This window comes from Kitasatospora sp. NPDC051702 (assembly GCF_040681575.1).
GTDB lineage: Bacteria > Actinomycetota > Actinomycetes > Streptomycetales > Streptomycetaceae > Kitasatospora.
The window spans coordinates 1-110,877 of the sequence record NZ_JBFAZB010000017.1; the positions used below are offsets into that span (position 1 = coordinate 1).

Below are 110,877 nucleotides of genomic sequence, written 5' to 3' on the forward strand. Positions count from 1 at the left end.
CGCCGGCAGCAGCAACCACCGCCGCCGCCGTCGGGCTGCCGGCCCTCGCCCGCGCGGCGCCGTTTTCATGTTCTGGGGGCGGGACGGGGCGGATCCGGACGGGCCGGTGGGCCGCCGGGCGGCTGACCGCCGGGCCGGGGCAGCCTTGGCGGTCAGCCCAGCAACTCCAGCAGAGCGGCCGCCACCGGGCCCGAGGAGGACGGGTTCTGACCGGTCACCAGGTTGCGGTCGACGACGACGTGCGGGGCCCACGGCGCCCCCTCCCGGAAGTCCGCACCGAGCTCGACCAGCCGGTCCTGGAGCAGCCAGGGCGCCCGGTCGGCCAGCCCCGCCTGGACCTCCTCGGCATTGGTGAAACCGGTCAGCCGGTACCCGGCGAACGGCGAGGAGCCGTCCTCCGCACGGGCGGCCAGCAGCGCGGCCGGACCGTGGCAGACGACGCCCAGCGGCCGCCCGGAGGCCAGCACCCCGGTCAGCAGCCGGCCCGAGTCGGCGTCGACCGCCAGGTCCTCCATCGGGCCGTGGCCGCCCGGGTAGAACACGGCGTCGTAGTCGGCCCGGTCGACCTCCGCGAGCTTCACCGGCCGGCGGAACGCGGCGATCGCGTCCAGCTCCCCGGCCACCGCCGGATCGGTCAGGCTGGCCGGGTCGGCGACCGGGACGACGCCGCCGGGGGTGGCCACGGTCACCCGGTGCCCGGCCGCGGTGAACGCCCGGTACGGGACGACGGCCTCCTCCGCCCAGAAGCCGGTCGGGTGCTCGGTGCCGTCGTTCAGCGTCCAGACGGTCGCGCCGGTCATGACGAACAGGATCTCGGCCATGGTGCCTGCCTCCAGGGTCTGCGGTCTCCGCCGCGACGGCCTCGCCGCGGCGCTCACCCCGCCGAAGCTAGCCGCGGCCGGCCATCGGGGACCAATGCGCACGCCGATCCCCGCCATCGGGATTCCGATGGCTTCCCGGGACCGCCGAGCCATCGGGATCCCGTAGGCTCGCCGTCATGACCGATCGGCCGACACCGGGCTCGGGCCCGCCGGACCTCAACCAGTTGCGGACCTTCCTCGCGGTGCACCGCGCCGGCTCCCTCACCGCGGCCGCCCACCACCTGGGCCTCTCCCAGTCGACGGTGACGGCGCAGATCCGGGCCCTGGAGCAGCGGCTCGACCGCGAGCTCTTCGAGCGGCGCGCCCGCGGGGTCACCCCGCTGCCGTACGCCGACGACCTCGCGGCCCGGCTCTCGGCACCACTGGACCAGCTGGCCGCCGTCGCCGACGCCCGTGACGGCGGCGCACCGGAACCGGTCCACCTCGCCGGACCGGCCGAGTTCCTCGGCACCGTCCTGCTCGGCGCCCTCGCCCCGCTGGTCGCCGACGGCGTCCAGCTGCGGGTGGCCACCGGACTCACCGACCCCCTCCTGACGGAGTTGCGCGCCGGACGCCACGACCTGGTGATCGCCACCCGGCGCCCGCGCGGCCGCACCCTGCTCGCGGAACCGCTCGCCGACGAGGAGTTCGTCCTCGTCGCGGCCCCGGTCTGGGCCGACCGCCTCACCGGCCGGGACCTCCCCGCCGCCCTCACCGAGGTCCCGCTGCTCAGCTACGCCGAGGACCTCCCGATCGCCCGCCGCTACTGGCGGCACGTCTTCGACCGCCGGCTGCACACCCGGGCCGCCGTCACCGTCCCGGACCTGCGCGCCGTCCTCGCCGCCGTCACCGCCGGCGCCGGCTGGAGCGTCCTGCCGAGCTACCTCTGCCGGGCCGAACTCGCCTCCGGCGCGCTGCGCGTGCTCCACCGCCCCACCGACCCGCCGATCAACACCGCCTACCTGGTCCGCCGCCCGACCGGCTCCGCCAACCCCCACGTCGCCGTGGTCCGCGACCACCTCCTCGCCGCCGCCCGCCGCCTCGACCAGGACGCCGACCACACCCGAGGAGCACCCGGGGGCGCCCCCGCCGCCGGGCCGGACCGCACCTGACCAACGATCACCCCGTGCGCGGGCCGGTGGGAACAGGGCATGATCGGGCCATGGGAACGACCGTTCAGGGATCAGTGGAGTGCCGCACCTGGGGCCCGGGGCTCGGCGTCGGCGAGACGGCGTGGTACCCGGCCATCGAGCTGCCCATGCTCGGCGTCCCCAAGGACTACGACGCCTTCGCCTGCCTCTTCGGCGTCCGTGACCTCGGCGGCCACTGGCGCCCGGTCGCCGCCGACCGGGGCCTGCCCGCCGACGTCTCGGAGCGGGTCCGGGCCGAGCACGCGTCCTGGGGCGAGGTCGCGTTCGGCGCCAGCTGGCTGGACTGGAACGAGGTCCTCGCCGTCGACTGGGACGAGCCGGCGGTCCCGCGCGCGACCCGCATCGCCCGGTACCGGCGGCTCGCGGACGGCACGCTGGAGCTGGTGCACCGGGCGGACTGGAGCCGCGGGTTCGCACGGGCGAGCGGTGTCGACACCCTGCGCGTCGACCCCGGCCGCATCGGCGAACTGTGGGCCGAGGGCACCGAGTGGGACACCGGGGCCACGGTCTACCGCGCCGAACGCGCCAGGCGCCGCGACGCCGTGCCCGCCGACGGCCCGTGGCAGCCGGTGTGGACCGTCATGCGCGCCCTCGCCGGGGTGCACGGCGACGGGAACGTCCGGCTGGTCGTCTGGTTCGAGGAGTAGTCCTCGCCCGCCGCCCGGCCGGTGACCGCCCGGACTCCCGGCGCCCCCGGAGCGGGAGCGGTGCCTGCCACCGCGGCGAGCGGGTGGCCCGAAACGGGTGGCCGGGAGCGGCCCGCCGGCGCCACCATGGTGGCGTGCACACGGACCTCCCCCACGGCTGGACGATCGAGCGGGTCCGTTCCGCGTCGGGCGACGCGGCAGCGGAGCTGCTCCCCCTCGAACGGCTCGTCGTCCTCGAGGAGCACGGCGCAGCCGACTACGAGGTCCTCGCGCCCGACGTCATCCTCTCCTTCCACGGCCTCTGCCTGGCCCGCGCCGCCGGCGAGTGGTTCATGGGCGAGCTCGACGGGGACGGCTCGCTCGTCTGCTGGTCCTCCTACGGCCCCGACCTGGGCGAGGCCGTCCGGGCGCTGTGACGGACCCCGGGGCCGGCCGGTCCGGCGGTCTGCCTAGATCGCGAGGTCCCGGTGCTCCAGGATGCGGAAGGCGGCCAGCAGGCCGAGCAGGCCGACGCCGGTGAGGACGGCCAGGGACAGCCAGGGGACGTCGCCGTGGGCCAGGGCGTCGCCCGGGGTGTAGTAGTGGAACGGGCTGAGGTAGCGCAGCGGGGCGGCCGGGGACCACGCCAGGGCGACGAAGTTGAGGGCGAAGCCGACCGCGCCGAAGGCGACGGCGGCGCCGACGACGTGGGCCCGCCGCCGGCTCAGCGCGGACACCGCGAGCACCGGCCCGGTCAGGCAGAAGGCGAGCGCACAGCCCAGCAGTCCGGCGGCGAACACGCCGCCCTCCGGTACGGCGGCGCGCAGGTCCGGGGAGAACGCCACCCCGAGCGCGACGGTCAGGGTGGCGGCGGCGTTGAGCAGGACGGAGGCGGCGACCAGGGCGCCGGCCCGTTCCGCGAGCAGCCGGCGGCGGGAGACCGGGCGGGTCATCAGGAGTTCGACGGTTCCCGACTCGACGTCGGCCGCGACGGCGGCGGCGCCGAGCGAGCCGATCACGGTCAGCTGCATCGCGATCCAGAACGGGTGGGTGAGCCCGGCCCCGATCAGACCGGGGTAACTGGCGATGGAGACGGCGCCGTTGGAGCCGCTGAAGGCCTTGAACGCACCGGGCGGGGTGCGGCCCGCGCCGAACAGGTCGGTGGGCGGGACGGTGCCGGCGATGACCACGATCAGCGCCTCGAAGACGACCACGCCCAGCAGCAGGCTGAGCAGCATGCGCCGCCGCCGGTGCAGGGCGAGCCACACCAGGGGCAGGCGGCGGCTGACGGTCGCGGGGCTCATCGGCGCTCCTCCGGGTCGGTGCCGGCCGGGGTGTCGGTGCCGGCCGGGGCGCCGGCCTCCTCGGCGGCCGACGCCCGGTAGAGGTCGAGGAAGGCCTCGTCCAGCCCGGCCTCCTCGACCGTCAGGTCCGCGACCGGCAGCGCGGCCAGCAGCCCGCGGACGGCGGCGACCACCTCGTCCGGCGGTACCAGCAGTTCGACCCGTTCGCCGTCCCAGCGCGGCGACCAGCTCTCGGCGGCGCCGAGCGGCCGGGCGCCGAGCCCGTCGGTGAAGACCAGCCGGACCCGGCGGGCCCTGGCCTGGCGCAGTTCGGCCACCGAGCGCACCGTGACCAGCCGGCCCCGGCGGACGATGGCGACCCGCCCGCAGGCCCGCTGCACCTCGGGCAGCACGTGGCTGGAGAGCAGGACGGTGCGACCGGCCGCGGTCTCCTCGGCGAGCAGGTCGAAGAAGGTCTCCTGGACGAGCGGGTCGAGGCCCTCCGTCGGTTCGTCCAGCACCACGACGGCGGGCCGGTGCTGGAGCGACTGGACGAGCCCGAGCTTCTGCTTCATGCCGCGCGAGTACTCCCCCACCGGCCGTGCCAGGTCCGCCGGGGAGAGCCTGAGCCGCTCGCAGAGTTCGCGTTGGCGGGGCACCGGGGCGCCCTGGAGGGCGGCGAGCAGGTCCAGGGTCTGCTGCCCGGTGAGCTCGGGGTAGAGCCGCAGCTCGCCCGGCAGGTAGCCGATCGAGGGGGCGAGCGTGCGGTGGTCGGCGACCGGGTCCAGGCCGAGCACCCGGACCTGTCCGGCGCTGGGGCTGAGCAGGCCGACCAGGCAGCGCAGGGTGGTGGTCTTCCCGGCGCCGTTCGGGCCGAGCAGGCCGAACACCTCGCCGGCGGTGACGGCCACGTCCAGCCGGTCGACGCCGACCGTGGCGCCGTAGTGCTTGGTGAGCGACCGCAGTTCGATCACCGGCCGGTCGCCGGTGCCGCTGTCGGTGCCGCTGTCGCCGCCTGGCATCGCCCACCTCCGGAGTCGGGTGCGACGGACATCCAAGCGCGTGCGGCCCGGCTCGTCGAGGGACACGACCGAACCGGCGGCGCCCTTTTCCGAACGAGCCCGGGCGCGCCCCCGGGACCGGGTGACCGGGAGGCGGGTCCCGGCGGAGCCGGCGGCGGCTAGCGGCGCAGCCCGTCCGTCTCGTCCGCGCGCACCTCGGAGAGGTAGGCGGCGGTCAGGTCGGGCGAGGCCAGCCAGGCGGCGTGGTCGCTCGGTTCCGCGTAGGTGTTGGCCAGCCGGCGGGCGACCGCGTCGTGTTCGGCGGCGGCCGCGAACACGGCCTGGACGTGGTCCGGCACGGTGAGCATCGCCGCGGTGAACGCGACCGTGTGCCGGGCGTGCCGGCGCCAGAAGCGCTCGGCGGTGCGGCACATCCAGTCCGCGGTGAACGGCGCCGCGCCGTGCTCGACGATCGCCTGCAGGTAGGCCTGCGCCGCCCGGGCCGCGCTGTTGGCGCCCTGTCCGGCGATCGGGTCGTTCACCACCACCGCGTCGCCGATCCCGAGCACGTGGACGGCGCCGACCCCGGCGCCCAGTTCGGCGACCGGCCGCCGGACCACCGGGGTCACCGCGCCGGACAGTCCGGCCCCGGCGTCGGTCGGCTCGGCCTCCCGCCACAGCTCCGCCTCCCACGGCAGGTGCGCGCGCATCAGCGTGCGGATCCGGGCGAGTTGGACGGCGGGGGCCGGGGCGTCGCCGAAGACGTCCAGCGGGCCGCCGGGCAGCGCCTCCCAGAGCAGGATCGAGCAGGGGCCGGAGTGGGTCAGGGCCGGCTGCAGGTAGAGCTCGCCGAGGCCGGGCAGCGCGTGCATCCGGGCCCGGGGTTCGGTGGCCGGGTCGGGCGAGCCGACTCCGTGCACGTACAGGCAGGACAGTGCCCGCTGCGGACGGTCGAACGGCGAACGGGCGGCGTCGCGTTCGAACAGCCCCGCGAGTTCGCCGCGTCCGGCGGCGACCACCGTGAGCTCGTGGCGGCGGGCGAGGTCGGTCAGCCCGTCCCGGTCCAGCGAGCGGTACTCGATCCGCCCGCCGCGCCCGGCCAGCAGCTCCAGCCAGCCCGCCAGCTTGATCCGCTGGTCCACCGACTGGGCGGGCTCGTCGAGCGTCATGGTGAACTCCAGCGCCTGCACGCCGGGCGGCACCGTCAGCGCGCCGCGGACGGCGTGGACGGACGGCGCCTCGGCCGCCCACAGGTCCAGCCCGGCCGCCGCCTCGATCCGCAGCGCCGGGCCGAACATCGCCTGGGTGGACAGCACCCGCCCGCCGCGCACCTGTTCCGGCGTGCGCTCGGCGACGAGTGTCACCTCGTAGCCGGCGGCCACCAGGCCCAGCGCTAGCTGCAGGCCGGCCTGGCCCGCTCCGACGACGGCGATCCGGCGCATGGGCGGCCTCCCGGTGACGACTGCGGGTGGGGGTGGTGCCGACAAGTCCGTTGACGACCCGTCAATCAGCGACAGTAGCCCAGCCGCTGCGCTCCGTCACCGGGGCCTCGGGCCCGTCCGGCGTGGTGCGGCCGGGAGGATCCGCCGGACGGGCCCCCGGCCGTCCCGGCCCGCTCAGCCGCGCAGGTGCGCGGTGAGCAGCTCGACGACGGCCGCGGTCTGCTCGGCCACGTAGAAGTGCCCGCCGGGCAGGACCCGCAGGTCGAAGGCCCCGGTGGTGTGCCCGCGCCACGGCGCGGCCTGGTCGACCGTGGCGTTCTCGTCGGTCTCCCCCACCAGGGCGGTGATCGGCTGCGACACCGTCGCGTCCGGGGCGCAGCGGTAGGTCTCGATGGCGGTGTAGTCGGCCCGCAGCGCCGGGAGGATCAGCTCGCGCAGGGCCGGGATCTCCAGGATCCGCTCGTCCGTCCCGCCGAGGCCGACGATGGTGGCGAGCAGCTCGTCGTCCGGCAGCTGGTGGACGGTGGTCTCGCGGGGCAGCGAGGGCGCGCGGCCGGCCGACACGAACAGCCGCTCGGGGCCCTGGAGGCCGTCGCGGGCGAAGCAGCGCGCGGTCTCGAAGGCGACGGCCGCGCCCATGCTGTGCCCGAAGAAGGTCAGCGGCCGGTCCGTCCACGCGCGGAGCTCCCGGTAGACCTGCTCGGCGAGTTCCGGCACCGAGTCGATCGCGGGTTCGGCGTAGCGGTTCTGGCGGCCGGGGTACTGCACGGTGAGCACGTCCGCGTGGGGGGCCAGCGCGTTGGCGTGCTCCATGTAGTAGCTCGCGGAGCCACCGGCGTGCGGGAAGATCACGATCCGGGCGGGCGCGGAGTCGGACGGGCTGAACCGGCGGAACCACGGGTTGTCGACGACGGCGCTGCTGGGCATGCGGATGCTGACCTCTCTCCGTGACGGACTCTGCTGGCCCCAGTCTCGCAGGGCCCGGGCCCGGGCGGGCCGGGAACCCCCGGTTCGATGATCTTGCATCTCCCGGACGGCCGGGGCCCCGGGCCGTCCGGGCCGTCGGCGGCCGGGGAGCTACGGCGCGTCGGCGGCCGGGGCCCGCCCGGCTCCCGCCCGCCCGGCCTCAGCGCAGCCGGCCCAGGTACTCGTCGCGGGTCAACTCGTGGACGCGGACGGCACGGCCGGTGCCGGGCGTGACGGTCTCCCGCTCCGGGTGCAGGCCGAGCTTGGCCATGACGCGCTCGGAGGCGGTGTTGCCGATCTGGGCGATGCTGACCACCCGGTCCAGCCCGCGCTCCGCGAACCCGAAGCGCAGCGCCGCCGTCGCCGCCTCGGTGGCGAGGCCGCGGCCCCAGAACGACCGGCCGAGGCGCCAGCCGATCTCCACCGCGGGCAGCACCTCGGGCAGGAAGCGCGGCACGGCGAAGCCGGTGAAGCCGGCCAGCTCACCGGTGGCGCGCAGCTCCACGGCGAACAGCCCGAAGCCCTCGGCCTCCCACTCGTGCTCGAACGCCGCGATGTTCCGCCGGGTCAGGTCCTCGCTGCGCACCGCCCCGTCGCCGATCCAGCGCATCACCTCGGGGTCGCCGTTCACCGCGGCCATCGGCGCGACGTCGAGCTCGTGCCAGCGGCGCAGCAGCAGTCGGGGGGTCTCGATCGTCACCATCCGCCCATCCTCCCCCGGGCCCGGCCCGCGGTCACCCCCTCCGGACGGCGAGGACGGCGGAGCCGCCGGGCATGACCGGCGGGACCGGCGGGACCGGCGGGACCGGCGGGACCGGCGGGACCGGCGGACGCTTCCCGCCGAGCGCCCGGCCCGGCCTCACGGACGGCCGATGACCCGCGGCGACGCACCGGTCCGCATTTGACCGATCGCGGACCGGGCGGCCATGGTCGCCTCATGTCGAACACCAGCCCCGGCCTCCCCCCGGCAGCCGCCGAGGCGGGAACCACCGAGCAGTCCGCCCCCGGCGCCGGCCCCGGGACCGCCGGCGAGACCGCGGCCGACCGGGTCAGGGCCCGCTGGTCCGAGCCGCCCGCGCCGGTGCCGCCCCGGTGGAGGCGGGTACGGCGGGCGACCTGGATCAGGGCGGGCGCCGCCGTGGGCGCCGTCCTGGTCGTCGCGGCGCTGGCCGTGCCCGGGCACGACGAGCCGAAGAGCTTCCGGCTCGACCCGCCCGAGAGCATCGGCGAGCTGGCCCGGGCGGCCGACGACACCGGGCGGTACGCGGAACTGGACCGGGAGGTGTTCCCCGACGTGCCCGGGACGATCCGCTACCACCGGCACTTCGTCACCGGCTACCGGCTGCCCGGCAGCGACCGCGCGGACTTCACCGTGGCCGGCGCCACCGGCTCCTTCGGCAGCCCCGTCGACGAGCTGGAGCGGCTGCTGGGCGGCATGGACCCCGCCTACGGCCCGAACCCCGGCCACGACCCCTCCGCCGCCGCCCGGTACACCGTCCTCCCGCCGGGGCCGCTCGGCGGCTACCTCAAGTGCGCGGACGGCGGGGCCGGGCTGGTGGCGGCCTGCGCCTGGGCCGACCAGAGCGGGACCACCGTCGGCGCCGTCGCCGACCGGCGCGGCGGCTCCGGCCCGGCCGACCTGGCGGAGCTCGCCGACCGCGCCCGGACCATCCGCGCGGCGATGACGCACCGGGAGCGGTAGCCCGCGGGCCCGTGAGGTCCGGCACGAACCACGCGCGCCGTGGCACCGTCCACTGTTCGAACGGTGGGGATGACCCCTCGTCAGGCCGCCGACTTCTTTGTGTCATCCGCCAGTACGGCCGCCGGGGCGCTCGGAGGAGACTTTCCGCCACGACCGCGGCCCCGAGGGCTCCGCCGCCGGCGGAAGTCCGGGAGCGGAGCACCCGCACGGCCGCGCACACGACGGCGTCCGCGTCAGGACGGCGTACGGGACGACGTCAGGAGGGGGCAGCACATGGGCGTGCAGCAGTACGACGGGATCGGCGAGGCCTTCGAGGGCTTCAAGGCACTGCCGTTGACGCGCTTCGGGGAGGTGCCGAGCTTCCTCGGCCTGGTCGGGGACGTGAGCGGCAGGTCGGTCCTCGACCTGGCCTGCGGAACCGGCTTCTACAGCAGGGAGTTCAAGCGACGCGGCGCGACGGACGTGTTCGGCGTCGACATCTCCGGGGAGATGATCGCCGCCGCGCGGGCGATCGAGCAGCGCGAGCCGCTGGGCGTGCGCTACGAGGTCGGCGACGTGGCCGAACTGCGGCCCCTCGACGAGCGCTTCGACATCGCGCTGGCGGTGCAGTGCCTCAACTACGCCGAGGACGTCGCGGCGATGGAGCGGATGTGCCGCAACATCCACCGGAGCCTGGTGCCGGGCGGCGAGTTCTTCGTGTTCGCCCAGAAGCCCGACTACGGCTTCGACTGTCCGTCCCTCGAGGACTACGGGTTCCGCTGCGAGCGGCTCGACGAGGAGGCCGAGACCGGCCCGCGGGTGCGGGTCACGGCCCTCCTCGAACCGCAGCCGATCAGCATCGTCGGCACGGCCCCGCGCCGCGAGGTCTACGAGAGCAGCCTGCGGGCGGCGGGCTTCACCGAGCTGGAGTGGGTCCCGCTGCAGATCTCCGAGGCCGGCATCCGCGAGTACGGCAAGGACTTCTGGGCGGACCTCTTCGCGTACCCGCCGCTGGAGATGCTGCGCTGCCGCGCCTGATCCGGCACCGGCCGGGGCCCGGCTCCCGACGCTTCGGAAGCCGGCCCCGGCCGTGCGCGCCCTCTCCCCCGGGCCCGGGATGCCCCCCGGTTAGGCTGAACCCGCACGTCAAAGGCCGTGGACGGCCGGGGAGGGCAGGGGCAGTGACGAGGATGGGCGAGCTGGACGAACTGCGGGCACGGCTCGCGGCGCTGGAGGCGGAGGTCGGCCGACTGCGCGAGGAGTCGGCGGTGGCGCGCTCGGCGGCGGAGCCCGCGCCGGCGAAGGCCCCGAGGGCGACGACCCAGGCGGCGACGCCCGCGCCGACACGGCGCCGGAGGACGACCGCCGGCCCGCGTACCGAGCAGGCCCCGCCGGCCGTGGACGGCCTGGCCGGGGAACCCGAGGCCGTCCTCACCGGCCGGGTCGAGCCGGGCCACTCGATGACCAGCCTCGCGGACGTCCTCGGCATCATGGTCTCCGACCGGGCCGAGCGGACCGGGGTGCTGCGGGCGCCCGTCCCGGCCCTGGAGGCCCGGACCCGGGAGGCCGGGGCCGGGGAGGCCCGGACCCTCGTGACGCGGGCCCCGGAGGCCCGGACCCTCGTGACGCGGGCCCCGGAGGCGGCGGCCGGGGAGACCGGGCCCCGGGAGGCCAGGACCCTGGAGGCGCGGACCGCGGCGGCCCGGAGCACCTCGCTCCCCCGGCACGGCGAGTTCCTGGAGGGCCTCCTCGCCGGGCGGCCGCCGCTCTCCCCGGAGCCGGCCCCGGAGGGCCCGTAGGCGCCGGCCCCAAACGGCACGGCCCCGGTCGCGTCAGCCCGCCTCGTCCCCGAACAGGGCCGTCAGCATCGCGTCCAGGGCGTCGTCGTCGAGGGCGGGGACGGTCCAGCCGTTCCCCCGGGCGTGGGCGAGGAAGGCCGGGTCGAGGGCCACGTGGTGTTGCCGCACGTCATGGGCCAGGTCGGAGTACCAGAGCCAGGTCCCGTCGGTGCACAGGTGCAGCCCGCCGATGACGGCGCCGGGGGCGCCGAGCACGTCGGGGACGGCGCTGGGCGTGGCGAACAGCACCGAGCCGCCCTCCAGGTACGCGAGCAGCTCGCGTTCGTACTCCGGCGCCTCGGCCCTGACGGCGTCCCGCAGCGAGGGGCCGTCCGGCCGTCCGCGCTCCAGCTCGCGGAAGTCGCCGACGAAGGGGTGGGCGTGCGTGTTCATCGGCCGGCCGGGGGTTCCCCGAACCGCACCTCGGCAGCGCGGGAGCGGGAGACCGCGTCCAGCAGGAGGACGGACGCGGCCTCCGGGGTGGGCGTCGGCGCGCCGGTCCGGACGTGCCGGGTGAAGGCCGCGAACAGGCGGTCCAGGCCCCGGCGGTGACGGGCGAAGGCCCGGGCGGAGGCGTGCCGGCCGCGGGCCCGCTGGCCGTCGAGGGCGGTGGCCGCGCCGACGTCGAGCAGCACCAGGTGGAGGAGGCGGCCCTGCCGGGCGGCCTCCCGGGCCAGCCAGCGGCGCATCCAGGCCCGGCTGCCGCAGTCGTGCACCAGGAGCGGGCCGCCGCGCCGGACGGAGGAGCGCAGCAGCCGGAAGTGCTCCAGCCGGGCCCACGGCCGGTAGACCGCGTACGGCAGGCTCGCGGGCATGACGGCCTCGCAGGCCTCGTGCACGGTGCGCGGATCGACGGTGGGCACCGCGCCCGCGCCGGACCACCGCCGCAGCAGCGTGCTCTTCCCCGCGCCGGGCAGGCCCGACACCACGACCACCGCGCCGGCCGGGTAGCGCACGGTGAAGGCCTCCCCGGCCTCGCCCCGCAGGTCGACGACGCCGCGCGGCCGCCGCTCGGCGCCGTACCCGCCCGGCGCCTCGGCCGTGTCCATGCTGGTGCTCACCCGTCCCCCGTCCGTGTCCGACCGCGAACCCTAACAACATCCGGCCGCCCGCCGCTCCCGCCGGGTGCCCCGCCCCCGGGCCCGGCGGTGGCGGCATCCGCCGCATCACGCCGCCGGACCCGCCGCCACGCCCTAGGCTGACGGACCACCGGACAGGAGGCTGGAGCGTGGCGGAGGCGGAACCGACGTACACCGCACTGGTGTTGGCGGGGCTGGAGCGGGATCCCGGGCGGGTGGCGATCCGGTTCGGCGAGGCGGCGCTGACGGCGCGGGAGTGCCTGGACGCGGTGTACCGGACGGCGCGGGCGCTGGCGGCGGCGGGGCTCGGACGCGGTGACGGTGTGACGGTGCTGTCCGGGAACCGGCCGGAGGCACTCCTGGTGCGGCCGGCGGCCAACCTGCTGGGGTGCCGGGTGGCGGTGCTCCATCCGGACGCGCCGCTCGCGGAGCTGGTGGAACTGGCCGGCTTCGCCGGCACCTCGGCGCTGGTGTTCGATCCGGTGGGCTGTTCGGCGGCGGCCGCGGCGATCGGGCGGGCGCTGCCGTCGGCCGGGCTGTTCGCACTGGGCCCCTCGGCGCTCGGGACGGACCTGTCGGCGCTGGCCGCGGAGCATCCGCCCGAGCCGGTGGCACCCCGGTACCGGGCGCGGGACGTGATGGCGGTGCGGTTCACCGGCGGGACGACCGGGCGGCCGAAGGGCGTGCTGCGCCGCTTCGCCCGGCCGCCGCGGCCGCCGCTGCCGGCCGGCTCGTCGTTCCTGCTCTGCACGGCGCTGTGCCACGGGGGCGGGACGACGGCCGATCTGGCGCTGGCGGCGGGCGGCACGGTGGTGCTGCAGGAGGACTTCGCGGCGGGGGCGGTGCTGGCGGCCGTCGAGCGGTTCCGGGTGTCCCGGGTGTACCTGCCGCCGCACCTGCTGTACCAGGTGCTGGACCATCCGCTGCTCCCGGTGACGGACACCGGCAGCCTGCGCCGCGTCACGTACACCGGCTGCCCGCCGTCGCCGCGCCGGCTGGCGGAGGCGACCCGCCGGCTGGGGCGGGTGCTGCACCAGACGTACGGCCTGACGGAGTGCGGCCCGGTGACCAGGCTGGGCCCGGACGAGCACCTGGACCCGCGGCTGCTGACCACCGCCGGGCGCCCGTTCCCGGACACCTCGGTGCGGATCCTGGACGAGGACGGCGCGGTGCTGCCGCCGGGCCGGACCGGGGAGATCTGCGTGCGCACCCCGACGGCGATGGCGGGCTACTGGCGCGACCCGGAGCTGACGGCGCGGGTGCTGCGGGACGGCTGGCTGCACACCGGCGACCTGGGCGCCCTGGACGCCTCCGGCTACCTGACGGTGGCGGGGCGGCGCGACCCGATGGCGATCGTGGCCGGGCACAACGTGTTCCCGAGGGACGTCGAGGAGCCGCTGCGCGCGCATCCGGGGGTGCGCGAGGCGGTGATGGTCGCGACGGCCGGCCCGGACGGTCTGGAGCGGGTGCACGCCGCGGTGGTCGCCGCGCCGGGTTCGGGGGTGTCGGCGGAGGGGTTGCTCCGCTGGGCGCGGGAGCGTGCCGGGGCCCGGTGCGCCCCGGACTCCGTGCTGGTCCTGCCGGGCATCCCGCTGACCGGCGCGGGGAAGCCGGACCTCGTCGCGCTCAGGGCGCTGGTGGGCGGCCCGGCTGGGCTGCCCGGAGCCCCCGTGGGGGCGCGCAGAGGCGTGTGACGCGCTCCGTCGATGCCTCGAGCGCCCGCGCGGGCGACCTCTCGCGCGGCAGACGACGGGAAGAACCGCCTGTGGACACTCGACCGTGCAGGCCGAACTGCCGATATCTCTCCCGGCGGCGTTCGTCCGCACCGTCCCCAGGGAGGCACTACTTTGACCTGGCTACGCGTCCTGACCGCCCTCGGAATCCTCGCCGTCGCGGCCAGTGCAATTCTCGTCTTCGCCCTCTGCACCGCCGCCGCCCGGGGTGAGCGCGCCGACCGGGAGGCACCCGACCTCCGGACGGATGCCGAGGACAGCGGGCTCTTCCAGCGGATGGGCGGCGACGGGTAGCCCGGGCCCGCCGGCCTCCGCCCGCCCGTCGCCCCCACCACCCCGCTCCCCCCGCTCCCGCCCCCGCTCGCCCGCCCACGGCTCCCGCCCGTCAGTGCCCGCCCTCAGTGCCCGACGATGTCGTCGGGGCGCACCTCGATGTGGTCCGCCGCGAGGTCGACCGCGACCCGGTGCTCCATCCCGAGCGCCTCCAGGAACTTGACCGGCAGCTGCACCCGCCCGGTGCGGTCCAGCATCACGTACTCGCGCTCGTTGACGGACTCCTCGCCGTGCTCGTCGGTCACGGTGCGGCGCAGCACCTCGCTGCTGGTCCGGCCGTCCCGGATGGCGACGGTGCGGCGGACCTCGCCCGCGACCATCGGGTCGTGGGTGACGATGACGACGGTGGCGCCGAGTTCCCGGTTGACGGTGCGGAAGGACTCGAAGATCACCCCCGCGGTCTCCGAGTCCAGCTCGCCGGTGGGCTCGTCGGCGAGCAGCACGGGCGGGTTGTTGGCCATCGCCACGGCGATCGCGACCCGCTGCTGCTGGCCGCCGGACAGCTGGTCGGGCCGGCGGTGGGCCAGGTCGCCGATCTCCAGCGCCTCCAGCAGCTCCGCCACCCGGGCCGCCTGGCGCCGCGTGCCGCCGGCCCCGCTCCGGCGGCCGCGCAGCTGCATCGGCAGGGCGACGTTCTCGGCGGCGGTGAGGAAGGGCAGCAGGTTGCGGGCGGTCTGCTGCCAGATGAAGCCGACCACCTCGCGGCGGTAGCGCAGCCGTTCGCGGGCGGACATCTCCAGCAGGTCGCAGCCGGCGACGGTGGCGGTGCCGGCGGTCGGCACGTCGAGTCCGGCGAGGATGGTCAGCAGGGTGGACTTGCCGCTTCCGGAGGCGCCGACCAACGCCACCAGATCGCCCTGCCGGATGGTCAGTTCGAGGCCCTGCAGCGCCTGGACCTCGATCCCCTCGGCGCTGAAGATCCGGACCAGTCGGTCGCAGACGATCGCCGCGCCCTCGCCGTGGGCCCTGGGCGCCGCGGCGGCCAGCGCCCGCTCCTGGAGCTCCTGCAGGCTGGGGGCGTCGGCGGTCGGCCGCTCCTTGGGGGTGCTCTTCACCGCTCGTCTCCTGTCCTGACTGTCCCAGCCGTCCTGGCCGGCCCGGCGGTCCCGGCTGTCTCGATGGTCTCGATGGTCCTGATCGTCCCGGCCGCCCGGCAGGGCCCGACCGCCCTGGCCGTCCCGGCGCCCGGCGCCGTCACCCGTCTCACTGGTCCCCCACCCGCAGTTCGGTGGCGATCTGGCGCCGGCCGGTGACGACCGTCTCCAGCACCACCCCGACGACCACCAGCAGCGTCAGCCCGGCCGTGGGCAGCAGCACCGGCAGCAGCGCCGCGCCGAGGCCCTCGTCGACCTTGGCGCCGACCAGCGCCGACAGGTCGACGGCCGGTCCGAGCAGTCCGGCCGCGGCGGCCGCGACCAGCCCGCCGCCGACCGCCGCCGCAAGGGTCTGCGGGATCGTCTCGGCGATGATCAGGGCCAGTCCCTGGCGGGGCCGCAGCCCCATGGTGCGCAGCCGGGCGAGCAGCGCCGCGCGGTCGGGCGCGGCCCGGAGCAGCGTCAGCATGACGGCGAGCAGGGCGAATCCGGCACCGGCGGCGATCGCGGCCCAGAACAGCCGCCCCGCGGAGCGCTGCAGCGGGTCGGCGGCCAGCTCGGCGGCCGCCTCGCGGCTGGTGCGCACCTTGTACCCGACGGGTACCCCGCCCGGGTCGTGACTGGCCGCCGTGGCCTCGTCGCGCAGGCGCTTCGCCATGCCGACCGCCTCCCCCATGCCGTGCTCGGCGAACAGCGCGCGGAGCCGGCCGGGGTCGACGTCACCGACGGCGAGCCAGTTGTTCATCCGCTTGAGTTCGGGCAGCCGGGCGGTGGCGGGGCCGGCCGGCAGCACCACGAAGGCGTTGACCGCGTCCGGGATGGCGGGGGTGTCCGTGACGGTTGCGGCGACGGTGGTGAGCAGCTCCCCGCCGTTGGGCGTGCGCAGCCGGTACGGGCCGCCGGAGAGCTGCTTGGCGAGGCCCGCGCTGAACAGCGCGGGCACCGGGGTGTCCGGGCCGCCGGGGGCGCCGGCCAGCACCGCGGGGTCGAACCGGCCGAGCCCGACGGTCCTGGCGATCTCCGCGTACGCCGCGGGTTCGACCACGACGGTGGTGGCCTGGGTGGCGCCGCGGTCGGTCCCGAGGATGAACGTCTGGTTCTCGATCCAGATCCCGGTGGCGGCGCGCACCCCGGGCAGCGCGGCGGCCGCCGTGGTGAAGGCCTCCGGCAGGGTCGTCGAGATCGGGACGCCGACCGCGGCGTCGCCGCCGACGGAGACCCGCGCGGCGCGCAGCCGCAGGTTGTCCACGCCGTCGAGCACGGTGGCGCCGAATCCTGCCGTGGTGACGGCGAGCAGCAGGGCGAGCAGGGGCAGCGCGGAGGGCCGGCGGCGCCCCGCGGTGTCGCGGGCGGCGCGGGCCAGGCCGAGGAAGCCGACCAGGCCGCGACCGCGCCCGGCGAGGGCGGCGAGCCGGCCGATCACGAGCGGCTGGATCCGGGCCAGCAGCAGCCCGCCGGTGAGTGCGAGCAGCAGCGGTGCGGTGATCAGCAGCGGGTCCAGTCCGGTGCCGGCCGGGGCCACGCCGCGGTGGCGGACCTCGGCGACGGCGGCGACGGTGACGGCCAGCACGGCGAGTTCGCCGACGACCCGGCGCCGGCCGCCCGCGCCCCGGGGGCCGGAGAGCAGCACGGCGGCGCGCACCGGGAACGCCAGCACCGCGAGCAGGGCGGTGGCCAGGGCGGCGAGCACGGCGGCTCCCCAGCGCGGGGTGGGCAGCAGCACCAGGGCGAGCGTGGTGGCGAGGACGGCGGCGGGCAGCACGGCGACGGCGCCCTCGCCGAGCAGGCGCAGCAGGATGCCGGTGCGCGAGCCGCCGCGGGCGCGCAGCAGCCTGACCTCGGCGGTGCGCCGGTCGCCGGTGAGCGCGGCGGCGAGGCACAGGACGACGGCGGCGACGCCCGCGACGCCGACCGGGCCGATCGCGGCGAGCGGGGCGGCGGCCTCGTAGCGCGCGATGGCCCAGGTGAAGACCTCGGGCATGAAGGAGACGACGTGCAGGTCGGGGCGGCCGGTGGCGGCGACGATGGAGCTGGCGCCGGGGCCGGTCATGAAGGAGCCGAGGGACGTGCGGGTCGCGGTGAGCCGGTCGGCGCGCAGGGCGTGCGGGTCGAGCGGCAGGCGCCAGAAGTCCTCCCCTCCGTTGCCCCAGGCGAGCAGGGCGGAGCGGCCGTCGCCGCCGGCGAATCCGGTGGTCCGCCAGGAGGCGGCGCCTTCGGAGTTGACGACCAGGCAGGCGCGTTCCGGGCAGTCGATCGCGTCCCAGAACCGGTCCGCGGTGTCGTCGGGCCGGTAGATCCCGACGACCTTGGTGCGGGCCTGGCCGCGCAGGCTCTCGCCGTTGTCGACGAGGTCGCCGACCTTGATGTGGATGGTCTCCGCGGCCTGCTGGCTGACCACGATCGGGAGGGGGCCGTCGCCGGGCGCGCCGGGCCAGCCGCCGTCGACGAGGGTGGCGTGTTCGGCGAGGCCCTGCAGGTAGACCAGGTTGAGCCCCGGCGGGAGCAGGTTGGGCCGGTCGTACCCGTCGTTGAGCATCGGGTGGCCGGCCTTGGCGCGGGTGCCGACCTGCTCGCCGTCCCGGGTGAGCGTGAGCTCCTGGCCGATCCGCTCGACCATCCGGTCGCGCACGGCGTCCAGGTCGGCGGCCCGCGCCTCCGGGCTCGCCTTGGTGGTGGCGTGCAGGCTCGTGACGTTGACGCCGCGGTCGTGGACGAACCGGCGCAGCGCGTCGTCGGCGCCCCGGTCGGCGGCGCGCGGGAAGGCGGCCGCGAGGAAGACCGTGACGAGGGTGAGCGCCGCCATGAGCAGGGCGGCCACCGGGGCCGAGCGCAGCCGGGTGCGGACCCAGGGCGCCGGGCGGTGGTCGGTCGACGGTTCGGGCACGCTGGTGCCGGCCTTGGTGGTCACATCTCCTCCACGTGGCGCAGTCGGGCGGCCACGTCTCGACGGCGGCGTCCCATCAGGAAGGCCGACAGCAGGGGGACGACGGCGATCGCGGCCGCGAGCAGGAGCGCCTGCCCGTACGGCAGGTCGATCAGCACCTCGGGCATCGGGCGCCGGGCGGCGGGGGTGAGCACCACGAGCGGCACGATCAGGTGGACGAGGAGCGCGCCCAGTCCCAGGCCGACGACCCCGCCGAGAGCGACCAGGACGGCCTGTTCGGCGGCGACGGTCCGGGCGATCTGCCGGCGCGACGTGCCCAGCGCGAGCAGCAGCGCGGAGTCCCGGGAGCGTTCGCGGGCGGAGCCGGCCACGGCGGCGCCGAAGCCGATCGCGGCGAGGACGGCGGTGACCACCGCGATGACGGTCAGTGCGCTCTGCGGGGCGGCTCCGACCGGGTCGCCGAGGAGGTCCCCGACGGCCTCGTCGTAGAGCCGGACGTCCTGCGCGCCGGGGGCGGCGCGCAGGACGGCGGCGGCCTCGGCGGGGGTCCGGTCACCCGGTCCGTCGGCGGGCAGCCACCATTCGGCGCGGCCGGGCATCTCCCGGCCCTGGGCGGCGATCAGTCGGGAGACGGTGGCGAGGTCGACCGCCACGGCGCTGCGGCCCGAGACCGGGAGGGCGTCGACCGCCGCGGTGATCCTGACCGGGATGATGATGCCGGCGAACGGCACCTGGACGGTGTCGCCGACGGAGGCGCCCGCGGCGGTCAGGTAGTCGTGGGTGGCGACGCCGTCGACCTTCGACGGCGCGGTCGTCCCGGCCGGGGCGAGGGTGGCGCGCAGGGCCTCGCCGCGGCCGTCGGCGAAGCGGTAGCGGACGGTGAACAGCCGTTCGGCGCCGGCCGGTTCGGCGCCGACCTCGGCCGCCGGTCCGGCCTTGACCTCCGGGTTGGCGTGCACGTCGGGCGCCACGGCCGTCCAGCCGAACCCGGTCGGCACCGGCACGGCCGTCGCGGGGCCGTCGGCGGTGTCCGAGACGGCGAGGTGGCGGATGGTCAGCTCGCCGTCGGCCGAGTCGCTGAAGGAGACCAGGGCGCCCACCAGGGTCAGCGGGGCGGCGGGCGAGCCGATCGGGGCGTCGACCAGGGTGGCGAGCGAGGCCGAGGCCCTGCTCTCGCCGTCGGGCAGCACGGTGCCCAGCGGGGCCTTGTGGACGAAGCCGAAGCGGTCCCGCAGCAGCAGCCGGACCTCGGGGCGGACCACGGCCATCAGGCCGACGTGGTCCTGCTGGCGCACGGAGACGTCCGCGTCGATCCGCAGCGGCGTGCCGGGCAGCGGCAGCCCGGCCTGCGTCCCGGTGGGGGCGGGCTGGGCGAGCGGCGGGAAGAGCTCCTCGCGGGTGTGTCCGGCGAGCAGGTCGGGGCGGACCGGGACGCGGGCGGCGAAGGCTGCGGCGTCCACGGCGAGCAGCTCTCCGGCGCCGTTGGGCAGGGACTGCTCCTCGCGCACCACGGGGACGAGCCGGTCGCCGCCGGGCAGCGCGCCGTAGCGGCCGCCCTGGCCCATCAGGGAGTTGTGCGACGCGGAGATCCGCAGGCCGCCGAGCGTGCCGAAGGCGGCCTGGTCGCGCTGGGAGGCGGTCCAGGTGGCGTGCTGGCCGAGCGCCAGGACACCGGTGGCCACGGCCATCACCAGCAGCAGCACCGGTCCGGTGGCGCGGGCGGGCCGGCGGGCCAGGCCCCAGCCGACCAGGGCGGGGCCGAGGCCGCGGCCGCGGGCGGCCACCCGGGCTCCGAGCCGGGCGACGTAGGGCAGCAGGCGCAGCACGACCAGGGTGCCGGCGCACAGTGCCAGGGTCGGGGTGGCCACCAGCAGCAGGTCGACGCCGAGCCGGCCGGAGGAGTCGGGGGACAACCCGCCGCCGTACTGGGTGAGTTGCTGGTACGCGAGGGCGGCCAGGGCGAGGACGGCGAGGTCGCCGCCGTTGCGGGCGACGCCGGAGACGAGCGCCTGCCGGCCGCCGGCCCGGCGGCGCAGCGCGGCGCCGGCGCCGCGCACCAGGCCGGGCACGGTGGCGAGCAGGATGCAGGCGAGGGCGCAGGCTCCGGCGACCGGCCAGAGCTGCCAGTGGACACCGGTGTCCATGGTCACCGTGCGGTTGTGGCCGACCCCGGTGAAGGCGCGGACCAGGAGCGGGGTCAGCACCGGTGCGGCCAGGGCGGCGGGCAGGGCGAGGAGCAGCGACTCCACGGCGGTGAAGGCGCCCAGCCGGGCGCCGGAGGCGCCGCGTGCGGCGAGCAGGGCGTCCTCGCCCTCCTGCCGGGTCGCGATCAGGTGGACCACCAGCAGCAGGGCGGCGGCGGCGAGCACGGACAGCTGCAGTGCGCCGATCAGCAGGGTGGACCGGGCGACCACCAGACTGTCGGACAACTCGCGTATGACGTCCGGCAGTTCGGTCCTGGCCTGGAGCCCGGCGCGGGTCCGCAGGTCGTCGGCGAGGGCCCGGGCGCGCGCGCCGGTCGCCTCGGCTGCGGACTGCGAGACGCCCGTGAAGTCGGCGTCGAGCAGCCAGCCGCGGCTGTTCTGCACGAGTCCGCCGGTGGTGAAGGCGCTCTCGTCGACCATCATCGGGCCGTAGGTGGTGAAGCCGCCGACCTCGACCTCGTGGCCGCCGACCGGGTCGGTGCGCCAGTACGGGTCGCCCGGGTCCGTGATCCGGTAGACGCCGGTGACGCGGACGGTCAGCGGTGTGCCGTCGAGCCGGTCGGCCAGCCGGACCTCGGCGGGCAGCGACTGGGCGGTGAGGCCGAGCCGGGCCAGCGTGGTCTGGGGGACGGCGACCTGCGGGGCGGCGGAGCGGACGGGGCCGGAGGCGGCGGCGGGCCAGTCGCCGCCGACCAGCCGGGTGCGGCCGCGGTCGACGGTGGCCAGCAGGGTCAGGTCGGGCTGCGCCGGGTGGCCCTGCCCGCCCGCGGCGGCACCGTCGGCTCCGGTGGCGCTGCCGGGCAGGCCGTAGGAGCGGCTGCGCAGCATGCCGTCGGTGTGCACCGGCAGGTCGCCGAAGAGCCGGCCGCGGTAGGCGGCGAGCTCCGCCTCGTCCTGCGCGCGCCGGTCCAGGCCGTGTTCGGCGGTCACCACGACGGTGGTGCGCGCGTGGCCGGGGCCCTGGAGCGCCTGCCGCAGGCCGGCCTCGCCGACGCCGCGGTCGAACGCGACCAGTGCGGTGAGCACCGCCGTGGTGATCAGCACGGTCAGCAGCACGGCGCCGGCCAGCGGCAGTCGCCCGCGCAGTCGGCGCACGACGAAGCCGAGCATCTCGTTCCTCCCCCGGTTCTACGCCCCCGGTAGCACCCCGGCCCCGTCCACCGACCCGATCCGAACACGGACTGGTCACAGATGGACACAGAATGGGCACATCGATGAAGTGATCACCGGCATTTGATCACCGGATAGCGGACGACTCTGTCAGATTCGATCCAGGAACGGAAGGGACTTGCGCGAATCAAGTAAGTGATGAGCAAATTCCTTGCACCGGCGGGCATCCGCATCCGCGGCGGCTCTCGGTACACCATGAACACATCACAACTGCGGCCCCGCGAAGCCCCCTTGGCGGAGCGAATCCGGACTCCCGGAATCGACTTCCCGAGGGGTGAACCCCGGGCGCCGCGACATCCGTTGACACTGGACAGAGAAGCACACGGGGGGACGCCGTATGACGCAGCACCAGGCCGCCACCACCACGCCCATGGTGGAGGTCACCGGCCTCCGGCGGAGCTTCGGCACCGGCGAGCGGACGGTGCACGCCCTGCGCGGCGTCACCTTCGCCGTCGGCCGCGGCGAACTCGCCGCGCTCAAGGGCCGGTCGGGCTCCGGCAAGACCACGCTGCTCAACCTGGTCGGCGGCCTGGACGCACCGACCGGCGGCACCGTCGCCCTGGACGGCACCGACCTCGCCGACCTCGACGAGGACGGCCGGCTCGCCCTGCGCCGGGAACGGATCGGCTTCGTCTTCCAGTCCTTCGGCCTCATCCCGATGCTCACCGCCGCCGAGAACGTCGGCGTGCCGATGCGGCTGCGCAAGGTCCCCGCCGCCGAGCGCGAGCGGCGCGCCCACACCCTGCTGGCCCTCGTCGGCCTCGCCGACCACGCCGACCAGCGGCCCGGCGAGCTCTCCGGCGGCCAGCAGCAGCGCGTCGCCATCGCCCGCGCGCTCGCCAACGAGCCCGGACTGATCATCGCCGACGAGCCCACCGGCCAGCTCGACTCGGAGACCGGCCGCTCGATCATGCAGCTGCTGCGCGCCGTGGTGCGCAGCGAGGGCGTCACCGTGCTGGTCGCCACCCACGACCCGACGCTGATGGAACTCGCCGACCGGGTGATCGAGCTCCGGGACGGCCGGATCGTCGAGGAAGCGACCGAGCAGGCCGCGTAGCGGGGGCCCACGGGCGGGCGGGGCGGGGCCGGACGGGGCGGGGCCGCGGGCCCGGCAGGCACGCCGTCCCGGCCGGGGGCCGCGGTCAGGCCGCCCTGAGCGCGGCCTCGCAGTCCCGGCAGCGCCGGGTGCGCTGGGACGGCGGGTACCACGGCTCGCCCGGCCCGGCCGGCCGGTACGGCTCCCGTTCCAGGCCCGCCGTGTCCACCCCGCAGAAGGTGCGCGGCCCCGGGTCCTCGGGCACCTCCGGATCGGGTGGCGCCGCGTGCACCCAGCGCACCCGGGCACCCACCTCCACCTCGCCCGCGTCCAGCACCTCGGTGGACGGCTCCAGCTCGACCAGCACGATCACTCCGCCCATGCTCCCGCCTCACTCCGCCCGGCCGGGCCGTCGTCCACGCACGCCCCTCGGCGGGGCCGCTTCGCCCGCGCCTACCTCGACCCTGCGCCCCGCCACCGGCTCGCGCATCCGGTGGCGGGCGGGCGGGGGCACCGGCGGCCCCGGGGCCGCGCCGGACGCCCCCCCCTGTTCGCACCCGTACGGCAGGGCCGACCCGGGCGGGCGGGAATTCGGGGCGTCGGCGGCTCGACGGCCCCTTGTCGGTGACGCGGGCCGCATTCTCGGCGACGGCCCGGTATCGCTCCCCCGCGAGGTTCGACGACGATCCACCGCCGAATGCGCGGCACGATACTCCGGGCGCCGTTTCCCGGTCCGCCGTATTTCGCGCGGCGGCCTTCCGCGGTGCCGTGCGGAGAACACGGACGCGGTGGCCGGCGGGACCGCCGACCACCGCGTCCGCCCGCACGCGTCTACCGTGCGGGGGTGGCCACCGCTCAGACCGCCGGGAAGATCTCCGCGTCCGGCTTCAGCAGCTGGCCCGGCTGCGGCGCGGTGCCGTCCACCAGGTAGCGGGTGACGAGCGCGTTCAGGGCCTTGCTGCGGCCGACGGCGCAGTGCTCGATCGAGTCCACGCTCACCAGCACGGCGTTGCCCAGCTCCTGCTGCATCCGCTGGGCGAACTTGTACTGGGTGGCCGGGTCGTAGAGGTTCCCGATCACCATCACGGTGTTCGAGGTCTTCTTGTTCCACGGGCCGGTGAAGCGCTCGGCGTCCCGGGCCGGGGCCGGCCAGCTCGCGCAGGCCGGCGCGTCGAAGGCCTGGTAGCGGCCGAAGGTCGGCGAGGCCTTCTCCCAGGCCTTGGCCACGTTGGCGAAGGTCCGGTCGTTCGACGGGTACGGCTTGTCCTGGCAGTTGACGCCCATGTAGGAGTCGTCGGCGGTGTACTCGGAGTCCGCCGGAGCCTCCCGCAGCGCCCGCGGCGCGTTGACCGCGAGCAGGTTGGCGTCGTCGTCCGCGACGTTCGCCTTCGGCGCCACCAGGGCGGCCGCGGCCGGCTTCTGGGTCAGCTGGTAGGTCGCCTGCAGCGACTTCGCCAGCGGCGCCAGCTTGGCCTGCGAGTACAGCGCGCTGGCCACCTCGCTGGTGAAGGTGCTCAGCGTCACCTGGCTGCCGTTGGGCAGGTTGACCGGGCTGGTCCGCAGGTGGTCGCGCAGCTGGTCGAACTTGGCCCGGGTGTCGCCCTCGCCGAAGGCGCAGCGCGGGGCACCGGCCGCCTGGCAGCGCTTCAGGAACTCGTCCAGGGCCAGCTCGAAGCCGCCCGCCCGCTGCCGATCGTACTCGAGGCCGTCGTGCAGGCGCAGGTCGGGGTCGACGTTGCCGTCGACGATGATCGCGCGCACCTTGTTCGGGTACATGTTGGCGTAGGTCGAGCCGATCAGGGTGCCGTAGGAGAAGCCGGCGAAGGTGAGCTTGGAGTCACCGACGGCGCGGCGCATCCGGTCCAGGTCGCGCACCACGTTGATGGTCGACATGTGCTCGATCAGCGGGCCGGCGTTCTTGCTACACGCGTCGGTGTAGTCCTGGTCGGCGTCCAGCGTCTCGGCGATCTCGGCCTTGGTGACCGGCACGCCGACCATGCGGTTGTTGACCGCGTCGGCGTCCTCCTGGGTCTTGAAGCACTTGAGCGGGTTGCTCCGGGCCACACCGCGCGGGTCGAAGCCGACCAGGTCGAACCGGGACTGCACCTCGGTGCCGAAGCGCGTCGTGGTCGCCCACAGGTAACCGCTGCCGCCGGGGCCGCCGGGGTTGAGGAACAGCGAGCCGATCCGCTTCGACGGGTCGCTCGCGCGCCGCCGCATCATCGCGATGCCGACCTTCTCACCGGACGGGTTGTCGTAGTCCAGCGGCACGGGGTAGACGGCACAGTCGTAGATGCCCGGGTCCGGCTTGGTCGGATCCGGGTTGCACGGGGTCCAGTTGACAGGGTCGACCTTCGCCTCGGCCGCCGCACCGGGTATCTGGTCGATCGGTGCCGCCGACGCCGCGACGGCGGTTCCGGTGACGAGGGCGAGGGCGCAGGTGACTGCTCCGGCCAGCGTGGATATACGGGACAAGGAACCTCCTCCGTACTGAAAAGGGCGGCCCCAGCCTGTCAGTCTGAGAAGTCCGTGTGAAGACCTGGAAGCACCGCAAATCTTTTGCGCACCACCCCTTAGGGCGCCCGATTATTCTGTGAATGGCGCAACTTGACGGTTGATTGACCTGATGATGACTCAGCCGACCGACCGTCAGCGATCGCCGCGGGCGGCCGCTCGGCGGAGCTCGGCCCTCCTCCCCGACGCGCCGGACGGCCGGACGCGCCCCGGCGTCCGGCCGTCCGTGGGGCGGCGCCTCCCGGGCGGCCGCCGTCCCGTCAGGTCAGGATCAGGATCAGGATCAGGATCAGGCGAGCGTCGCCGCCAGCAGCTCGGCGGTGGCGGCGACCAGCGGTTCGTCCGCCCCCGCGGTGGCGTCGCGCTTCGTGGAGAGGACCGCCAGGACGATCGGCGCGCGGCCGGGCGGCCAGGTGAGGCCCACGTCGTTGGTGGTGCCGTAGCTGCCGGTGCCCGTCTTGTCCGCGAGGACCCAACCCGCGGGCAGCCCGGCCCCGAAGCGCTTGCCGCTGGTGGTGTTGCCCCGCAGCCACCCGGTCAGGCGCTGCCGGTCCGGCCCGTCGAGGGCGTCCCCGAGAGCGAGCCGCGCGTAGGTCCGGCCGAGCGCCCGCGGGCTCGAGGTGTCCGTCACCCGCCCCGGCTCCGCCGAGTTCAGGGCGGGCTCCCACCGGTCGAGCCGGGTCACGCCGTCCCCGATCGAGCGGCAGAAGCGGGTCACCGCGTCCGGTCCGCCGAGTTCCCGGAGCAGGAGGTTGGCCGCCGCGTTGTCGCTGTGGTCGATGGCCGCGGCGCACAGCGCGGCCACGGTCATGCCGCCGGCGAGGTTCTCGGGCAGGCCGGTCACCGGGCCGTAGCCGGAGTCCGCGACGTCCTGCGCGGTGTAGGTGATCGTCTCGGCGAGGAACTCGCCGTCGCGGTCGAGGTCCCGCAGCACCGCGGCCACCGCGACGGTCTTGAAGGTCGAGCACATCGGGAACAGCTCGTCGGCCCGGTACGACACCGTCCGGCCGGTGCCGGTGTCGTGCGCGAAGACCCCCAGCCGCGCGGAGTGCGCCTGTTCCAGGGCGCGCAGCCGCCGCCCGACCGCGTCCCCGTCCGCGTTCCCGTTCCCGTCCACGCCCCGGGCGAACGCCCGGCCGCCGGTGGGGAGGGCGACGGCGAGGGCCGCCGCGGCCGCCCCGGTGAGAACGCCGCGCCGGCTCGCACTCGAATTCATCCCTGTCTCCCGCTGTCCTCGTCGCCACCGGGCGCGGTGTCCGGGTGCCCGCAGGGCCGTTCACGCCCGTCGGCCGGGCCCGGTCCACGCCCGTTCGTCCCCTGTCGAGACGCGACGCGGCGCCGATCCGTTCCCGTACGACTCGATCCCGCTCCCCCGCACGCCGCCCGGGCCGTGCGGTGAACTCCGGCGGACCACGGTGAACTCCGGCGGACCCCGGGGGCCCGCGACGGGCTCAGGAGAGCATGGCGACCCGGTACTGCATGATCCGGTAGTTCGTCGGGTCGTACCACTGGCTGACGACGATGTGGAAGTCCCCGAACGTCGAGCCGGGGACGACGAAGCCGCCGTACGGGCTGGCGACGAGGTTGCCGACCTCCTGCCCCGGGGTACCGGGGAGGATCATGGTCTGCTCCAGCGTCCTGGTCAGGTCCGAGGTCGGGAGGGGGAAGACCATCGCCCTGATCGACAGCGGGGCCGTGTTCAGCCAGGTCAGGACGTACTTGCCGTCCATCGCGCGGAAGCACGTCTCGCCCCACCTGCGGGTGCCGAGGACGGTCGTCGGGGCGGGCGCGCCCCACCTCCACCCGCCGTCGGCGAAGCCCCACGGCTCGTAGGCGCCCGGATCGCCGAGGCCGTCCTGCCGCACCCGGTGCAGCAGCATCCCCGACTCCACCTCGCGGTTGAAGACCGTGGACAGGACGTAGCAGTAGCCGTCGTCGGCCACGGCGTACGTCTTCTGCTGGAACTGACCTCCGTACAGGTCGCCCGGCCACTGGCAGAGGTACTCCCAGGTCTCGCCGTTGTCGGTGGAGCGCCAGAAGTCGGTGTGGTGGGTGTCGTAGATGACGCCGCGCATGAGGTGCATGTACAGCACGCCGTCGACGACGAAGACGTCGGACGGGATCGCCGTGGTGAACCCGTCGCCGACGGGGTTGTGCGGCTCGTCGACGAGGCTGTTCGCGTGGCCGCCGCCGACGCTGCCGTCGATGCGCAGGTTGTTCGGGTCCGCGCTGCTGGAGCGCAGGCCGACCGGGGCCCGCCAGTCGGCCGAGCCGACCCGGTCGCCGTCGAAGGTGTCGCCGCAGACGAAGAGCATGGTGCCGTCCGGGCAGCGCACGGGGATCCCGAGGTCGGTCCACGGCGCGGCGAACGGACCGGTCTCGACGGGGCCGCTGAGGTTCTTCACCTTGACGGCGATGGTCGGGCCCGTCGGGTCGTTGGGGCCGCCGGCGAGCGCCGCGGGGGCGCCGGAGCCGAGGGCCCCGGCCCCCACCGCGACGCCGATGCCGATCTTGAGCAGCCCGCGGCGGGAGGGCCCGCCGGCCGGTGCGTCGTTGCTGTCCGAGGAGCGTGTCATTCTGTCGACGACCCTTCCGGTGCGGCGAGTTCGGGCGGCTCCGAACCGGATCGCGCAACTCGTCGCGCCGGGTCGGCACTCGAGGCTACGGCGCCCGCCCGCCACTGCGTCGCCCGGTGGACGAACCTTCACCCGAATCGGGGACACCCCGCGGACCGGGGTCCGGAGGGGGCCGCCGCCCTCGCCTCACTCCTGCCCCGGGTCCGGTCCTCGACGGCGGTCTCCGGGGCGTTGTACGCGGTCTCCGGAGCGTTGTGCGCGGACGCGACGCGCGTACCCCACCGCCACCGCCCGCCGACCGTCCCCCATGGTGACCGATCCGACGCACCGCCGGAGGCCCTCCGTGGCGTGCCGGTGGGCCCGCCCGGCCACCGCGTCGACCGCCACCGCCTCCCCCTCGACCGGAGGTCCGGACCGGACCCGAACAGACCCTGACGGCACCGGAGTTCGCCGACGGCGGCGGCACGGGCCCTGGCGGTCTCGCACTGACCGCCGCGGCGGGCGCTGCGGTCGAGGCCGTCACCCCCGGGCTTGACCGGATATCTGATTAGGCGCCATACTACTTCCATGACGCAGCACCCCGGCACCGGCACCGGCGCTCCCACCCTGGACCAGGCACGCCGCCAGATCGCCCGCTACGGCCTGACGGCCGACCCGCAGGCCGTCCTGGTGGCGGCCCGGCTGATGGCGGCGGGCGCCCGGATCGGCCAGGCCGGGGAGGTGCACTTCGCCCGCTTCGGGCTCTCCACCGGCCGCTACCGCCTGCTGGCCGATCTGGAGGACCACGGCGGCGAGAAGTCGCCCTCCCAGCTCGCGGCGAGCCTCGGCGTCTCCCGGGCGACCGTCACCGGCCTGGTCGACGGCCTGGAACGGGAGGGCCTGGTGGCCCGCCGCCCGTCGACCGAGGACGGCCGCGGCAACGTGGTGGTCCTCACCGCGCGCGGCGCGCAGAAGCTGCGCGACCTGGCCCCGGAGCACTTCACCCGGATGCAGGCCCTGGTCGGCGACCTCTCGGTCGAGGAGCGCACCGTCTTCCTCGACCTGCTGGCCCGGGTGGTCGCGGGTGCCGACGCGCTGACCGCGGACTGACCGGACCGGCCACCCGGACCCGACGGACCGAACCGGCCGAACCGGCCCCGGCCGCGCCGGCCCGGGCCGACCCGGCGGGCCCCCTCGGGCGGCCCGCCCTTTTCACGCCCCAATAGTTAGGCACCTAATCAATAATGGCCAGGCAGCCCATCACCCCGAGGAGTCACCCGTGAACAAGAAGGCACCCGCGAGCAAGAAGGCACCCGGCGCGCCGCCGCCGTTCACCCTGTGGCGCGAGGTCCTGGTCTCGTACGCGATGCCCGCCGTGACGGCCGGCATCGGCGGGGCCGTCTCCCGGCAGCCGGAGCTGGTGGTCGCCGCGGCCACCACGATCGGCGGCACCTCCGCCCTCGTGGCGGCCCTGGTCGGCGCCGCGCTGCGCAGGCGGCCCGCGCACTCCTGGACCCGCCGGCCGCCGCGCGCCCTGCTGGCCGCACTGTTCGCCCTGCCCGCCACCGCGCTCGCCCTGGCCGTCGGCCTGGCCGCCGCGCACTGGCTGCCCCAGCTGCCGGCGCTGGCCGACAGCCCGTGGCCCGGCCGCCTCCCGGTCGACCTGCCGCTCTCCTCGGCGATCGCGACCACCGTGATCACCTGGCGATGGCGCGGCAGCCGCCCGGCCCGGCCCCCGCAGCACCGGATCCCCACCCACCCCCAGCCCGAAGGACAGACCTCATGATCGTCATCATGGGCGCCGGCGGCGCCACCGGCGGCGCCACCCTGCGCAGCCTCGCCCACCTCGGCGTGCCGACCCGCGCGCTCAGCCGCGACCCCGCCCGGCTCGCCGCCGGTCTCGACGACCGCACCCTGGCGCTCACCGAGACGGCCCACGCCGACGCCGCCGATCCGGACTCGCTGCGCGAGGCCTTCCGCGGCGCCCACCAGCTGTTCCTCACCATGGCGAACGGCCCGCTCCAGCTGGAGCACGAGCTGACCGCCATCGAGGTGGCGCTGGAGAGCGGCGTGGAGCACGTCGTCAAGGTCTCCGCACCCGCCGCCGAGCCGGACTCCCCGGTCGCGGTCTCCCGCGGCCACCACCTGGTCGAGGAGCGGCTGCGCGCCTCCGGCGCCACGGCGACCGTGCTGCGGCCCTACGCGTTCATGCAGAAGCTGCTGCTCCTGGCCCCCGGGATCGCCGCGGCCGGGGTGGTGCACGGCGCCCTCGGCCAGGCCCGCTGCAACTACGTCGACGTCCGGGACATCGGCGACGCCGCCGCCGAGGTGCTCACCCGCCCGGAGCTGGCCGGCCGGACGTACCCGCTCACCGGCGGCCGGGCGTACGGCTACCCGGAGCTCACCGCACTGCTGGGCCGCCTGCTCGACCGGCCGGTGCAGTACGTGGACCTGACCCCGGCCGGACTGTACGCCCACCTGGTCGAGCGGGGCGGGATGCCGCCCTGGCTGGCGGCCCACGTGGTGGAGATCCAGCAGCTCGCGGTGGTCCGCCCGGAGGCCCCGGACGACACCTTCGCCCGCCTGACCGGACGCCTCCCGCGTACCATGGAGGCCTTCCTCCATGAGCACCTGCACCACTTCGGCTGACCGGCCGGAGCCCACGGAGCGCCCGTCGGAAGGCCCCCTCCGGGGCCGGCCGGCGGGCGCAGCGCGGGGCATCCACCCGAAAGGAGCAGCATTCACTGTGGTGTGGATCACGATGGAGAATTCGATCTGACGATCCGTCAATTCGACTGACGCGTCGTCACATCACTCACGGTAAGCCTCAGTTGTTGACTGACGAAGCGTCAGATTCGGCCAGTTCCAGCCCAGTTGGGTCGAGTGTCGACCCAGACGGATCGTCCGGGGCAGGACTACCATCGGTCGGGTTGTCCGCTCCGGCCCCGGAGTGGGGTCACCCGACCGGGTGAGTTCTCCCACCGCCCCCCAGGCCGGACATCGGTCGGAACGGGGCGAGGACGAGGAGCGCACGGCTGTCATGACCGCTGAACCGAACCATCCGGAGCAGTACGCCACGCCGCCCCGCACCCTGCCGGAACGAGCCGTGCTGCCGGGCCGCCCGGCCCCCGCACCGCGCACCCTGGTCGACGTCCTGGACGCCACCGTCCGGGCCCACCCCAACGAGCCGGCCCTGGACGACGGGCGCCGCGTGCTCAGCTACCGCGCCCTGGTCACCGAGGTCGAGCAGCTGCGCCGCCGGCTGGCCGCCGCCGGGATCGGCCCCGGCGACCGGGTCGGCGTGCGGGTGCCCTCCGGCACCAACGACCTGTACGTCTCCATCCTGGCCGTGCTCGCCGCCGGCGCCGCCTACGTCCCGGTGGACGCCGAGGACCCGGACGAGCGCGCCCAGCTGGTCTTCGGGGAGGCCGGGGTGGCCGCGGTGCTCGGCGCCGACCGCGCCCTCAGCGTCACCACGGAGCGCGCACCCGCCGACGACCGCCTCCCCGCCCCGGCCGACGACGCCTGGATCATCTTCACCTCCGGCTCCACCGGCCGCCCCAAGGGCGTGGCCGTCACCCACCGCAACGCCGCCGCCTTCGTCGACGCCGAGGCCGCGCTCTTCCTCCAGGACGAGCCGATCGGCCCCGGCGACCGGGTGATGGCCGGCCTGTCCGTCGCCTTCGACGCCTCCTGCGAGGAGATGTGGCTGGCCTGGCGGCACGGCGCCTGCCTGGTGCCCGTCCCGCGCTCCCAGGTGCGCAGCGGCGCCGACCTCGGCCCGTGGCTGGCCGAGCAGGAGATCACCGTCGTCTCCACCGTCCCCACCCTGGCCGCGCTCTGGCCCGCCGAGTCCCTCAACGAGGTCCGGCTGCTGATCTTCGGGGGCGAGGCCTGCCCGCCCGAACTGGTCCAGCGGCTGGTCACCGAGGGTCGCGAGGTGTGGAACACCTACGGCCCCACCGAGGCCACCGTGGTCGCCTGCGCCGCCCTGCTGACCGGTGAGGGCCCGGTGCGGATCGGCCTGCCGCTGGACGGCTGGGACCTCGCCGTGGTCGACGAGGCCGGCGAGCCGGTCGAGGCCGGCGGCACCGGCCAGCTGGTGATCGGCGGGGTCGGTCTGGCCCGCTACCTCGACCCGGAGAAGGACGCCGAGAAGTACGCCCCGCTGCCCTCGCTCGGCTGGGAGCGCGCCTACCGCAGCGGGGACCTCGTCCAGGCCGACCCGGCCGGCCTGCTCTTCCTCGGCCGCACCGACGAGCAGATCAAGCTCGGCGGACGCCGGATCGAGCTCGGCGAGGTGGACGCCGCCCTGCAGGCCCTGCCCGCCGTGGCCGGCGCGGCCGCCGCCGTGCGCACCGCGCGCGGCGGAAACCAGCTGCTGGTCGGCTACCTGGTCGTCCAGGAGGGCTTCGACCGCGAGCAGGCCGTCGAACGGCTGCGGGCCGAGCTGCCGGCGGCCCTGGTGCCGCTGCTCGCCCCGGTCGACAGCCTGCCCACCCGCACCTCCGGCAAGGTCGACCGCAACGCCCTGCCCTGGCCGCTGCCCGAGCTGGAGACCACCGGCCGGAGCGAGCAGCTGTACGGCACCGAAGCCTGGCTGGCCGAGCAGTGGTCCGAGATCCTCGGCGTGACGGTCGGCGGCCCGCGCGACGACTTCTTCGCCATCGGCGGCGGCAGCCTGGCCGCCGCCCGGCTCACCACCCTGCTGCGCACCCGGTACCCGAACGCCGCCGTGCTGGACGTCTACCAGAACCCCACGCTGCGCAAGCTCGCCCGGCACCTGGAGCGCACCGCCGCCGAGAGCGGCGAGACCCGCACCGTCACCCTGGTCCCCACCCGGGCCAAGCTGCTGCAGCTGCTCCTGCTGATCCCGCTGTTCACCGTGGTCGGCCTGCGCTGGACGGTGGCCCTGCTGGCCGCCGGGAACCTGCTCTCCCACCTCGGCGACTACCCGTGGGCCCCCACCGCCTCCTGGTGGGCGGTCGGCGCGGGCGCCCTCGCGCTATACACCCCGGCGGGCCGGCTGGCGATCGCGGCCGGCGGCGCCCGGCTGCTGCTGCACGGGCTGCGCCCGGGCAGCTTCCCCCGCGGCGGCGGCGTCCACCTGCGGCTCTGGGCCGCCGAGCGGCTCGCCGAGCTCAGCGGCGCCACCTCGCTCTCCGGCGCGTGGCTGGTGCGCTACGCCCGCGCGCTGGGCGCCAAGGTCGCGCCCGAGGTGGACCTGCACTCGCTGCCGCCGGTCACCGGGATGCTGAAGCTGGGCCGCGGCTGCGCGGTCGAGTCCGAGGTGGACCTGTGCGGCTACTGGCTGGACGGCGACCGCCTGGAGGTCGGCCAGGTCAAGGTCGGCTCCGGCGCCGTCGTCGGCACCCGCTCGACCCTGCTGCCCGGCGCCCGGGTCGGCAAGCACGCCCAGGTCGTGGCCGGCTCCAGCGTCACCGGCCAGGTGCCCACCGGCCAGCGCTGGGGCGGCGCGCCCGCCGTCAAGCTGGGCCGCGCCGAGCGGGCCTGGCCCAAGGAGCGCCCGCACCGCCGGGCCCGCTGGGCCGCGCTGTACGGCGCGGCCGGCACCGCGGTCGGCCTGCTCCCGGTGCTGCCCGCGCTGGCCGCCCTCGCCGTCCTGTCCGGCTTCGTCCAGCAGGGCGGCGACCTCGGCACGGCCCTCGGCGACGCCCTGCTCGGCCTGCTGCCGGCCACGCTGGCCTTCGGCGCGGTGTACGCCGCGCAGCTGGTGGCCGCCGTCCGCGTGCTGAGCATCGGCCTCACCCCCGGCGTGCACCCGTTGCACGGCCGGATCGGGTGGCAGGCCTGGACCGTCACCCAGCTGATGGACCGGGCCCGGGAGGTGCTGTTCCCGCTCTACGCCGGGCTGGTCACGCCGCTGTGGCTGCGGGCGCTCGGGATGCGCGTCGGCCGCGGCGCCGAGGTCTCCACGGTGCTGGCCCTGCCCAGCCTGACCACCGTCGGCGACGGCGCGTTCCTGGCCGACGACACCCTGATCGCCCCGTACGAGCTGGGCGGCGGCTGGGTGCGGCTGGGCGAGGCGAAGATCGGCGAGCGGGCGTTCCTCGGGAACTCCGGGATGACCGCGCCCGGCCGGTCGGTGCCCAAGCGCGGCCTGGTCGGCGTGCTCTCGGCGACCCCGGCGAAGGCCAAGAAGGGGAGCTCCTACCTGGGCATGCCGCCGATGCGGCTGCCCCGGGCCGCGGACCAGTCCGACCAGAGCCTCACCTACGAGCCGCCGGCCCGGCTGCTCTGGGCGCGCGGGCTGGTCGAGCTGGGCCGGCTGCTGCCGGTGCTGGCCTCGGGGGCGCTCGGACTCGTCACCGCCGCGGCGCTGTCGCGGCTGTCCGCCGCGTGGTCGGTGGGCGCGGCCGCGCTGCTGTCCGGCCTGGTGCTGCTGGCCGCCGGCACGGTGGCCTGCCTGGTCGCGGTGGCCGCGAAGTGGCTGCTGGTCGGCCGCTTCCGGGCCGTGGAGCACCCGCTGTGGAGCGGCTTCGTCTGGCGCAACGAGCTCGCGGACACCTTCGTCGAGGTGCTGGCGGTGCCGTGGCTGGTCGGCGCGGTGCCGGGCACCCCGGTGCTCAACCTCTGGCTGCGGGCGCTCGGTGCCCGGGTCGGGCGCGGCGTGTGGTGCGAGAGCTACTGGCTGCCGGAGGCGGACCTGGTCACCCTCGGGGACGGCGTGAGCATCAACCGGGGCTGCGTGGTGCAGACCCACCTCTTCCACGACCGGATCATGCGGATGGATACTGTGGTCCTCCGCGAGGGCGCCACCCTGGGCCCGGGCGGGATCGTGCTGCCCGGCAGCACGGTCGGCGCGCGCAGCACGCTGGGCCCGGCCTCGCTGGTGATGCGCGCCGAGTCCGTCCCCGCCGACACGCGGTGGCTGGGCAACCCCATCGAGGCGTGGCAGACCACGTCGTGACCACCCGTCCCGGCCCTCAGGAAGCGCACGTCCCCGTGAAGTCCAAGCACGTCCCGGCGGCCGCCGGCACCCCGGACCCGTACTTCCCGCAGAGCGGGGACCACCGCTACCGGGTCCACCGCTACGAGCTGGCGCTGGACTACCGGCCCGGGCCGAACCGGCTGGCCGCCTCGGCCCGGCTCAGCGCCGTGGCGGACACCGGCCTCGCGGAGTTCGCGCTCGACCTCGCCGACTTCCGGATCGGCCGGGTGCTGGTGGACGGCCGGGTCGCGCGCTACACCCACCGCGGCGGCAAGCTGCGGATCCGCCCGGCCAAGGCGCTGGCGGCGGGCGCGGCGTTCACCACCGAGGTGCACTACACCGGGAACCCGCGGCCGGTGCGCAGCCCCTGGGGCGGCCTGGGCTGGGAGGAGCTGACCGAGGGCGCGCTGGTGGCCAGCCAGCCGGTCGGCGCGCCGTCCTGGTTCCCGTGCAACGACCGGCCCGCCGACAAGGCGACGTACCAGATAGCGGTCACCACGCCGTCCCCGTTCACCGTGGTGGCCGGTGGCCGGCTGCTCACCCGCACCACCCGCGCGTCCAGCACCACCTGGGTCTACGAGCAGAGCGCGCCGACCTCCACGTACCTGGTGACGGTGTCGATCGGCCACTACCGGCCGGTGCCGCTGGCCGCCCGCCCGTCCGTGCCGCAGACCGGGTACGTCCCGGACCGGCTGGTCCCCGCCTTCACCCGGGACTTCGGCCGCCAGCCGGAGATGCTGGCGTACTTCACCGAGGTGTTCGGGCCGTACCCGTTCGGCGAGTACGCGGTGGTGGTCGCGGACGAGGAGCTGGACGTCCCGGTGGAGGCGCAGGGCGTCTCCACCTTCGGGACCAACCACCTCGGCGGCGGCTGGGAGCGCGAGCGGCTGATCGCCCACGAGCTGTCCCACCAGTGGTTCGGCAACAGCGTGACCGTCGCGAACTGGCGGCACATCTGGCTCAACGAGGGCTTCGCCAAGTACGCGGAGTGGCTCTGGTCCGAGCACGCCGGCGGCCCCGTCGCCGCCACCCACGCGGCCGCCGCGCACGCCCTGCTGGCCGGGCTCCCGCAGGACCTCAGGCTGGCCGACCCGGGCCGCCGGCTGATGTTCGACGACCGGCTCTACCAGCGCGGCGGCCTCGCCGTGCACGCGCTGCGGCGGGCCCTCGGCGACGGACCGTTCTTCGCGATGCTCCGGGACTGGACCAGCGTCAACCGGCACGGCGTCGTCGGCACCGCGGACCTGCTGGCCCACGCGTCCCGGTACACCACCGCCCCGCTCGGGCCGCTCTTCGAGGCCTGGCTGCAGCGGCCCGAGCTCCCGCCGCTGCCGGACTGACCGGCCCACCGGGGCGTCCCCGGCCGCCACCCCGATAACGAGTGGATCCCCCCGGGCGGCGTGACTAGGTTGGCTCCGTCCGGCCCGGGCCGATTCCCTCGCCCCGGGCCGGCCACCGTCCGACCGCCCTCCGCGCCGAGACCCAGGGGACCAGATGACCGACCAGCCCGACGAGCTGCTGCCGACCACCCGGCGCGCCCTCCTGCACCACATCGCCGTCGCCCAGGCCGAGGGCCGCACGCCCTCCCTGGTCGCCGGAGTGGTCCGGGACGGCCGGCTGGTGTGGAGCGGCGCCCGCAGCATGGTCGACGGGCACGCGCCGACCCCGGACGTCCAGTTCCGGATCGGCTCGATCAGCAAGACCTTCGTCGCCGTCCTGGTGCTGCGGCTGCGCGACGAGGGCCTGCTCGACCTCGCCGACCCGCTCGGCCGTCACCTGCCGGGCACCCCCGCCGACGGCGCCACCGTCGCCCAGCTGCTCGCGCACTCCGCCGGGATCGCCGCCGAGACCCCCGCCCCCTGGTGGGAGCGGACCGACGGCGCGCTGCGCCCCGCCCTCGGCGACCTGCTGGAGCCCGACGGCGCCCACAAGCACCCGGCCGGGCGCCGGTTCCACTACTCCAACCCCGGGTACGCGCTGCTCGGCGCCCTGGTCGAGCGGCTGCGCGGCGAGCCCTGGGGCGAGGTGCTCCGTCGCGAGGTGCTGGAACCGCTCGGCATGGACCGCACCACCCTGCTGCCGGAGCACCCGCACGCCGGGGGCTTCGCCGTCCACCCCTGGGCCGACGTCATGCTGCCGGAGCCGCTCACCGACACCGGGCTGATGGGCCCGGCCGGCCAGCTCTGGTCCACCCTCACCGACCTGGCCCGCTGGGCCGCCTTCCTCGCCGCCGGCGACGACAAGGTGCTCGCCGCCGCCACCGTCGCCGAGATGCGCCGGCCCGCCGTCGGCCCCGACGACGCCGACTGGACGTACTCCTACGGCCTCGGCCTGCAACTGCGCCGCCACGAGGGCCGGGTGCTGTACGGCCACTCCGGCTCGATGCCCGGCTTCACCGCCGGACTCTGGGTCAGCGAGGAGGACGCCCTGGCCGGGATCGCGCTGTCCAACGCCACCACCGGCGCCGCCACCACCCTGATCGCCTCACAGCTGATCACCCTCACCGCCGCGCACGAGCCCCGGCTGCCCGAGCCCTGGCGCCCGCTGTCCGAGGTCGACGAGGAGCTGCTGGCGCTCACCGGCCCGTGGTACTGGGGGACCTCGCCGCAGATCCTCCGGCTGCGCGCCGACCGCGCCCTGGAACTGGCCCCGGCCACCGGCGACGGCCGCGGCTCCCGCTTCCGCGCCGAGGCCGACGGCACCTGGACCGGCCTGGACAACTACTACGCGGGCGAGACCCTCCGGGTGGTCCGCGCGGCCGACGGCACCGTCAGCCACCTCGACCTCGGCTCCTTCGTCCTCACCCGCGCGCCCTACGGCCCCGCGGACGCCGTCCCGGGCGGGGTCGACCCGGCGGGCTGGCAGGCGTACTAGGACGGGTCGTGGACAGCCCCGGGGCACCGCGCCCCGGGGCTGTCCACCCATGCCCGGCGAGCGCCCGGTGCCCGGCAGATGACCGGGAGGCGACGGGTGGTCCCATTCAGCAGCTGCACATCTGCGCTCCGCCACGCCGCAACGTGGATGCCAACCGGCTCGGAGAGACATACGGGGACCGGTTCGCGTGCAAGCCCAGCGCCCGCGAACCGGCCCGCGCCCTGGCGACCCAGGGCGCCGCCGATCGTGCTGCCCTGGAGGGTCCGCCATGACCACCGTCCCCACGTACGCTCCGACCGCAGTCGCCCCCACCCACGATGCCCCGGCCGTGCCCGCCCCCCGCAACCGCCCGGCCCCGGCCACCGGCTACACCGTCTCCCTCGCCCGCGACGCCGACGACGTACGGGCCGCCCAGCGGCTGCGCCACCAGGTCTTCGCCGCCGAGCTCGGCGCCGTCCTGCACAGCCCGGTCGCCGGCCTGGACGTCGACCCCTTCGACGAGTACTGCGACCACCTCCTGGTGCGCGAGGGCGAGCACGGCGCCGTCGTCGGCACCTACCGGCTGCTGCGCCCCGAGGCCGCCCGCCGGGCCGGCCGGCTCTACTCCGACGGCGAGTTCGACCTCTCCGGCCTGGCGCCCGTCCGCCCGGGCCTGGTCGAGCTCGGCCGGTCCTGCATCCGCCCCGACCACCGCGGCAACGGCGCCGTCATCAACCTGATGTGGGGCGGCATCGCCCGCTACCTCGCCGACACCGGCAACACCTGGGTGGGCGGCTGCTGCTCCATCGGGCTGGAGGACGGCGGCGCCACGGCGGCCCGGGTCTGGGACACCGTCAGCGCCAAGCACCTGGCCCCGGAGCAGTACCGGGTCACGCCGCGCCGCCGCTGGGACGCCACCGGCGTGCCGCGCGCCGAGCGGGGCGCGCTGCCGGCCCTGCTCCGCGGCTACCTGCGGCTGGGGGCCTGGGTCTGCGGCGAGCCGGCGTACGACCCGCACTTCGACTGCGTCGACCTGTACGTGCTGCTGTCGCTGGAGCGGACCGACCCGCGGTACCTGCGGCACTTCCTGTCCGGGGCGGCGGGCCTGTCCGGGGCGAGCCGGTCCGGCGTCGGCCTCTCCGGGGCCGGGCTGTCCGGGGCCGGCGGTGTCTCCGGGGCGGCGGGCCCGTCCGGGGCCGGTGTCTCCCCGCTGGCGCCCTCACCACTCGGCGCGTCGGCATGAGCGTCTGGCTGCCGACGGCCACCTGCCGGCCCGAGACCTGCCTGGCCGACCCCGCGCCGGCCGTGGCCCACCCCCGGCGGGTGCTGCGGCTGACGGCCTGTCTGGTGACGGTGCTGGCCGGGGTCGTGCTCAGCCTTCCGGTCCGGCTGCTCCCGCAGGACACCCGCGACCGGCTCACCCGGTGCTGGTCGCGCCTCGTGCTGCGCGCCCTCGGGGTCACCGTGCACCTCGGGACGCCGGGCGGCGGCGTCCACCCGGGGAGCGCGGTCGGCGGCGGGACGCTCGTGGTCGCCAACCACGTGTCCTGGCTGGACATCCCGCTGATCGCGGCCGGACGGCCGGGCCGCTCGCTGGCCAAGACCGAGGTCCGGCGCTGGCCGGTGCTCGGACCGCTGGTCGCCTGGGGCGGCACCGTGTTCCTGGACCGCGACCGGCTGCGCACCCTGCCGGACACCGTGACGGCGGTGGCCGAGGTGCTGCGCTCCGGCCACCCGGTGATCGTCTTCCCGGAGGGGTCCACCTGGTGCGGGCGGGAGAGCGGCCGGTTCCGGCCCGCGCTGTTCCAGGCCGCGGTGGAGGCGGGCGCCTTCGTCCAACCGGTGACGATCCGCTACCGGCTCGCCGACGGCCGGCCGACCAGCGTGCCCGCCTTCGTCGGCGACGACGGGCTGCTCACCTCGCTCGCCCGGGTGGTCGCGGTGCGCGGCCTGGTCGCGGAGGTGACGTTCCTGCCTCCGATCCCGCCGCCGGCCGCGCCGGGGGCCGGGCTGTCGGGGGCCGGGCCGTCGGGCACCGGGCGGTCGGGGGCACGGCGGGAGCTGGCCCGTGCCGCGCAGGCGGCGGTCGAGGGCGTCCGCTGACGGCGGGGGCCCGCGCCGGTGCGGCCGGCCGGTGTTGCCGGGCGGTGCGACCGGACTGGCTTCACGGGCCGGTCCGGCCGCCCCGGCCCGGGCGGCACCCGTGCCCTGGCCCGTGGCCCGCGTCCCCGTCCGCTCGCGTCAGGTCCGCTCCCGACCGGTCGACTCCCGCCGGGACGGCGGCGTCGGGGCCCGGGCCTTCCCGCCTCACGGCCGTCAGGCCCGAGCGGCCTCGGCCGGCGCCTCCGCCTGCGCAAGCCCGCTCCCGGCCGGGGCGACCGGGCGGGCCCGGCCCAGCAGGACGGCCACCAGGACGGCGGTGACGGCGAGCGCCGCCGAACCGCAGCGCACGGCGAGGTGGATGCCGTCGATGAACGCCCCGTCCACGGCCTCCTGGACCGGGCCGGGCAGCGCCACCGCCGGACCCCCGGCGCCTCCGCCCGCCGCCCCGGCGGGTGCGTCGGCGATGGAGCCGACCGCGCCCGGCGGGACTCCGAGCCGGTGCAGGGCCGCGGTCAGGGTGTCGGTCATCCGGTTCGTCAGCACCGCGCCGAGCACGGCGATCCCGAGGACCCCGCCCAGCTCGCGCAGGGTGTTGATGGTCGCCGAGGCCATCCCGGTCTGGGCCGGGGAGACCCGCTGGAGCACCGCGATCGACACCGGGGTGAAGGTCATCCCCATCCCGAGGCCCATCGCGAACAGGGTCCACAGGTACTCCGGGTAGCGGGCGTGCTCGCCGTACAGCGACAGTCCGCCGAGGCCCGCCGCGCACAGCAGGAGGCCCAGCACCAGCGGCGGCCGCGGCCCGTGGCGGGCGGTCAGCCGGCCGGAGAGCGGGGCGGCCAGGACGATCATGCCGGTCATCGGCAGTCCGGCGTAGCCGGCGTCGGCCGGGGACCAGCCGAGCGGGCCCTGCATCAGCAGCGGCAGGAAGAACAGCGCGCCGAAGATGCCGAAGCTGACCATGAACCCGCTGAGCAGCGCGCCGCCCAGGGCGCCGTCGCGGAACAGCCTCAGCTCCAGCATCGGCTCGGCGAGGCGCAGTTCGAGCACCAGGAAGGCGACGAGCAGCAGGGCGGCCGCGGCGCCGCAGAGCAGCACCCGGGGGTCCGTCCAGCCGCGCGACGGCCCCTCGATCAGCGCGTAGACCAGCAGGCCCAGGCCCGTCGCGGAGAGGGCGAGGCCGCCGAGGTCGATCCGGCGGGCGCGCGGCGGGATGTCCGGCAGGACGCGTGCGGCGAGCACCAGGCCGAGCACGCCGATCGGCACGTTGATCCAGAAGACGCTGGCCCAGCCGAGGTGTTCGACCATCGGCCCGCCGACCACGGGCCCGATGGAGAGCCCGAGCGCCGAGACGCCGGACCACAGGCCGATGGCCTTGGCTCGCTCGCGCTCGTCGGTGAAGACGTGGCGCAGCAGGGCCAGGCTGCCCGGGGTGAGCAGCGCGGCTCCGACGCCCTGGACCATCCGGGCGCCGACCAGCGTGCCGATCGTCCCGGCGAGGGCGGCCAGCGCGGAGCCGACCGTGAAGAGCGCGAGGCCCAGCCGGAAGACCCGGGTGCGGCCGTGGCGGTCGCCCAGCGCACCGCCGGTCAGCACGAGTGCGGCGTAGACGAGGCTGTATCCCTCGGCCACCCACTGGAGGCCGCTGATCCCGGCGTCCAGGTCCTGCCCGATGCGCGGCAGGGCGTTGTTGACGATGACGTTGTCCAGCATGGACATGAACATGGTGACGCAGAGCGTCAGTAGCGCGAGCCGTTTGCGCCGGGCGCTCGACTCCTCCATGAGACCCTCCCGATCCTCGAAACCCGACAGCCGGCCCCGGCCCCGGCGCTCCGACAGCACCCGCGGCGACACCCCTAACAGTGTTAGGGGCAGGCGCGACAGGCACAGGGTGCCCCTAACGGTGTTAGATTGCAAGCGGGATTCCTGAGAGCACGGGAGGCATCCGCACCGCCATGCCGGACAACGACGACACGACACCCCCGCTGACCAGGGAGGCGCTCACCCGGGCCGCCCTACGGGTCCTCGAACGGGACGGCCTCGCCGGACTGTCGATGCGCAAGGTCGCCAGCGAGGTCGGCGTCAAGGCCGCCTCGCTCTACTGGCACGTCCGCAACAAGCAGGAACTGCTGGACCTGCTCACCGACGCCCTGATGGCCTCCGCCGAACCCCCGCCCCGCGAAGGCAGCTGGCGCGAGCAGTTCCACGAGTACTGCCGTCGCTACCGCCGCCTCCTGCTCGACAACCGCGACGCCGCCAAGGTCGTCTCCGGCCGCCTCGCCCCCGGCCCCCACCTGCTCGCCCTGATGGAGGACCAGCTCGACCGCCTCCGCACGGCCGGCTTCTCCGACGCCGACGCGGCCATGGCCACCTACCTGCTCGGCGCCTTCGTCCAGGGCTTCGTGCTCCAGGAACAGTCCCCGATCTCCGCCGCCGAGGTCCTCGGCACCAGCCGCCGCACCATCGTCGACGCCGCCGGGGACCGCTTCCGCGCCCTGCCCGCCGAGGACTTCCCCAACCTGGTCGCCCTGGCCGGCGACCTCACCGAACCCGGCATGGACGCCCGCTTCGACTTCGGCGTCCACCGCATCATCGACGGCCTCGCCACCCTGCTGCCGCCCGAACGGGCCTGACCCGACGACGGCCCGCCCGCCCACGGAGGAGCCCGCCATGCCCGGACCGCGCCCCCGCCCGGAGCCGCACCCGCACCCGCGCTCGGAGCCCTACCCGCCCTACCAGCCCTACGCGCAGGGACTGCTGGACGTCGGCGACGGCCAGCAGATCCACTGGAACGCCTCCGGCAACCCCGCCGGCCGGCCCGCCGCGGTGGTGCACGGCGGGCCCGGCTCCGGCCACCAGCCCGGCGCCCGGCGGTACTTCGACCCCGAGCGCTACCACGTCGTCCAGTTCGACCAGCGCGGCTGCGGCCGCAGCCGACCGCACGCCGCCGACCCGGCGACCGGTCTGGAGCACAACACCACCGACCGGCTGATCGCCGACATGGAGCGGCTGCGCGAACACCTCGGCATCGAGAAGTGGCTGCTGTACGGCGGCTCCTGGGGCTCCACGCTGATCCTCGCGTACGCCCAGACCCACCCCGAACGGGTCTCCGCGATCGTCATCTGCGGCGTCACCACGACCCGCCCGGAGGAGACCGACTGGCTCTACCGGGGCGTCGCCCGCTTCCTGCCCGGCCCGTGGCAGGCCTTCCGCGCGCACCTCCCCGCCGAGGACCGGGACGGTGACCTCGTCGCCGCCTACAGCCGGCTCCTCAACAGCCCCGACGAGACCGTCCGGCGCGCCGCCGCCAACGCCTGGGCCACCTGGGAGGACGCCGTCATCGCCCACGAGGCGCTCGGCAAGCCGAACGCCTACACCGACCGGCCCGACGACGACCTGATGGCCTTCACCCGCATCACCGCCCACTACTTCGCCCACGACGCCTTCCTCGCCGACGGGCAACTGCTGCGCGACGCCGGCCGCCTGGCCGGCATCCCGGGCGAGCTGATCCACGGACGCCTCGACCTCGGCTCGCCGCTCGACACCGCCTGGGAGCTCGCCCGGGCCTGGCCCGACGCCAGCCTCACCGTCGTCGACGAGTCCGGGCACACCGGCAGCCCCGCCATGCGCACGGCCGTCCTCGCCGCCCTCGAACGCTTCGCCGCCCAGGAGGACTGAGCGACGGGCCACCCGCGACCGGCCTGCCGGCTTACGGTACGCCGGGGACGACGGCGGGGGCCGGGGCCTTCGCCGCTGCGGCCCCGGCCCGGACGGCCGCCGCCACGGCGACCATCCGGTGCATCACGGCTTCCGGCACGGCCGGGTTCCCGGCCGCCTCCTCGGCGGTCCGCTCGTCCAGGAGCAGCGGCACCAGGCACGCGGTCGGCAGCGCCGGGTGCCGACGGGCCAAGGCCCGGACCGAGGCGTCGGCGTCGTCGAGCAGCCCGGCCACGGTCTCCGGCGACAACCGCGGATCCTTCGCCGCCCGGGCGCGCACCTCCCGATCGGGATCGCGGCAGAACCGCTCGGCCAGGGCCGCGGTCGAGGACGGGTCGTCGAGGGCCAGCAGGCGCAGCCTCGGCTCGGGGGCGTCCGCGAAGCGCAGCAGGTCGTGGCGCGGGAAGTTGGGGTGGTTGCGCGGCCGCCCCGGGAACGAGAACGAACCCGACCACCAGCACCACACGTCGAGCAGCACCTCCGCCGGCGCGTCCTCGCAGGACTCGCTGAGGAACAGCCGCACGGCCCGGTCCTCGTCCCGGGCCAGCCGTTCCAGCACGTCCGGTGGCAGCCGCCGTGCCCGGGCCACGCTGCGGCGGACCCAGAGCTTCGGCGAGGACGCCAACTGCCGCATGGCGTCCGGATCCTCGTGCAGCGCCGCCACCCACCACAGTGCGTACGTCCGGTGCCCGGGCTCGATCGCGGGCACGGCCTCCGCCATCGCGGCGATTTCCTCCGGCGTCGCGGGCGGCCGCGACCCGGCGCTCGGCGGCCGCTCGATCCCGACCCCGACCCGGGCCCGCCACAGCCGGTCCGCGCGCAGGTCGGCCGCCACCTCCGCCAGGGTCTCGCGGAGTGCCCCCGGAGGTCTCGCGGCCAGCAGCCGCTCCCACTGCGCGTCCGAGAGTCGACCCGAGTCCGCCGCCATGCCCCAGACCCGGCGCAGCGGATGGTCGACCGCGGCGTCCAGCACGCCCGCGGGCAGGTTCGTCCGCAGCAGGAACGCCGACGTGCCCGTGTCCAGCAGCGAGAGCAGCACCGCCTCCGGTGCCCCGGTGTTGAAGCCCAGCCCCCGCAACCACGCCCCGGCCACGCACGCCGACGGCTCCGCCCGGAACAGGCCGGCCCAGCCCCCGTCCGCGGCCGTGTCACCGACGCCACCCCCGACGGCACCCGCCGCCCGCACACCACTCATCCCCGTAGCGTAGCCACCGCGCCCGACCGCACCGGCCGCGCCGGCGGCGCCGGCAGGAGGCACCTCACGGGCCTCACGGGCCTCACGGGCCATCGCCGGGAGGGCCGTTCGAGGTCTCCGGCGGGGTGCGAACGAGGGGACCCTACGATACGAGGCATGATCGCCTATGCCCCAGCAGCCCTGTTCTTCCTGCTCTTCGGGATCGGGGTACTGCGCGACCGCCGCAGGTTCAGCAACGCCGTCCTGCTCGGGATCGCCGTGACACTGCTCTGCCTCACCCTGCTCGCCGAGCTGCGCAGGGCACCGACCCTGGTGGCGGAGGTGGCAGCCGTGGCGATCATCCTGCTCCCGGCGCTGGGCACCGTGGCACTGGTCTGGTTCCTGATCTCGAACGGCCTGACCATGATCCGCAAGGAGGGGACGCGGCCCGCCAACCTGCTGTCGCTGCTCGCCGGGGTGGGCATCCTCGGCGTCATCGCCCTGCTGGTCGCGGCCGTGGCCACCAAGTCCCCCCGTGTGGGGATCATGGCGGGAACCGCCGTACTTGTCGTCGGCTACGTCTCCTTCCTGTTCCTCTGCTTCGTCGGGTACGCGTTCCTGTACGGCCACCACCGACCGCGCCGGGACGTGGACTTCGTCGTGGTGCTGGGCTCCGGTCTGATCGGCGGCGAGCGCGTCCCGCCGCTGCTGGCCAGCCGGCTCGACCGCGGCCGTGAGGTCTACGACAAGCAGGCGGCGCGCGGGAACCCGCCCGTCCTCATCACCTCGGGCGGGCAGGGCCCGGACGAGAAGCTCCCGGAGTCCCACGCGATGGCCGACTACCTGGTCGAACGCGGTTTCCCGGCCGAGCACATCGAGCGCGAGGACCGCTCGCGCACCACCGAGGAGAACCTGCTGTTCAGCAGGGCCATCATGGAGCAGGCCAAGCCGGACTACCACTGCGTGGTGGTCACCAACAACTTCCACGCGTTCCGCGCCGCGCTGACCGCCCGCAAGACGGGCGTCAACGGGCACGTGTTCGGGTCGCCGACCGCCGCCTACTACTGGCCGAGCGCGACGATCCGGGAGTTCGCCGCCGTCTTCCTCGCCCACAAGCTGGTCAACTTCGGCATCTGCGGCCTCCTCGCGCTCTGCGGGGTCCTCGCCGCGCTCTGAACCGGCGCCGCGGTCCCGAGTGCCGTGGCCCGGAGCACCCGAGTCCCGGGCACCGAAGTCCCGCCCGTCGCCGTCCGGAGCACCGCGGTCCGGGCCGGCCGGGTGCGGGCCATGGCGGTCGGTGCCATGACGGGGCAGTGGAGGCCGGGTGGCCGTCACATGGCGTCGCGGCGGGTGGCGCGGCACGCTGCACGGCAGCCGCTCCCACTCCTCCCCCACCCAGGAGCCACCATGCGCCTCCGACCCGTCCTCGCTGGGCTGTTGACGGCCGTCGCACTCACCGTCGGCGCCCCGGCGCCCGCCCCGGCCGGCGCCGACACCGCGAGCGGGACCTTCCAGCAGGTCACCGGCTTCGGCGCCAACCCCGGCAATCTGGCGATGTACTCCTACACCCCGGCCGGTCTGCCCACCGGCGCACCGCTGGTGGTCGCCCTGCACGGGTGCCTGCAGAGCGCCGCCGACTACTACCGCGACTCCGGTTGGACCACGTTCGCGGACCGCTACGGCTTCGCGGTCGTCTTCCCCCAGACCGGCAGCGCCAACAACAGCCTCTCCTGTTTCAGCTGGTTCGACGCCGCCAAGGACGCCCGGGGCGTCGGCGAGGCGGAGTCCGTCGCCGAGATGGTCGCCAGGGCGAAGTCCCTCTACGGCTCGGACGGCAACCGGGTGTTCGTCACCGGCCTGTCCGCCGGCGGCGGGATGGCCGCCGACCTGCTGGCCGACTACCCGGACCTGTTCGCCGGCGGGGCGATCGACTCCGGCCTGCCCGCCCGGTGCGCCACCACCCAGGCCGCCGCCTCCGGCTGCCAGAACTCCGACCAGGGGCTCACCCCGGCCCAGTGGGGTGACAGGGCCCGGGCCGGCTACCCGGGCTACTCCGGGCCGTGGCCCAGAGTCGCGATCTGGCAGGGCAGCGCCGACACCGTGGTGAAACCGGTCAACGCGACCGAGCTTCGCGACCAGTGGACGGACGTCCAGGGCGTCGGCCGACGCCCGACCGGCACCCGGAGCCTGCCGGGCGGCACCACCGAGGACGACTACGCCGACGCGGCGGGCCGGCCCGTCGTCGCGGTGTTCACCGTCGCCGGCATGGGTCACGGACTCGCCGTCGACCCCGGGTCCGCGGCGGACCAGTGCGGGGCGACGGGCGCCTACTTCCTCGACGCGATCTGCTCCAGCTACCACACCGCACGGTTCTGGGGCCTGGACGGCGGCGGACCCACCACGCCCGGCCTGCCCGCGCCGTCGGGACTGACCGCCGCCCCCGCCGGGGCGAGCTCGATCGCCCTGGCCTGGCAGGCCGTCAGCGGTGCGGCCTCCTACCGGGTCTACCGGGACGGGGCCGTCGTCGGCGGCACCACCGGTCCGTCCTTCACCGACGGCGGGCTCGCCCCCGGGACGGCGTACGGCTACGCCGTCGCCGCGGTCGACGCCGCCGGGGCGGTGGGCGCCCGCTCGGCCACCGTGACCGGAACCACCGGCGGCGGCGCACCCCCCTGCTTCACCGACGACAACTACGACCACGTGCGGGCCGGCCGGGCCACCCAGAGCGGTGGCCAGACCTACGCGCTCGGCTCGGGCCAGGGCATGGGGCTCTGGAACACCTTCGTCACCCACACGTTGCGGCAGACCGCGCCGGGCTACTTCGTGCTCGCGGACGGCCAATGCTGATCCTCCCCTCCTGAACGGATCCCCGCGAAGAGGTCGGTCTCGACCGCTCCGCCCACCGGTGGGCCCCCGACCGAGCCGGAGGGACCACGCCCGCCCCCACCGGGCAGCAGGCTCCGGGCGAGGTGGTAGTCCTCCGTCGGCCAGACCTCGCGCTCGACGTCCCGCGGGTGGGCCATGAAGGCCACCCCGGGCTCGACCTGGGTGGCGTGCGCCAGCATCGCGGCGTCCCGCACGGCGAACCGGTCGGCGCACGCTATCCGGGTGGTGGTGGCGAGGGCGGGCGGGGTGTCCGGCCAGTCGGCCAGCAGGCCGCCCATCCCGGACGGCAGGCCCCTCGCCGTCAGGGCGTCGTGGAGGGTCTGGAACCAGGCCCGGGACAGGGCCAGGTGGTAGTAGAGCTTCACCGCCTGCCAGGGCTCCCCCGCCTCCGGGTGGCGGCCCGGATCCGCGGCCGCCTCGAAGGCCTCGACCGTGACCCGGTGGGTCATCACGTGGTCCGGGTGCGGGTACCCGCCGGTCTCGTCGTAGGTGACCACCACGTGCGGACGGAACTCCCGGATCAGCGCGATCAGCGGGGCCGCCGCGACCGCCACCGGGAGGGCCGCGAAGCAGCCCTCCGGCAGCGGTTCGCCGGGCCCGGGCAGGCCGGAGTCGACGAAGCCGAGGAAGCGCTGCCGGACCCCGAGGACCTCCCGGGCCGCGGCCATCTCCTCCCGTCTGATCCTGGCGAGGTCGGCCCGGACCTCCGGGCGGTCCAGTGCCGGGTTGAGCACGGACCCGCGCTCGCCGCCGGTGCAGGTGGCGACCAGGACGTCGACCCCCTCCGCCGCGTAGCGGGCCAGGGTGGCGGCGCCCTTGCTGGACTCGTCGTCGGGGTGGGCGTGGACGGTGAGCAGGCGCAGACCGCCGGGGTGCTGGGTGAACAAGGGCCCTCCCGGGCGGTGGTCGACGGGATCGTGCGCGCCGGAACGGCGGTCGATCCCCCGGTGGACGAGCGGCCGGGCGGCCCCCCGAGGAAGAACTTAGGACGGACCCATCGAGTGGGTCAAGCCTAATTACTGTGCCCGACCCAGCGAACCGCGCTAGGCTGCCGCCATGACCGAGACCCGGGCGACCCCGAACCTGCGCGAGCTCAACAAGCGCCGCACCCGCGAGGCGATCTCGCACGCCGCGACGAGGCTCTTCATCGACCAGGGCTTCGAGCGCACCACCATCGCGGAGGTCGCGGCCGCCGCCGGGGTCGCCAAGATGACCGTCACCAACCACTTCCCGCGCAAGGAGGACCTGCTCCTCGACCTGCACGAGGAGCTGGTCGGCCGGCTCGCCCGGGCGGTCCACGAGCGGGCGCCCGGCGAGTCCGCCCTCGCCGCCCTGCGCCGCGACTGCCTGGGCGGGCTCGACCGGCACGACCCCCGGCTCGGCTTCTCCGGCCGGGCCTTCGCCCGCACCATCACCGACAGCCCGGCCCTGGTCGCCCGGCTGCGCGAGCTGCACGAGCAGGGCGAGGCCGCCCTCGCCGAGGCGCTGGCGGCGGCCGGCGCCGCCGGAAGCGGCACCGCCGACGGCGACAGCACCGGCAGCACCGGGAGTCACGCCACCGGGGCCGCCACCGACTCGACCGCGATACCGGGCGGCGCCCCGGTCGACTTCGAGAGCCGGGTCGCCGCCGGGCTGCTCGCCGCGGTCGACCGCGCGGTGTTCACCGAGGTGTTCCACCGCGTGCTGGCCGGCGAGGAGGCCGGTGCGATCGCGGCCGCGGTGCGCCCCTCCGCCGTCCGGGCCTTCGACCGCCTGGAGGGCGCCCTGGGCACCTTCGCCGTCCGCCCCGGCCCCTGACCTGCCCGGGAGCACCCGCCCGCCGCCGGTCCGCACTTGACGAAAGGTTGACCTGCTCACGGCAGAAGGTTGGTGATGCCCACCCCTATCGTCGGCCCATGCCCTCACAGCCCATCAGGCCCACCACCCTGCCGGTCCTGCCCTACCGCAAGCCCACCCGCGGCCGGGACTACTGGGTCCTGGACAACGTCCTCACGGACCCGGACGCCGTCCGCGAGCGCGTCCTGTCCCGCGGCGACTGGACCGAGGGCTATCCGCACCGCCCCGAGACCTGGCCCGGCCTGCGCACCATGCCCGGGCTGGAGCCGGACGAACTGGCCCGCGTCGAGGCACTGGTCCGCAAGGCCACCGGCGCCCCCCGGCTCTGGGTCCAGAGCACCCCGGGCGGGGGCACGCTCAACCACAACTGCGTGCAGGTGGTCGGCGCCGGGGAGTCGGAGTCCCGCCCGCACACCGACTCCCGCGCGCTCTGCCGCTACGCCGCCGTGCTCTACCTCAGCCCCGGCGCACCCAAGGACGCCGGCACCAGCTTCTACCGGCAGCAGTTCCCCGGCGGCCGGCTCGGCGGGAACCACGTCAACGCCCCGCACAACAACCTGGTGGAGGCGCTCGGTACCCGGCACGTGCCCGCCGACCACTTCACCGAGGACGTCCGCGTCCCCAACCGGTACAACCAGCTGCTCCTCTACCACGCCAACCTGATCCACAGCGCGACCACCTACTACGGCACCGAGCTGCCGGAACGGCGGATGACGGCCGTCTTCTTCTGGATGGCCTGACGGCGCCCGACCGCACGCCGGAGCCCGCCCGATGACCCGACCGCACGTCCTGCTGCTGGACGCCGCCCCCGGAGAACTGCTGCACCGCGAGCTGGAGCGCCTGCTCGGCCACGGCCTCGACGTCACCCTCAACCTGCGCCGGGTCGACGACCGGGCGGGCGCCCATGCGGCCTGGGGCGGCCGGGTCGGGTTCGCCGACCTCGACGCCTTCGACGAGGCCGCCCTGGTCGAGGAGTTCCGGCGCGGCGCCGGCTACCACGCCGTCAAGTCGCGCGGCGGTGTGCCCCTGCACGCCGCCGTCCTCGCCGCGGCGACCGACCCGGGCCGGCCCGCCCGCCTGCGGGTGATCGGCCGGGCCGGGGCCGGTACCGACCACGTCGACCTCGCCGCCGCGGCCCGGCACGGCGTCACCGTCACCCACACCCCCGGCTCCAACGCCGCCGCCGTGGCCGAGTTCGCACTCGCCCAGCTCCTCACCCTCACCCGCGGCCTCCCCGCCCATGACCGGGCCACCCACCAGGGCCGCTGGGGCGCCCCCACCACCCCACCGCGCGAACTCTCGGAGCTCACCCTCGGCATCGTCGGCCTCGGTCGCACCGGCCGGGCACTCGCAGCCCGGGCCGGCGCACTCGGCATGGCCGTGCAGGCCCACTCCCGCCGACCGCCGGCCCCGCCGGTGCGGTCGGCCGCCTCCCTCGACGCCCTCCTCGCCGGCAGCGACGTCGTGTCGTTGCACGTGCCGCTCACCCCGCAGACCCGCGGCCTGCTCGGCCGGCGCGAACTCGCCCTCCTGCGGCCGGGATCGATCCTGCTGAACACCGCGCGCGGCGGCATCGTGGACGAGCGGGCCCTGGCCGAGGCCCTGCGCGACCCGGCGCACCCGCTCGCGGCCGCCGCGGTCGACACCTTCGAACGGGAACACGCCGCGTTCGACTCCCCGCTCCTCGGGCTGCCGAACGCCCTGCTCACCCCGCACGTCGCCGGGATGACCCGGACGGCGATGGCCGAGGCCGCCGTCCGCTGCGCCGACCACCTCGCCGCACTCCTCTACGGCCGACCGGAGGGCATCCCGGTGGCCACCCCTTCGGCCACCCCTTCGCTCGCACCTTCGGCCACCCCGGCCGCGCCTCCGGCGCAGGCCGACAGCTGAAGCAGCCCACCCGCAGCCCCGGACGGTCAGAGAGACGGCGGTGGCGTCCAGCCGAGACCGCTCCGGTCGACCTGGCGAAGGATCCAGGCCCGCCGCTCGGGACCGCTGACGTTCCAGACGTGACTCATCGGTCGCTCGGTCAACGCCCGCTCACGCGGGCTGCGGAGGTCCCCCAACCGCCGCCGCCGGCGTGTTCCGGAAGCCGCCAGCAGCTCGGTGCAGAACTTCGCCCAGGCGTCGATCTCATCGACGACCCCGGCGGCAGGTGCTTCGTCCGGGTGCCGGGCTGCACGAACGGCGAGCGAACGGATCTCGAACAGGGCTTCCCCCGCAAGACGGGCCGCGAGCTCCCTGTCCTCGTTGCCCGCCGCCCGCAGGCGCCATCGCGACATCAGCATGCGCGGAGTCTGCCACGAGGCCACCCGCCGGCCGGCGAGCGCACCTCCGCTGCAGGAGGACCACCGGGCAACGTGCCACCGGTGGGAAGCCTGAGCAGTCCTCACCCATGCGGGGGAGGCCGGTGGAGGCATCGACCAGCACCCATCGTGGGCGTCCTCGTCCGGGGGCGCCCGGTGGGGAGCAGGCGACGGGCCGGCCGCCCTCCTCCCGGGTGCCGGGCCGGATTGGCCGTCGTCGCCCCCGGGGACGCTGGCAGGCATGAACCAGAACGCCGTGCCGCCCACCGAGACGATCCGCGCCGACTGGGCCGGGATCGACCGGCTGCCGACCGTGGACCTGCTACGCCTGATGAACACCGAGGACCGGACCGTCCCCGCCGCGGTGGCCGGGGAGCTGGACCGGATCGCCGCCGTGGTGGACGCGGCGGCGGCCCGCATGGCGGACGGCGGGCGGCTCGTGTACGCGGGGGCGGGGTCGGCCGGGCGGCTCGGGGTGCTGGACGCCGCCGAGTGCCCACCGACCTTCGGCACCGAACCGGCCCTGGTGGTCGGGCTGGTCGCCGGCGGGCCGGCCGCCGTGACCGCGGCGGTCGAGGGCGCCGAGGACCGCCCGGAGCTGGCGGAGGCCGATCTGGCCGGGCTCGGCCTGACCCCCGCCGACACCGTGGTGGGCGTATCCGCCTCCGGTCGCACGCCGTACGCGGTCGCGGCCGTACGCACCGCGCGGGCGGCCGGGGCGCTGACCGTCGGTCTGGCCTGCAACCGGGGCTCGGCACTGGTGGCGGCGGCGGAGCTGGGGATCGAGGTCGAGGTCGGCCCGGAGGTCCTGGCCGGATCGACCCGGCTGAAGGCCGGCACCGCGCAGAAGCTCGTGCTCAACATGCTGTCGACCGCGGTGATGGTCCGTCTGGGCCGGACGTACGGCAATCTGATGGTCGACGTCCGCGCCACCAACGCCAAGCTCCGCGAGCGGGCCCACCGGATCGTCACCGAGGCCACCGGCGCCGACGAGGCGGCGGTCCGGCGCGCGCTCGCCGCCACCGGAGGCCGCGCCAAGGACGCGATCCTGGTCCTGCTCGCGGACGTCGACGCCCCGACCGCCGCCCGACGCCTCACCGCCTCCGGCGGGCGGCTGCGCGAGGCCCTGCACGCGCACCGCCCCTGAGCGTGCTCCAGGAGGCGGGACGGAGCCCGGGCCCGCGGTGCGAGGAGGTCCGCGACCCGGCCGTCAGGACACCAGCCCGAGAGTCACGCCCACCGCGCCGAGTGCGGCTTGACACGCTCCGATGCGCTTCATCGTCCGCAGCGTCACATCGGCGCCGCGGTACTGGTGGTTGATCAGCTGCCACCACTTGGCGGCATGACGGACGTCGAAGGCGGTGGCGAGCCCGTTGAGGGCGAGCGCCGCCCCGGGGACGATCAACTCGGTGGTCACAGCGCGAGCATAGGGCTGCGCCCGACGGGCTCTCCTCACCCGCTGCCGGCTCCGGATCCGCCGTCCGCCGTCCGCCGTCTCGCGCGATCTCGGCACGGAAGCCCTCGATCAGGACGCGCAGTCAGCCCTCCCCGGATCCCGGCGAGGACCGCGCCCCTCGCCGGATCCCACCCTGGACCCCGCACCGTGAGCCGCGCCCCGTGAACCCCGCCGGCAGCAGGGCGCGCACCTGCCCCGCCCGCCCGCTCCCCGCCCGGTGACGCGAATCCGCCGCTGCCGCCGCCGCACCCGTTGACCGCGGACGCCGGCGACGGTTGGCTCGGCCGGAGCCGGCCATCCAGTCGGCCGCCGGTGCGCCCGACGGGGAGGTCGACGCGAGCCGGCGCGATCCCAGGGGAGGGACGACAGATGACCCGAACGACCTCCGTGCCGCGCCTGCTGCGCGCGGCCTGCGTCCTGGCGGCGGCCGCACTGGCCGCCGTCACCGCCGCGACGCCCGCCGGGGCCGACCCGTCCCGCGGCCGCACCGAGCGGGTGTCGGTCGGTTTCGGCCAGTCCGCGCCCGGTGGCGCCGCCCAGCCCGACGGCGCCTCGTACGCCGCCGGGCTGAGCGCCGACGGCCGCTTCGCCGTCTTCACGTCGGAGGCCACCAACCTGGTGCCGGGCGACTCCAACGGCAAGTCCGACGTCTTCGTCCGCGACGCGTGGAGCGGCCGCACCGAGCGGGTCAACACCGGCCCGGGCGGGGCGCAGGCCGGCGACCACTCCTACGACGCCGCGATCAGCGGCGACGGCCGCTACGTGGCGTTCAGCTCCTACGCGACCAACCTCGCCCCCGGCGGGAACCTCGGCTTCGAGGACGTCTACGTCCACGACCGCTGGACCGGGAGCACCGAGCTGGTCTCCACCGGCCACGGCCCGGCGGTGCCGCAGACCGACCGCCAGTCCGGCCACCCGTCGATCAGCTGGGACGGCCGGTACGTCGCCTACCAGTCCAACCGCTCCGACCTGGCGCCCGGCACCGTCACCTGGACCGGCGGCAACATCTACGTCACCGACCGCTGGACCGGCCGGACCAGGGTGGTCAGCCTCGGCGCGGACGGCGCCGAGGCGAACGCCTCCTCCGCAGAACCGGTGATCAGCGCCGACGGCGGATCGGTCGGCTTCGTCTCCAAGGCGACCAACATCATCGGCCAGGGCCGGCCCGGCGCCCTCGCCGCCGAGGCCACCGCCCGGCTCGACGCCGTCTCCGACGAGGAGTTCGTCCGCGACTCCTTCCGGCACGACCGGGGGGCGGCGATCCTGAAGCCGCGCCTCTACCCCCTGTACGTGCGCGACCTCCGCGCCGAGCAGACCGTCCTGGCCAGCCCCGACGGCGCGGGCGGCTACCGGGGCGCGGCCCGGCCCGCGCTCGGCGCGGACGGCCGGTACGCCGTCTTCTCCACCCTGGTCAACGACGGTGGCGACCCCTGGGCGCGCCACTACGAGGTCTATGCGCGCGACCTGAAGCGCGGCACCGAGACCCTCGTCAGCGCCGGGCTCCCCGGCACGACGACCACCGCCGACTCCCTCGGCGCGCAGATCACCGCGGACGCCCACTGGGTCTACTTCGGCTCCGCCGCGGAGAACCTGGTGCCCGGCGACACCAACAACACCCGGGACGTCTTCCGGCGCGACCTCTGGACGGGCCGCACCGAGCGGGTCAGCGTGGCGGGCGACGGCTCGCAGACCGCAGGCGCCTCGGACGACCCCTTCGTCGACGCCCTCGGCACCACGGTGCTGTTCACCTCGGAGGACGGCACGCTCGCCCCGGGCGACACCAACGGCGTGACGGACGTCTTCCTGCGCCGGCTCTCGCTGTTCTGACGCCGCTCGGCGCTCACCGGACGCCGGACGCCGCCCCGCCCGCACCGGGTGGGGCGGCGTCCGGCGTCCGTCCTCACCACCCGTCGGGACCGGCGCCACCCACCCGTTCACCGCCCGTCGAGCCGCGCGCCACCCGGCCGACCGCCGCCCGTCCACCCGGGCCGACCGGCGCCGCGTGGGCACCGCACTGCCCTGCCCCGTCAAGCCAAGAACACCCAAAGGATCATTGACTGACGCTTGGTCAAATATTCACCACTTCCGGTCTACCCGCATAGACCGACCGGTGATGGCATGGACACACCGCTTGGCCGACCGAGCCGAGCCCCTTCAGGGAGCCCCCATGCCTCGCCCCCACCATCTCGCCCCCGCCCTGGCCACCGCCGTGCTCGCCGCGGCCGCCCTCGCCACCGGCGGCACCGCGCACGCCGCCCCCGCGGCCCACACCGCCGGACGCGCCGCCACGGCCGCCACCTGCTCGCAGGCCTACCTGCCGCTGCCCGACCCGGCCTGTACGCCCGGCGCCACCAACCCCGACGTCACCCAGGACACGATCGACGACACCATCTGCGTCGGCGGCTACAGCACCTCGATCCGCCCCTCGACCAGTTACACCAACCGGCTGAAGGTCCAGCAGATCGCCCAGTACGGCTACGCCGACACCAGCACCGCCGACTACGAGGAGGACCACTTCATCCCGCTGTCGCTCGGCGGCCACCCGACCGACCCGCGCAACCTGTGGCCCGAGCCGCACTACGCCACCGGCTCCGGCGACGGGACGTCCCTCGACAAGGACTCCGTCGAGTACAAGCTCTACCGGGCCGTCTGCAACCACCAGGTGGACCTGGTGCCCGCCCAGCGGGCGATCGCCACCGACTGGACCACCGCCCTGTCCGTCCTCGGCCTCGCCTGAGCCGCGCGGCGGCCCGCTCCTACGGCCCCGCGCCACTCCGAAGCCCCCGGCCGGTACCGGTCCCGGCCCGGTGCACCGCACCGGGCCGGGTGGCCCGACGACCGGAGGGACGGCGGTCGCACCTCAGGACGCGGCCGCGAGGGAGGCGGCGGGCTGCCAGGCGAACCCGTCGGGGTCGGTGAACGACGTGCCGGAGCTGCCGATCACGAGGCCGTGCGGCCCGTCGCCCTCCGGGGAGACGCCAGCGTCCTTGGCGAGCGCGCGACGCCGGTACAGCGCGAGCTTGACCGCGCCCCCGCCGCCGTCGAACTCCACGTACATCTTGCTGAAGCTCTTCGCGACGGTGAGCCCCTGCTCGACGTAGAAGCGCTTGCTCGCGCCCACGTCCGCGACGCCGATCAGGATCACGAACTGGTCGATCTTCCGGGTGACCGGGCCGGTGTCCTTCTTGGCCGAGGTCGCGATCTTCCAGATCGCCCCGTCCGGGGCCTGGAGGACGGCGCCGTAGCCCCAGAGGGACTTCGCGGCGGGCTTCAGGGCGGTGGCGCCGTTCTCCAGGGCGGAGCCGACGAGGCTGTCGACGTCGCCCGGCTGGGCCACCGTGAGCGAGAGCGTGAACCCACGGTAACCGTCGGTCGGGGCCTGGATGCCCTGTACCCGCAGCTGCGCGTCCAGGCCGAAGGCGGTGGTGTAGAAGTGCTTGGCGGCCGTGGGGTCGGCGGCCTCGAGGATGATGCTTTCGATGGAGGTCATGTCCATCAAGCTAGTTGCAGCCCGCTGACCGGCGCTTCTCGATTCCTGACCGGTCTCGCCGACTGCGCGGGCAGCCGTACCGGCCCCTGCGCCGCGCCGCCCGACGTGCGTCGGAGGTAGGCGCCGGGGGACATCCCGACCAGCTCGGTGAAGCGCGCGCTGAAGCTGGCCGGCGACGAGCAGCCGACCGCGGAGCAGACCTCGGTGACGCTGAGCTCACCACGCCGCAGCAACGCCGCGGCACGCTCGATCCGGCGCGCCATCAGGTACCCGTACGGCGATTCGCCGTACGCGAGCCGGAACGCGCTGCTCAGGTTCCCGGTCGACATCCCGGCGCCTCGGGCGAGCGCCTCGACGTCCAGGGGCTGTGCGTACTCCCGATCGATCCGGTCACGGACGCGGCGCAGCAGCGCCAGGTCGTTCAGGCGCTGCGCCGCGGCGCGGGCGCGCCCCCACCCGGGGTGACACATGACAGAACTCCTCTCGTCGACGTCGACACGTGCCTGGGGTGACTTCCTGCTCGGCGGCGGGGTGCCCGCCGGTCCGCGCCGGCGTCGGGCTCAGCGCACCTCCTGGATCCGGATCATGTTGCCGGCGGGGTCGCGGAACGCGCAGTCGCGGACCCCGTAGGGCTGGTCGGTCGGCTCCTGGACCACCTCGGCCCGGCTGGCCCGCACCTTCTCGAAGGTGGCGTCGAGGTCGGGGGTGGCCAGCTGGATCCAGCCGTAGGTGCCCTTGGCCATCATCTCGGCGATGGTGCGGCGCTCGTCCTCGGTGATCCCGGGGTCGGCGGCCGGCGGCGCCAGCAGGACGGACGTGCCGGGCTGGTTGACGGGGCCGACGGTGATCCACCGCATCCTGCCGTGTCCGACGTCGCTGCGGACCTCGAACCCCAGGGTGTCGCGGTAGAAGAGCAGCGACGCGTCGGGGTCGTCGTGCGGGAGGACGGTCGTGAAGATGGTGATGTCCATACTGCCCATGCTAGGGGCAGCCGCGGGGCGGGCGCTTCTCCGCGTCTGCCCGTTTCGGCACCGTTCTCCGGCCACCGCGGGGCCGTGCCGTGCCACCCCGGCCGCGGCGTCAAGTGGCCGACGGGCCCGGGCCGGTGGACTGATCGGCGGGAGCCCGCGGCCGGCGCGCCAGCCGTGCTCGTCCGGCCGGAACACACCGGCCATCCGGAACACACCCGGAACGACGACGCCGGGGGTGCCGTGGCGGCACCCCCGGCGTGCGTCGAGGGCGAGGAAAGCGAACGGACTAGTTCAAGTGGAGTGAGAAGGAAGCCCGTTCATGGCCTCACCGAGGTCCACCGTAGCAGTCAGGCGGGGATCAGGTCGCGCAGGTTTTCCGGCGTGACCACCACGGAGTCGGGGTGCAGCCCCTCCGGCCGCGCCAGACCGACGTAGGTGACGGGGCCGGGCGGCACCGCCCCGCCGTCCCAGAGCGTGGTGGCCGCGGCCCGCTCGCCCAGCAGGCCCGCGAGATGACGGACCGTCAGGAAGTCCCGTTCGACGATGCCGCGCAGCAGTGTGGCCACCGACACCCGGTTCCCCTCGACCTGGTTGGCGCTCGGGGTGCCCCGGAGGTACAGGTGCAGCCACTTGGCGTGCCAGCGGCCGTCCCCGTCGCGCAGGAACGCCAGCGGCAGCGCGACCCGGCCCGGGCCGCGCAACTCCGACTTCATCCGGACGGTGCGCGCCTCGAACGGCATGCCCTGCTGCTCGGACTCCCGCAGCATGAAGCCGAAGAAGGACTCCTCGACCTCCTCGAAGCCCTCACCGTCGTAGATGTTGACCTGCGGCACGATGAAGGAGCCGCGCACTGCGCCCAGGCGCAGGTTGATGAACTCCGAGGCGCCGTGGGTGGCGTCCGTGATGTCGCCGGAGTGCTCGCCCTCGACCTGGGTGAGCGTGGTGTACGACAGCCAGCAGACCGTCCGGTAGGCGCCGTCCAGCATCAGCGCGGACAGGTCGAAGTCGGTGCTCGTCCTGGTCTGCTTCCAGTACACGAAGAACCGCAGCAGCTCGCCGTCGACCGGGGAGAGCGAGCCGCGCGGCAGCACGCCGAGGCCGCCGGTCGTCGCCCGGCCGCTGAGCGGCAGCGCGACGTCGAGGACGGCGGGGTCGACGAGCAGGTGCCCCGGGGCGGGCAGCCGGCGGCCGGTCTCCGCGTCCAGCGCCTCGATCAGCCGCTTGCGCTCGGGCTCGGGCAGCGGCACGCGGGTGTCCGCGGCGGCCCAGGCGCGGCCGAGCCGGTTCACGAAGAGCCGGCGCCCGTCCGTCGCCCCGGTGCGGTTCTGCAGGTGTTCCCGGAGCGAGAGGAGGACCCGGCCGGAGACCTGCGGGGCGGCCCGCTCGACGGCGGCGACCACGGCGTCCCGCTCGTCCCGGGTGCGGCAGGCGCGCAGCAGGTGGTCCAGGGCGCGGAACAGCCGGCCGGGGGCGGCGGCCAGCAGTCGCACCGCTCCGGTGACGTCGCCCGCGCCGAGCAGCTCCTGGACCAGGCTGTCGAGGGAGCGGGCCGCCCGCTCGCCCCTGGCGACGGCGAACACCTCGGCGGCGTGCGGCCAGCGCGGGTGCTCGTGCGGGTGCAGGCGCTCGCCGAGCCGCTTGAACGCCTCGCGGTGCGCGGTGACGTCGGCGAGCTTGGCGGGTGCCGCGGCGACCACCGCGTCCAGGCCGGCCAGCAGCGCGCGGCGGACGGGGCGGGGCATCGACCGGAACCTGGTCGGCTCGACCAGGGTGACGTCGCCCCCGGACAGCGCGCAGGCCAGCCGGAGCACGTCGGTGACGGTGTCCAGCAGGAGGTCCGCGCCGGCGTCGAGGCGCACGCGGTTGACGACGGCGCGGTTCTCCCGCACCGGTATCTCCGCGGGCTGCGGGCCGGCGACGCAGTGCCCGGCGAGCACGCCGAGGTCGCGCAGGTGCTCCTCGCCGAGCGGGCTGGCGCTGCCGGCCAGGGCCAGGTAGAGCGCCGTCACCTCGTCGTCCGGGGCGCCGCCGAGGTGCAGGACCGTCAGCCGGTCGCCGGCGGCGGCGATCAGCTCGTCGTGGGCGGCGAGCACGTCGGCGTACGCGTGCCCGTAGACGCCGTACCCGGGGAGGGTCAGCAGGTCGACCGTGCCGGTGCTCAGTTGCGCGAGCACGCCCTCGCGTGAAGCTTGGTCGTCGAGCGCGCCGACGATGCACCGCATCCAGAAGTCGAGGGTGTCCGGCACGTGGCGCGGGAAGTCGACGAAGTAGACGTTGTGCGCGACGTGGTCGCCCACCATGGCGCGGACGGTCGCCAGGGTGCGCACGGCGGTCTCGCGGACGGCCTCCTCGGCCGTCCCGGACAGCCGTTCCAGCAGCTCCGCCGACAGCTTGAAGCCCACGGACATCAGTGCGGAGTCGAACTGCCGCGCCGCGGTGGCACCTTCGCCCGCCGGGCCGGGCGGCACCGGGACGCGGTGCGTGTGACGGAGGACCATGGCCTCCAGGAGCTGGGACATCCCGGCATGGTCCCAGACCGGCGCGGGCCGCCGCACCCCGGTTTCCCGCACCCGCGCCCGGACCCTGACGCGGCGGGGGCGAGGACGCGGACAGGGCGAGCGCGCGGACGGCCCGCGCCCGGCTCAGTGCGCGGCGAGCGGGTAGTGGTCGGAGAGGTCGGTGTAGGTGTAGCTCTTGCCCCAGCTGCTCACCGTCCACGGCGCGCTGTGGGTGCGCACGACCTGGTTGGTGTACTGCTGCGGCCGGGCGTGGTCGGCCCGGTAGAGCACGTAGTCCAGGTCCTCCTTGGGCTCGCCCGGGTAGCGGTAGGCGGCGATGGAGTTGTCCGCGGTGTCGAAGGAGTACGGCCAGCCGGTGCGGGCGGAGGCCGGGGCGAGGTTCCCGTTGTCGAGCAGGGCCTGGTACTCGGAGCCGTGCGAGTCGATGTTGAGGTCGCCGGCGAGCAGCACCGGCTCGTCCGCCGGGATCCGCTTCGCGTCCAGGAAGTCCCGCATGGCGGTGAGCTGCTTGGCCCGGACGTCGGCCGGCTGGCCGCTGGAGCAGCCGGAGTCGGTGGACTGCAGGTGGGTGCCGACCACGTGGGTGCGCAGCCCGTTGACGTTCAGCACGGCGTAGACGAAGCCCTTGTTGGACCACCAGTCGGATCCGCAGGCGTCCTTGAAGACGTACTGCTCCTTGCGCAGGATCGGCCACTTGCTGAGCAGCGTGACACCGCCGTCCTCGGGGGTGGTGGAGCTGTAGCTGCCGGAGGTGGCGTCCCATCCGCCGGTGGAGCGGCCCACCACGGGCGTGTGGTACGGGTACGCGGCCGAGGCCCCGGCGGTCAGCGCGTCGGAGGCCGCGTTGTCGAAGGCCTCCTCGAGCACGACCACGTCGTGGCCCTGGAAGAAGTCCGCGGCGGCGATCGCCTGGGCGCGGTGGTCCTGACCCCAGTTCGGGTAGAGGGACTTGCTCATCAGGAACACGTTGTACGTGAGGACGTCCAGGGCGGGCGCGGTGACCGGGGCGCTCTCGGCCGCCACGCCGGTGGCGGCCGTGGCGGGGGCGGCGGCGACGGTGCCGAGCACGGCGGCGGCCGCGCAGACCGCGGCGGCCTTGCGGGTGGCGTGGCGGACGGACGACAGGGGCATCGGGGCTCCGTGACAGGTGACGTGAACGCGACGGACGGCGGAATGTCGTCCATCCAACGTCGCCGCCCGCACACCGCACAAGACGTCGGGCGAGCATTCGGTGAACGCACCCGGAACAGTGCGCTCGCGCCGTCCTGAACGGGCTGGTCAGCGCGCTGGTGGGACGGTGGCGTGAGCGGACCCGTGGTCGCGGTCGTTCTTCCGGTCCGGCCCCTGTCGTCCGCCCCCGTCGTCCGCCCCTACCGTCGACGCGGCACGAGTCCGGTGTCGAAGGCGATGATCGCCAGGTGGACGCGGTCCCGGGCTTCGAGCTTGGCGAACAGCCGCGCGACATGGGTCTTCGCGGTCGCCGCGCTGATCACCAGGCGCTCGGCTATCTCGGTGTTCGACAGTCCCTGTCCGACCAGTGCCAGCACCTCGCGCTCCCGGTCGGTGATCCCCGCGAGGGGACTCGGGTCCACGGCGGGCCCGTCGTCCGGTCCGGGGGCCGCGGGGCCGGACGTTCCGGCGAAGTCCGCGATCAGCCGTCTGGTCACGCTCGGCGCGATCAGCGCGTCGCCCGCGGCCACCACGCGGATCGCTTCCAGGATCGCGTCCAGGGCCATGCTCTTGAGCAGGAATCCGCTGGCCCCGGCGCGCAGTGCGCCGTAGACGTACTCGTCGTGGTCGAAGGTCGTCAGCACCAGGACCTTGGGCGGGTCCGGCTCGGCGGTCGCCTGCCGGGTCGCCTCGATCCCGTCCACGCCCGGCATCCGGATGTCCATCACCACGACGTCCGGCCGCAGTTCGCGCACCAGGCGCACCGCCTCGCGGCCGTCGCCGGCCTGGCCGACCACTTCCAGGTCGTCGGTGTCGCCGATCAGGATCCCGAGCCCGACCAGCATCAGCGGCTGGTCGTCGACCAGCAGTACCCGCACGCTCATGCCGGGAGCCTCGCCGTCACCCGGAATCCGCCCTCCGGGCGCTGGCCGGCGCTGAACTGGCCGGACAGCAGCGTCACCCGTTCGCGCATGCCGAGCAGGCCGAAGCCGCTCCCGCCGGCCGCGGAGGGCCTCGGACGGCCCGGCCCCCCGAGACCGTCGTCCCCGTCGTCCACCACCTCGATCGTCACCCCTTCCGGCTCGTAGCCGACCGCGACCCGGCACATCCGCGCCCTGGAATGCCGCACCACGTTCGTCACCGACTCCTGGATGATCCGGAACGCCGACAGTTCGATCTCCGGCGGCAGTTGACGCCGCTCGCCCCGCCAGGTCACCTGAACCCGCACCCCGGCGCCGGCCGTGCGTTCGGCGAGCTGCGGGACGTCGGCCAGGCTGCCGGCCGGCGTCAGCGGAGCGGCCTGCGGCGTGGCGTCGTCCGGCTCGGCGCGGCGGAGCGCCCCGAGCATGCGCTGCAGCTCCAGCAGCGTCTCCCGGCTGGTGGTCTCGATGCCGGTCAGCGCCTGCCGCGTCTGCTCGGGCTTGGTCTCCACGACCCGCGCCGCCGCTCCCGACAGCACCGTGATGATCCCGATGCTGTGCGCGACGCTGTCGTGCAGCTCGCGGGCGATCCGCAGCCGCTCGGCCATGACGACGCGGGCCGCGGTCTGCTCCTGCAGGGCTTCGAGGTATTCACCGCGTTTGCGGTAGACCCCGCCGAAGACCCACGCGACGGCGAACCACAACGCGAACTGCCCGGCCCACTGGGACGCGTCGCCGACGGTCTGCTCGCGGCCGTGGAGACAGTTGAGGAACGCGGCCGCGACGGCCGCGACGGAGCCGAGGGCGGCAGCCTTCGGCCGCCGGACGGCGAGGTACCAGCCCAGGCCGACGAGCAGGACGAACACGATCAAGGGCCGCGCGCCGAAGAGATCGCCGAGGACCGCTTCGCCCAGGACCGCGGCGAAGACCGCCGCCGGCAGACGGCGCACCAGGAGCACCGGCAGGGCGAGCACGACGCAGAGACCGAGCATCTGGAAGGGCTCGATGTCGGGGAACCGGAACAGGCCGTCGTAGTGCGCCCAGTCGGTGGGCAGCATCGTCAGGGCGAGGATCAGCGCGTACAGGCATGCGGTGGCCAGCACCGCGGCCTGCGACATCAGCCAGGTCACGCGCTTCGATGTCGACAGACGCTGGAGAAGCTGTTCCATGCGGAGATCGTATTCAGTGGCTCCGGCTCCTCGCGTCGCCCCGGGGATGTACGCCGGGTACGCCCCCGGGCCGACGGCCCGGAAGAGGTGACATCCGCCGGCCGACGCGGTGGATCGCGGTCCGTTCCTAGGTTCGTGGCCATGACGAACGCACCGATGATCGATCTTCGCGACACGACGAAGACGTACGACGACGGCCCGCCCGCACTGGCCGGCGTCACCCTGTCCGTGGCGGCCGGTGAGTGCGTGGCGATCCTCGGCCATTCCGGCAGCGGCAAGTCCACGCTGCTGAACCTGATCGCGGGTCTGGACAAGCCTTCCAGTGGCACCGTGACCGTCGACGGCACCCGCGTCGACCAGCTCGGCGAGGCCGATTCGGCGAGGTACCGCCGGGCCTCCGTCGGCATGGTCTTCCAGTTCTTCAACCTGCTGGACGACCTGACCGTGCTGGACAACGTCATGGTTCCGGCGCAGCTGGCCGGGATGGGCAGGCGCGAGGCGCGGCGGCGGGCCGTCGAGCTGCTCGGCTCGCTGGACATCGACCGGCACGCCCAGGCCTATCCGCAGCGGCTGTCCGGCGGGCAACGGCAGCGGGTGGCGGTGGCCAGGGCCCTGATGAACGAGCCGGCGCTGCTGCTGGCCGACGAGCCGACCGGCGCTCTGGACTCGAGCTCGGCCGAGGACGTGCGCCGGCTGCTGCTGGAGCTGAACGCCGACGGCCAGACCATCCTGCTGGTCACCCACGACGTGCAGCTGGCCGCGAGCACCGCGCGCCGCACGATCGAGTTGGTGGACGGCGCGGTCGAGCGGGACGTCGTCGACGACGGCAGCGGTACCGGCCAGGCCGCCCGCACGCCGCTGACCCGTCCGGCGGGAGCGGTCGGATGACGCTGCGCAAGCCGCCGATGCCTCGGCGCGTCTCCGGGGTCGGTTTCCGGGCCGTGGCCCGCCCGCTGCCGGCGGTGAGCCGGTGAGCGCTCTGGGCAAGGTCGTACGTTCCGGCGTGGGCCGCCGTCGGGTCCAGTCCCTCGTCATCGCTCTGACGACGTTCGCCGCGGTGACGTCCTCCGTGCTCTCCCTCGGTCTGCTGGCTGTCGTGCAGGCCCCGTTCCAGCACGCCTTCAGCGCTCGGAACGGGGCGCACCTGGCGGTCCAGTTCGACGCTTCGAAGGTCACGGCCGCACAGGCCGCCGCCACGGCTCACGCCGCCGGCGTCACCGAGGCGGCCGGGCCGTACCCGGTCGCCGCCGCCCTGGACACGACCGTCGGCACGGACTGCCCCGAGAACGACCTCGCCGGTACGGAGAACCATCCGATCACCGTCACCACCCGGCCCGACCTGGGCAGCACCTCCGGGATGGACCAGCTGGCGCTGACCCGGGGGCGCTGGCCGACCGGCCCGGGCGAGATCGCCCTGCCGTGGCAGCACTACGCCGTCGCCTGCTTCGGCAGTTCGGTGGTGTTCTCCTCCCTGCCGGGCAAGCCGTCGTTCAAGGTCGTCGGCTTCGGCGGCTCGGTGACCGACAGCGCGACCGCCTTCGCCACCGCCGACGGTTTCGCGCGGCTCACCGCCGCCGGTGCCAGGTCCGACGAGCAGATGCTCTACCGGTTCGCCGAGGCCGGGACCGCCGCCGACATCGCCGTCGACAAGCAGGCGGTGGCCGCCGCCGCGCCGACCGGCGCGGTCGAGGCCGGACAGTCGTACCTGACCGCGGAGCAGCAGGCGACCGGCAACGCCAAGGCGTACGTGCCGTTCCTGGTCGCCTTCGGGATCCTCGGCCTGCTCATGTCGGTGCTGATCATCTCGATCGTGGTCGGCGGGGCCGCGGCCTCGGGAACCCGGCGCATCGGGATCCTGAAGTCCTTGGGCTTCACCCCGTCGCAGGTGGCCCGCGCCTACACCGCGCAGGCCGTGATCCCGGCGACACTCGGCCTGGTGCTCGGCACGGTCTCCGGCAACCTCCTGGCCGTACCGATCCTGGACGGCGCCACGAAGCAGCTCGGCGCGGCCAGTGCCACGATCCCGTGGTGGGTCAGTGCCGTGGTGCCGCTGGGCACCCTGCTGATCGTCGGCGTCACGGCCTCGATCCCGGCACTGCGGGCCGGCCGGATGCCGACGGTACGGGCCCTGGTGGTCGGCCGTGCCCCCGAGACCGGCGGCGGTCGGGCGGCGCAGCGTCTGGCCTCGCGGCTGCCGCTGCCCCGGGCCGTGTCGTTGGGGCTGGCCCAGCCGTTCGCCAAGCCGGTCCGGGCCGTACTGGTCGGTGCGGCGGTGCTGTTCGGCGTGGTGAGTGCCACGTTCGCGGCGGGTCTGGAGACCGGGTTCAACAAGTACCTGGACGCCAGCACCGCAGGCTTCAACGTCGGGTCGGAGTTCGTGATCCCCACGGCCGCCGTGGGCATGCCGTGGGGCCTCTACGGCCCCGACGACCCGCGCCACCCGTACCTGGATGCCGACGAGGTGGCCGCCGCGCTCGCCGGGACCCCGGGCACGAAGGCCGCGTTCGGCTGGGGCGAAAGCGGCGCGACCATGGTCGGCGCCCCGCCCGGCGGCGAACCGCCGAGGGTGTTCACGGTCACCGGCGACTTCTCCTGGACGCACATGGAGCTGCTGTCCGGCCGCTGGTACACGGCGCCCGGCGAGGCCGTGGTCGGCGACAAGCTGGCCTCGGCGGCGGGGATCCACGTCGGTGACGACGTCGCCGTGGTGCAGCACAACGAGCACCTGTCGCTGAAGGTCGTCGGCATCAACTTCGACACCAACCAGGGCGACTACACGGTCATGACGGATGCGGCCACCTTCACCGCCGCCGGTCTGACCCCGCGCATCGACCAGTTCAACGTCGAGCTGGCCGACGACGTCGACGGACCGGACTGGTCCGCCTCGGCCGCCGCCGCGCTGACCCCGCTGAACGCCTCGGTCCAGCCGAACTCGGACGGGGGCAAGAACATCGTGGTGATCACCATGGGCGCCCTGGTGGTCGCGCTCACGCTGATGATGATCGCGGTCGCCGCGCTCGGGGTGCTGAGCGTGGTGGTGCAGGACACCCGGGAGCGAAGCCATGACCTGGGGATCCTCAAGGCCCTCGGGATGACGCCCGGGCAGACCGTCGCGATGGTCCTGACCTCGGTGACGCTCACCGGCCTGGTCGCCGGGCTGATCGGGGTCCCGCTCGGGGTCGCGGTGGAGAGGGCGACGCTGACCCCGATGGGGAGCGCGATCGGCCGGCACCTGCCGCCGAGCGTGTCCCACGTCTACACCGCCGGGCTGCTCGTCCCCCTGCTGGCCGGCGGGATCGTGATCGCCCTGCTCGGGGCACTGCTGCCGGCCGGCCGGGCGGCCCGGTCGCGGACCGCCACCGCGCTGCGGACCGAGTAGGGCCGAACAGGGCCGAACAGGGCCGAGTAGGACCGAGTAGGGCCGGACAGCGCCGCTGGTCGCCGCGGCAGAAGCGGTGCTGCGCCGGTCCCGCCCGCGCCACCGACCTCCCGCGCACCCTGACGGACCGTCGGTCACAGGACGAGGGAGCGGGCCGAGGCTCGGATCGGGGCGGGCAGTTCGGTGGCACCGCGCAGGTAGCGGTCGACGGCGGCGGCGGTGGACCGCCCCTCGGCGATCGCCCAGACCAGCAGGGACTGGCCGCGGCCGGCGTCGCCGGCGACGAAGACGCCCGGGGCGGGCGCCGCGAAGTCGTCGTCCCGGGCCAGGGTGCCGTCCGGGGCGGTGGTCAGGCCGAGTTGGGCGGCGAGCGGCTGGTCCGGGTCCGGTCCGGTGAAGCCGAGGGCGAGGAGGACCAGTTGGGCCGGAAGGGTCCGCCCGGTGCCGGCCCGGGGCGTTCGGTCGGGCGGCTCGGCCTCGGCGACGTGGACGGCCGCCAGCCGGCCGTCGGGACCGGGCCGGAAGCCGAGCGTGGTCGTCGCGAAGATCCGGCCGCCCTCCTCCGCCGTGCCGGACTCCTCGTGCGAGGTGGTCTCCCGGTACAGCTTGGGGTGGGTCGGCCAGGGCTGGCCGGGGGCGCGGTGCACGGGCGGGCGAACGTTGATGTCGAGTTGGGTGACGGAGGCCGCGCCCTGGCGCAGGGCCGTGCCCAGGCAGTCCGCGGCGGTGTCGCCGCCCCCGACGATCACCACCTGCCGGCCCTCGGCGGAGAGCGGCGGGGCCGGGAGGTCCCCCTCGTCCACCCGGTTCGCCCAGGTCAGGTAGTCGATGGCCTGGTGCACCCCGGGCAGCGCGCGGCCGGGGGCGGGCAGCTCGCGGCAGGCCGTCGCGCCGACCGCGACCACCAGCGCGTCGCAGTCGGCCCGCAGCCGGTCCGCCGGGACGTCCCGGCCGACCAGCACCCCGGTGCGGAAGACGGTGCCCTCGGCCCGCATCTGTTCCAGGCGGCGGTCCAGCCGGTGCTTCTCCAGCCGGAACGGCGGGATGCCGTAGCGCAGCAGCCCGCCCGGGCGGTCGGCCCGCTCGTACACCGTGGTGGCGTGGCCGGCCCGGGTGAGCTGCTGGGCGGCGGCCAGCCCGGCGGGGCCCGAGCCGACCACCGCGACCCGGTGGCCGCTAGCGCGCTCGGCCGGCTGCGGGCAGTCCCAGCCCTCCTCCCAGGCCCGGTCGGCGATCGCCAGCTCGATGTTCTTGATCGTCACCGCGGCGGCGTCGATCGCCAGCACGCAGGCGCTCTCGCAGGGCGCCGGGCAGAGCCGGCCGGTGAACTCGGGGAAGTTGTTGGTGGCCAGCAGCCGGGCCGCGGCGGCCCGCCAGTCCGCCTCCGCCACCAGCCGGTTCCACTCCGGGACGAGGTTGCCGAGCGGGCAGGCGCTGTGGCAGAACGGCAGCCCGCAGTCCATGCACCGGGCCGCCTGCCCGCCCACCACCGGCAGCAGCGCCCCGGGCCGGTAGACCTCCCGGCGGTCCCCCAGCCGCTCCCGCGCGTCCCGCCGCTCCCGCTCCGCGCGCGGGGTGGTCAGGAAGGCCATCCGGTCCGCCATCACGGCCTCCGGCGGTGCGTGCCGACTCGAACCCGGCGGCACGGGCGGCCCGGGCGGTCGCGGAGGGCACCGGCCGGACGCCGGGACGCGCACCGCGGCCGCGTCCGACGGACGCGCCACCGTGTGGCCACCGTACGCCCCCGAACGAGCGCGCGGAAGCTCCCGACGGCGGCCGGCCCGCGCTCCGCGGTCTGGACGCCGCACCGGCGCCGCTGGCATCGTGCGTCGGTGAGGTCCGGCCGTCTGCTGCGCGCCCCGGCCGGCGGCCGGACGACCGCCCGGCCGCCGCCGTCCGCCGTGCCCGCGGCCACGCCCACCCGTGCCCCCGGCCCCGCCGACCGCCCGCCCGTGCCGGGCCCGTCCGGGCGCCCGCGGCACCCCGGGGCGGCCGGCCCCGCGGGCCCGACCCGCCCGAAACCGTCGTGAGCACGCCAGGGAGAATCGGCCCCATGACCCACACCGTGCTGATCGCCGAGGACGATCGGGCCATCCGCGACTCCCTCACCCGCGCCCTCCAACTCGAGGGCTACCGGGTGAGCACCGCCGCGGACGGCGCGCAGACCCTCGCCGCACTCGCCGCACAGCGCCCGGACGTGCTGGTGCTGGACGTGATGATGCCCGGACCGGACGGCCTGGAGGTCTGCCGACGACTGCGCGCGGACGGCGACCGCACCCCGGTGCTGATGCTCACCGCCCGGGTGGACGTCCCGCACCGGATCGCCGGCCTCGACGCCGGGGCCGACGACTACCTGGTCAAGCCCTTCGACGTGGGCGAGCTGTTCGCCCGACTGCGCGCCCTGCTGCGCCGCAACCCGCCGGGGCCGGAGGAGGACGTCCTCGCCGTGGCCGACCTGCGGGTCGAGCCGCACGCCCGGCGCGCCTGGCGGGACGGCCACGAGCTGGAGCTCTCCCGCACCGAGTTCGACCTGCTGGAACTGCTGGTCCGGCACGCCGGCGCGGTGCTCGACCAGGCCACGGTGTACGAGCAGATCTGGGGCTACGACTTCGGCCCCGGCTCGAAGAACCTCGCGGTGTTCATCGGCTACCTACGCCGCAAGCTCGACCGGCCCGGGCTGGCACCGCTGATCCACACCGTCCGCGGCGTCGGCTACACGCTGCGCGCCTCGTGACCGGCCGGTTCCGGCCGCGGCTGCGGTGGCCGGGCCCGGGGCTGCGGTGGCCCGGCCCGGGGCTGCGCACCACCATCTCGCTGGCGTTCGCCGCGATGGCCGCGCTGGTCGCGGTGCTGATCGGCATGCTCGGCTACCACGCCGCCGCGCGGCTGATCCGGAACGACGAGGGGGCGGACTTCACCGCGGCGCTGCAGGCGGTGCACCAGCAGGTCGGCCGGCAGAAGCTGTTCCCCGGCGACTTCAACGGCTCGGACGGGCTCAGCCCGGATCTCCTGCGCCCGATCCGGGTGACCCCGCAGGCGCTCGGCCCCGACGGCGGAGTGCTGCCCGGCACCGCCCGGATCGACCTCCCGCCCGTCCCGGACGACCGCGAGCTCGCCCGCGCCGACGACCCCGGCCGGACCGCCACGGGACTGCGGCGTGCGGACGGCGACACCTACCGGGTGGCCGTCGTCTCCCTCGGCGGCGGCCGCGGTGCGGTCCAGATCGCCCAGCAACTCGGCCCGACCGAGCATCTGTTGGGGGTCCTGCGGGCCCGCACGGTGCTGTCGGTGGCAGTGGTCGCGGTGCTCGCCGGAGCGGCCGGAGGGCTGCTGGCCCGGCGGGTGACCCGCCGGCTGGTCCGGCTCACCGAGGTGGCCGAACTGGTCGCCGCCAGCGGCCGGTTGGACGTCCCGGTGCCGGCCGCCGGGACGGACGAGATCGGCCGCCTCGGCCGGGCCTTCGACCGGATGCTGGACCGGCTGGCCGCGGCCCGGGAGAACCAGCGCCGGCTCGTCCAGGACGCCGGGCACGAGCTGCGCACGCCGCTGACCAGCCTGCGCACCAACCTCGCGGTGCTGCCCAGCCTGGACCGCCTGCCGGCCGCCGAGCGGTCCGCGCTGATGAACGACCTGGCCGAGGAGGCCAGGGAGTTGACGCTGCTGGTGGAGGAGCTGGTGGCGCTCGCCGCGGAGCAGAAGGCGGACGAGCAGCCGACCGTCCTGGTGCTGGCCGAGGTCGTCCGCGAGGCCGTCGCGCAGGCCCGGCGGCGCAGCGGACGGCTGATCACCGTGGACGCCGACGACACCTCGGTGACCGCCCGGGCCGACGCGCTGGCCCGCGCGGTGGGGAACCTGCTGGACAACGCCGCCAAGTTCGACCCGGGCGGCACCGCCCCGATCGAGGTGGTGGTGCGCGGTCCCCGGGTCGAGGTGCTGGACCGCGGGCCGGGCATCGCCGAGGCCGACCTCGGCCGGGTCTTCGACCGCTTCTACCGCGCCACCGCCACCCGCAGCCTGCCCGGGTCGGGGCTGGGCCTGGCCATCGTGCACGAGGTGGCCCTCTCGCACGGCGGCACCGCCTTCGCCGCCAACCGGGACGGCGGCGGCGCGGCGATCGGCTTCACCCTCGGTTCCTGACGGACCGGCCGCCCGCCGTCACCCCGCGGCGAGCAGCCCGCGCCCGAGCCAGTCGGCCTCGTCCCGCACGCCCGGCAGAACGAAGAAGTAGCCGCCGCCGGTCGGCGAGATGTAGTCCACCAGCGGCTCGTCGACGAGCCGGGTCTGGGTGGCCTCGAACTGCCGCACCACGTCCTGCTGATAGCAGCAGAACACCAGGCCCATGTCCAGGTTGCCGGCCTTGTCGACGCCCCGGTCGTAGTTGTAGCCGCGGCGCAGGATGCGGGTGGCGTCGGTGTCGGCGGTGCGCGGGTTGGCGAGCCGGATGTGCGCGGTGAGCGGGATCGCCTTGCCCTCCGGGTCCTTGCCGTAGTCCGGTGCGTCGGTCTCCTGGTGGCCGTCCAGCGGGGCGCCGGTGTCGCGGCGGCGGCCGAACATCTTCTCCTGCTCGGCGAGCGTGACGCGGTCCCAGAACTCGATCAGCATCCGGATGATCCGGATCACCTGGTAGCTGCCGCCGGTCGCCCACGCGGGCTCGCCCGCCCCGTCGGTGACCCAGACCAGCCGGTCCATCTCCCGGGCGGAGCGGGTGTCCGGGTTGACGATGCCGTCCTTGAAGCCCAGCAGGTTGCGCTGCGCGCCGTCCGGGCGGGACTGGTTCTGGAAGCCGTCGATCCGCCAGAGGATCTGCAGGGCGCCGCGGGTGTGCCGGGTGATGTCGCGCAGCGCGTGCAGCACGGTGTCCTGGCGGTCGGCGCAGATCTGCAGGGAGAGGTCGCCGTGGAGTTCGGCGGCCTGCAGGTTGTCGTTGGGGAAGGTCTTCATCGGGGCGAGCCGGGCCGGTTTGGCCTTGGCCAGGCCGTACCGGTCGTCGAAGAGGGAGGCGCCGACGCCGACCGTGACGGTCAGGTCGTCGGCGGGCACGGTGGGGCCGAGGATGCCGCTGTCGGAGGGCGGCGCGCCGACGCCGAGGTCGGGCGGGGTGCCGCCGGTGGTGAGGAAGCGGATCCGCGCGGTCAGCGTCCTGAGGAGGTCCTCCAGTGCCTTGCGGTCCTGGGCGATCACCTGGCACGACAGGAAGGCCGCGTAGCCGGGGGCCGGGGTGGTGACGCCGGCCTGGTGGTCGCCGTGGAAGGGGACGGCGCCGGCCCCGGCCCGGTGGGTGTCCCCGGCGGCGGCCTGCCCGCGGGCCTGGGTGAGGGCGCCGCCGGCGAGCACCGCGGCGCCGGCCCCGGCGCCGAGGGCGGCCCGCACGAAGCTGCGCCGGGCCGGGCCGGCCGGGCAGCCGCCGGGCTCGGCCGCGGCCAGTGGCCCGACGGCCGGCCGGGCGGGGGTCACGGCGGGCGTCGCGGCGGGGGCCTGGGCGGCGGTCGGGAACGGGCAGGTGCCTCCGGCGGCGGGGCGGTCGGTCATCAGGCGGCCTTCCGGATCTCGAGCAGGGCGGGGACGGGGGCGAGGTCCTCGAGCAGCTGGCCGGTGGCGCCGTCGAGCTGTCGGCGGGTGTCGGCGGGGAGCCGGTCGAGCGGGGTCCAGCCCTCGGGCCGGTGGGCGGCGGCGAGGAGGTCGCCGACCCGCTTCATCCCGGCGCCGACGCGGGTGAGCAGCTGCGGGTCGCGCTCGTCGAGCAGCGGCTGCAGGACGGTCAGGAGTTCCTGGGTGCCGGTCAGGTTGGCCTGGGCGGTGGCGAGGTTGGTGCCGCTGCCCTGGTCGGTGTCGCCGGTGAGCTCGAACTGGAGGGTGTTCTCCAGGATCTCGTGGGCGCGCAGCGGGAGGTCGGCCGGGTCGAAGTCCTGGCCGGGGAAGTCCTGCCCGAGCTTGGCGACGTCGGCGGCCAGCTGGTCGGCGACGGGCGTCAGGTCGGCGGCGGACTCGCCGTGCCAGAGGCCGTGCTCCAGGCGAAGAAAGCCGGTGAAGTCCTTGTCCCCGGCCTTGTCGGGGAGGCCGTCGGGGCGTCCGTCGATCTTGCCGTCGAGCTCGGCGAAGGTCCCGTAGGCGGCACCCAGCGAGGCGTACCGGAGGTGGGCGGTCAGCCAGTCGGCCCTGGCCGCGGCGAGGTCGCCGCCGTGCACGTCGGCCTGGAGCTGCCCGGTCTCGGTCTGCAGGGCGGCGAGGCCCGCGGTCACGTACTGCCTGTAGGCGTCGAGCGGGCCCTTGAGGTCGTCCTCGCCGACCGGCTTGACGGCCCTGACCTCGGTGCCGCCGGTCACGTGGACGGCGCCGGAGGTGACGGCCCGGCCGCCAGTGGGGACGCAGCGCCAGGCGTAGTCGCCGGAGCCGATGGTGGCGGTCAGCGCGCGGGTGGTGCCCGGGGCCAGGCCCTCGATCTCGCCGTAGACGGCGCCGCTGGCCGGATCGACCAGGTAGACCTCGGCGACCTTGTCACCGGTGTTGTGCATCTGGAACACCTGCTGGCCGGGCAACGGGGTGCCGAAGCCGCGGCCGCAGTCCCGCTCGGACACGGCGACGGTGGCGGAGCCGCCCTGCTTGCCGTCGCTGACCGCGATGACGGTGCCGGCGGCCACGACGGGCACCGCGACCAGCGCGGCGGGCAGCACCCACCGCGGCCGGCCGGACCGCGCCGGGGAGGCGGCCGCGGCCGGCTGCTGCGCGCCCGCCGTCCCGCCCCCGCCCGGGCCCTTCCCCGGCGCCGCGCCTGCCGCGCCTGCCGGGGCCGTTGTGCCGGCGTGGGCCGCCGCGCCGCCCCGGACGCCCTCGACGAACAGCGTCATGACGATGCACAGGTAGGCGACGTACCCGACGACCTGCAGGACCGTCATGGTGACGGTCAGGTTCAGGGTGCCCTGGACCAGCGTGGCGTACCAGGAGGAGGCGTCCAGGTGGGCGCTCAGGTCGAAGGCGTAGGTGGCGCCGCCGCCGAGCAGTCCGGACTCCTGCAGGTCGCGCAGTCCGTAGCCGAGCACACCGGCCGCGACGACGATCAGACCGGCGCCGGTGATCGTGAAGAACCGGGTGAGGTTCATCCTCAGGGCCCGCCGGTACAGCCCCCAGCAGAGGGCGGTGGAGAGCAGCAGGCCGACGGCCGCGCCGATCAGCGGGCCGGTGGACTCCCCGGCGGTGCGCACGTTGGTCCACAGGAAGAGCGAGGTCTCCAGGCCCTCCCGGGCGACGGCGAGGAAGCTGGTGAGCACCAGCGCCCCGGCGCCCAGCGCCAGCGAGGCCTGGACCTTCTCCTTCAGCTCCGCGGAGAGGGTGCGGGCCGAGCGGCGCATCCAGAACACCATGGCGGTGACGAACGCGACGGCGATCAGGCTCAGCACCCCGCCGAACGCCTCCTGGGCGTGGCCGGAGAGGTTGGCGGCGGTGAAGGTGAGCACTGCGCCGAAGCTGAGGCTGAGCGCGACGGCCGCCGCGACGCCCGTCCACACCTGCGGCAGCCGGGACTTCTGGTCGAAGCGGACGAGCGTGGCGACCAGGATCGACACGATCAGCCCGGCCTCGAGGCCTTCGCGCAGTCCGATCAGGAAGCTGGGAAACGCCTCGTCCCACATGCGGCGGGCTCCTCCCCCGGGCGGCCCGGGTGGTAGCTGTCCTGAGCGGCCCGCCGCGGGTGGCGGCGGCGCGGCACAGCCGAACGCCCCGGACACGGGGCCCAGGGCGTTTCCGCTTAGCTTAGGCAAACCTTAGATCCGCCACGGTCAACCGCGCCTCCCGATCGGGTAAGGGTTCGGTATGAGGGGGCCGAACGGCCCAACGCCGCCCCGCCCGTCCGCGTTCACCCCCACCACTGCTCGGGAACCCCCTCCGCCTCCGCCGGCACCGTCACCGGCACGGCGGCCGGGGTGACCAGCAGCTCGCCGTCGCCGGTCTCGGCCACCAGGTAGCCGCACTCGCGCAGCACGACCGCGGCCGCGCCGCCGACCGCCTCGCGCGCCTCCCGGGAGGGCGGCCCGTCCGCCCCCTCCCCCGGTGACCAGCCGACCACCACGCCCTGGGGGCAGTGGCCGATCCGCAGCCCGGACGGGCCTGACGCGGTGTCGAACCCGGCGCGGGCGAGGGCCGCGGCGACGTCCTCGAAGAGTTCACGGTGATCCACCATTGGCGCAGCGTAGGCCCGCCCCCGCAGGAGGCCCGGACGCGGCGCGCGCCGAAACGGTTCAGCGGCACCCGACCGCAGCATCGCCCCCGTCCGAGCGGCCGATCGGACGTCAGAACCCCCCGTCCGGCCCGACACGAGCCGCCGGACGGGCCGATGGACGTGCACAGTCGGCCCCCTGCCGACAGCATGACAGAGTAAGCGCTTCATCACCCTGAGCAACGGGCCCAGCGGGTCGACCCGCTTCGCGCGCCGGTCCGACCGGCGGGCCCGTATCGAGAGGTCCCATGATCACAACACTTCGCCGGCCGGCGTTCCCGCCGGCGGGCCTCCAGCACGGTACGCCGAGGACGCCGGGGAGCCCGTCGTGAGAACCGACCAGCAGTCGCAGCCGGGACCGGTGACCAGCACACGCGCCAAGCCGGCGAACAAGGCCGAGGCGCTCGCCGACTGGGCTGACGGCCGACTCGGCGTCTACTCCCTGGCCAAGGCCAACCTCCGCAAGATCTTCCCGGACCACTGGTCCTTCATGCTGGGCGAGATCTGCCTGTACACCTTCGTCATCATCATCCTGACCGGCGTCTGGCTGACGCTGTTCTTCAAGCCGAGCATGGCCGAGGTGATCTACGAGGGCTCGTACGTCCCGCTCAGGGGCATCGAGATGTCGGAGGCCTACGCCTCGACCCTCGACATCAGCTTCGACCTGCGCGGCGGCCTGCTGATCCGCCAGATCCACCACTGGTCGGCCATCGTGTTCGTGGCCGCCATGCTCACGCACATGATGCGCGTCTTCTTCACCGGCGCGTTCCGCAAGCCGCGCGAGCTCAACTGGATCTTCGGCGCCGTCCTGCTGTTCCTCGGCATGTTCGACGGCTTCATGGGCTACTCCCTGCCGGACGACCTGCTGTCCGGGACGGGCATCCGGTTCATGGAGGGCGCGATCCTCGCGGTCCCCATCATCGGCACGTACATCCAGTTCTTCGTCTTCGCCGGGCAGTTCCCGGGCATCCTGATCGTGCCCCGGCTGTTCACCGTGCACATCCTGCTGATCCCCGGCATCATGCTGGGCCTCCTGGTGGCCCACCTGATCCTGGTCTTCTACCACAAGCACACCCAGTTCGCGGGCCCGGGACGGACCAACGACAACGTCGTCGGCATGCCCCTGATGCCGGTCTACATGGCGAAGGCCGGCGGGTTCTTCTTCCTGGTCTTCGGCGTCGTCTCGGTGATGGCGGCGATCGCGACGGTCAACCCGATCTGGGCGTACGGGCCGTACCGGCCCGACCAGGTCTCCACCGACGCCCAGCCGGACTGGTACATGGGCTTCTCCGAGGGCCTGATCCGGGTGATGCCAGGCTGGGAGATCAGCGTCTGGGGCGGTCACACGCTGAACCTCGGGGTGTTCGTCCCGCTGATCGTCTTCCCGCTGGTGCTGGTGGCCGTCTGGGGCTACCCGTTCATCGAGGCCTGGGTCACCGGGGACCGCGGCGAGCACCACATGGCCGACCGGCCGCGCAACGCACCGGTGCGCACCGCCTACGGCGCGGCCTGGATCAGCCTGTACCTGGTCCTGCTCGCCGGCGGCGGCAACGACCTGCTCGCCACCCACTTCCACCTGTCGATCAACGCGATCACCTACGCGGTGCGGGTCTGCTTCTTCGCCCTCCCGATCGTCGTCTTCGTGATCACCAAGCGCTGGTGCCTGGGCCTGCAGCGGCGCGACAAGGAGAAGGTGCTGCACGGCCGCGAGACCGGCGTCATCAACCGGCTCCAGCACGGCGAGTTCGTCGAGGTGCACGCCCCGCTCCCGCAGGGCCGGCTGTACACCCTCACCTCGCACGACCAGCCGCAGCCCTCGACCCTGCCGCCCGCGGTGGACGAGAACGGTGTGGCCCGCAAGGCCGGGCTGTTCACCCGCGCCCGGGTGAAGCTGTCCCGCGGCTTCTTCGGCGAGGGCAGCCAGATCGCCAAGCCCACGGCCGAGGAGCACGAGGAGATCACCAGCGGCCACGGCCACCACTGAGCACCGCGGACACCACGGGGGCCCGCTGCGCCGTCACCGGCGCGGCGGGCCCCCGTCGTTCCACGGGCCGGGCTCAGCCCCGCAACGCCGCGGGGACGACCGCGAACAGCGCCGCCGCCATGGTGACGGATAGGCAGAGCGCGGCCCAGCGGGTGCAGATCCGGCGGCACTCGGCGCGGTAGCGGGCGGCCAGCCGGCGGCAGCGGTCCACCGCGCGGTCGACGACCTCCTCCGCGTAGCGCAGCCGGTCGGCGGTGTAGGCCTGCTCCAGTCCCTCGCGCTCCGCGGCGGGCAGCCACGGGAACTGTCCGGCGAAGGCCCGGGCGTCCCGTTCGGCCGCCGCCACCTCCGCCTCCCAGGCCAGGTAGCCCTCCAGCCGGGCGATCTCCACCCGGGCGTTCACCCGGCCGCCGCCCGGGGCCCCGCTCCGCCGAGGGGTCCGCGCTCCCGGCGGACGCCGTCTGCCACCCATGACCGCTCCTCATGTCCTGTCGGGCCGTCCGGTGCGTACGGCCGGCCGGGCCGCCACAGCGCACCCCGGCCGGCCGTCGGCCGGATCGTCACGCGGAGATCGCTCCGCGACCAGGCCACTACTACCAGTGACGAAACGGGGGTGCGGGGCGACTCGCCGAACCTCCGGCCGACCCACGGCGGCCACGGCGCCGGCCCCGCACCGCCCCGCACCGGGTCCGGGTCCGGGGCGCAACACCCCCGGCGGGCGCCCGACGACCGCGGCGTGGTCCACGGACCGCACGGTGATCGCCGACTGAGGCCGGGTCAACTAGGGTCGTCGCCGGGCCGCCCCGCCGTGGGGCGGCCGCTGAGGTCGCACGAGACGGGTGGAGAAGCAAGTGCGCATCGGAATCATCGGCACGGGTGTGGTCGGCCGGACGCTGGGGAGCAAGCTGGTCTCGCTCGGCCACCAGGTGACGCTGGGCTCGCGGAGCAAGGACAACGAGAACGCGGTGGCCTGGGCCGAGCAGGCGGGTGCCGACGGCCACGCCGGCACCTTCGCCGAGGCGGCGGCCTTCGGCGAGGTCGTCCTGAACGCCACCGGCGGGACGGTCGCGGTCGAGGCGCTGCGCGCCGCCGGGGCCGAACACCTGGCCGGGAAGCTGCTGGTCGACGTCTCCAACCCGCTGGTCTTCGGCCCCGACGGCGGGTTGACCCTCGACCCGGTCAACACCGACAGCGTCGGCGAGCGGATCCAGCGCGAGTTCCCCGAGGCCCGGGTGGTCAAGACGCTCAACACCGTGAACTGCGCCGTGATGGTCGACCCGGGGCGCCTCGCCGGCGAGCACAACGTCTTCGTCGCCGGCGACGACGCCGACGCCAAGGCCGAGACGGTGGCGCTGCTGGGCGAGTTCGGCTGGCCGGCCGGGTGGGTCATCGACCTCGGCGACATCACCGGCGCCCGCGCGACCGAGATGATGATGCCGCTCTGGATCCGGATGTACGGGATCCTCGGCACCGGCGACTTCAACTACGCTTTCCAGCGCGCGAAGTGACCTCCCCGGGCTCGCCCCCGCGACCCTGCGCGGGGGCGAGCCCGGCGTTCGCCGAGCGGCCCGGACGCCGAACGCGCGCCTCGGCTAGCTCCGCGCGGACGGGCTCGCGGACGCCCGGCCCCGGCCGCTGCCCGGCGTCCGGGTCGACCCGCCCGGCGCCGCCGGGTCCGGCGGCAGGAACTCCCCGGCGTTGTGCCGCCCCGCCGGGACGAACACCGGCCCGTCCAGCCCCGGCAGCCGGAAGGTGCCGATCCGGGCCTGCGTCCGCGGCTGCAGCAGGTAGTCCTGGAAGGCCTTCGCCCCGGCCTCGTTGACCCCCGCGACCTTCGCCGGGTCCACCACCGCCGTCACCATCACCCGCTGCAGCAGCGGGTCGTCCAGCACCAGCGGCACCAGGTCGACCGGGTGCTCGCGCAGGTACTCCCGGAACGGGGTGAGCCCCCAGAGCGTGTACCCGCCGGAGGCGGCGGCCTCGTCCACGGCCGCGCCGGTCGCCAGCCCGCGGTCGCTGAAGACCGACCCGCCCAGGCCGGCCTCGGCCGCCACCGTCCGCATCAGGTAGCGCACGCCGTCGATGTCGTTGACCACCAGGGGCCGGCCGGCCGCGGCGATCCGGCGGAACGCCTCGGCGAGGTCGGCCAGCCCGCGCACCCCGGCCGGGTCCGCCGCCGGCCCGGCCAGGCACATCAGGTTGGCGAGGACCGTCCGCGGCCACTGCACCAGCCCGTCGGTGACCAGCCCGGTGACGTCGCGGTGCCCGAAGTGCGAGAGCACCACGTCGGCCTGCCCGGCCCGGGCCGCGGCGCCGACCTCCTCGGTGACGGTGAGCCGGACCTTCAGGCCGCTCTGCGCCTCGAACTCGGGCAGCAGCACGTCGTACAGCCCGCCGTCGCGCACGGTGGTGACGCTGGTCAGCCGGACGGTGCCGCGATCGGCCTCGGACGCAGCGGACCGCGTCGAGGCGGTCGGCACGGCCGTGGCCGACCGGTCGGCGCCCTGCTCGGGACGCCGGTCGCGGGAACAGCCCGCCAGCGCCGCGATCGGGAGGGCGAGGACCGCCCCCAGCCGCAGGAAAGCCCGTCTGCCGTCCGTGCCCGTGCCGCCGGTGCCCATGCGCCGCCCCGCTCCCGCGGCGCACCGGTGGGACCGCCCGGCGTGCGCCGCCGACCGGCCGGGAGCACGCCGAATCCTCGCGGACGGGCCGGACGCCGCGGAAGTGGTCGATCACCCGACGCGGCCGGCCGCGGCCTGGTCGGTCCACCGGTTGCGGCCCGCGGACGGCCCCGATTCCGGACGCCCGCCGGGAGGGGAGAGAATGGACCGCATGTCCCGACGTCGCCCCGCGCCCCGCGCCGCCTCCGCCGCGCCCCGGCTGCTGCCCTCCTCCCCCTGCCCGTGCGGCCTGACCGCCGCATACGGCGACTGCTGCGGCCGGCTGCACCGCGGCCTGGCGGCGGCCGGCACCGCCGAGGCGCTGATGCGCTCGAGGTTCAGCGCCTTCGTCGCCCAGGACGAGGCGTACCTGCTGCGCACCTGGCACCCGGACACCCGCCCCGCCGAGGTGGAGTTCGATCCGGGGCTGCGCTGGACCGGGCTGGAGGTGGTCTCCACCACCGACGGCGGCGCCTTCCACGCCGAGGGCACCGTCGCGTTCCGCGCGCACTGGACGGAGGGGCGCGAGCAGGGCGTGCTCACCGAGCACAGCCGGTTCGTCCGGCACGAGGGCGCCTGGGTGTACCTGGACGCCCTCTCGCTCGGCTAGGTCCGGACCGGGCCCGGACCTCCGCTACAGGTAGTCGTCGAGGCGGCCGAGGGAGAAGCCCTCGGCGGTGACGTCGTTGACGACCTTGCGCAGCAGGTCCGTCATGGAGGCCTTCCAGATGTCGGGGCCCCGGAAGTGCGTGAGGATGATGTCGCCCGGGTGGAGCCTGCGGTCCGAGTAGCGCCATTCCATGTGGTCGGGGAAGGCCTCCTCGTTCCACATCGGCACCGCCTCGACCCCGCAGGACGCCGCCGCGCGCAGGGTGTCGTCGTTGTACTCGCCGTACGGGGGGCGGAACAGCCGGGGCCGGACGCCGATCTGCTGCTCCAGCTGGTCCTGCTGGCGGCAGATCTCACCGCGCTGGGTCTCGTAGTCGAGGACCTTCAGGTTGCGGTGGTTGATGGTGTGGTTGTTGATCTCCACTCCCTGGGCGTGCAGGTCGCGGAAGTAGCCGTAGTTCTCGCGCGCGAGGTAGTCGGAGACGTAGGTGCTGAGCGGGATGCCGAGCTCCGCGGCCATCCGGGAGAACTCCGGGTCCTTCTCGGCACCGTCGTCGACGGTCAGGAAGACCACCTTGTCGTCGGTCGGCACCCGGTACACCACCGGCGGCCGCCCGTCCTTGAGCTTCACGCCCTGCACGGGGGTGAGGACGGCCCTGGTCGCCGGGCGCGGGGGCGTCTTCAGCGGCGGGCGCTCCAGGCCCCAGCGGTGCGCGGTCTCCAGGGCCGCCTGCTGGGCCGCCGCCTGGCGGGCCACCGCCTCGCCGTGGGCCTCCTCCTCGGCGCGGGCCAGGCCCGGCAGCACCGCGGGTGCGACCGCGCGGGCGGCCTTCGCGCCGTTGGCGCCGGCGGGCGCGGCGTCCGGTCGGGCGGGGCTCGTGGGCCCGGCGCAGCCGGCGGCGACGGCGGAGAGGCAGACGGTGGCCAGCAGGCCGGTCCGTACGACCCTGGTGCCGCTCCCCCGCTGATTCCCCCTCAAACCCTCATTAATGTGACGATCTGATGGTCTGTTCATAGACGCACTGCTCCCCAGCAGTGCACCCCCGCCAATCCCCCCGTCACCCGTGCGGGGCAACGACGCGCCGCACTCCTTGCCCGCCCTTTGCCGAACCGCGGGTCCCCAGGGGGCCGCACCGGGCGAAACCCCGTTGCCGCGGACGCGCGCGACCACCGATCATGCGCCCATGACGACGACCACGCCCCGCGCCACCGACCTCTGGACCGTCACCACGGCCGACGTGTCCGCACCCGAGGCCCTGGACCTGCTGCGCGACTACTACCACGACGTCGCCAACCGCTACTACCGCCTCCACTTCGACCGCGAGGGCACCCCCGAGGAGCTGGCCTCCGGCCTCGCCGGCTCCCCCAGCGACGACCTCGCCGCGCCGGACGGCGCCTTCCTGATCGGCCGTCACGAGGGCACCGCCCACGCCTGCGCCGGACTGCGCCGGCTCGACGCCGACACCGTCGAACTGACCCGCGTCTACGTCCGGCCCGCGCTGCGCGGCACCGGCGGCGGCGCCCGGCTGCTCGCCGCCGTCGAGGACGCCGCCCGCGCCCTCGGCGCCCGCCGCATCGTCCTCGACACCCGCACCGACCTGATCGAGGCCCGCTCGCTCTACCTCCGGCACGGGTACCACGAGATCCCGGCCTACAGCAGCGGCCCGTACGCCCAGGTCTGGTACGGCAAGGAGCTCGCCGGGTAGGCCCCGCCGGGCCCGGGTGCGGCGGGCGGGTCCTGTGGATCTCGTCGGACGGGCTGCCTAGGACGCGGCGGCGGCGAGGGCGGCGGCGAGTTCGGCGGCCGTGGGCGGGTTGGCGCCGGGGCGGGCGACGGTGAGGGCCGCGGCGGTGACGGCCCGGGTGAGGCAGCCCGCGAGGTCCGCGCCGGCCGCGCGGGCGTGCAGCAGCGCCGCCATGAACGCGTCCCCGGCGCCGACGGTGTCGGCGACCACCACCGGTACGGCCCCCGCCCGGACCAGTCCGCCACCGGGGGCCAGCGCGAAGGCCCCGTCGGCTCCGAGGGTCACCGCGACCACCGACGGGCCGAGCGCGAGCCAGCGCTCCGCCACCGCCTCCGCGGCCTCGCCCGGATAGAGCCAGGCCAGGTCCTCGTCACTCGCCTTGACCACGTCGCTCAGCGCCACCCAGCGCTCCACCCGCCGCACGGCCCGCTCCCGCCCGCCCATCAGCGCGGGGCGCACGTTCGGGTCGTAGCTGATCTGCGCCCGGCCGTGCCACCGCTCGACCAGGTCGAGCACGGCGGCGGCGCCCGGGTCGGTGACCGCGGCGATCGACCCGAGGTGGATCGCCGCCGGGGGGTCGGCCGGCTCGGTGGGCGGCAGCGTCCAGCCGATGTCGAAGGTGTACCGGGCCCGCCCCCGACCGTCGAGCCGCACCACGGCCGACGGCGTCCGGGCCACCTCGGCGGCCCGCACCCGCACCCCGGCCGACTCCAGGTGAGCCCGGATCAGCCGACCGTTGGCGTCCGCCCCGAGTTCGGTGAGCAGGGTGGCCGGGTGCCCCAGCCTGGCCAGCCCGTAGGCGACGTTCGCCGGGCTACCACCGGGGTGGACCACGTCCGGGGCGCCGTCCGAACGGACGACGTCGGCGACGCACTCGCCGATCACCAGGACGTGCGGATCGGGGGTGGTCACGGCGGCTCCTGGCATCCGGTACGCGGGCGGCGTCTCGCTCGCCAGCCTACGGGCTGCACGCGGGCACGAGGAACGGCCGCCGGACCTGGCCAGGTTCTCCGACGGCCGTGGCCCCGTCCGTCAGGGGACGAAGCACTTCGAACGCTATCCGGCCCGCGACGGGGCCGCCAGCACGGTGGGCCGTCCGGGGGACGACCGCGTGTCGTCGGCCCTCCGGGAAAGCCGCCCGCACGGCGCCCCCGGTCCACTAGGGTCTGTGCCCGGTGCGTCGCACACGCACCGCGGCCCGGGGGCGGGGGGCCGCACGACCACCCCACCGCACGACGCCTCGACCGCGCCGGCGGATCCCCGCGCCCGGCCCCGCTGCCAGGTCTCCCGGCACCAGCACCCGGAAGTACGGTGATCACCCTGCCCAGGCCCCGCGCCGGTCTCCTCGTGGCGCTCGCGTTCAGTGCGTCGCTGCTCTCCGCCAGCGTCCCGACGGCCACCGCGGCGGACGGCCTGGGCGATCCGGTCTTCCCCTCCCTGGGCAACACCGGCTACGACGCGCTCGCCTACGACCTCTCGTTCGACTACCGGGCCGACACCCGCACCGTGGACGCCACCGCGGTGATCACCGCCCGACCGTCCCGCACCCTGCGGAGCCTGCGGCTGGACGCGCTCGGCCTGACGGTGCGCGCCGTCCGGGTCGACGGGCGCCCGGCCCGGTTCACCGTCCGCGACGCCAAGCTGACGGTCGCTCCGCCGCGGCCGCTGCACCCCGGCACGGCCGTGCAGGTCGCGGTGGAGTACTCCGCCGACCCGCACGCCCGGCGCCCGCACAGCGGCTGGGTCCCCACCGCGAACGGCTTCGCGGTGGCCGGCCAGCCGGACGGCGCGCACACCGTCTTCCCGTGCAACGACCACCCGAGCGACAAGGCCCGCTTCACCGTCGCCGTCACCGCACCCGACCCCCTGCTGGGCGTCGCCAACGGGGAGTTGACGGAGACCGAACGGCTCGGCGACGGCCGGACCACCCGCCGGTACGTCTCCCGCGAGCCGATGGCCACCGAACTCCTCCAGGTCTCGGTCGGCGACTACACGGTGCGCGAACGCCCCGGCCCGGGCGGCCTGCCGCTGCGCGACGTCGTCCCGACCGCCCGCGCCGCGGAGCTCGAACCGGCCCTCGCGCTCACCGCCGACCAGCTCGCCTGGGCCGAGCGGCACCTCGGGGCGTTCCCGTTCGAGAGCTACGGACTGCTGCCCGCCGACACCGACGACCCGGCCGCCTTCGGCTTCACCGGTCTGGAGACCCAGACGCTCACCCTCTACAAGCCGGACTTCCTGCGCCGGCCGGAGTCCGCGATCGGCTCGCACATGATGCACGAGCTGGTGCACTCCTGGTACGGCGACAGCGTCTCCCCGGCCACCTGGGCGGACCTCTGGCTCAACGAGGGGCACGCCGACTTCTACGCGCTGACGTACCGCTACGAGCGCGGCTGGCCCGACGCCTCGGGCCACACCACCCTGGTCGACCGGATGCGCGAGGTCTACGGCCTCGGCGACCAGTGGCGCCACGACTCCGGCCCGGTCGCCGCACCCGGCGCCGACGACCTCTTCGACAGCCAGCGCTACACCGGCGGCGCCCTGGTCCTGTTCGCGCTGCGCGAGCGGGTCGGCGCGGAGACCTTCGACCGGATCGAGCGCACCTTCCTGCGCGAGCACCGCCACGCCACCGCCTCCACCCGCGACTACCTGCGGACCGCCTCCGAGGTCTCCGGGCAGGACCTCACCGGCTTCCTCACCGACTGGCTGTACGGGCGGCGCACCCCGCCGATGCCCGGTCACCCCGACTGGACCGTCGCCCCGGTGGGCCAGGCGCCGTCCGCCGCCCACGGGCTCCCCGGCAGGGTGCCGCAGGGCTCGGGGACGCTCTGACGCCCTCCCCCGCACGCCCTCGCTCCCGGTCGCGCCGCGACGTGCCCCCGGGCGCCCGGTGCGCGCCCTTGGTCCCCCGGGCGGGGCGGGCCATCGTGGTGGCACGGCCCGCCCGCCGCCCGGCCGAGTCCCGGCCGGCTCGCGGGCCGTCCAGCTCCCCGGACCAGGACCGGTCGTCGTCCCCGTCATCGGACCGGGCGCCGCGCACGCACGGTTCCGGGCGCCGCGCGCCACCGTTCCGGGCCGTGTACCGCGGGCCGGTCCGGACCGCCGGAAAATTCTCCGCGCCGACGGGCAACCGAAAGCGCCGCCCATCGCGTTCAGCAGCCGTGAGATGCACACCACGACCGCGGCCCGCCGGGCCGCCACGACCGACGGGAACGGCGCGGACACCATGGCGGGGACGGCACGATGAGCGATGCGAATCCGGACTTCGAGGAGTTCGTCGCCGCCTGCGGCCCGAAGCTGCTCCGGGTGGCCTGGTTGCTGACCGGCGACCCGCACCAGGCCGAGGACCTGCTGCAGACCGCGTTCGCCCGGGTCTGGCCCAAGTGGGACCGGGTCGCCATCGACCGGCCCGAGGCCTACACCCGCAAGGTGCTGGTCAACTGCCACGTCTCGTGGTGGCGCCGGCGCTGGACCGGCGAGCTGCCGCACGGCGAGCTGCCGGAGCCCGTCCCGACGGGCGGGGACCCGTACGAGGAGGTCGTGGTCGAGCAGGTGGTCGCCCAGGCCGTCCGGGCGCTGCCGCCGCGTCAGCGGGCGGTCGTGGTGCTGCGCTACTTCGAGGACCTCAGCGTGGAGGAGACCGCCGAGGTGCTCCGCTGCAGCACCGGCACGGTCAAGAGTCAGACGCACCGGGCGCTGTCCGTGCTGCGCGGCCGGCTGCCCAGCCGGGAACTGCTGCTCACCGGGGGACCTCGTGACCGGTACTGACCCGCTCGACGCGTACGGCCGCGCGGGCGGCGAGGACGACTGGGGCGACCGCGACGGGGCCGCGGAGGAGGAACTGCGGATCCTGCTCCAGCGGGCCGTACCGGCGCTGGACGACCCGGCGGACCGGATGGAGCGGATCCGGGCCCGGGCCGCCCGGGTCCGGCGCAGGCGGCGGGCCGCCGCGCTCGCGGCCGGGCTGACCGGAGGGCTGCTCGTCGCGGCGCTGGTGGCCGCGCCGGCGATCGCTCCCGCACCGGACCGGGGGGCGGCGCTGCGGCCTGCCGGGCCGGTGTCGGCACCCGCCTCGGCCACGCCCTCCGACGGCCCGACCGTCCCGGACGAGCTCGTCGGGATCACCATCGGCCTGCGGGAGTGGAACGTCGTCGCCCGCGTCCCGCAGGGCTGGTTCTCCCAGGCCTCCGACGCCGACGACCCGGAGGGCGGCGTCCTGCTGACCGATCCGCCGGGCCAGTCGCCGCAGGCCACCGCGCAGTCCGGCCCCCCGACACCCTGCCCGACGACGGAGTCCGACGCGTGCCGGCTGCCGAAGCTGCTCCCGGTCGACGGGGCCGTGCTGTCCTTCCTGAAGGTGGACGACCCGGGCCTGGTCGGGAAGGTCGCCGCCGAGCCGGCCACCGCCCGCGAGCAGGCGCCGGAGAAGCCGTGCCTGGTGCGGGGCGGCAACCGGGAGTTCGTCGGCCACAAGCTCATCACCCGGCCGGGCGCGCGGGCAGCGCTCATCGAGCTGACGGTGTGCCTGCGGCAGCCGTCCGACGCCACCGTGGGGTTGGTCCAGCCGGTGCTGGACTCGATCCAGGCCGTCGGGGGGGCGACCCCGTCGCGGGGAACCCCCACCCCCCTCGGCTGACCCGGCCGCCCGCCGGGGCTTCACGGTCCCTGCCGGGACCGGCCGGCGCCCGCCGGGGACGGATTGTCAGTGGGCCCTGCTAGCGTCCTGAACACAATCGGAGAACGAACGGGGGTCTTCTCATGGGTGCGGAGCTGCGGGGGGTCGGAGCCGGTGTCTACGACCGGTGGACGGCGCTGTGGAACGGCGAGCTGCGGCTCGCCGCGGAGATCATGGCACCCGAGTTCACGCTGCGGTACGCGCAGGCGGGGACGGAGGTGTTCGACGAGGTGCGGACGCCGGAGCGGCTGGCCGAGGTGATCGCTCAGTGGCGTGCCATGCGCGGTCCGGGGCTGCGCTTCGAGGCCGAGGGCGTCGCGGTGGTCGACCTCGAACCGGCCGGCGGCACGGTCTCCGGCCTGGTGGCCCGGCCGTACCGGGCGAGTTTCGTCGACGCGGACGGCGCGGTGGTGGCCAGGAGCGGTACGGACACCCTGCGGATCACCGACGGGCTGATAACCGAGGTGTGGTCCGTCTCCTCCGGTGCCGCCGGGCGGACGTTCTACCCGGGCTGACCGGGCTGGCCGGGCCGCCGGTGTGACACAGCCGTGCGGGCCCCGACGTGTCGGGGCCCGCACCACGGGGCCGCGTCGGCGCCGGCCGACGGTGGTGGCCGGAGGCCGGGCGGGTCGGTGCCGGGAGGGTCAGTACCGTAGGACGGCGGCGATGCGGCCGCGGGACGCGAGGTCGCCGGTGGGGACGAACTGCACCTTGGCCCCGGTGTCGAGAGCACGCTCGACGATCTCGTCGACCATGTCCTCGCGGACGTCGGGCTCACCGGCGGGCGCCGGGACGAGGTGGTTGTCCGTCACCCGGACGGGCTCCCAGTAGTCCTCCTCGACCGCGACCACGGCGGCCCGGCCCTCGCTGACGGACTGCCAGACCTCGTCCATGCCGGCGGCCAGGCCCTTCACGCCCTGGGCCTGGTCCAAGCGCTCCTGCAGCTCGGTCACCGCCCTGCGGCCCTGCTCGGCGACGGCGGCCCGGACGGCCTCCGCCACCGCGGCGGCGGAGGCGTGGCCGAGGCCGCCGCGGGAGACCTGGGCGGCGGCCCGCTTGGCGGCGCCGCCGACCTCGTCGAGCAGCGAGAGCGCCGCCGCCTCGCCGAGCACGAAGAGCGGCCGGTTGTCCGCCTCCAGCACGGCGGCCAGCGCGGTGTCGGCCGAGCGCAGGAAGCGGCGGGTCTCCTCGTCGCGGAAGGTGCTCGGCACGTCCCCGATCCGTTCCTGGCGCTCGACGTCCCAGTCGGGCCGGACGTGGTCGACGGGGAAGCCTCCCCCGGTGTGCTCGACCAGGGTCGTCCCGCTCCCCCCGAACAGGGCGGCGCGGTCGGCGGCCACGGTCAGCACCCAGAAGGGCGCACCCCCGGCGTGGGCGGCGACCAGGTTGCGGGTCAGGAAGGTGTCCGACACCACGACCCGGGCCGGCACCGGGCGCGGCAGGGACCACACCTGGTACTCGCCGGGCGCCGCGAAGATCACCAGGCCGTCCTCGGCGTGCACGAGGTCGACCTCGGTGAGCGCGCGGTCCAGCTGTTCGACGACGTCCAGCCGGTCGGCCCGGCTGACGGCCTCGTCGGCGTGCAACCGGTTCTTCGCCTCGGCGACGAGGTTGCGCAGACGGACCGGGTCCTGGCTGTTTTCGGGCTCGCTGCGGTGGGTGGGCAGCAGGACGGAGACGGCCGGGTAGCGCCGGGGGCGGCGCAGCTCGGCGAGGACGGCCGGGGAGAGCTCGGCTGCGTGCATCGGTTGCCCTTCGTGTCGCGGTGGAGGTCCTGACAGGTCCTGGCGGCGACTCCGACACACGGCGAATCGACCGATTTGCCGGAATCATTCCCGACCCCTCCCCATCCCACCGCCCTCCCATACCTCCCGCCACCGGAAAGGTCGCCCGGCGTCGGCCCCGACCCGTAACCCGGGCGGCCCATTCTCGTTGGGCCTGCCATGAAGAAGCGCAGCATGCTTGCCGTTGCCTCGCTCGCCGTGGGCTTCGTCGCCTCGCTGACCGCGCCGAGCGCGCACGCCAGCGCCGTCGGGGGGCAGGACGGTACGCCCGGGCCGTCGACGAGCGCGCCCGACGCGCTGCCCGGGCAGGTCGGGGACGCCGGGGGCGTCGTCGGCGAGGCCACCGGGTTCGTGACCGGGTCCGCGGACGGCCTGGTCGGGGTCACCCCCGCCTAGCGAGGCCGCCCGCCGCCCCGGCCCCCTCCGGCCGCGACCCCTCCGACCACAGCGACTCCGGCCAGGGGCTTTCCGACCACGGCGGGCCCGACCGGGCCCGCCCCGGCCCGGCCGGTCGGGGCGTCAGCTCAGCGGCGCGCCCAGGTCCTGGGTCCAGTAGCCGCCGGCCGGGCCGGTGGCCACGCCGACGCCGACGTCCTTGAAGCCGCAGTCCAGCATGTTGGACTGGTGGATGCCGCCGTCCATCCAGCGCGTGAACACCACGGCGGGCGCGGTCGGCCCCCGGTCGAGGTTCTCGCCCCACTGGGACCAGCGGTAGCCGGCCGCGGTGATCCTGGCGTCGGTGCGGACCCCGTCGGGGTTGACGTGGTCGAAGAACCCGCGCGCGACCATGTCCTCGGCGTGCTTCTGGGCGGCGGCGTGCAGCCGGGTGTCGATCCGCAGCGGGGCGCAGCCGACCTTGGCGCGCTCGGCGTTGACCAGGTCGACGAGCTGCCGCTCCGGGCTGGGCGGCGGGGCCGCGACCGACCGGGTGGCGGTGGGCGTCGCGCTGGGCGTGGGCGTGCCGGCGGGAGTGTCGGTGGGCGTCGGCGCGGGCGCCGGGGTGGCGGCGAGGGTGACCGGGGCGGCGACCGGGGTGGCGGTGGCCGTCGGGGTGTCCACCACCGGGGTGTCGAGGGCGGCGGCCGGGGTGGTGGGCTCGGGAGCCGCCTCGACCGGGGTCTCGGCGGGGCGCGACCAGACCAGGGCGAGGGTGGTGACGGCCACCACCGCGACCGCCCCGCTCGCCAGGACGGCCTTGCGGGCGGCCGTCCCGGCCCAGCCGCCGTGGGCGCCCGCGGCGCCGTGGCCGGCGGCGGAGCCCTGGGCGCCGGCGACGGTGGCGGCGGTGTGCTGGAAGTGCAGCAGTGCGGGCGAGTCGAACGGGATCGGGACGAGGGCGAGGCCGGCCAGCAGTCCTTCGGCGGGGAAGAGGTCGCGGCCGAGCCGGTCGCAGGTGACGCAGCTGCGGATGTGGCGGGCGATGCGCTTGCGCCACACGGAGTTCGGGGTGCCGTCGAACCCGACGGTGACCTCGGCGAGTTCGGGGCATCGGGGGTAGGCGCCGAGGGCCCGGACGACGACCCGGCCGGCTTCGAGCTGCTTCTTCATCCGCTGGACCCGGACGGCGGTGTGCTGCGGGCTCAGGTCGAGGGATTCGGCGAGCTCGGCGCGGGTGAGCTCGCCGCTGGCCTCCAGCCACCAGAGGGAGAGCAGTTCGCGGTCGTCGGGGTCGAGCCAGCGGGTGGCCTCGGCGACCTCCCGGCGCTGGCCGGAGAGGCCGAGGCGCAGGATGGTGAGGTCGGTGAAGTCGGCCCGCGGGTCCGGGACCTCCCAGGTCTCGTCGAGGCCGCCGACGGTGGGCTGCTGCTGCCCGGCGGCGTGGCGCCGGCGGACCTGGTTCATGGTGATGGCGACCAACCAGGACCGGAAGCAGTCCGGGTCGCGCAGCCCGTCGAGGCCGTCCAGGGCGCGGATCATCGTCTCCTGGGCGACGTCGTCGACGTCGGCGTGGCCGCCGAGGGCGCGGCCGGCCACGTTGTAGACGAGCGGCAGCCAGGCGGCGACCAGCGCCTCCTGCGCCTGCCGGTCGCCCGCCTGGGCCGCGCGTACCAGGGTGGTCCCGGTCCTGTTCTGCACGTCAGCGTTCATGGTCCGCACTCCGTCTTGCCGTGTTCCGTCCGCCGATGCCTCCTCGGAGACCCGTGGGGAGTGATCAGATAACAACAATGTTCGCGGAATCGGAAAATCGGCCTGGACCAATGGGCTGGACCGGAGGCTGGACCAAGGGGGCCGATCAGGCCGGGGCGGCGAAGACCTGGGTCCACCACGGACCGCCGGACCCGGTCCGCACGCCCACCCCGAGCTGCTTGAACGCGCAGTTCAGGATGTTCGCGCGGTGGCCCGGGCTGTTCATCCAGGCGTCCATCACCGCGGCCGGGTCCTGCTGGCCGCGGGCGATGTTCTCGCCCCAGGTGCTCCAGCGGTAGCCGACCGCCTCGATCCGGTGGTCGGCGTGGTACCCCTCGGGGCTGGCGTGGTCGAAGTAGTTGCGGTTCGCCATGTCGTCGCTGTGCGACTGGGCGGCGCTGGCCAGCCGGGACTCGGCGGTGACCGGGCCGCAACCGGCCTTGGCGCGTTCGGCGTTGACCAGGTCGACGACCTGCTGGGCGTACGAGGGGGAGGCGCCGCCGCCCACCGGAGCGGGCGCGGCGGTGCTCGCGGCGGCGGACCCGCCGCTGCGCGGCGTGCCGGTCGGGGTGCCGGTGGACTTGGCGGTGGCGGTCGGGCTCGGCTTCGTGGTGGCGGTCGGGCTCGTGGTGGCGGTCGCGGTGGCGGTGGGCGAGGGCGTGGCGGTCGCGGTCGGGGAGGCCGGGGCGGTGGAGCCGGTCGGGGTCGGCGCCGGCTCGGTGGCGGACATGTTGACCGGGGCCCCGGACGCGCCGAAGTCGGCTCCCCCGGCGCCCGGCACCTGGATGCCGTCGTGCGTGCCGGCCTCCGCGGCGATCAGCGCGGCCGCCACCGCCTCCTGGCCCGCCTGGTCGCGGTCGGTCTGCTTGCCGCCGTACGCCGCGTAGCCGGCCCCGGCGAGGGCGGCGAGCAGCCCGGTGCCTGCCACCGCGGCGACGACCGCGGTGACCGGTCCGAGCGGGCCGCGCCTCCGGCCCCTTCGGCTCCGGCCTCCGTGGTGTTCCGCGTGCCGCTGGGCGGCCCGGCGGGCGGAGCGTCCGGGCGCTCCGCCCCGCACGCCCCCCTCGGCGCCGTTCGCCGGGAGGATGGTCGTCCTGTCGTCGCTGTTCACGTGGCCACGCTTTCTGTCCGGGTCGGCCGTCGGGTGCCGACACCTGGGAGACCCTCCGGCGGCGCGCGGATAACAGAAAGTCCGAACGAATGTCCGGCGGAGTCGTCACGGGCCCGGTCCCGCCGCGGTCCGCGGCGGCGCGGGCGCCCGGTGACACGCCGCCGCGGTGACACGCCGCCGCGGTGGACCGGCGGCCGGTGGGGCCGGCGGATCAGGGCTGGTCGGGGGCCATGTCGTAGGTGACGAACATCGTCCGGGTGGCCACCTGGTCGTACTTGCTGCGGGCCCGGTGGTTGTCGTCCGCGGTGATCCAGCGGACGGTGGTCCAGCCGCGCTCGGCGGCGATCTCCCGCAGGCGCGCCAGCAGCTCGTCCACCGCACCGCCGCCGCGCACCCCGGGGGCGACGAACAGGTCGTCCAGGAAACCGCCGACGGCGCCGTGCAGGGGGCGCGAGAACGGGCGGTAGTGGGCCAGGCCGACCGGTGTCCCCCCGGCGTCGCGGACCAGCAGGCCCCACAGCTCGTGCTCCGGGTCGGTGAGCCAGGACCAGACCAGTTCGGCCTTCTGCTCCGGCATCGGCACCCGGTAGAACGCGCAGTAGCCGCGGAAGAGTTCGCGCCAGGCGGGGTAGTCGGCGGCTTCCGGCGCGCCGACGGTCCAGCGGGTGGTGGTGGTCAACTCGGTCTCCTCGGTCGGGCGGGCCCGGGATCGCCGGGCCGCGTGTGGCGCCAGCATGACGGCCCGTCGGCCCCGCGCCGATCTCCGCCGCGGACAGGACCGACCGTCCGCGTACTCCACTCCGGCGGTGTACCGGATGCGCGCCACCGTGCGGGGCCCGCCGCGGTCGCCGATCCTGGACCAGGCCGCCCGGATCCGTCGGCGGCCGCACCGGGACCACCCGAGGAGCGCCTCATGCGGCTGCGGCACCTGGCCCTCACCTCCCGCGCCGTGGCGGCCGAACCCGGACGGCGGGCCAAGACCACGCTGCTCGCGGACTGCCTGCGCGAGCTGGGCCCGGCCGAGGCCCCGTCGGCGGTGGCCCTGCTCTCGGGCGAGTCGCAGCGGCTGCGCACCGGGATCGGCCCGGCCGGCCTGCGCGACCTGCCGCCGCCCGCCGCCGGGGCCTCCCTCGGCGTGCGGGAGACCGAACGGGAGCTGGAGCGGATCGCCGCGGTGCACGGGACGGGCGCGCAGGCCGAGCGGCGGCGGCTGCTCACCGGGCTCTTCGCGCGGGCGACGGAGGTCGAGCAGGCGTTCCTGCGCGCGGTGTTGGTCGGCGACCTGCGCCAGGGCGCGCTGGACGCGGTGGTCGGCAACGCCGTCGCACTGGCCGCCGGGGTGCCGGCGGCGGAGGTGCGGCGGGCGCTGATGTTCCGCGGCTCGGCCCGCGCGGTGGCCGAGGCCGCGCTGAGCGGCGGGGTGCCCGCGCTGGCGGCGTTCCGGCTGGAGGTCGGCCGGGCCGTGCGGCCGATGCTCGCCGCCTCCGCGCCGGACGTGGTCTCGGCCCTGGAGCGCACCGGGCCGGCCGCCCTGGAGTGGAAGCTGGACGGCGTCCGGATCCAGGTGCACCGGGACGGCGGGGAGGTCGCGGTGTTCACCCGCGGCCTGGACGACATCACCGCGCGCGTCCCCGAGGTGGTCGAGGCCGCGCTCGCCCTGCCGCTGCGCTCCGCGGTGCTGGACGGCGAGGCGATCGCGCTCGGGCCCGACGGACGGCCGCGCCCGTTCCAGGAGACCGCCGCGCGCACCGCGTCCCGCCGGGATCCGGACCGGCTGCGGGCCGAGGTCCCGCTCCACGCCTACTTCTTCGACCTGCTGCACCGGGACGGCGAGGACCTGGTGGACCGACCGGGCCGGGAGCGCTGGGCGGCGCTCGCCGAGGCGGTCCCGGACGGCCTGCGGGTGGCCAGGACGGAGACCGGCGACACCGAGCGGGCCCTGGCGTTCTTCCGCGACACCCTGGCGCTCGGCCACGAGGGCGTGCTGGTCAAGGACCAGGCGGCCGGCTACGCCGCCGGACGCCGCGGGGCAGGATGGATCAAGGTGAAGCCCCGGCACACCCTGGACCTGGTGGTGCTGGCCGCCGAGTGGGGCAGCGGGCGGCGGCGCGGGTTCCTCAGCAACCTGCACCTGGGCGCCCGGGCGGCGGACGAACCCGGGGCCGCCCCCTGGGTGATGCTCGGCAAGACCTTCAAGGGGCTCACCGACGAGGTGCTCGCCTGGCAGACCGCCGAACTCCTGGCCCGCGAGACGGACCGGGACGACTGGACGGTTCGGGTCCGACCGGAACTGGTCGTGGAGATCGCCTTCGACGGCGTCCAGCGCAGCCCCCGCTACCCGGCCGGGCTGGCGCTGCGGTTCGCCCGGGTGGTGCGCTACCGGCCGGACAAGACCGCGGCCGAGGCCGACACCCTCGCCGCCGTCCGGGAAATCGCGGCCGCCGAGGGGCTGTGAACCGTACGTTGACGGAGTAACGTCAATTCAAACCTCCGGTACCGCGGTCGAGTTCCGAACCCGTACCGAATCGGCCAATCTGGACGATCCCGGCACCGCACCCTCCGTGGACGCAGGACTGGCGGTTAGGTTGGCAATGACAACGAGAGGCGGCCGCCGGACGCCCGGCGCCGCCCTGGCGAGAGGTGCCCACCCATGCAGGTGAGCGTCGACCGGGACCGCTGCTGCAGCTCCGGCATGTGCGTCATGAACGCCCCCGAGATCTTCGACCAGGACGACCGGGACAGCCTGGTGAGGCTCCGTCAGACCGAGTTCCGGCCCGAGCAGTTCGCGGTGCTGAGACTCGCAGCCCAGCTCTGCCCCGGCGGCGCGATCAGCGTCGTCGAGCCCGCGCCGGGGACCGGGTCCGACCACGCGGCGGAGTCCGAGCCGCAGCCGGCCGCGGACGCGGGCTGACCGCGGGCGCCGGCCCGCCGGCGCCCAGGACCGCCGCCGGACCACGACATCACTCCCGACACCGATTCCCCCACCGAGGACACGCGACGCAAGGAGACCCCACCTTGACGAGCACACCCACCACCCGGGCCGTGCCGATGCCGGCCCCGCGCGACACCGGCTGCCCGTTCAGCCCGCCGCCCGCCTACACCGAGGCCGCCGCGACCGCGGCCGTCACCCGCGCCGACCTGCCGGGCGGCGAGTCCTGCTGGCTCGCCACCGGCTACGCCGAGGTCCGCACCGTGCTGTCCGACCGCCGGTTCAGCGCGGACATCCGCCACCCGGCCTTCCCGATGCTGGTGGCCGGCCGCCGGGAGCTGATCCTCGCCAGTCCCCCCAGCTTCCTGCGGCTCGACGACCCCGAGCACGCCCGGCAGCGCCGGATGGTCACCGGCGACTTCCTGGTCAAGCGGGTCGAGGCGATGCGCCCCGACATCCAGCGGATCGTCGACGAGGCGCTCGACCGGATGACCGGGGGCAGGGACGGGGCCGACCTCGTCGCCGACTTCGCCCTGCCTGTCCCCTCGCTGGTGATCTGCCTGCTGCTGGGCGTCCCGTACCAGGACCGGGACCGCTTCCAGGGCCTCAGCCGGACGCTGCTCAGCAAGCACAGCACGGTCGAGGAGGTCTCCGCCGCCCAGGACGAGCTGCTGGACTACCTCGGCGACCTCACCTCCCGCAAGCGGGAGGAGCCGGGCGAGGACATCCTCAGCCGGCTCGCCGTCCGGGACGACCTCACCCCGCGCGAGGTCGCCGCCACCGGCCTGCTGCTGCTGATCGCGGGGCACGAGACGACCGCGAACATGATCGCGCTCTCCACCGCCCTGCTGCTCGAACAGCCCGACCAGATCCCCCGGCTCGCCGATCCCGCCGCACTGCCCGGCGCGGTGGAGGAGCTGCTGCGCCACCTCACCATCGTGGACAGCGGACTGCCCCGGGTGGCGCTGGAGGACGTCGAGCTCGGCGGCACCCTGATCCGGGCCGGGGAGGGCGTGATCGCGCTGCTCTCCACCGCCAACCAGGACGAGGAGCTCTTCGGCGGCGCCGACCGACGACCGGTCCACGAGCTCGACCTGGACCGGGACGCCAGGCGGCACATGGCCTTCGGCTTCGGCGTGCACCAGTGCCTCGGACAGCCGCTGGCCCGCGCGGAGCTCCAGATCGCCCTGGCCACGCTCTTCCGCCGGCTGCCCGGCCTGCGGCTGTCGGCCCCGCGGGAGGAGCTGGAGTTCCGCTCCGAGGCGCTCATCTACGGGATGCGGTCGCTGCCCGTCACCTGGTGACGCTCGCGGCGGACGGCGGGGCACCGCACGGACGGGCACTGCACGGACGGTCGGCGCTCCGCCGGGCCGCCGAGTCCGACCGGACGGCGCCCCCGCCCGGCCGCGGACCGGTCACCCGGCTGGCCCCGGCGGCGGGGTGGAGGCACGCTGGAGGGGAGGGACAGACCCGACCGGGTCACGCCTGCGGTCAGGCGCGCCCGGGCCGGCCGATCGGACGGAGCCCGCGATGACCGACATGAGCGAACGGTTCGAGGTGAGCACCGACCGCGACGAGGACGTCCGCGCCGCGGATCCCGAGGAGGGCGTCACCTCGATGCAGAACCTGCACGCGCAGGAGACCTCCCAGGCGGAGGGCGAGCCCACTCCGGACGAGTGGGGCGTGGACGGCTGAACATCCGTGAGCAGCGGCCGCCCGGCGGGACCGGGCGGCCTTCGTGACCGCAGGTGTCGCTGCCCCGGCGGCGACCCACCGGCGGGGGAGGATAAGCGCATGACCGAACACGATCAAACCAGCGGGCAGACCCGACCGCCCGTCGACCCGCACACCACGTGGGCGACCTGGACCACCCAGTCGATCATCAGCGGGCCCGGCGGGGTCACCACCGCCGAGGTCGGCCCGATCTCCGGCGACCTCACCGTGCACACCACCTGGGTGGACGGCGAGGCCCGGCTGACCGTGCAGTACACCGGCGCACTGGACTGGTACACGGTGGCGGGAAGCCCGGTGGCGGCCGCCGACGAGATCACCGCCCGGGCGATCCACCAGGCCATGGTCAACGCCGTCAAGGCCGGCCGCGGCGCGGGCGCCCCCGGACCACCGGGGACCTGAGCCCGGCCCCTCTCCGGCCCACGCCCCCTCTCCGGCCCGGGCGTGGGCCGGCCTCCGCCCCGGGGCCCGCCGCTCCCCCGGCTCCCGCCTCACCGGCCCCGCCGGCCCCGTCCGTCCGAGCCGTCGACGCCGTGGCCGTCAGCCCCCGTCGACCGCCTCGCCCTTGACCACCGGCGCCGCGGCGGCCCAGTAGCCGCGCTCCACCGGGCGGCGCGCGCGCAGGTCCGCGCGGACCTCGTCGGCCAGTCGGCGGGTGTCGCGCCGGTTCATGGTGGCGCCGATCCCGGCCCCCACCAGCAGCGGGGTCACCGACGGCAGCCGGCGCAACGAGCTGCGGGTCAGCCGGCGGCTGACCTGCTGGCGGACCTCCGCACCGACCGCCAGGGCGGCGAAGCCGGCCGGCCGGGCCAGCACCCCGGCGTCCACGCCCCGCCGGTTGGCCCAGGCCCCCAGGTAGGCCCCGGCGCGCTGCGCCCCGGAACCCGGCGCCCGGGCGCCGTAGACCTCGTGCAGCTCCGCGATCAGCTTGATCTCCACGGCCGCCACCGCGAGCGTCTCGGCCGCGATCTCCAGCGCCATCGCGGGCGGCACCGGCAGCATCGCCATCGCGCCCACGCCCGCCCCGAGCGCGCTGGAGGCCCGGACCGCACCGCTCACCAGCAGGTCGGCGAGCGCCTCGGGGTGGGCCGCATCGGGGTGCTGGGCCCGCAGGGTGGCGAGGTCGCGTACCGGGAGCCGGGGCGCCGTCTGCACCAGCTGCTCGGTGAGCGCCCGGCCGCCCAGCGTTGCGCCCTTGGCCGCCGCCCTGCCGCCGCTCCCGAGCCGGCGCGCCGTCCTGGCCAGCAGGGCACGGGCGCGGCCGCGCTCGGCCCGGTACTCGGCGACCTGCCAGTCCCCGAGGGGCCGCTCGGCGCCCTCGACCAGTTCGGCGAGCTCGCCCGCCAGGGCGCCCTCGGGAACGGCGTCCGGCCCCGGGACGGCGGGAGCGGCGGCCGGCTCGGGCTCCGAACGTCCGTTCTTTCGGAAGAGTGCCATGGGGGTCGGGTACCCCCTCCGCCCCACCGGTACGCGCTACTCGCTGATCTCCACCCCTCGCCAGAAGGCCACCCGGTCGCGCACCTGCTCGGCCTCCGGCTTCGGATCCGCGTAGAACCAGGCCGCGTCGGGGTTGGTCAGGCCGTCCACCTCCAGCGTGTAGTAGCCGGCCGTGCCCTTCCAGCCGCACACGGTGGTGGTGTCGGACGGGCGCAGGAACTCGCCCCGGACCGAATCGGCCGGGAAGTAGTGGTTGCCCTCGACGACGATCGTCCGGTCGCTCTCGGCGACGACGGTGCCCTGCCAGCGCGCTGTGGTCATGGGGGCGATTCTGCCCCGGGCACCACCGCGCGCCGGGCGGTTCGGCGAAATCCGGCCGGCGGACCTCCGCGTCGACGCGTCAGGGCAGCGGCTGTGCGTGCACCGGCAGGTGCGGCGTCTGGTGGCCGCCGCTGGCGAGCATCCGGACCTCCCCGGCGTCGCTGATCTCCGCGCGGACGATGCCGCTGGCGTCCTCGTACACGGGGTGTCCGCCGGGGCCCTTCCCGCTGGTGCGGGTGACCACGACGACGTCCTGCGGGGCCTGGGTGCCCGGGGTCCCGGGGAAGGTCAGCGCGTAACGGTCGGGTGGGTTCATCGCCATCTCCTGGTCCCGGCGGGCCGGCCCGCCGCTCGCCCGGCTGGGGCCTGTCCTACGCGGTGGCCTCGGCGGCCCGGGCGGGTGCGCCCCGGACCTCGAGTTCGGCGAGCAGCCTGGCGGTGGCCTCGGCGACGGCGTCCACCGCCCGGTCGAAGGCCTCGCGGTTGTGCGCCGCCGGGGCGCGGAACCCGGACACCTTGCGGACGTACTGCAGCGCGGCGGCCCGGAAGTCGGCCTCGTCGGCGTCGGGCGTCACCGGCGGTCGCAGCGTCTTGATGTTGCGGCACATGACCCCAGTCTCGCGCGTGGACGCCGGACTGGCGAGCCCCGGCCGTCAGCCCCCGGCGCCCCGGGGCTCGATCTCCCGGTGGGCCTCGGCCAGCAACAGGTAGCCCAGGCCGTTGGACTTGATGCCGGCCCGCTCGTCCTCGGTCAGCTCCCGGCGGACCCTGGCCGGCACGCCCGCGACCAGGCAGCCCGGCGGCACCTGCATGCCCTGCGGCACCACCGCACCGGCCGCGACCAGCGACCCGGCGCCGATCCGGGCGCCGTTGAGCACGGTGGCGTTCATCCCGACCAGGGCGTCGTCCTCGACCAGGCAACCGTGCAGCACCGCGTTGTGGCCGACCGAGATCCGCTCGCCGACCACCAGCGGGAACCCGGGATCGGCGTGCAGGGTGCAGTTGTCCTGGATGTTGCTGTCCCGGCCCACGGTGATGGACTCCGCGTCGCCGCGCAGCACCGCGCCGTACCAGACGCCGGCGCCCGCGCCGATCGTCACGTCCCCCACCACGACCGCGTTCGGCGCGACGAAGGCGCCCGGGTCGACGGCGGGCACCCGGCCCCCGACTGCGGCGATCAACGGCTCTGCCATGGCGCGTCCTCCTGGTGGCGGTCGGCGGTTCCTGTCGGCGGTCAGCGTAGGGGTACGCACCGGCGCCGCCGCACGGGCCCCCGTCGCGACCGCCCCCGCCACGACCACCCGCGCCCGGCCGCCGCGCCCCGGTCGGTTCCGGAGGCGCGGCGGCCGGGCGCGGGTCAGGCCAGCGGCGCCTTGGTGCGCAGCACCTCGACGAAGGCCCGCAGCCAGGCCGGGTGGTCGGGCCAGGCACGCGCCGAGACGACCACGCCGTCGACGACCGCCTCACCGTCGACGTACTCGGCGCCGGCCGCCTTCACGTCCGGCTCCAGCGCCGGGTAGGCGGCGCTGCGGCGGCCGGACAGCACCCCGGCGGCCGCGGTGATCAGCGGGCCGTGGCAGATCTGCGCGACCGGCTTGTCCCCCTCGAAGAAGTGCCGGACGATCCGCTGCAGGTCTGGGTCGTTGCGCAGGTACTCGGGGGCGCGGCCGCCGGGGATGACCAGGGCCACGTAGTCGGCCGGGTCGACGTCGGCGAGGGCGAGGTCGGCGGGCCAGGTGTAGCCGGGCTTCTCGGTGTAGGTGTCGTAGCCCTCGACGAAGTCGTGGACGACGAACTGCAGGCGCTTCTTCGTCGGGGCGGCGATGTCGACCTGGTAGCCCTCCTCGCGCAGCCGCTGGTACGGGTAGAACACCTCCAGCGACTCGGCGGCGTCCCCGGTGACGAGCAGGATCTTCGATGTCATCGCCGACATCCCTCCACATGATCGAACGACCGACCTGGCACGCCCCTCGGATGTCCCCACCCACCGTGGCGCCGGTCCAAACTCCCGCACCGGCACCTCCGTTGGCAACAGGGCGCACCGGGCGTGCTGCGGCGCGTGAGCGGCGGGGCACGCCGGGCATGGGTCGTGTGCGCCGGGTCACCGCCCCGCTGCGGCGGACGGCCGGGCGCGGCCTAGACTCCTGCTGCCCGCCACCGACCGACCGCCTCCCGGGGGAGCCCATGCCGGACCGCACCACCTACCTCGTCCTGCCGGGCTACCAGAACTCCGGGCCGGAGCACTGGCAGAGCCGTTGGGAGGCCGCCGAGCCGGAGTCCTTCCGGCGGGTCGTACAGGCGGACTGGGACCGGCCCGACCCGCAGGACTGGGTGGCCCGGGTGGACGCGGCGGTGGCCGGGGCCGCCGCCGACGGGGCGGTGGTGCTGGTGGCCCACAGCCTCGGCTGCATCGCGGTGGCCCGCTGGGCGGCCACCGCGCCGGCCGCACGGACCTCCGCCGTGCGGGGGGCGCTGCTGGTGGCTCCGGCCGACATCGACACCGCGGACGTCCCGGAGCTGGTGGGCTTCCGCCCGGTGGCGCTGGCGCCGATCCCGTTCCCGAGCGTGGTCGTGGCCAGCTCCGACGACCCGTGGGCCGCCCCCGAGCGGGCCCGGCAGTTCGCGCGGGCGTGGGGTGCCCGGTACGTCGAGCCGGGCGCGTTCGGGCACCTCAACTCGGAATCGGGGCTGGGTGACCGGCCGGAGGGCCGCGAACTGCTCGCGCAGCTGTGACACCTCGGACGGGGGGACGATGAGGAAACGGACACCGAAGGCCCGGCGGATCCTGGTCAGGCTGCTGGTGGCGGGCGGGGTGGCCGCCGTGCTGCTGTACACCGAGGGGCAGTGGGAGAGCCGGTCGGGCGGGCTGATGCTCGTCGCCGACCTGCTGAACCGGCCCGAGCTGTTACTCGGCGCGGCCCTGGCCGCACTGATCGCCGCCGCCTGGCTGGGCGACCGCCGCACCGCCCTGCGCACGGCCACCCGGACCGTGACGGTGACCGCCGGGGTGGTGTTCCTGCTCGGCGTACTGGCCGCGCACAAGGTCGCGGCGGCCGAGACCCGCAGCCGGGAGACCGCCCCGGCGCGGCCCGAACGGGCCCTGGTCGTGGTGCACCGCTCCTACGCGGCCACGGCGCGGACGGGCGACAGCTGGCAGGTGCTGCTGGAGTCCGGCGAGGGCTGGTCGGCCCGGCGCTGGTCGCTGCTCGAGATCGGCCGGGCCCCGGACGAGGCCCGGCTGGTGGAGGCCAGCTGGACGGGGCGGGACCAGATCACCGTGGTCACCGACTCGTACCGGCGCGTCTTCAACCTGGACCAGGACAGCGGCGAGCCGGTCGAGGCTCGGTAGGCGCCGGGGCGCCTCCGGCGGCGCGGCGCAGTCCGTCGAGCCGGTCCGGTCCGTCAGGCCCGGTCCGGTCCGTCAGGCCCGGTCCCCCGGCCAGGCCCGGACGACGCCTCAGCGCAGTCCGGCGGCGTGTGAGAACAGGACCAGCAGCACCGCGTTTCCCGCCGCACCGGCGGCGGTGGCGGAGAGGAAGCGGCCCGCGGTGCCGTCCGGCAGCGGGTTGAGGACCAGTGCCGGCGGGAAGCCGGGCATCGTCCAGACCGCGGCCGCCCACCGGCCGGCCGTGCCGGTCGCGCTCCGGCCCGTGCGCAGTTCCCGGGCCGCGGCCAGCCCGATCGGCAGGCACCCGGCCAGGTAGCCGATCGAGGGCCAGAACACGGCGGGGACTCCGAGGATGCTGTGCGGCATGGCGCCATCGTGCGCCGTCGGACCGCGGCCCCGCATGAGTACGGGTACTCATGCGGGGCCGCGGGGTTCGCATCGCCTCGGTCCACCGGCCGGCGGCGATCACCGGCCGCCGTCGTTCAGTGGTCCTCCGGGTCCTGCGGGGCGGCCGGCGCCGTCGGGGTGGCCGACCCCGCCCGGCCCACCGGGCTGTTGGTGGAGCGCGGCTTCCCGCCGGACGTGCAGGTCGGGGTGGCGGACCCGCTGGGCGTGCTGCAGGCCGGGTCGCGCTTGGGCGGGTCCGGGATGTACACGGTCGGGAAGTCCTTCTCCGGCATGGTCCGGACGGCCTCCTCCATCGCCTGCTGCCAGATCGGGCCGGGGCCGGTCGCCCCGAACACCTCCTGCTGGTAGTGGCCGCCGATCCGGATGTTCTTCATCGGCACCTTGGTGCCCGGGCTGCCCAGCCAGACCGAGGCGGCCAGGTTGCCGGTGTAGCCGGTGAACCAGGCGGACTTCTTCTCGTCCGTGGTCCCGGTCTTGCCGGCGATCTGGCGGCCGTCCTCCAGGCCGAGGTCCTTGGCGGTGCCCTTCTCCGTCACGCCGAGCAGCACGCTGTTGATCACGTCGGCGGTGCTCTGCGACATCACGTCGGAGCACTTGGCCGGGCTGACCGGAACGTCCTTGCCGTCCACGGTGGTGATCCGGTTGATCGCCAGCGGCGCGCAGTAGCTGCCGCGGGCGGCGAAGGTGGCGTACACATCGGCCATCACCAGCGGGCTCACCTCCTGCGTGCCGAGGCCGAGGGCGGGCACCTCCTGCAGCGGGTCGCCGCTCGCCTTCCCCGCCACGCCCAGCTTGTTGGCCATCTGCTTGACGGCGCAGAGGCCGATCTCCTGCTCCATCTGCACGAAGTAGGTGTTGACCGAGAGCGCCATCGCCTCCTTGAGCTCGTACGGGCCGACCTCGCGCGCGCTCTCGTTGGGGATGCTGCCCTCCTTCTTGCCCTTGCTGAGGTTCTTCCAGGTGCCGTCGCAGGTCTTCATCGTCGGCCAGTCCATGCGGTTCGGGGAGTCGTACCGCTGGGTGGGCGACAGGCCGGCCTCCAGGGCGGCGGCGGCCACGATCGGCTTGAAGTTGGAGCCGGGCTGGAAGCCGATGCCGCCGCCCATCGCCGCGTCCACGTTGTAGTTGACGACGGTCTCGTTCTTCTCCTTCGCGAGGCCGTAGGGGCGGGTCTGGGCCATCGCCAGGATCTTTCCGGTGCCGGGCTCGACCATCGTGATCGCCGCCGACACCGGGTCGGTGACGTACACCTGCTGGGAGACGGCGTTCTGGGCGGCGGCCTGCTTCTCCGGGTCCAGCGTGGTGTAGATGTTCAGGCCGCCCTGGTCCCAGAGCTTCTTGCGGTCGGCGGCGTTCTTGCCGAACACCGGGTCCTGCTTGACGACGTGGCGCACGTAGTCGCAGAAGAAGCCCATGCCGGCCTTGGCGGTGATGCAGCCGTTCTGCGGGTCCTTGTACTTCAGGCCGAGCGGGGCGGCCTTCGCCTCCCTGGCCTGGTCCGCGGTGATGTGCTTGTTCTCGACCATCTTGTCGAGGACGGTGTCGCGGCGCTTCTGGGCGGCCACCGGGTGCAGCTTCGGGTCGTACTGGGAGGGGTTCTGCACCAGCCCGGCGAGCATGGCCGCCTCGGGGAGGGTGAGGTCCTTGGCGTCCTTGCTGAAGTACCGCTGGGAGGCGGCCTCGATGCCGTACGCCTGGTGGCCGTAGAAGGTGATGTTGAGGTAGTTGGTGAGGATCTGCTCCTTGGTCAGGTCCTCCTCCAGCTTGATGGCGTACCGGAGTTCCTGGATCTTGCGGCCCAGGGTCTTGCGCTGCGCCTCCAGGACCGCGACCGGGTCGTCGCCCGCCTTCTCCACGTTCACGTTCTTCACGTACTGCTGGGTCAGCGTCGACGCGCCCTGCACGGCCGCGCCGCTCTCGGCGTTCTTGGTGACCGCCCGCAGGATGCCCTTGAGGTCGACGGCGCCGTGCTCGTAGAACCGGGCGTCCTCGATGTCCACCTGTGCCTGACGGATCAGCGGCGACATCTGCTCGGCCGGGATGACCGTGCGGTCGCGCTCGTAGACCTTGGCGATCAGGCCGCCCTTGGCGTCGTAGATCTGCGTCGCCTGGGTCAGCGGAGGGGTCTTGAAGTCGTCGGGGATGCTCTCGAAGCTCTCGGCGCCGCTCTTCGCGCCCAGCCCGACCGCGCCGGCCGCGGGGAGGACCAGGCCGGCCAGCAGCACCCCGCCGAGGGTGCAGCTGCCGAGGAAGGTGACCGTGTGGCCCAGGAATCCGAGGGGGGTCACACGGCGCCGGGGGCGCGGCACCCAGGTGTCGCCCGCGTCCGGGGCAGGTATGCGACTCTTCCGTGACATAGCTGGAACACTACGGCCGCGAATCGCCTGCGAGGGCGGGGTGTTGGCCAACCTTTGTCACAAATCCGCCACAGATTCGGCTCATTCCAGTCGGTCGCACGGGCGGTCGCGCCGGGGCAAGGGCCGTTCGTCCACGGTCCGTCACCCCGGCACCGCCGCAGTGCGGTCCGGCCCGGCCCGGTCAGCCCGCCGGGCAGAAGGTGTCCGCGGCCGGTCGACGGCCGGTGACCAGGAAGTCCGTCACCACCGCGTCACCGCAGGCGTTCCCGTTCGCCACGTACACGTCGTGGCCGCCGGAGTCCACCGTGACCATCCGGGCCCGCTCCCCCAGCGCGGCGCGCAGCCGGAGCGCGCCCCGGTACGGGGTGGCCGGGTCGCGCAGGTTCTGCGCCAGCAGGACGTTCGCCGGGCCCCGGTCGGTCACCCGCACCGGCGGCTCGGCGGGCGCGAACGGCCAGAAGGCGCACGGCATCGCGTTCACCGGCATGCCCGCGGTCAGTGGCCGGGCGGCGCGCTCGGCGGCCACGTCCTCGGCGAGGGCGGCCGGGTCGGCGGGCCAGGAGACGTCGTTGCAGAGCGTGCCCACGGAGACCGCGATGGTGTTCTGCAGCACCTGCTCGGGCGGCGCCACGGGGGCGGGCAGCGGCCGGCGGCCCAGGGCCGCCAGCACCAGCCGGGCCAGACCGGGGAACCTGGCGTCCGCGTACAGGCTCTCCAGCATCGTCTCGCGCAGCACGTTGCCGTTCAGTTCGGCCGGGTTGGCGCCCGGCCAGGGCAGCGGTACGGCGTCCAGGCGGGCCGCGAGGTCCAGGAAGAGCGGGCGGACCTCCTCCGGGGTGTCCGCGAGGCGGTCCGGGTTCCCGGGGGCCGACGCCCACCTGGCGAAGTCCGGGAAGCGGTCCTCGGCGCCCTGTCCGAAGGCGGCCAGCCAGCCGCGCCCCACCCGCGCCGGGTCCGGGTCGTCGTTGCTGTCCAGCACGATCCGGTCGGTGCGCCCGGGGAACAGGGTGGCGTACACCGCCCCCGCGTACGTGCCGTAGGAGGTGCCCCAGGCGGAGAGCCGGCGCTCGCCGAGGGCCTCCCGGATCCGGTCGATGTCCCGGGCCTCGTTGCGGGTGGAGATGCTGCGCAGCACCGGGCCGCCGTTGCGGGCGCAGGTCTCGGCGACCCTGCGGGCGGTGGCCAGGTTCCCGTCGACGGAGCCGTCCGCGGCCGGCCACGGGCGCAGCTTCACCATGGCGAGGTCGTCGTGCTCCAGGCCGCAGTTGACCGGGGTGGAGCGACCCACCCCGCGCGGGTCGAAGCCGACCAGGTCGTAGCGGTCCAGGACGGACTGCGGCAGGCGCTTCACCGCACTGCTCGGGACGTCGACGCCGGAACCGCCCGGCCCGCCCGGCACGGTCAGCAGCACGCCCCGGCGCAGGCCCGGCTTCGCCGACGCGATCCGGGAGACGGCGAGGGTGATCCGCTCGCCCTCCGGGTGGGCGTAGTCCAGCGGGACGCTGACGGTGGCGCACTGCTGGCGGGGATCGGCGCCGCCCTGGCAGGACGTCCAGGCGAGGCGGTCCCGCCCCGCGGTCTCCGGGCCCGCCGCGGCCGGCTGGGCGACCAGGGCGGTGACGGCGAGGGCGGCGGCCGCGGTGGCGGCGGCGAGGGTGCGGTTGATGTTCGGCATGCCGGGAAGTCTGCTGCGCCGGGGGCGGCCGGCCCATCCGGGCAGCGGGCCGGTCGGGGGTGGGGCAATCCCCCGGCCCGGCACCGCTCCTGGCGGACTGTCAGGCACGCGCGAGCACCGCGGATCGGGGCACGCGCCGCCGGGGGTTCAGAGGCCGAGCAGCTTCGGTTCGGCGGCCAGCGCGCGCAGCGGCTCGCGCGGGTCGGCGACCAGGCGGCGCTCGGCGAGGTCCAGGATGCCGCCGACCCCGGTCACCTCGGCGGCGAGCACGCCGTCCGCCCGGGTCAGGCGCTGCACCACCTGGAAGGTCTTGCCGCCCCGCCAGACGAACGCGCAGCTCACGTCCACCGCGTCGCCCGCGCGCAGCTCCCGCAGGTACTTGACCGTGGTCTCCAGCACGACCGGGCCCACCCCCTTGGCCACCAGTTCGGCCTGCCGGATGCCGGCCGCCTGCAGGTACTCCCAGCGGGCGTGCTCGGCGTACTGGAGGTAGACCGCCTGGTTGAGGTGGCCCTGGGCGTCGGTCTCGTACCCGCGGACGGTGATCCGCGTCGTGAAGTCCTGATCGGTCATGCCCCGCACGCTACTCCGGGCGTCCGGGCGCCGGGCTGTGACCTGCGTCGCGTCGCGCCGGGACGCCCGTCCGGGGCGCGGTCAGGCGAACCGGTCGAGCAGCGGGGTGAGACCGGCCGGGCGCTGCTCGACCGGCAGGTGCTCCACCGGGTGGAAACCGCAGCCGAGGGCGGTCGCGCCGCCGTCGCAGGTGCGGTCGTCGCCGACCATCAGCACCTCGGCCGGGGCCAGGCCGAGGTGCTCGCAGGCGGCCTCGAAGATCGCCGGATCGGGCTTCTGGACGCCGAGCTCGAAGGAGAGCACGTAGGCGTCGACGAGGCCGTCCAGCCCGTGGGCCCGGAAGACCGGCCGCAGGTCCCAGCCGATGTTGCTGACGACCGCGACCGGCACGCCCCGGCGGCGCAGTTCGCGCAGCACCGGCGCGGTGTCCGGGTACGGGCGCCAGCTCTCCGGCGCCATGTGGGTGTCGTAGAGCGCGTCGACGTCGAGGGCCGCGGGCGGCTCCGCCGCGCGGGTGAGCGCGGTGTACGCGGCACGGTGCCGTTCGGGCGTGAGGTCGCGGGTGCGCCAGGCCTCCGCGACCTCCGCGGGGACGTGGCGCGGCGGCACTCCGCCGGGCAGGGCCCCGAACTCCTCCAGCCGCCCCAGCAGTTCGGCGCGTTCGCGGGCGTTCAGCGCCGGGCCGGCGGCGGCGGTGAAGGCGTCAAGCCATTGGGCGGTCGAGGCGACCCGGAAGAGGGTGCCGGAGAAGTCGAACATCACACCTTTGGTCACGCCGCCGAGCCTACCGGGCACCCCGGCGGGGCCACCGGGTGGCCGGAAGCCGGGTGCCCGGCTTCCGGCCACCCGCGCCCCGCGCCGAGGCGCGGGCCGGTCAGCTGTGGCAGTAGTCCACGTTGCCCTGGCCCGCGCCGTAGGTGTTGCTCGCCCAGGCGGCACCGCCGTTGGTCTTGTAGAAGACGAAGTTGCCGTCGTCCTGGATCCTGGCCCGCCCGCCCGGCGCGGAGTTGGTCGCGCCGATGGTGCAGAGGTGGTGCCCGAAGTCGTCGATCAGGATGATGTAGCCGCTCTGCGACCAGTCGACCTGGGTGGGGATGTAGTTGCCCCAGTAGGTGCCGCTCGCCCAGAGCGCCTGCCCGCCGTAGTAGAGCACCAGGTTGCCGTCGCACTGGAACGTCAGCCTGGTGTTACCGGAGATGCGGGACTCCCCGCAGCGCCAGTTGGGCTGGCTGAGCGTGAAGTTGGCCGCGGTGGTGTCCGCGACGGCCGCGGTGGCCGTCAGGCCGAGGGCCGTCGCCGCCGCGCCGACGACCAGGGCGGCGCGGGAGGCGGTTCGCCGGATCGACGATCCCTTGAACGTGCTGAGCTTCATGCCGGAATGCCTTCCGATCGAGGACCAGTTCGTTGGATCGAGCGCGCCAACTGTAGTCACACGGAAGGTTCGTGACGAATGGTTATTTCCGGCCGCGACGGGCTTCCGGGCCCCGGCCGGGCCCCACGGGATCAACGGACGGTGAGGATGCGCGGCCCGTCCTCGGTGATGGCGACGGTGTGCTCGACGTGGGCGGCCCGGCTGCCGTCGTTGGTGCGCAGCGTCCAGCCGTCCGGGTCGGTGCCGTAGTCGTCCCGGCCGCCGGCGATGAGCATCGGTTCGATGGCCAGCACCAGGCCGGGCCGCAGCGGGTAGCCCCGGCCCGGGCGGCCCTCGTTGGGGACGTGCGGGTCCTCGTGCATGCGGCGCCCGATGCCGTGGCCGCCGAAGCCCTCCAGCAGTCCGTAGCGGCCGGCCCGGGCGACGGCGCCGATGGCGTGCCCGATGTCGCCGGTGCGGTTGCCGACCACGGCGGCGGCGATCCCGGCGGCCAGGGCCCGCCGGGCGGTCTCGATCAGGGCGGTGTCCTCGGGGCGGGCGGTGCCGACGGTGAAGCTGACGGCGGCGTCCCCGGCCCAGCCGTCCAGGACGGCGCCGCAGTCGATGCTCACCAGGTCCCCGTCGCGCAGCCGGTAGCCGTCCGGGACGCCGTGCACGACGGCGTCGTTCACGGAGGCGCAGATGACGGCGGGGAAGGGCACCGGCGCGAAGTCGGGGCGGTAGCCCAGGAACGGCGAGGTGGCCCCGGCGGCCCGCAGCACCCCGCGTGCCACCTCGTCCAGGTCCAGCAGGCTGACGCCCTCCGCCGCCGCGGCCTCGACCGCGGCGAGGGCGTCGGCGACGACCCGCCCGGCCTCCCGCATGGCCTCCAGGGCGGCGTCCGTCTTGATTTCGACCATGGTGATGCGACTCCCCTTGCTCCAATTCTTATACCGGTATTTCTATCACGGCCTGGTGGCCCCTGGACACCGGCCCGGAGGGGCCGGGCCCGCGGGGGCCGCCGGCGAGGGCCTAGAATCGGCGGCATGGTGAGGACTCCGCTGACCCCGTGGGAGCGCGAGCGCGGCGAGCGCTTCGGCGCGCTGCTGCGCGGGGCGCGTGGCGAGCGCAGCATGGTCGAGGTGGCTGCCGTGGCCGGAGTCTCGGCGGAGACGCTGCGCAAGATCGAGACCGGCCGGGCGCCGACCCCGTCGTTCTTCACCATCGCGGCGCTGGCGTTCGCGCTGGACCTCTCCCTCGACGAGCTCGCCGCGGCGTGCGTGCTGCCCGGGGGCGGCGAGGCACTGTCGGCCTGACGCCCGACGGCCGGTGCGCGAAGGAGTGCGCGGCGCACGGACCACGACGGCCGAGGCGTGACGGCCGACGCACGGCGTTCGACCCACGACGGCTGCCCCATGACGGCTGCCCCACGGCGGCTGACGCACGACGGCCGACCCACGGCGTTCGACGCACGAAGGCTGGCGCACGACGGCCCGCCCGGGCGGTGGTGCCGCGCCGGGCGGGCCGTCGTGGGGCGGCTGGGTCAGCCGACCGAGCTGTTGTAGCTCTCGATCGCGGGCTGGAGCTCCTTGGCCGCGTCGGTGAGCGCCTGCTGGGCGCTCTTCGAGCCGGCGATGGTCTGCTCGATGGCGGTCTCCACGCCCTTGCGGGCCTGCGGCATCACGCCGAGCAGACAACCGGCCGTGGCCGGGGACGGCTTGGTCGCCTTGAGCTGGTCGATGGCGGTCTGGAACTGCGGGTACTTGGCCACCCACTCCTTGTCCTTGGGGTCGTCCAGGGACTTGCGGTTGACCGGGAAGTAGCCCGTGCCGGTGTGCCAGACGGCCTGCTGCTCGGGCGCGGTGAGGAACTTCTCGAACTCCCAGGCCGCGCGCTTCTCGGCGTCGGAGTGGCCGGGGCCGCTGATCCACAGCGAGGCGCCGCCGATCACCGGGCCGCCCTGGTCGGTGGCCGCGACCTTGGGGAACGCGGCCGTGCCGACGGTGAACTTGGCGGCCTCGGTGTAGCCGCGCAGCACGCCGGTGGACTCCAGGTGCATGGCGACGGTGCCGGCCTTGAAGGCGGCCTGCGCGTCGTCCGTGGTGCGGCCGGTGTTGGCCGCGTAGCCGCCCTTCACCAGGTCGGCCCACCACTGGACGATCTGCGCGCCCTGGGCGGAGTCGAAGACCGCCTTGCCCGCCTTGTTGCCACGGCCGTTGTCCTGGTCGCAGTACATGGTGCCGGACTCGGCGAGCAGCTGCTCGACGAACCAGCCGTAGATCGCGGCGCCGAAGCCGTAGCGGACGGTCTTGCCGTCGGCGTCCTTCTTGGTCAGCTTCTTCGCCAGCTCGCCGAGCTCGGCGAGGTCCTTGGGCGGCTGGGCCGGGTCGAGGCCGGCCTCCTTGAAGGCGTCGGTGTTGAGGTAGAGCAGCGGCATGGAGGAGTTGAACGGCATCGAGACGAGCTTGCCGCCGACCGAGTAGTAGTTGCGGATGTTCGCGTCGAGGTCGTCCAGCGGGTAGCCGTCCTTGTCGGCGAAGGCCTGGGCCGGGACGGTCTGCTTGGAGTCGATCATGAACCGGGTGCCGATGTCGTAGACCTGCACCAGCGCAGGGGTGCCCTTCTGCTGCACCGCCGCCTTGTACTTGGCGACCAGGTCGTCGTACTTGCCCTGGAACTGCGCCTTGATCTCGATCTTGCCCTGGTGGGCCGCGTTGAACTGGCCGACCAGGCCGGTGAGGACCTCGGCGTTCTTGCCGGTCATCGAGTGCCAGAACTCGACGCCGGTGACACCGGTGGCTTGGTCGAGCGCCTGGGCGCCGGGGGCGGCGTCGGAGGAGCCGCCGGAGCCGGCGGTGGAGTCGCCGGAGCTGCAGGCGGTCAGGGACAGGCCGGCCACCAGCAGGGCCGCGAGCGCGCGGGCACTCTTGTTCACGGGGTTCTCTCTCTGTCGGGAGGGACGGGCGCGGACGGACGGACGGGACGGGCGGCGGGAGCCGGAACCCGCGGTGCGAGGTGCGCGGTGCTCGGTGCCCGGTGCTCGGTGCCCGGTACGGGAGCGACCGGCCGGAGGGCTCCGGGTCGACGGCTCAGCGGACGGCGCCCGCGGTCAGCCCGCGGACGATGAAGCGCTGGCCGAACACCACCAGGGCGAGGGTGGGCAGCAGGGAGAGCACGACGCCGGCCAGGATCAGGCCCGGGTCCGACATCTCGGAGTCGCGCAACGAGGTGAGGCCGATCTGCAGGGTCTGCATGTTCGCCGTGCGGGTGATGATCAGCGGCCAGAAGTACTGGTTCCAGGCGGAGAGGAAGACGTAGATCGACAGCGCCGCCAGGGCGGGCTTGTTGAGCGGGACGACGATCCGCCACAGGAACCGCCAGTGCCCCGCGCCGTCGATCCGCGCGGCGTCCCGCAGTTCCCCGGGCAGCTGGCGGAAGGCCTGCCGCAGCATGAA

General features: G+C 75.3%; 102 protein-coding genes (1 of these 102 only partly in view). 48 read left to right on the plus strand and 54 right to left on the minus strand.

The window, feature by feature from the left end; all coding sequences use genetic code 11:
* Window positions 1-152: 152 nt before the first annotated feature.
* Window positions 153-821, minus strand: a complete 669-nt coding sequence (locus tag AB0N04_RS16640) for a type 1 glutamine amidotransferase domain-containing protein (RefSeq protein ID WP_360222492.1) — start codon at window positions 819-821, stop codon at window positions 153-155.
* Window positions 822-997: 176 nt separating this feature from the next.
* On the opposite strand from AB0N04_RS16640, the gene AB0N04_RS16645 reads away from it, so the two are divergent.
* The 3 genes from AB0N04_RS16645 to AB0N04_RS16655 all read left to right on the plus strand — a co-directional run bounded on the left by AB0N04_RS16645 (window position 998) and on the right by AB0N04_RS16655 (window position 3,074).
* Window positions 998-1,972, plus strand: coding sequence for a LysR family transcriptional regulator (locus AB0N04_RS16645; protein ID WP_360222489.1), 975 nt, complete (start codon window positions 998-1,000; stop codon window positions 1,970-1,972).
* A 50-nt stretch (window positions 1,973-2,022) separates the two neighbouring features.
* A complete protein-coding gene (locus AB0N04_RS16650; protein WP_360222486.1) occupies window positions 2,023-2,658 on the plus strand; it encodes a hypothetical protein in 636 nt (211 codons plus the stop codon).
* Window positions 2,659-2,792: 134 nt separating this feature from the next.
* Window positions 2,793-3,074 (plus strand): hypothetical protein, encoded by a 282-nt coding sequence (locus AB0N04_RS16655; protein WP_360222483.1) that lies wholly within the window; start codon window positions 2,793-2,795, stop codon window positions 3,072-3,074.
* A 33-nt stretch (window positions 3,075-3,107) separates the two neighbouring features.
* On the opposite strand, the gene AB0N04_RS16660 is transcribed toward AB0N04_RS16655, so the two are convergent.
* From AB0N04_RS16660 to AB0N04_RS16680, 5 genes are all read right to left on the minus strand, one after another.
* Window positions 3,108-3,941 (minus strand): ABC transporter permease subunit, encoded by an 834-nt coding sequence (locus AB0N04_RS16660; protein WP_363364587.1) that lies wholly within the window; start codon window positions 3,939-3,941, stop codon window positions 3,108-3,110.
* On the minus strand, window positions 3,938-4,942 hold the full coding sequence (locus AB0N04_RS16665) for an ABC transporter ATP-binding protein (RefSeq protein WP_360222477.1): 1,005 nt from the start codon (window positions 4,940-4,942) through the stop codon (window positions 3,938-3,940). The genes AB0N04_RS16660 and AB0N04_RS16665 overlap by 4 nt, the downstream gene beginning before the upstream one ends.
* 158 nt (window positions 4,943-5,100) lie before the next feature.
* Complete coding sequence (locus tag AB0N04_RS16670; protein WP_360222474.1) at window positions 5,101-6,363, minus strand: styrene monooxygenase/indole monooxygenase family protein; 1,263 nt, start codon at window positions 6,361-6,363, stop codon at window positions 5,101-5,103.
* 174 nt (window positions 6,364-6,537) lie between these two features.
* On the minus strand, window positions 6,538-7,290 hold the full coding sequence (locus AB0N04_RS16675) for an alpha/beta fold hydrolase (protein WP_360222471.1): 753 nt from the start codon (window positions 7,288-7,290) through the stop codon (window positions 6,538-6,540).
* 199 nt (window positions 7,291-7,489) lie between these two features.
* Window positions 7,490-8,032, minus strand: a complete 543-nt coding sequence (locus tag AB0N04_RS16680) for a GNAT family N-acetyltransferase (protein ID WP_360222468.1) — start codon at window positions 8,030-8,032, stop codon at window positions 7,490-7,492.
* A 234-nt stretch (window positions 8,033-8,266) separates the two neighbouring features.
* Between AB0N04_RS16680 and AB0N04_RS16685 the strand changes: the two genes are divergently transcribed.
* The 3 genes from AB0N04_RS16685 (at window position 8,267) to AB0N04_RS16695 (ending at window position 10,809) form a co-directional block, all read left to right on the plus strand.
* A complete protein-coding gene (locus AB0N04_RS16685) occupies window positions 8,267-9,031 on the plus strand; it encodes a hypothetical protein (RefSeq protein WP_360222465.1) in 765 nt (254 codons plus the stop codon).
* Between the two features lie 273 nt (window positions 9,032-9,304).
* Entirely contained in the window at window positions 9,305-10,048 is a 744-nt protein-coding gene (locus AB0N04_RS16690) for a class I SAM-dependent methyltransferase (RefSeq protein ID WP_360222462.1), read from the plus strand.
* 143 nt (window positions 10,049-10,191) lie between these two features.
* Window positions 10,192-10,809, plus strand: a complete 618-nt coding sequence (locus AB0N04_RS16695; RefSeq protein WP_360222459.1) for a hypothetical protein — start codon at window positions 10,192-10,194, stop codon at window positions 10,807-10,809.
* 33 nt (window positions 10,810-10,842) lie between these two features.
* On the opposite strand, the gene AB0N04_RS16700 is transcribed toward AB0N04_RS16695, so the two are convergent.
* Together AB0N04_RS16700 and AB0N04_RS16705 are read right to left on the minus strand one after the other, a co-directional pair.
* Window positions 10,843-11,241 carry a hypothetical protein gene (locus AB0N04_RS16700; protein WP_360222456.1) on the minus strand — a complete coding sequence of 133 codons (399 nt, stop codon included), beginning with the start codon at window positions 11,239-11,241 and terminating at the stop codon, window positions 10,843-10,845.
* Window positions 11,238-11,909: an AAA family ATPase gene (locus AB0N04_RS16705; RefSeq protein ID WP_360222453.1), complete on the minus strand. Its 672-nt coding sequence runs from the start codon at window positions 11,907-11,909 to the stop codon at window positions 11,238-11,240. Before AB0N04_RS16705 ends, AB0N04_RS16700 begins: the two co-directional genes overlap by 4 nt.
* 167 nt (window positions 11,910-12,076) lie before the next feature.
* On the opposite strand from AB0N04_RS16705, the gene AB0N04_RS16710 reads away from it, so the two are divergent.
* Together AB0N04_RS16710 and AB0N04_RS16715 are read left to right on the plus strand one after the other, a co-directional pair.
* The gene (locus tag AB0N04_RS16710) at window positions 12,077-13,621 is read left to right on the plus strand and encodes an AMP-binding protein (RefSeq protein WP_360222450.1); all 1,545 of its coding nucleotides are present in this window, start codon (window positions 12,077-12,079) and stop codon (window positions 13,619-13,621) included.
* 153 nt (window positions 13,622-13,774) lie between these two features.
* Complete coding sequence (locus AB0N04_RS16715; protein ID WP_360222447.1) at window positions 13,775-13,954, plus strand: hypothetical protein; 180 nt, start codon at window positions 13,775-13,777, stop codon at window positions 13,952-13,954.
* A 104-nt stretch (window positions 13,955-14,058) separates the two neighbouring features.
* Here AB0N04_RS16715 and AB0N04_RS16720 read toward each other — a convergent pair whose 3' ends face one another.
* The 3 genes from AB0N04_RS16720 to AB0N04_RS16730 form a co-directional block, all read right to left on the minus strand.
* On the minus strand, window positions 14,059-14,979 hold the full coding sequence (locus AB0N04_RS16720) for an ABC transporter ATP-binding protein (protein ID WP_360222495.1): 921 nt from the start codon (window positions 14,977-14,979) through the stop codon (window positions 14,059-14,061).
* A 217-nt stretch (window positions 14,980-15,196) separates the two neighbouring features.
* Window positions 15,197-17,995, minus strand: coding sequence for a hypothetical protein (locus AB0N04_RS16725; protein WP_360222444.1), 2,799 nt, complete (start codon window positions 17,993-17,995; stop codon window positions 15,197-15,199).
* Complete coding sequence (locus AB0N04_RS16730) at window positions 17,992-21,285, minus strand: FtsX-like permease family protein (protein WP_363364595.1); 3,294 nt, start codon at window positions 21,283-21,285, stop codon at window positions 17,992-17,994. The genes AB0N04_RS16725 and AB0N04_RS16730 overlap by 4 nt, the downstream gene beginning before the upstream one ends.
* A 397-nt stretch (window positions 21,286-21,682) precedes the next feature.
* Here AB0N04_RS16730 and AB0N04_RS16735 point away from each other — a divergent pair, with 397 nt between their 5' ends.
* Window positions 21,683-22,402 carry an ABC transporter ATP-binding protein gene (locus AB0N04_RS16735; RefSeq protein WP_360213769.1) on the plus strand — a complete coding sequence of 240 codons (720 nt, stop codon included), beginning with the start codon at window positions 21,683-21,685 and terminating at the stop codon, window positions 22,400-22,402.
* Window positions 22,403-22,487: 85 nt separating this feature from the next.
* Here AB0N04_RS16735 and AB0N04_RS16740 read toward each other — a convergent pair whose 3' ends face one another.
* The 4 genes from AB0N04_RS16740 to AB0N04_RS16755 all read right to left on the minus strand — a co-directional run bounded on the left by AB0N04_RS16740 (window position 22,488) and on the right by AB0N04_RS16755 (window position 27,471).
* Complete coding sequence (locus AB0N04_RS16740) at window positions 22,488-22,763, minus strand: hypothetical protein (protein WP_360213767.1); 276 nt, start codon at window positions 22,761-22,763, stop codon at window positions 22,488-22,490.
* 473 nt (window positions 22,764-23,236) lie between these two features.
* Window positions 23,237-24,856, minus strand: coding sequence for an alpha/beta hydrolase (locus AB0N04_RS16745; RefSeq protein WP_360213765.1), 1,620 nt, complete (start codon window positions 24,854-24,856; stop codon window positions 23,237-23,239).
* A gap of 328 nt (window positions 24,857-25,184) precedes the next feature.
* Window positions 25,185-26,111 (minus strand): class A beta-lactamase, encoded by a 927-nt coding sequence (gene bla / locus AB0N04_RS16750; RefSeq protein WP_360213763.1) that lies wholly within the window; start codon window positions 26,109-26,111, stop codon window positions 25,185-25,187.
* A 235-nt stretch (window positions 26,112-26,346) separates the two neighbouring features.
* Window positions 26,347-27,471: a DUF4185 domain-containing protein gene (locus tag AB0N04_RS16755; protein ID WP_360213761.1), complete on the minus strand. Its 1,125-nt coding sequence runs from the start codon at window positions 27,469-27,471 to the stop codon at window positions 26,347-26,349.
* A 567-nt stretch (window positions 27,472-28,038) separates the two neighbouring features.
* Here AB0N04_RS16755 and AB0N04_RS16760 point away from each other — a divergent pair.
* From AB0N04_RS16760 to AB0N04_RS16795, 8 genes are all read left to right on the plus strand, one after another.
* Window positions 28,039-28,560: a MarR family transcriptional regulator gene (locus AB0N04_RS16760; protein WP_360213759.1), complete on the plus strand. Its 522-nt coding sequence runs from the start codon at window positions 28,039-28,041 to the stop codon at window positions 28,558-28,560.
* Between the two features lie 169 nt (window positions 28,561-28,729).
* Entirely contained in the window at window positions 28,730-29,236 is a 507-nt protein-coding gene (locus AB0N04_RS16765) for a hypothetical protein (RefSeq protein ID WP_360213757.1), read from the plus strand.
* Window positions 29,233-30,099, plus strand: coding sequence for an NmrA family NAD(P)-binding protein (locus AB0N04_RS16770; protein WP_360213755.1), 867 nt, complete (start codon window positions 29,233-29,235; stop codon window positions 30,097-30,099). The genes AB0N04_RS16765 and AB0N04_RS16770 overlap by 4 nt, the downstream gene beginning before the upstream one ends.
* A 391-nt stretch (window positions 30,100-30,490) precedes the next feature.
* Entirely contained in the window at window positions 30,491-34,381 is a 3,891-nt protein-coding gene (locus AB0N04_RS16775) for a Pls/PosA family non-ribosomal peptide synthetase (protein ID WP_360213753.1), read from the plus strand.
* A 35-nt stretch (window positions 34,382-34,416) separates the two neighbouring features.
* On the plus strand, window positions 34,417-35,742 hold the full coding sequence (locus AB0N04_RS16780; protein ID WP_360213751.1) for a M1 family metallopeptidase: 1,326 nt from the start codon (window positions 34,417-34,419) through the stop codon (window positions 35,740-35,742).
* Between the two features lie 154 nt (window positions 35,743-35,896).
* On the plus strand, window positions 35,897-37,276 hold the full coding sequence (locus tag AB0N04_RS16785) for a serine hydrolase domain-containing protein (protein ID WP_360213749.1): 1,380 nt from the start codon (window positions 35,897-35,899) through the stop codon (window positions 37,274-37,276).
* A 268-nt stretch (window positions 37,277-37,544) separates the two neighbouring features.
* On the plus strand, window positions 37,545-38,498 hold the full coding sequence (locus AB0N04_RS16790) for a GNAT family N-acyltransferase (RefSeq protein WP_360213747.1): 954 nt from the start codon (window positions 37,545-37,547) through the stop codon (window positions 38,496-38,498).
* Entirely contained in the window at window positions 38,495-39,358 is an 864-nt protein-coding gene (locus AB0N04_RS16795; RefSeq protein ID WP_360213745.1) for a lysophospholipid acyltransferase family protein, read from the plus strand. Before AB0N04_RS16790 ends, AB0N04_RS16795 begins: the two co-directional genes overlap by 4 nt.
* Window positions 39,359-39,571: 213 nt before the next feature.
* On the opposite strand, the gene AB0N04_RS16800 is transcribed toward AB0N04_RS16795, so the two are convergent.
* Window positions 39,572-41,140, minus strand: coding sequence for an MFS transporter (locus tag AB0N04_RS16800; protein ID WP_360213743.1), 1,569 nt, complete (start codon window positions 41,138-41,140; stop codon window positions 39,572-39,574).
* A 173-nt stretch (window positions 41,141-41,313) separates the two neighbouring features.
* Here AB0N04_RS16800 and AB0N04_RS16805 point away from each other — a divergent pair, with 173 nt between their 5' ends.
* The gene (locus tag AB0N04_RS16805; protein WP_360213741.1) at window positions 41,314-41,991 is read left to right on the plus strand and encodes a TetR/AcrR family transcriptional regulator C-terminal domain-containing protein; all 678 of its coding nucleotides are present in this window, start codon (window positions 41,314-41,316) and stop codon (window positions 41,989-41,991) included.
* Window positions 41,992-42,028: 37 nt separating this feature from the next.
* Complete coding sequence (pip, locus tag AB0N04_RS16810; protein WP_360213739.1) at window positions 42,029-43,036, plus strand: prolyl aminopeptidase; 1,008 nt, start codon at window positions 42,029-42,031, stop codon at window positions 43,034-43,036.
* Window positions 43,037-43,067: 31 nt separating this feature from the next.
* Here the strand turns inward: pip and AB0N04_RS16815 are convergent, their stop codons facing one another.
* On the minus strand, window positions 43,068-44,270 hold the full coding sequence (locus AB0N04_RS16815; RefSeq protein ID WP_360213737.1) for a hypothetical protein: 1,203 nt from the start codon (window positions 44,268-44,270) through the stop codon (window positions 43,068-43,070).
* A 156-nt stretch (window positions 44,271-44,426) separates the two neighbouring features.
* Here AB0N04_RS16815 and AB0N04_RS16820 point away from each other — a divergent pair, with 156 nt between their 5' ends.
* Both AB0N04_RS16820 and AB0N04_RS16825 read left to right on the plus strand, forming a co-directional pair.
* Window positions 44,427-45,425, plus strand: coding sequence for a YdcF family protein (locus AB0N04_RS16820; protein WP_360213735.1), 999 nt, complete (start codon window positions 44,427-44,429; stop codon window positions 45,423-45,425).
* Window positions 45,426-45,656: 231 nt separating this feature from the next.
* Window positions 45,657-47,096: a PHB depolymerase family esterase gene (locus tag AB0N04_RS16825; RefSeq protein ID WP_360213733.1), complete on the plus strand. Its 1,440-nt coding sequence runs from the start codon at window positions 45,657-45,659 to the stop codon at window positions 47,094-47,096.
* Here the strand turns inward: AB0N04_RS16825 and mca are convergent.
* The gene (gene mca / locus AB0N04_RS16830) at window positions 47,066-48,022 is read right to left on the minus strand and encodes a mycothiol conjugate amidase Mca (protein WP_360213731.1); all 957 of its coding nucleotides are present in this window, start codon (window positions 48,020-48,022) and stop codon (window positions 47,066-47,068) included. The genes AB0N04_RS16825 and mca overlap by 31 nt on opposite strands.
* A 169-nt stretch (window positions 48,023-48,191) precedes the next feature.
* On the opposite strand from mca, the gene AB0N04_RS16835 reads away from it, so the two are divergent.
* The 3 genes from AB0N04_RS16835 to AB0N04_RS16845 all read left to right on the plus strand — a co-directional run bounded on the left by AB0N04_RS16835 (window position 48,192) and on the right by AB0N04_RS16845 (window position 50,861).
* Window positions 48,192-48,932, plus strand: a complete 741-nt coding sequence (locus tag AB0N04_RS16835) for a TetR family transcriptional regulator (RefSeq protein WP_360213729.1) — start codon at window positions 48,192-48,194, stop codon at window positions 48,930-48,932.
* Between the two features lie 98 nt (window positions 48,933-49,030).
* The gene (locus AB0N04_RS16840) at window positions 49,031-49,711 is read left to right on the plus strand and encodes a DUF6445 family protein (protein WP_360213727.1); all 681 of its coding nucleotides are present in this window, start codon (window positions 49,031-49,033) and stop codon (window positions 49,709-49,711) included.
* Between the two features lie 31 nt (window positions 49,712-49,742).
* Window positions 49,743-50,861 carry an NAD(P)-dependent oxidoreductase gene (locus tag AB0N04_RS16845; RefSeq protein ID WP_360213725.1) on the plus strand — a complete coding sequence of 373 codons (1,119 nt, stop codon included), beginning with the start codon at window positions 49,743-49,745 and terminating at the stop codon, window positions 50,859-50,861.
* A 26-nt stretch (window positions 50,862-50,887) separates the two neighbouring features.
* Here AB0N04_RS16845 and AB0N04_RS16850 read toward each other — a convergent pair whose 3' ends face one another.
* Complete coding sequence (locus AB0N04_RS16850) at window positions 50,888-51,259, minus strand: hypothetical protein (RefSeq protein ID WP_360213723.1); 372 nt, start codon at window positions 51,257-51,259, stop codon at window positions 50,888-50,890.
* Between the two features lie 259 nt (window positions 51,260-51,518).
* Here AB0N04_RS16850 and murQ point away from each other — a divergent pair, with 259 nt between their 5' ends.
* Window positions 51,519-52,424: an N-acetylmuramic acid 6-phosphate etherase gene (gene murQ, locus AB0N04_RS16855; protein ID WP_360213721.1), complete on the plus strand. Its 906-nt coding sequence runs from the start codon at window positions 51,519-51,521 to the stop codon at window positions 52,422-52,424.
* Window positions 52,425-52,487: 63 nt separating this feature from the next.
* Here the strand turns inward: murQ and AB0N04_RS16860 are convergent, their stop codons facing one another.
* Window positions 52,488-52,694: a hypothetical protein gene (locus AB0N04_RS16860; protein WP_360213719.1), complete on the minus strand. Its 207-nt coding sequence runs from the start codon at window positions 52,692-52,694 to the stop codon at window positions 52,488-52,490.
* Between the two features lie 408 nt (window positions 52,695-53,102).
* Between AB0N04_RS16860 and AB0N04_RS16865 the strand changes: the two genes are divergently transcribed.
* A complete protein-coding gene (locus AB0N04_RS16865; protein ID WP_360213717.1) occupies window positions 53,103-54,560 on the plus strand; it encodes a hypothetical protein in 1,458 nt (485 codons plus the stop codon).
* Window positions 54,561-54,900: 340 nt separating this feature from the next.
* Window positions 54,901-55,470, plus strand: coding sequence for a hypothetical protein (locus AB0N04_RS16870; protein ID WP_360213715.1), 570 nt, complete (start codon window positions 54,901-54,903; stop codon window positions 55,468-55,470).
* A 123-nt stretch (window positions 55,471-55,593) separates the two neighbouring features.
* Here the strand turns inward: AB0N04_RS16870 and AB0N04_RS16875 are convergent, their stop codons facing one another.
* The 7 genes from AB0N04_RS16875 to AB0N04_RS16905 all read right to left on the minus strand — a co-directional run bounded on the left by AB0N04_RS16875 (window position 55,594) and on the right by AB0N04_RS16905 (window position 62,972).
* Window positions 55,594-56,223 carry a glyoxalase gene (locus AB0N04_RS16875; RefSeq protein WP_360213713.1) on the minus strand — a complete coding sequence of 210 codons (630 nt, stop codon included), beginning with the start codon at window positions 56,221-56,223 and terminating at the stop codon, window positions 55,594-55,596.
* A gap of 5 nt (window positions 56,224-56,228) precedes the next feature.
* Window positions 56,229-56,693 (minus strand): helix-turn-helix transcriptional regulator, encoded by a 465-nt coding sequence (locus tag AB0N04_RS16880; RefSeq protein WP_360213711.1) that lies wholly within the window; start codon window positions 56,691-56,693, stop codon window positions 56,229-56,231.
* 90 nt (window positions 56,694-56,783) lie between these two features.
* The gene (locus AB0N04_RS16885; protein WP_360213709.1) at window positions 56,784-57,194 is read right to left on the minus strand and encodes a VOC family protein; all 411 of its coding nucleotides are present in this window, start codon (window positions 57,192-57,194) and stop codon (window positions 56,784-56,786) included.
* Between the two features lie 347 nt (window positions 57,195-57,541).
* Entirely contained in the window at window positions 57,542-59,713 is a 2,172-nt protein-coding gene (locus AB0N04_RS16890) for a hypothetical protein (protein ID WP_360213707.1), read from the minus strand.
* Window positions 59,714-59,836: 123 nt separating this feature from the next.
* A complete protein-coding gene (gene sph / locus AB0N04_RS16895) occupies window positions 59,837-60,844 on the minus strand; it encodes a sphingomyelin phosphodiesterase (RefSeq protein ID WP_360213705.1) in 1,008 nt (335 codons plus the stop codon).
* A 239-nt stretch (window positions 60,845-61,083) separates the two neighbouring features.
* Window positions 61,084-61,767 (minus strand): response regulator transcription factor, encoded by a 684-nt coding sequence (locus AB0N04_RS16900; protein WP_360213703.1) that lies wholly within the window; start codon window positions 61,765-61,767, stop codon window positions 61,084-61,086.
* Complete coding sequence (locus AB0N04_RS16905) at window positions 61,764-62,972, minus strand: histidine kinase (protein ID WP_360213701.1); 1,209 nt, start codon at window positions 62,970-62,972, stop codon at window positions 61,764-61,766. The genes AB0N04_RS16900 and AB0N04_RS16905 overlap by 4 nt, the downstream gene beginning before the upstream one ends.
* Window positions 62,973-63,113: 141 nt before the next feature.
* On the opposite strand from AB0N04_RS16905, the gene AB0N04_RS16910 reads away from it, so the two are divergent.
* Entirely contained in the window at window positions 63,114-63,860 is a 747-nt protein-coding gene (locus AB0N04_RS16910; protein ID WP_360213699.1) for an ABC transporter ATP-binding protein, read from the plus strand.
* Between the two features lie 82 nt (window positions 63,861-63,942).
* Window positions 63,943-66,351 carry an FtsX-like permease family protein gene (locus tag AB0N04_RS16915; RefSeq protein ID WP_363364616.1) on the plus strand — a complete coding sequence of 803 codons (2,409 nt, stop codon included), beginning with the start codon at window positions 63,943-63,945 and terminating at the stop codon, window positions 66,349-66,351.
* A gap of 134 nt (window positions 66,352-66,485) precedes the next feature.
* On the opposite strand, the gene AB0N04_RS16920 is transcribed toward AB0N04_RS16915, so the two are convergent.
* Window positions 66,486-67,955, minus strand: a complete 1,470-nt coding sequence (locus tag AB0N04_RS16920; RefSeq protein WP_360213695.1) for a glutamate synthase subunit beta — start codon at window positions 67,953-67,955, stop codon at window positions 66,486-66,488.
* Between the two features lie 449 nt (window positions 67,956-68,404).
* Here AB0N04_RS16920 and AB0N04_RS16925 point away from each other — a divergent pair, with 449 nt between their 5' ends.
* Together AB0N04_RS16925 and AB0N04_RS16930 are read left to right on the plus strand one after the other, a co-directional pair.
* Complete coding sequence (locus tag AB0N04_RS16925; protein ID WP_360213693.1) at window positions 68,405-69,085, plus strand: response regulator transcription factor; 681 nt, start codon at window positions 68,405-68,407, stop codon at window positions 69,083-69,085.
* On the plus strand, window positions 69,082-70,488 hold the full coding sequence (locus AB0N04_RS16930) for a HAMP domain-containing sensor histidine kinase (protein WP_360213691.1): 1,407 nt from the start codon (window positions 69,082-69,084) through the stop codon (window positions 70,486-70,488). The genes AB0N04_RS16925 and AB0N04_RS16930 overlap by 4 nt, the downstream gene beginning before the upstream one ends.
* 18 nt (window positions 70,489-70,506) lie before the next feature.
* Here AB0N04_RS16930 and efeB read toward each other — a convergent pair whose 3' ends face one another.
* The 3 genes from efeB to AB0N04_RS16945 form a co-directional block, all read right to left on the minus strand.
* Window positions 70,507-71,880 (minus strand): iron uptake transporter deferrochelatase/peroxidase subunit, encoded by a 1,374-nt coding sequence (efeB, locus tag AB0N04_RS16935; RefSeq protein WP_360213689.1) that lies wholly within the window; start codon window positions 71,878-71,880, stop codon window positions 70,507-70,509.
* Entirely contained in the window at window positions 71,880-73,976 is a 2,097-nt protein-coding gene (gene efeU, locus AB0N04_RS16940; protein ID WP_360213687.1) for an iron uptake transporter permease EfeU, read from the minus strand. The genes efeB and efeU overlap by 1 nt, the downstream gene beginning before the upstream one ends.
* 224 nt (window positions 73,977-74,200) lie before the next feature.
* The gene (locus tag AB0N04_RS16945; RefSeq protein ID WP_360213685.1) at window positions 74,201-74,524 is read right to left on the minus strand and encodes a hypothetical protein; all 324 of its coding nucleotides are present in this window, start codon (window positions 74,522-74,524) and stop codon (window positions 74,201-74,203) included.
* 397 nt (window positions 74,525-74,921) lie between these two features.
* Between AB0N04_RS16945 and AB0N04_RS16950 the strand changes: the two genes are divergently transcribed.
* Window positions 74,922-76,544: a ubiquinol-cytochrome c reductase cytochrome b subunit gene (locus tag AB0N04_RS16950; protein ID WP_360213683.1), complete on the plus strand. Its 1,623-nt coding sequence runs from the start codon at window positions 74,922-74,924 to the stop codon at window positions 76,542-76,544.
* 73 nt (window positions 76,545-76,617) lie between these two features.
* Here AB0N04_RS16950 and AB0N04_RS16955 read toward each other — a convergent pair whose 3' ends face one another.
* Window positions 76,618-76,947, minus strand: a complete 330-nt coding sequence (locus AB0N04_RS16955) for a hypothetical protein (RefSeq protein ID WP_360213681.1) — start codon at window positions 76,945-76,947, stop codon at window positions 76,618-76,620.
* Between the two features lie 448 nt (window positions 76,948-77,395).
* Here AB0N04_RS16955 and AB0N04_RS16960 point away from each other — a divergent pair, with 448 nt between their 5' ends.
* Window positions 77,396-78,052, plus strand: a complete 657-nt coding sequence (locus AB0N04_RS16960) for an NAD(P)-binding domain-containing protein (protein WP_360213679.1) — start codon at window positions 77,396-77,398, stop codon at window positions 78,050-78,052.
* Window positions 78,053-78,136: 84 nt separating this feature from the next.
* Here the strand turns inward: AB0N04_RS16960 and AB0N04_RS16965 are convergent, their stop codons facing one another.
* Window positions 78,137-79,165, minus strand: a complete 1,029-nt coding sequence (locus AB0N04_RS16965; protein ID WP_360213677.1) for a substrate-binding domain-containing protein — start codon at window positions 79,163-79,165, stop codon at window positions 78,137-78,139.
* Between the two features lie 211 nt (window positions 79,166-79,376).
* On the opposite strand from AB0N04_RS16965, the gene AB0N04_RS16970 reads away from it, so the two are divergent.
* Complete coding sequence (locus tag AB0N04_RS16970) at window positions 79,377-79,814, plus strand: YchJ family metal-binding protein (RefSeq protein WP_360213675.1); 438 nt, start codon at window positions 79,377-79,379, stop codon at window positions 79,812-79,814.
* 24 nt (window positions 79,815-79,838) lie between these two features.
* On the opposite strand, the gene AB0N04_RS16975 is transcribed toward AB0N04_RS16970, so the two are convergent.
* The gene (locus AB0N04_RS16975; protein ID WP_360213673.1) at window positions 79,839-80,792 is read right to left on the minus strand and encodes a polysaccharide deacetylase family protein; all 954 of its coding nucleotides are present in this window, start codon (window positions 80,790-80,792) and stop codon (window positions 79,839-79,841) included.
* Window positions 80,793-80,997: 205 nt separating this feature from the next.
* Between AB0N04_RS16975 and AB0N04_RS16980 the strand changes: the two genes are divergently transcribed.
* A complete protein-coding gene (locus tag AB0N04_RS16980; RefSeq protein WP_360213671.1) occupies window positions 80,998-81,519 on the plus strand; it encodes a GNAT family N-acetyltransferase in 522 nt (173 codons plus the stop codon).
* A gap of 57 nt (window positions 81,520-81,576) precedes the next feature.
* Here AB0N04_RS16980 and AB0N04_RS16985 read toward each other — a convergent pair whose 3' ends face one another.
* Window positions 81,577-82,470, minus strand: coding sequence for a carbohydrate kinase (locus AB0N04_RS16985; protein ID WP_360213669.1), 894 nt, complete (start codon window positions 82,468-82,470; stop codon window positions 81,577-81,579).
* Between the two features lie 459 nt (window positions 82,471-82,929).
* Between AB0N04_RS16985 and AB0N04_RS16990 the strand changes: the two genes are divergently transcribed.
* From AB0N04_RS16990 to AB0N04_RS17005, 4 genes are all read left to right on the plus strand, one after another.
* Window positions 82,930-84,387, plus strand: a complete 1,458-nt coding sequence (locus AB0N04_RS16990) for a M1 family metallopeptidase (RefSeq protein WP_360213775.1) — start codon at window positions 82,930-82,932, stop codon at window positions 84,385-84,387.
* Between the two features lie 411 nt (window positions 84,388-84,798).
* Window positions 84,799-85,323, plus strand: a complete 525-nt coding sequence (locus AB0N04_RS16995; protein WP_360213667.1) for a SigE family RNA polymerase sigma factor — start codon at window positions 84,799-84,801, stop codon at window positions 85,321-85,323.
* The gene (locus AB0N04_RS17000) at window positions 85,310-86,191 is read left to right on the plus strand and encodes a hypothetical protein (RefSeq protein ID WP_360213665.1); all 882 of its coding nucleotides are present in this window, start codon (window positions 85,310-85,312) and stop codon (window positions 86,189-86,191) included. Before AB0N04_RS16995 ends, AB0N04_RS17000 begins: the two co-directional genes overlap by 14 nt.
* A 122-nt stretch (window positions 86,192-86,313) precedes the next feature.
* A complete protein-coding gene (locus AB0N04_RS17005) occupies window positions 86,314-86,745 on the plus strand; it encodes a nuclear transport factor 2 family protein (protein ID WP_360213663.1) in 432 nt (143 codons plus the stop codon).
* A 129-nt stretch (window positions 86,746-86,874) separates the two neighbouring features.
* Here the strand turns inward: AB0N04_RS17005 and AB0N04_RS17010 are convergent, their stop codons facing one another.
* Window positions 86,875-87,975: a chemotaxis protein gene (locus AB0N04_RS17010; protein WP_360213661.1), complete on the minus strand. Its 1,101-nt coding sequence runs from the start codon at window positions 87,973-87,975 to the stop codon at window positions 86,875-86,877.
* Window positions 87,976-88,188: 213 nt separating this feature from the next.
* Here AB0N04_RS17010 and AB0N04_RS17015 point away from each other — a divergent pair, with 213 nt between their 5' ends.
* Window positions 88,189-88,410, plus strand: coding sequence for a hypothetical protein (locus tag AB0N04_RS17015; protein ID WP_360213659.1), 222 nt, complete (start codon window positions 88,189-88,191; stop codon window positions 88,408-88,410).
* A 123-nt stretch (window positions 88,411-88,533) separates the two neighbouring features.
* Here the strand turns inward: AB0N04_RS17015 and AB0N04_RS17020 are convergent, their stop codons facing one another.
* The 3 genes from AB0N04_RS17020 to AB0N04_RS17030 form a co-directional block, all read right to left on the minus strand.
* Entirely contained in the window at window positions 88,534-90,102 is a 1,569-nt protein-coding gene (locus tag AB0N04_RS17020; RefSeq protein ID WP_360213657.1) for a sigma-70 family RNA polymerase sigma factor, read from the minus strand.
* Window positions 90,103-90,247: 145 nt separating this feature from the next.
* Complete coding sequence (locus AB0N04_RS17025; RefSeq protein WP_360213655.1) at window positions 90,248-91,069, minus strand: CAP domain-containing protein; 822 nt, start codon at window positions 91,067-91,069, stop codon at window positions 90,248-90,250.
* 394 nt (window positions 91,070-91,463) lie between these two features.
* Window positions 91,464-91,931, minus strand: coding sequence for a GNAT family N-acetyltransferase (locus AB0N04_RS17030; RefSeq protein ID WP_360213653.1), 468 nt, complete (start codon window positions 91,929-91,931; stop codon window positions 91,464-91,466).
* A gap of 234 nt (window positions 91,932-92,165) precedes the next feature.
* Here AB0N04_RS17030 and AB0N04_RS17035 point away from each other — a divergent pair, with 234 nt between their 5' ends.
* The 5 genes from AB0N04_RS17035 (at window position 92,166) to AB0N04_RS17055 (ending at window position 96,314) form a co-directional block, all read left to right on the plus strand.
* Window positions 92,166-93,707, plus strand: coding sequence for an ATP-dependent DNA ligase (locus AB0N04_RS17035; RefSeq protein ID WP_360213651.1), 1,542 nt, complete (start codon window positions 92,166-92,168; stop codon window positions 93,705-93,707).
* Between the two features lie 195 nt (window positions 93,708-93,902).
* Window positions 93,903-94,163, plus strand: coding sequence for a ferredoxin (locus AB0N04_RS17040; RefSeq protein WP_360213649.1), 261 nt, complete (start codon window positions 93,903-93,905; stop codon window positions 94,161-94,163).
* A 137-nt stretch (window positions 94,164-94,300) separates the two neighbouring features.
* Complete coding sequence (locus AB0N04_RS17045; RefSeq protein WP_360213773.1) at window positions 94,301-95,485, plus strand: cytochrome P450; 1,185 nt, start codon at window positions 94,301-94,303, stop codon at window positions 95,483-95,485.
* A 226-nt stretch (window positions 95,486-95,711) separates the two neighbouring features.
* A complete protein-coding gene (locus AB0N04_RS17050) occupies window positions 95,712-95,876 on the plus strand; it encodes a hypothetical protein (RefSeq protein ID WP_360213647.1) in 165 nt (54 codons plus the stop codon).
* A 99-nt stretch (window positions 95,877-95,975) separates the two neighbouring features.
* Complete coding sequence (locus AB0N04_RS17055) at window positions 95,976-96,314, plus strand: hypothetical protein (protein ID WP_360213645.1); 339 nt, start codon at window positions 95,976-95,978, stop codon at window positions 96,312-96,314.
* Window positions 96,315-96,452: 138 nt separating this feature from the next.
* On the opposite strand, the gene AB0N04_RS17060 is transcribed toward AB0N04_RS17055, so the two are convergent.
* The 6 genes from AB0N04_RS17060 to AB0N04_RS17085 all read right to left on the minus strand — a co-directional run bounded on the left by AB0N04_RS17060 (window position 96,453) and on the right by AB0N04_RS17085 (window position 99,594).
* A complete protein-coding gene (locus AB0N04_RS17060) occupies window positions 96,453-97,349 on the minus strand; it encodes a hypothetical protein (RefSeq protein WP_360213643.1) in 897 nt (298 codons plus the stop codon).
* Between the two features lie 36 nt (window positions 97,350-97,385).
* Window positions 97,386-97,670, minus strand: coding sequence for a DUF427 domain-containing protein (locus AB0N04_RS17065; RefSeq protein ID WP_360213641.1), 285 nt, complete (start codon window positions 97,668-97,670; stop codon window positions 97,386-97,388).
* 79 nt (window positions 97,671-97,749) lie between these two features.
* The gene (locus AB0N04_RS17070) at window positions 97,750-97,986 is read right to left on the minus strand and encodes a DUF6296 family protein (protein ID WP_360213639.1); all 237 of its coding nucleotides are present in this window, start codon (window positions 97,984-97,986) and stop codon (window positions 97,750-97,752) included.
* Window positions 97,987-98,041: 55 nt separating this feature from the next.
* The gene (locus AB0N04_RS17075; RefSeq protein WP_360213637.1) at window positions 98,042-98,278 is read right to left on the minus strand and encodes a DUF2277 domain-containing protein; all 237 of its coding nucleotides are present in this window, start codon (window positions 98,276-98,278) and stop codon (window positions 98,042-98,044) included.
* A gap of 45 nt (window positions 98,279-98,323) precedes the next feature.
* A complete protein-coding gene (locus AB0N04_RS17080; protein ID WP_360213635.1) occupies window positions 98,324-98,863 on the minus strand; it encodes a gamma carbonic anhydrase family protein in 540 nt (179 codons plus the stop codon).
* A gap of 164 nt (window positions 98,864-99,027) precedes the next feature.
* Complete coding sequence (locus tag AB0N04_RS17085) at window positions 99,028-99,594, minus strand: DJ-1/PfpI family protein (protein ID WP_360220272.1); 567 nt, start codon at window positions 99,592-99,594, stop codon at window positions 99,028-99,030.
* Window positions 99,595-99,854: 260 nt separating this feature from the next.
* Here AB0N04_RS17085 and AB0N04_RS17090 point away from each other — a divergent pair, with 260 nt between their 5' ends.
* Both AB0N04_RS17090 and AB0N04_RS17095 read left to right on the plus strand, forming a co-directional pair.
* Complete coding sequence (locus AB0N04_RS17090) at window positions 99,855-100,403, plus strand: alpha/beta fold hydrolase (protein ID WP_363364634.1); 549 nt, start codon at window positions 99,855-99,857, stop codon at window positions 100,401-100,403.
* A 19-nt stretch (window positions 100,404-100,422) separates the two neighbouring features.
* Complete coding sequence (locus AB0N04_RS17095) at window positions 100,423-101,019, plus strand: hypothetical protein (RefSeq protein WP_360220266.1); 597 nt, start codon at window positions 100,423-100,425, stop codon at window positions 101,017-101,019.
* A 108-nt stretch (window positions 101,020-101,127) separates the two neighbouring features.
* On the opposite strand, the gene AB0N04_RS17100 is transcribed toward AB0N04_RS17095, so the two are convergent.
* The 7 genes from AB0N04_RS17100 to map form a co-directional block, all read right to left on the minus strand.
* Window positions 101,128-101,424, minus strand: a complete 297-nt coding sequence (locus tag AB0N04_RS17100) for a hypothetical protein (protein WP_360220264.1) — start codon at window positions 101,422-101,424, stop codon at window positions 101,128-101,130.
* A gap of 116 nt (window positions 101,425-101,540) precedes the next feature.
* Window positions 101,541-103,823 carry a transglycosylase domain-containing protein gene (locus tag AB0N04_RS17105; protein WP_363364637.1) on the minus strand — a complete coding sequence of 761 codons (2,283 nt, stop codon included), beginning with the start codon at window positions 103,821-103,823 and terminating at the stop codon, window positions 101,541-101,543.
* Window positions 103,824-104,004: 181 nt separating this feature from the next.
* On the minus strand, window positions 104,005-105,498 hold the full coding sequence (locus tag AB0N04_RS17110) for an alpha/beta hydrolase (RefSeq protein WP_360220258.1): 1,494 nt from the start codon (window positions 105,496-105,498) through the stop codon (window positions 104,005-104,007).
* Between the two features lie 147 nt (window positions 105,499-105,645).
* On the minus strand, window positions 105,646-106,071 hold the full coding sequence (locus AB0N04_RS17115; protein WP_360220255.1) for an acyl-CoA thioesterase: 426 nt from the start codon (window positions 106,069-106,071) through the stop codon (window positions 105,646-105,648).
* A gap of 81 nt (window positions 106,072-106,152) precedes the next feature.
* Window positions 106,153-106,845 (minus strand): HAD-IA family hydrolase, encoded by a 693-nt coding sequence (locus AB0N04_RS17120; RefSeq protein ID WP_360220252.1) that lies wholly within the window; start codon window positions 106,843-106,845, stop codon window positions 106,153-106,155.
* Window positions 106,846-106,945: 100 nt separating this feature from the next.
* Window positions 106,946-107,443, minus strand: coding sequence for a hypothetical protein (locus AB0N04_RS17125; protein WP_360220249.1), 498 nt, complete (start codon window positions 107,441-107,443; stop codon window positions 106,946-106,948).
* 131 nt (window positions 107,444-107,574) lie between these two features.
* Window positions 107,575-108,342: a type I methionyl aminopeptidase gene (gene map / locus AB0N04_RS17130; RefSeq protein ID WP_360220246.1), complete on the minus strand. Its 768-nt coding sequence runs from the start codon at window positions 108,340-108,342 to the stop codon at window positions 107,575-107,577.
* Between the two features lie 126 nt (window positions 108,343-108,468).
* Between map and AB0N04_RS17135 the strand changes: the two genes are divergently transcribed.
* The gene (locus tag AB0N04_RS17135) at window positions 108,469-108,738 is read left to right on the plus strand and encodes a helix-turn-helix transcriptional regulator (protein ID WP_360220243.1); all 270 of its coding nucleotides are present in this window, start codon (window positions 108,469-108,471) and stop codon (window positions 108,736-108,738) included.
* A gap of 227 nt (window positions 108,739-108,965) precedes the next feature.
* Here the strand turns inward: AB0N04_RS17135 and AB0N04_RS17140 are convergent, their stop codons facing one another.
* Together AB0N04_RS17140 and AB0N04_RS17145 are read right to left on the minus strand one after the other, a co-directional pair.
* Window positions 108,966-110,357, minus strand: a complete 1,392-nt coding sequence (locus AB0N04_RS17140) for an ABC transporter substrate-binding protein (protein WP_360220240.1) — start codon at window positions 110,355-110,357, stop codon at window positions 108,966-108,968.
* A gap of 154 nt (window positions 110,358-110,511) precedes the next feature.
* Window positions 110,512-110,877 carry the end of a carbohydrate ABC transporter permease gene (locus AB0N04_RS17145; protein WP_360220237.1) on the minus strand. The gene runs 540 nt beyond the window's last position, so the window shows 366 of its 906 coding nt (coding positions 541-906); its start codon lies beyond the right edge, outside the window; the stop codon is at window positions 110,512-110,514.

Excerpts from the sequence above, each read along its gene's own strand:
- AB0N04_RS16640 (WP_360222492.1), bottom strand. The coding sequence starts at position 821 with ATGGCCGAGATCCTGTTCGTCATGACCGGCGCGACCGTCTGGACGCTG.
- AB0N04_RS16645 (WP_360222489.1), top strand. The coding sequence starts at position 998 with ATGACCGATCGGCCGACACCGGGCTCGGGCCCGCCGGACCTCAACCAG.
- AB0N04_RS16650 (WP_360222486.1), top strand. The coding sequence starts at position 2,023 with ATGGGAACGACCGTTCAGGGATCAGTGGAGTGCCGCACCTGGGGCCCG.
- AB0N04_RS16660 (WP_363364587.1), bottom strand. The coding sequence starts at position 3,941 with ATGAGCCCCGCGACCGTCAGCCGCCGCCTGCCCCTGGTGTGGCTCGCC.
- AB0N04_RS16665 (WP_360222477.1), bottom strand. The coding sequence starts at position 4,942 with ATGCCAGGCGGCGACAGCGGCACCGACAGCGGCACCGGCGACCGGCCG.
- AB0N04_RS16670 (WP_360222474.1), bottom strand. The coding sequence starts at position 6,363 with ATGCGCCGGATCGCCGTCGTCGGAGCGGGCCAGGCCGGCCTGCAGCTA.
- AB0N04_RS16675 (WP_360222471.1), bottom strand. The coding sequence starts at position 7,290 with ATGCCCAGCAGCGCCGTCGTCGACAACCCGTGGTTCCGCCGGTTCAGC.
- AB0N04_RS16680 (WP_360222468.1), bottom strand. The coding sequence starts at position 8,032 with ATGGTGACGATCGAGACCCCCCGACTGCTGCTGCGCCGCTGGCACGAG.
- AB0N04_RS16685 (WP_360222465.1), top strand. The coding sequence starts at position 8,267 with ATGTCGAACACCAGCCCCGGCCTCCCCCCGGCAGCCGCCGAGGCGGGA.
- AB0N04_RS16690 (WP_360222462.1), top strand. The coding sequence starts at position 9,305 with ATGGGCGTGCAGCAGTACGACGGGATCGGCGAGGCCTTCGAGGGCTTC.
- AB0N04_RS16700 (WP_360222456.1), bottom strand. The coding sequence starts at position 11,241 with ATGAACACGCACGCCCACCCCTTCGTCGGCGACTTCCGCGAGCTGGAG.
- AB0N04_RS16730 (WP_363364595.1), bottom strand. The coding sequence starts at position 21,285 with ATGCTCGGCTTCGTCGTGCGCCGACTGCGCGGGCGACTGCCGCTGGCC.
- AB0N04_RS16735 (WP_360213769.1), top strand. The coding sequence starts at position 21,683 with ATGACGCAGCACCAGGCCGCCACCACCACGCCCATGGTGGAGGTCACC.
- AB0N04_RS16740 (WP_360213767.1), bottom strand. The coding sequence starts at position 22,763 with ATGGGCGGAGTGATCGTGCTGGTCGAGCTGGAGCCGTCCACCGAGGTG.
- bla (WP_360213763.1), bottom strand. The coding sequence starts at position 26,111 with ATGAATTCGAGTGCGAGCCGGCGCGGCGTTCTCACCGGGGCGGCCGCG.
- AB0N04_RS16755 (WP_360213761.1), bottom strand. The coding sequence starts at position 27,471 with ATGACACGCTCCTCGGACAGCAACGACGCACCGGCCGGCGGGCCCTCC.
- AB0N04_RS16760 (WP_360213759.1), top strand. The coding sequence starts at position 28,039 with ATGACGCAGCACCCCGGCACCGGCACCGGCGCTCCCACCCTGGACCAG.
- AB0N04_RS16770 (WP_360213755.1), top strand. The coding sequence starts at position 29,233 with ATGATCGTCATCATGGGCGCCGGCGGCGCCACCGGCGGCGCCACCCTG.
- AB0N04_RS16775 (WP_360213753.1), top strand. The coding sequence starts at position 30,491 with ATGACCGCTGAACCGAACCATCCGGAGCAGTACGCCACGCCGCCCCGC.
- AB0N04_RS16785 (WP_360213749.1), top strand. The coding sequence starts at position 35,897 with ATGACCGACCAGCCCGACGAGCTGCTGCCGACCACCCGGCGCGCCCTC.
- AB0N04_RS16790 (WP_360213747.1), top strand. The coding sequence starts at position 37,545 with ATGACCACCGTCCCCACGTACGCTCCGACCGCAGTCGCCCCCACCCAC.
- AB0N04_RS16795 (WP_360213745.1), top strand. The coding sequence starts at position 38,495 with ATGAGCGTCTGGCTGCCGACGGCCACCTGCCGGCCCGAGACCTGCCTG.
- AB0N04_RS16800 (WP_360213743.1), bottom strand. The coding sequence starts at position 41,140 with ATGGAGGAGTCGAGCGCCCGGCGCAAACGGCTCGCGCTACTGACGCTC.
- AB0N04_RS16805 (WP_360213741.1), top strand. The coding sequence starts at position 41,314 with ATGCCGGACAACGACGACACGACACCCCCGCTGACCAGGGAGGCGCTC.
- pip (WP_360213739.1), top strand. The coding sequence starts at position 42,029 with ATGCCCGGACCGCGCCCCCGCCCGGAGCCGCACCCGCACCCGCGCTCG.
- AB0N04_RS16815 (WP_360213737.1), bottom strand. The coding sequence starts at position 44,270 with ATGAGTGGTGTGCGGGCGGCGGGTGCCGTCGGGGGTGGCGTCGGTGAC.
- AB0N04_RS16820 (WP_360213735.1), top strand. The coding sequence starts at position 44,427 with ATGATCGCCTATGCCCCAGCAGCCCTGTTCTTCCTGCTCTTCGGGATC.
- AB0N04_RS16825 (WP_360213733.1), top strand. The coding sequence starts at position 45,657 with ATGCGCCTCCGACCCGTCCTCGCTGGGCTGTTGACGGCCGTCGCACTC.
- AB0N04_RS16835 (WP_360213729.1), top strand. The coding sequence starts at position 48,192 with ATGACCGAGACCCGGGCGACCCCGAACCTGCGCGAGCTCAACAAGCGC.
- AB0N04_RS16840 (WP_360213727.1), top strand. The coding sequence starts at position 49,031 with ATGCCCTCACAGCCCATCAGGCCCACCACCCTGCCGGTCCTGCCCTAC.
- AB0N04_RS16845 (WP_360213725.1), top strand. The coding sequence starts at position 49,743 with ATGACCCGACCGCACGTCCTGCTGCTGGACGCCGCCCCCGGAGAACTG.
- AB0N04_RS16850 (WP_360213723.1), bottom strand. The coding sequence starts at position 51,259 with ATGCTGATGTCGCGATGGCGCCTGCGGGCGGCGGGCAACGAGGACAGG.
- murQ (WP_360213721.1), top strand. The coding sequence starts at position 51,519 with ATGAACCAGAACGCCGTGCCGCCCACCGAGACGATCCGCGCCGACTGG.
- AB0N04_RS16865 (WP_360213717.1), top strand. The coding sequence starts at position 53,103 with ATGACCCGAACGACCTCCGTGCCGCGCCTGCTGCGCGCGGCCTGCGTC.
- AB0N04_RS16870 (WP_360213715.1), top strand. The coding sequence starts at position 54,901 with ATGCCTCGCCCCCACCATCTCGCCCCCGCCCTGGCCACCGCCGTGCTC.
- AB0N04_RS16875 (WP_360213713.1), bottom strand. The coding sequence starts at position 56,223 with ATGACCTCCATCGAAAGCATCATCCTCGAGGCCGCCGACCCCACGGCC.
- AB0N04_RS16880 (WP_360213711.1), bottom strand. The coding sequence starts at position 56,693 with ATGTGTCACCCCGGGTGGGGGCGCGCCCGCGCCGCGGCGCAGCGCCTG.
- AB0N04_RS16885 (WP_360213709.1), bottom strand. The coding sequence starts at position 57,194 with ATGGACATCACCATCTTCACGACCGTCCTCCCGCACGACGACCCCGAC.
- AB0N04_RS16890 (WP_360213707.1), bottom strand. The coding sequence starts at position 59,713 with ATGTCCCAGCTCCTGGAGGCCATGGTCCTCCGTCACACGCACCGCGTC.
- sph (WP_360213705.1), bottom strand. The coding sequence starts at position 60,844 with ATGCCCCTGTCGTCCGTCCGCCACGCCACCCGCAAGGCCGCCGCGGTC.
- AB0N04_RS16900 (WP_360213703.1), bottom strand. The coding sequence starts at position 61,767 with ATGAGCGTGCGGGTACTGCTGGTCGACGACCAGCCGCTGATGCTGGTC.
- AB0N04_RS16905 (WP_360213701.1), bottom strand. The coding sequence starts at position 62,972 with ATGGAACAGCTTCTCCAGCGTCTGTCGACATCGAAGCGCGTGACCTGG.
- AB0N04_RS16910 (WP_360213699.1), top strand. The coding sequence starts at position 63,114 with ATGACGAACGCACCGATGATCGATCTTCGCGACACGACGAAGACGTAC.
- AB0N04_RS16920 (WP_360213695.1), bottom strand. The coding sequence starts at position 67,955 with ATGGCGGACCGGATGGCCTTCCTGACCACCCCGCGCGCGGAGCGGGAG.
- AB0N04_RS16925 (WP_360213693.1), top strand. The coding sequence starts at position 68,405 with ATGACCCACACCGTGCTGATCGCCGAGGACGATCGGGCCATCCGCGAC.
- efeB (WP_360213689.1), bottom strand. The coding sequence starts at position 71,880 with ATGACCGACCGCCCCGCCGCCGGAGGCACCTGCCCGTTCCCGACCGCC.
- efeU (WP_360213687.1), bottom strand. The coding sequence starts at position 73,976 with ATGTGGGACGAGGCGTTTCCCAGCTTCCTGATCGGACTGCGCGAAGGC.
- AB0N04_RS16945 (WP_360213685.1), bottom strand. The coding sequence starts at position 74,524 with ATGGTGGATCACCGTGAACTCTTCGAGGACGTCGCCGCGGCCCTCGCC.
- AB0N04_RS16965 (WP_360213677.1), bottom strand. The coding sequence starts at position 79,165 with ATGGGCACCGGCGGCACGGGCACGGACGGCAGACGGGCTTTCCTGCGG.
- AB0N04_RS16970 (WP_360213675.1), top strand. The coding sequence starts at position 79,377 with ATGTCCCGACGTCGCCCCGCGCCCCGCGCCGCCTCCGCCGCGCCCCGG.
- AB0N04_RS16980 (WP_360213671.1), top strand. The coding sequence starts at position 80,998 with ATGACGACGACCACGCCCCGCGCCACCGACCTCTGGACCGTCACCACG.
- AB0N04_RS16995 (WP_360213667.1), top strand. The coding sequence starts at position 84,799 with ATGAGCGATGCGAATCCGGACTTCGAGGAGTTCGTCGCCGCCTGCGGC.
- AB0N04_RS17005 (WP_360213663.1), top strand. The coding sequence starts at position 86,314 with ATGGGTGCGGAGCTGCGGGGGGTCGGAGCCGGTGTCTACGACCGGTGG.
- AB0N04_RS17010 (WP_360213661.1), bottom strand. The coding sequence starts at position 87,975 with ATGCACGCAGCCGAGCTCTCCCCGGCCGTCCTCGCCGAGCTGCGCCGC.
- AB0N04_RS17015 (WP_360213659.1), top strand. The coding sequence starts at position 88,189 with ATGCTTGCCGTTGCCTCGCTCGCCGTGGGCTTCGTCGCCTCGCTGACC.
- AB0N04_RS17020 (WP_360213657.1), bottom strand. The coding sequence starts at position 90,102 with ATGAACGCTGACGTGCAGAACAGGACCGGGACCACCCTGGTACGCGCG.
- AB0N04_RS17035 (WP_360213651.1), top strand. The coding sequence starts at position 92,166 with ATGCGGCTGCGGCACCTGGCCCTCACCTCCCGCGCCGTGGCGGCCGAA.
- AB0N04_RS17040 (WP_360213649.1), top strand. The coding sequence starts at position 93,903 with ATGCAGGTGAGCGTCGACCGGGACCGCTGCTGCAGCTCCGGCATGTGC.
- AB0N04_RS17045 (WP_360213773.1), top strand. The coding sequence starts at position 94,301 with ATGCCGGCCCCGCGCGACACCGGCTGCCCGTTCAGCCCGCCGCCCGCC.
- AB0N04_RS17050 (WP_360213647.1), top strand. The coding sequence starts at position 95,712 with ATGACCGACATGAGCGAACGGTTCGAGGTGAGCACCGACCGCGACGAG.
- AB0N04_RS17055 (WP_360213645.1), top strand. The coding sequence starts at position 95,976 with ATGACCGAACACGATCAAACCAGCGGGCAGACCCGACCGCCCGTCGAC.
- AB0N04_RS17060 (WP_360213643.1), bottom strand. The coding sequence starts at position 97,349 with ATGGCACTCTTCCGAAAGAACGGACGTTCGGAGCCCGAGCCGGCCGCC.
- AB0N04_RS17065 (WP_360213641.1), bottom strand. The coding sequence starts at position 97,670 with ATGACCACAGCGCGCTGGCAGGGCACCGTCGTCGCCGAGAGCGACCGG.
- AB0N04_RS17070 (WP_360213639.1), bottom strand. The coding sequence starts at position 97,986 with ATGAACCCACCCGACCGTTACGCGCTGACCTTCCCCGGGACCCCGGGC.
- AB0N04_RS17075 (WP_360213637.1), bottom strand. The coding sequence starts at position 98,278 with ATGTGCCGCAACATCAAGACGCTGCGACCGCCGGTGACGCCCGACGCC.
- AB0N04_RS17080 (WP_360213635.1), bottom strand. The coding sequence starts at position 98,863 with ATGGCAGAGCCGTTGATCGCCGCAGTCGGGGGCCGGGTGCCCGCCGTC.
- AB0N04_RS17085 (WP_360220272.1), bottom strand. The coding sequence starts at position 99,594 with ATGACATCGAAGATCCTGCTCGTCACCGGGGACGCCGCCGAGTCGCTG.
- AB0N04_RS17090 (WP_363364634.1), top strand. The coding sequence starts at position 99,855 with ATGCCGGACCGCACCACCTACCTCGTCCTGCCGGGCTACCAGAACTCC.
- AB0N04_RS17095 (WP_360220266.1), top strand. The coding sequence starts at position 100,423 with ATGAGGAAACGGACACCGAAGGCCCGGCGGATCCTGGTCAGGCTGCTG.
- AB0N04_RS17100 (WP_360220264.1), bottom strand. The coding sequence starts at position 101,424 with ATGCCGCACAGCATCCTCGGAGTCCCCGCCGTGTTCTGGCCCTCGATC.
- AB0N04_RS17105 (WP_363364637.1), bottom strand. The coding sequence starts at position 103,823 with ATGTCACGGAAGAGTCGCATACCTGCCCCGGACGCGGGCGACACCTGG.
- AB0N04_RS17110 (WP_360220258.1), bottom strand. The coding sequence starts at position 105,498 with ATGCCGAACATCAACCGCACCCTCGCCGCCGCCACCGCGGCCGCCGCC.
- AB0N04_RS17115 (WP_360220255.1), bottom strand. The coding sequence starts at position 106,071 with ATGACCGATCAGGACTTCACGACGCGGATCACCGTCCGCGGGTACGAG.
- AB0N04_RS17125 (WP_360220249.1), bottom strand. The coding sequence starts at position 107,443 with ATGAAGCTCAGCACGTTCAAGGGATCGTCGATCCGGCGAACCGCCTCC.
- map (WP_360220246.1), bottom strand. The coding sequence starts at position 108,342 with ATGGTCGAAATCAAGACGGACGCCGCCCTGGAGGCCATGCGGGAGGCC.
- AB0N04_RS17135 (WP_360220243.1), top strand. The coding sequence starts at position 108,469 with ATGGTGAGGACTCCGCTGACCCCGTGGGAGCGCGAGCGCGGCGAGCGC.